This is a genomic window from Virgisporangium aurantiacum (assembly GCF_016863635.1).
Taxonomy (GTDB): Bacteria; Actinomycetota; Actinomycetes; order Mycobacteriales; family Micromonosporaceae; genus Virgisporangium; species Virgisporangium aurantiacum.
Genome location: NZ_BOPG01000027.1, coordinates 168,840 through 275,012 on the forward strand (window position 1 = coordinate 168,840; position 106,173 = coordinate 275,012).

The 106,173-nt window shown below is 70.8% G+C and carries 108 protein-coding genes and 1 pseudogene (1 of these 109 cut by a window edge); 45 read left to right on the forward strand and 64 right to left on the reverse strand.

Going from position 1 to position 106,173, the window contains the following annotated elements; translation table 11 throughout:
* The 6 genes from Vau01_RS22055 to Vau01_RS22080 all read left to right on the forward strand — a co-directional run.
* Window positions 1-776: the 3' portion of a hypothetical protein gene (locus tag Vau01_RS22055; protein ID WP_203995887.1), read on the forward strand. The gene continues 532 nt to the left of window position 1, outside the view; the window shows 776 of its 1,308 coding nt (coding positions 533-1,308); the start codon falls outside the window, past its left edge; the stop codon is at window positions 774-776.
* 39 nt (window positions 777-815) lie between these two features.
* Window positions 816-1,436, forward strand: coding sequence for a YdeI/OmpD-associated family protein (locus tag Vau01_RS22060; protein ID WP_203995889.1), 621 nt, complete (start codon window positions 816-818; stop codon window positions 1,434-1,436).
* Window positions 1,437-1,636: 200 nt separating this feature from the next.
* Window positions 1,637-3,214 (forward strand): methyl-accepting chemotaxis protein, encoded by a 1,578-nt coding sequence (locus Vau01_RS22065; protein WP_203995891.1) that lies wholly within the window; start codon window positions 1,637-1,639, stop codon window positions 3,212-3,214.
* 90 nt (window positions 3,215-3,304) lie between these two features.
* Window positions 3,305-4,483, forward strand: a complete 1,179-nt coding sequence (locus Vau01_RS22070) for an acyl-CoA dehydrogenase family protein (protein WP_203995893.1) — start codon at window positions 3,305-3,307, stop codon at window positions 4,481-4,483.
* Window positions 4,474-5,418, forward strand: a complete 945-nt coding sequence (locus Vau01_RS22075; RefSeq protein WP_203995894.1) for a phosphotransferase family protein — start codon at window positions 4,474-4,476, stop codon at window positions 5,416-5,418. Before Vau01_RS22070 ends, Vau01_RS22075 begins: the two co-directional genes overlap by 10 nt.
* Complete coding sequence (locus tag Vau01_RS22080; RefSeq protein WP_203995896.1) at window positions 5,415-5,777, forward strand: DUF6285 domain-containing protein; 363 nt, start codon at window positions 5,415-5,417, stop codon at window positions 5,775-5,777. The genes Vau01_RS22075 and Vau01_RS22080 overlap by 4 nt, the downstream gene beginning before the upstream one ends.
* A gap of 28 nt (window positions 5,778-5,805) precedes the next feature.
* Here Vau01_RS22080 and Vau01_RS22085 read toward each other — a convergent pair whose 3' ends face one another.
* Genes Vau01_RS22085 through Vau01_RS22100 form a run of 4 tightly spaced genes read right to left on the reverse strand, consistent with a single transcriptional unit; the run spans window position 5,806 to window position 11,691 of the window.
* Window positions 5,806-7,545, reverse strand: coding sequence for an Hsp70 family protein (locus Vau01_RS22085; protein ID WP_203995897.1), 1,740 nt, complete (start codon window positions 7,543-7,545; stop codon window positions 5,806-5,808).
* Window positions 7,546-7,592: 47 nt separating this feature from the next.
* Window positions 7,593-9,431, reverse strand: coding sequence for an Hsp70 family protein (locus tag Vau01_RS22090; protein ID WP_203995899.1), 1,839 nt, complete (start codon window positions 9,429-9,431; stop codon window positions 7,593-7,595).
* Entirely contained in the window at window positions 9,424-10,977 is a 1,554-nt protein-coding gene (locus tag Vau01_RS22095) for an FAD-binding oxidoreductase (RefSeq protein ID WP_239151766.1), read from the reverse strand. Before Vau01_RS22095 ends, Vau01_RS22090 begins: the two co-directional genes overlap by 8 nt.
* 36 nt (window positions 10,978-11,013) lie before the next feature.
* The gene (locus tag Vau01_RS22100) at window positions 11,014-11,691 is read right to left on the reverse strand and encodes a siderophore-interacting protein (RefSeq protein WP_203995901.1); all 678 of its coding nucleotides are present in this window, start codon (window positions 11,689-11,691) and stop codon (window positions 11,014-11,016) included.
* A 28-nt stretch (window positions 11,692-11,719) separates the two neighbouring features.
* Here Vau01_RS22100 and Vau01_RS22105 point away from each other — a divergent pair, with 28 nt between their 5' ends.
* Window positions 11,720-11,926: a MerR family transcriptional regulator gene (locus tag Vau01_RS22105; RefSeq protein ID WP_203995902.1), complete on the forward strand. Its 207-nt coding sequence runs from the start codon at window positions 11,720-11,722 to the stop codon at window positions 11,924-11,926.
* A gap of 9 nt (window positions 11,927-11,935) precedes the next feature.
* Here Vau01_RS22105 and Vau01_RS22110 read toward each other — a convergent pair whose 3' ends face one another.
* The 3 genes from Vau01_RS22110 to Vau01_RS22120 all read right to left on the reverse strand — a co-directional run bounded on the left by Vau01_RS22110 (window position 11,936) and on the right by Vau01_RS22120 (window position 15,541).
* Window positions 11,936-12,946, reverse strand: coding sequence for an acetamidase/formamidase family protein (locus tag Vau01_RS22110; RefSeq protein ID WP_203995903.1), 1,011 nt, complete (start codon window positions 12,944-12,946; stop codon window positions 11,936-11,938).
* On the reverse strand, window positions 12,943-14,334 hold the full coding sequence (locus Vau01_RS22115) for an APC family permease (protein WP_203995904.1): 1,392 nt from the start codon (window positions 14,332-14,334) through the stop codon (window positions 12,943-12,945). Before Vau01_RS22115 ends, Vau01_RS22110 begins: the two co-directional genes overlap by 4 nt.
* Window positions 14,335-14,431: 97 nt before the next feature.
* Window positions 14,432-15,541: a substrate-binding domain-containing protein gene (locus Vau01_RS22120; protein WP_203995906.1), complete on the reverse strand. Its 1,110-nt coding sequence runs from the start codon at window positions 15,539-15,541 to the stop codon at window positions 14,432-14,434.
* Window positions 15,542-15,618: 77 nt separating this feature from the next.
* Between Vau01_RS22120 and Vau01_RS22125 the strand changes: the two genes are divergently transcribed.
* Both Vau01_RS22125 and Vau01_RS22130 read left to right on the forward strand, forming a co-directional pair.
* Window positions 15,619-16,056, forward strand: coding sequence for a MarR family winged helix-turn-helix transcriptional regulator (locus Vau01_RS22125; RefSeq protein ID WP_203995910.1), 438 nt, complete (start codon window positions 15,619-15,621; stop codon window positions 16,054-16,056).
* A 14-nt stretch (window positions 16,057-16,070) separates the two neighbouring features.
* Window positions 16,071-16,511: an SRPBCC family protein gene (locus tag Vau01_RS22130; RefSeq protein ID WP_203995911.1), complete on the forward strand. Its 441-nt coding sequence runs from the start codon at window positions 16,071-16,073 to the stop codon at window positions 16,509-16,511.
* A gap of 34 nt (window positions 16,512-16,545) precedes the next feature.
* Here the strand turns inward: Vau01_RS22130 and Vau01_RS22135 are convergent, their stop codons facing one another.
* Genes Vau01_RS22135 through Vau01_RS22165 form a run of 7 tightly spaced genes read right to left on the reverse strand, consistent with a single transcriptional unit; the run spans window position 16,546 to window position 25,113 of the window.
* Entirely contained in the window at window positions 16,546-17,946 is a 1,401-nt protein-coding gene (locus tag Vau01_RS22135; protein WP_203995913.1) for an APC family permease, read from the reverse strand.
* Window positions 17,943-19,406: an aldehyde dehydrogenase family protein gene (locus Vau01_RS22140; RefSeq protein WP_203995915.1), complete on the reverse strand. Its 1,464-nt coding sequence runs from the start codon at window positions 19,404-19,406 to the stop codon at window positions 17,943-17,945. Before Vau01_RS22140 ends, Vau01_RS22135 begins: the two co-directional genes overlap by 4 nt.
* A complete protein-coding gene (locus tag Vau01_RS22145; RefSeq protein WP_203995917.1) occupies window positions 19,406-20,743 on the reverse strand; it encodes an aminotransferase family protein in 1,338 nt (445 codons plus the stop codon). Before Vau01_RS22145 ends, Vau01_RS22140 begins: the two co-directional genes overlap by 1 nt.
* On the reverse strand, window positions 20,740-22,185 hold the full coding sequence (locus tag Vau01_RS22150; RefSeq protein ID WP_203995919.1) for a pyridoxal phosphate-dependent decarboxylase family protein: 1,446 nt from the start codon (window positions 22,183-22,185) through the stop codon (window positions 20,740-20,742). Before Vau01_RS22150 ends, Vau01_RS22145 begins: the two co-directional genes overlap by 4 nt.
* Complete coding sequence (locus tag Vau01_RS22155) at window positions 22,182-23,003, reverse strand: fumarylacetoacetate hydrolase family protein (protein ID WP_203995921.1); 822 nt, start codon at window positions 23,001-23,003, stop codon at window positions 22,182-22,184. The genes Vau01_RS22150 and Vau01_RS22155 overlap by 4 nt, the downstream gene beginning before the upstream one ends.
* Window positions 23,000-24,598, reverse strand: coding sequence for a bifunctional 3-(3-hydroxy-phenyl)propionate/3-hydroxycinnamic acid hydroxylase (locus Vau01_RS22160; protein ID WP_203995922.1), 1,599 nt, complete (start codon window positions 24,596-24,598; stop codon window positions 23,000-23,002). Before Vau01_RS22160 ends, Vau01_RS22155 begins: the two co-directional genes overlap by 4 nt.
* Complete coding sequence (locus Vau01_RS22165; protein ID WP_203995925.1) at window positions 24,595-25,113, reverse strand: VOC family protein; 519 nt, start codon at window positions 25,111-25,113, stop codon at window positions 24,595-24,597. The genes Vau01_RS22160 and Vau01_RS22165 overlap by 4 nt, the downstream gene beginning before the upstream one ends.
* Window positions 25,114-25,228: 115 nt before the next feature.
* Here Vau01_RS22165 and Vau01_RS22170 point away from each other — a divergent pair, with 115 nt between their 5' ends.
* Window positions 25,229-26,017 carry an IclR family transcriptional regulator gene (locus Vau01_RS22170; RefSeq protein ID WP_203995928.1) on the forward strand — a complete coding sequence of 263 codons (789 nt, stop codon included), beginning with the start codon at window positions 25,229-25,231 and terminating at the stop codon, window positions 26,015-26,017.
* Between the two features lie 7 nt (window positions 26,018-26,024).
* Here the strand turns inward: Vau01_RS22170 and Vau01_RS22175 are convergent, their stop codons facing one another.
* From Vau01_RS22175 to Vau01_RS22185, 3 genes are all read right to left on the reverse strand, one after another.
* Window positions 26,025-27,392 carry a hypothetical protein gene (locus Vau01_RS22175; RefSeq protein WP_203995930.1) on the reverse strand — a complete coding sequence of 456 codons (1,368 nt, stop codon included), beginning with the start codon at window positions 27,390-27,392 and terminating at the stop codon, window positions 26,025-26,027.
* Entirely contained in the window at window positions 27,389-30,259 is a 2,871-nt protein-coding gene (locus Vau01_RS22180; RefSeq protein ID WP_239151768.1) for a peroxidase family protein, read from the reverse strand. Before Vau01_RS22180 ends, Vau01_RS22175 begins: the two co-directional genes overlap by 4 nt.
* A gap of 89 nt (window positions 30,260-30,348) precedes the next feature.
* A complete protein-coding gene (locus Vau01_RS22185; protein WP_203995931.1) occupies window positions 30,349-31,140 on the reverse strand; it encodes a hypothetical protein in 792 nt (263 codons plus the stop codon).
* A gap of 208 nt (window positions 31,141-31,348) precedes the next feature.
* On the opposite strand from Vau01_RS22185, the gene Vau01_RS22190 reads away from it, so the two are divergent.
* A complete protein-coding gene (locus Vau01_RS22190) occupies window positions 31,349-31,909 on the forward strand; it encodes an RNA polymerase sigma factor (RefSeq protein ID WP_203995932.1) in 561 nt (186 codons plus the stop codon).
* Window positions 31,910-32,067: 158 nt separating this feature from the next.
* Here the strand turns inward: Vau01_RS22190 and Vau01_RS22195 are convergent, their stop codons facing one another.
* From Vau01_RS22195 to Vau01_RS22215, 5 genes are all read right to left on the reverse strand, one after another.
* Window positions 32,068-32,301 (reverse strand): hypothetical protein, encoded by a 234-nt coding sequence (locus Vau01_RS22195; RefSeq protein ID WP_203995933.1) that lies wholly within the window; start codon window positions 32,299-32,301, stop codon window positions 32,068-32,070.
* A 21-nt stretch (window positions 32,302-32,322) separates the two neighbouring features.
* A complete protein-coding gene (locus Vau01_RS22200; protein ID WP_239151769.1) occupies window positions 32,323-33,501 on the reverse strand; it encodes a hypothetical protein in 1,179 nt (392 codons plus the stop codon).
* 50 nt (window positions 33,502-33,551) lie between these two features.
* Window positions 33,552-34,901 carry a S8 family peptidase gene (locus tag Vau01_RS22205; protein WP_203995934.1) on the reverse strand — a complete coding sequence of 450 codons (1,350 nt, stop codon included), beginning with the start codon at window positions 34,899-34,901 and terminating at the stop codon, window positions 33,552-33,554.
* 72 nt (window positions 34,902-34,973) lie between these two features.
* Entirely contained in the window at window positions 34,974-35,459 is a 486-nt protein-coding gene (locus tag Vau01_RS22210; protein ID WP_203995935.1) for a hypothetical protein, read from the reverse strand.
* Window positions 35,434-36,060: an RNA polymerase sigma factor gene (locus Vau01_RS22215; protein ID WP_203995936.1), complete on the reverse strand. Its 627-nt coding sequence runs from the start codon at window positions 36,058-36,060 to the stop codon at window positions 35,434-35,436. The genes Vau01_RS22210 and Vau01_RS22215 overlap by 26 nt, the downstream gene beginning before the upstream one ends.
* 271 nt (window positions 36,061-36,331) lie before the next feature.
* On the opposite strand from Vau01_RS22215, the gene kdpF reads away from it, so the two are divergent.
* The 7 genes from kdpF to Vau01_RS22250 are packed head-to-tail and all read left to right on the forward strand — an operon-like array spanning window position 36,332 to window position 43,465.
* Entirely contained in the window at window positions 36,332-36,421 is a 90-nt protein-coding gene (gene kdpF, locus Vau01_RS22220) for a K(+)-transporting ATPase subunit F (RefSeq protein ID WP_203995937.1), read from the forward strand.
* Window positions 36,421-38,079, forward strand: a complete 1,659-nt coding sequence (kdpA, locus tag Vau01_RS22225) for a potassium-transporting ATPase subunit KdpA (RefSeq protein ID WP_203995939.1) — start codon at window positions 36,421-36,423, stop codon at window positions 38,077-38,079. Before kdpF ends, kdpA begins: the two co-directional genes overlap by 1 nt.
* 13 nt (window positions 38,080-38,092) lie before the next feature.
* A complete protein-coding gene (gene kdpB / locus Vau01_RS22230; RefSeq protein ID WP_203995940.1) occupies window positions 38,093-40,186 on the forward strand; it encodes a potassium-transporting ATPase subunit KdpB in 2,094 nt (697 codons plus the stop codon).
* Window positions 40,186-41,073, forward strand: a complete 888-nt coding sequence (locus Vau01_RS22235) for a potassium-transporting ATPase subunit C (protein WP_203995941.1) — start codon at window positions 40,186-40,188, stop codon at window positions 41,071-41,073. Before kdpB ends, Vau01_RS22235 begins: the two co-directional genes overlap by 1 nt.
* Before the next feature lie 50 nt (window positions 41,074-41,123).
* On the forward strand, window positions 41,124-41,894 hold the full coding sequence (locus Vau01_RS22240; RefSeq protein ID WP_239151770.1) for an ABC transporter ATP-binding protein: 771 nt from the start codon (window positions 41,124-41,126) through the stop codon (window positions 41,892-41,894).
* A gap of 9 nt (window positions 41,895-41,903) precedes the next feature.
* On the forward strand, window positions 41,904-42,665 hold the full coding sequence (locus Vau01_RS22245; RefSeq protein WP_203995944.1) for an ABC transporter permease: 762 nt from the start codon (window positions 41,904-41,906) through the stop codon (window positions 42,663-42,665).
* Window positions 42,666-42,682: 17 nt separating this feature from the next.
* A complete protein-coding gene (locus tag Vau01_RS22250; RefSeq protein ID WP_203995945.1) occupies window positions 42,683-43,465 on the forward strand; it encodes a helix-turn-helix domain-containing protein in 783 nt (260 codons plus the stop codon).
* Here the strand turns inward: Vau01_RS22250 and Vau01_RS22255 are convergent.
* The 6 genes from Vau01_RS22255 to Vau01_RS22280 form a co-directional block, all read right to left on the reverse strand.
* Window positions 43,462-44,166: an ABC transporter ATP-binding protein gene (locus Vau01_RS22255; protein WP_203995946.1), complete on the reverse strand. Its 705-nt coding sequence runs from the start codon at window positions 44,164-44,166 to the stop codon at window positions 43,462-43,464. The genes Vau01_RS22250 and Vau01_RS22255 overlap by 4 nt on opposite strands.
* Entirely contained in the window at window positions 44,147-44,920 is a 774-nt protein-coding gene (locus tag Vau01_RS22260; protein WP_203995947.1) for an ABC transporter ATP-binding protein, read from the reverse strand. The genes Vau01_RS22255 and Vau01_RS22260 overlap by 20 nt, the downstream gene beginning before the upstream one ends.
* Before the next feature lie 23 nt (window positions 44,921-44,943).
* The gene (locus Vau01_RS22265; protein ID WP_203995948.1) at window positions 44,944-45,933 is read right to left on the reverse strand and encodes a branched-chain amino acid ABC transporter permease; all 990 of its coding nucleotides are present in this window, start codon (window positions 45,931-45,933) and stop codon (window positions 44,944-44,946) included.
* The gene (locus Vau01_RS22270) at window positions 45,930-46,820 is read right to left on the reverse strand and encodes a branched-chain amino acid ABC transporter permease (RefSeq protein ID WP_203995950.1); all 891 of its coding nucleotides are present in this window, start codon (window positions 46,818-46,820) and stop codon (window positions 45,930-45,932) included. Before Vau01_RS22270 ends, Vau01_RS22265 begins: the two co-directional genes overlap by 4 nt.
* Before the next feature lie 5 nt (window positions 46,821-46,825).
* A complete protein-coding gene (locus Vau01_RS22275; protein ID WP_203995952.1) occupies window positions 46,826-48,037 on the reverse strand; it encodes an ABC transporter substrate-binding protein in 1,212 nt (403 codons plus the stop codon).
* Window positions 48,038-48,200: 163 nt separating this feature from the next.
* On the reverse strand, window positions 48,201-50,015 hold the full coding sequence (locus tag Vau01_RS22280; protein ID WP_203995954.1) for a S9 family peptidase: 1,815 nt from the start codon (window positions 50,013-50,015) through the stop codon (window positions 48,201-48,203).
* 228 nt (window positions 50,016-50,243) lie between these two features.
* Here Vau01_RS22280 and Vau01_RS22285 point away from each other — a divergent pair, with 228 nt between their 5' ends.
* Window positions 50,244-50,981, forward strand: a complete 738-nt coding sequence (locus Vau01_RS22285) for a hypothetical protein (RefSeq protein ID WP_203995956.1) — start codon at window positions 50,244-50,246, stop codon at window positions 50,979-50,981.
* Between the two features lie 129 nt (window positions 50,982-51,110).
* The gene (locus Vau01_RS22290) at window positions 51,111-53,189 is read left to right on the forward strand and encodes a M14 family zinc carboxypeptidase (RefSeq protein ID WP_203995958.1); all 2,079 of its coding nucleotides are present in this window, start codon (window positions 51,111-51,113) and stop codon (window positions 53,187-53,189) included.
* 26 nt (window positions 53,190-53,215) lie between these two features.
* Here Vau01_RS22290 and Vau01_RS22295 read toward each other — a convergent pair whose 3' ends face one another.
* The gene (locus tag Vau01_RS22295; protein WP_203995960.1) at window positions 53,216-53,755 is read right to left on the reverse strand and encodes an alpha/beta hydrolase family protein; all 540 of its coding nucleotides are present in this window, start codon (window positions 53,753-53,755) and stop codon (window positions 53,216-53,218) included.
* A 43-nt stretch (window positions 53,756-53,798) separates the two neighbouring features.
* Entirely contained in the window at window positions 53,799-53,972 is a 174-nt protein-coding gene (locus Vau01_RS22300; protein WP_203995962.1) for a hypothetical protein, read from the reverse strand.
* A 46-nt stretch (window positions 53,973-54,018) separates the two neighbouring features.
* Here Vau01_RS22300 and Vau01_RS22305 point away from each other — a divergent pair, with 46 nt between their 5' ends.
* Window positions 54,019-54,867: an alpha/beta fold hydrolase gene (locus Vau01_RS22305; protein ID WP_203995963.1), complete on the forward strand. Its 849-nt coding sequence runs from the start codon at window positions 54,019-54,021 to the stop codon at window positions 54,865-54,867.
* An 11-nt stretch (window positions 54,868-54,878) separates the two neighbouring features.
* On the opposite strand, the gene Vau01_RS22310 is transcribed toward Vau01_RS22305, so the two are convergent.
* The 7 genes from Vau01_RS22310 to Vau01_RS22340 all read right to left on the reverse strand — a co-directional run bounded on the left by Vau01_RS22310 (window position 54,879) and on the right by Vau01_RS22340 (window position 62,725).
* Window positions 54,879-55,901, reverse strand: coding sequence for a hypothetical protein (locus Vau01_RS22310; RefSeq protein ID WP_203995964.1), 1,023 nt, complete (start codon window positions 55,899-55,901; stop codon window positions 54,879-54,881).
* Window positions 55,902-55,916: 15 nt separating this feature from the next.
* Complete coding sequence (locus tag Vau01_RS22315; protein ID WP_203995965.1) at window positions 55,917-57,374, reverse strand: phenylacetate--CoA ligase family protein; 1,458 nt, start codon at window positions 57,372-57,374, stop codon at window positions 55,917-55,919.
* A 209-nt stretch (window positions 57,375-57,583) separates the two neighbouring features.
* Window positions 57,584-57,967, reverse strand: a complete 384-nt coding sequence (locus Vau01_RS22320; RefSeq protein WP_203995967.1) for a cupredoxin domain-containing protein — start codon at window positions 57,965-57,967, stop codon at window positions 57,584-57,586.
* Window positions 57,968-58,158: 191 nt separating this feature from the next.
* On the reverse strand, window positions 58,159-59,583 hold the full coding sequence (locus tag Vau01_RS22325; protein WP_239151771.1) for a multicopper oxidase family protein: 1,425 nt from the start codon (window positions 59,581-59,583) through the stop codon (window positions 58,159-58,161).
* A 256-nt stretch (window positions 59,584-59,839) separates the two neighbouring features.
* Window positions 59,840-60,646 carry an ATP-binding cassette domain-containing protein gene (locus Vau01_RS22330; protein WP_203995968.1) on the reverse strand — a complete coding sequence of 269 codons (807 nt, stop codon included), beginning with the start codon at window positions 60,644-60,646 and terminating at the stop codon, window positions 59,840-59,842.
* A complete protein-coding gene (locus tag Vau01_RS22335; protein WP_203995969.1) occupies window positions 60,643-61,650 on the reverse strand; it encodes an ABC transporter permease in 1,008 nt (335 codons plus the stop codon). Before Vau01_RS22335 ends, Vau01_RS22330 begins: the two co-directional genes overlap by 4 nt.
* Window position 61,651: 1 nt before the next feature.
* Window positions 61,652-62,725: a substrate-binding domain-containing protein gene (locus Vau01_RS22340; protein WP_203995970.1), complete on the reverse strand. Its 1,074-nt coding sequence runs from the start codon at window positions 62,723-62,725 to the stop codon at window positions 61,652-61,654.
* A 266-nt stretch (window positions 62,726-62,991) separates the two neighbouring features.
* Here Vau01_RS22340 and Vau01_RS22345 point away from each other — a divergent pair, with 266 nt between their 5' ends.
* The gene (locus Vau01_RS22345) at window positions 62,992-64,065 is read left to right on the forward strand and encodes a LacI family DNA-binding transcriptional regulator (RefSeq protein WP_203995971.1); all 1,074 of its coding nucleotides are present in this window, start codon (window positions 62,992-62,994) and stop codon (window positions 64,063-64,065) included.
* Window positions 64,066-64,078: 13 nt separating this feature from the next.
* On the opposite strand, the gene Vau01_RS22350 is transcribed toward Vau01_RS22345, so the two are convergent.
* The gene (locus tag Vau01_RS22350; RefSeq protein ID WP_203995972.1) at window positions 64,079-65,662 is read right to left on the reverse strand and encodes a discoidin/SUN/FTP domain-containing protein; all 1,584 of its coding nucleotides are present in this window, start codon (window positions 65,660-65,662) and stop codon (window positions 64,079-64,081) included.
* 38 nt (window positions 65,663-65,700) lie between these two features.
* On the reverse strand, window positions 65,701-68,301 hold the full coding sequence (locus tag Vau01_RS22355) for an ATP-binding protein (RefSeq protein ID WP_203995973.1): 2,601 nt from the start codon (window positions 68,299-68,301) through the stop codon (window positions 65,701-65,703).
* A 115-nt stretch (window positions 68,302-68,416) separates the two neighbouring features.
* On the opposite strand from Vau01_RS22355, the gene Vau01_RS22360 reads away from it, so the two are divergent.
* The 4 genes from Vau01_RS22360 to Vau01_RS22375 all read left to right on the forward strand — a co-directional run bounded on the left by Vau01_RS22360 (window position 68,417) and on the right by Vau01_RS22375 (window position 72,027).
* A complete protein-coding gene (locus Vau01_RS22360; protein ID WP_203995975.1) occupies window positions 68,417-68,938 on the forward strand; it encodes an RICIN domain-containing protein in 522 nt (173 codons plus the stop codon).
* 180 nt (window positions 68,939-69,118) lie between these two features.
* Window positions 69,119-70,261 (forward strand): glycoside hydrolase family 26 protein, encoded by a 1,143-nt coding sequence (locus Vau01_RS22365; RefSeq protein WP_239151772.1) that lies wholly within the window; start codon window positions 69,119-69,121, stop codon window positions 70,259-70,261.
* A gap of 143 nt (window positions 70,262-70,404) precedes the next feature.
* On the forward strand, window positions 70,405-71,232 hold the full coding sequence (locus tag Vau01_RS22370; RefSeq protein ID WP_239151773.1) for an SCO6745 family protein: 828 nt from the start codon (window positions 70,405-70,407) through the stop codon (window positions 71,230-71,232).
* A gap of 39 nt (window positions 71,233-71,271) precedes the next feature.
* A complete protein-coding gene (locus Vau01_RS22375) occupies window positions 71,272-72,027 on the forward strand; it encodes a class I SAM-dependent DNA methyltransferase (protein ID WP_203995976.1) in 756 nt (251 codons plus the stop codon).
* A gap of 6 nt (window positions 72,028-72,033) precedes the next feature.
* On the opposite strand, the gene Vau01_RS22380 is transcribed toward Vau01_RS22375, so the two are convergent.
* The 7 genes from Vau01_RS22380 to Vau01_RS22410 form a co-directional block, all read right to left on the reverse strand.
* Complete coding sequence (locus Vau01_RS22380; protein WP_203995979.1) at window positions 72,034-73,329, reverse strand: SGNH/GDSL hydrolase family protein; 1,296 nt, start codon at window positions 73,327-73,329, stop codon at window positions 72,034-72,036.
* 77 nt (window positions 73,330-73,406) lie between these two features.
* Window positions 73,407-74,192 (reverse strand): sugar isomerase domain-containing protein, encoded by a 786-nt coding sequence (locus tag Vau01_RS22385; protein ID WP_203995981.1) that lies wholly within the window; start codon window positions 74,190-74,192, stop codon window positions 73,407-73,409.
* Window positions 74,193-74,232: 40 nt separating this feature from the next.
* Entirely contained in the window at window positions 74,233-74,970 is a 738-nt protein-coding gene (locus Vau01_RS22390) for a GntR family transcriptional regulator (protein ID WP_203995983.1), read from the reverse strand.
* Window positions 74,967-75,836: an ROK family protein gene (locus Vau01_RS22395; protein ID WP_203995985.1), complete on the reverse strand. Its 870-nt coding sequence runs from the start codon at window positions 75,834-75,836 to the stop codon at window positions 74,967-74,969. The genes Vau01_RS22390 and Vau01_RS22395 overlap by 4 nt, the downstream gene beginning before the upstream one ends.
* 5 nt (window positions 75,837-75,841) lie before the next feature.
* On the reverse strand, window positions 75,842-76,654 hold the full coding sequence (locus tag Vau01_RS22400) for a carbohydrate ABC transporter permease (protein WP_203995987.1): 813 nt from the start codon (window positions 76,652-76,654) through the stop codon (window positions 75,842-75,844).
* Window positions 76,651-77,547: a carbohydrate ABC transporter permease gene (locus Vau01_RS22405; protein ID WP_203995988.1), complete on the reverse strand. Its 897-nt coding sequence runs from the start codon at window positions 77,545-77,547 to the stop codon at window positions 76,651-76,653. Before Vau01_RS22405 ends, Vau01_RS22400 begins: the two co-directional genes overlap by 4 nt.
* A complete protein-coding gene (locus Vau01_RS22410; protein ID WP_203995989.1) occupies window positions 77,544-78,851 on the reverse strand; it encodes an extracellular solute-binding protein in 1,308 nt (435 codons plus the stop codon). The genes Vau01_RS22405 and Vau01_RS22410 overlap by 4 nt, the downstream gene beginning before the upstream one ends.
* 149 nt (window positions 78,852-79,000) lie before the next feature.
* Here Vau01_RS22410 and Vau01_RS22415 point away from each other — a divergent pair, with 149 nt between their 5' ends.
* The gene (locus tag Vau01_RS22415) at window positions 79,001-79,348 is read left to right on the forward strand and encodes a PASTA domain-containing protein (protein WP_203995990.1); all 348 of its coding nucleotides are present in this window, start codon (window positions 79,001-79,003) and stop codon (window positions 79,346-79,348) included.
* Between the two features lie 143 nt (window positions 79,349-79,491).
* A complete protein-coding gene (locus Vau01_RS22420; protein ID WP_203995991.1) occupies window positions 79,492-80,448 on the forward strand; it encodes a LysR family transcriptional regulator in 957 nt (318 codons plus the stop codon).
* On the opposite strand, the gene Vau01_RS22425 is transcribed toward Vau01_RS22420, so the two are convergent.
* Genes Vau01_RS22425 through Vau01_RS22435 form a run of 3 tightly spaced genes read right to left on the reverse strand, consistent with a single transcriptional unit; the run spans window position 80,414 to window position 84,142 of the window.
* Window positions 80,414-82,786: an aerobic carbon-monoxide dehydrogenase large subunit gene (locus Vau01_RS22425; RefSeq protein ID WP_239151774.1), complete on the reverse strand. Its 2,373-nt coding sequence runs from the start codon at window positions 82,784-82,786 to the stop codon at window positions 80,414-80,416. The two genes, Vau01_RS22420 and Vau01_RS22425, sit on opposite strands and share 35 nt — an antisense overlap.
* A complete protein-coding gene (locus tag Vau01_RS22430) occupies window positions 82,773-83,252 on the reverse strand; it encodes a (2Fe-2S)-binding protein (protein ID WP_203995992.1) in 480 nt (159 codons plus the stop codon). Before Vau01_RS22430 ends, Vau01_RS22425 begins: the two co-directional genes overlap by 14 nt.
* A 2-nt stretch (window positions 83,253-83,254) precedes the next feature.
* Entirely contained in the window at window positions 83,255-84,142 is an 888-nt protein-coding gene (locus Vau01_RS22435; protein ID WP_203995993.1) for an FAD binding domain-containing protein, read from the reverse strand.
* A 166-nt stretch (window positions 84,143-84,308) separates the two neighbouring features.
* On the opposite strand from Vau01_RS22435, the gene Vau01_RS22440 reads away from it, so the two are divergent.
* The 14 genes from Vau01_RS22440 (at window position 84,309) to Vau01_RS22505 (ending at window position 94,144) form a co-directional block, all read left to right on the forward strand.
* Entirely contained in the window at window positions 84,309-84,551 is a 243-nt protein-coding gene (locus Vau01_RS22440) for a hypothetical protein (protein WP_203995995.1), read from the forward strand.
* A gap of 8 nt (window positions 84,552-84,559) precedes the next feature.
* The gene (locus tag Vau01_RS22445; RefSeq protein ID WP_203995997.1) at window positions 84,560-85,435 is read left to right on the forward strand and encodes an FAD binding domain-containing protein; all 876 of its coding nucleotides are present in this window, start codon (window positions 84,560-84,562) and stop codon (window positions 85,433-85,435) included.
* On the forward strand, window positions 85,432-85,956 hold the full coding sequence (locus Vau01_RS22450) for a (2Fe-2S)-binding protein (protein ID WP_203995999.1): 525 nt from the start codon (window positions 85,432-85,434) through the stop codon (window positions 85,954-85,956). The genes Vau01_RS22445 and Vau01_RS22450 overlap by 4 nt, the downstream gene beginning before the upstream one ends.
* Window positions 85,953-88,346, forward strand: coding sequence for an aerobic carbon-monoxide dehydrogenase large subunit (locus Vau01_RS22455; RefSeq protein ID WP_203996001.1), 2,394 nt, complete (start codon window positions 85,953-85,955; stop codon window positions 88,344-88,346). The genes Vau01_RS22450 and Vau01_RS22455 overlap by 4 nt, the downstream gene beginning before the upstream one ends.
* On the forward strand, window positions 88,339-89,256 hold the full coding sequence (locus Vau01_RS22460) for an XdhC family protein (protein WP_203996004.1): 918 nt from the start codon (window positions 88,339-88,341) through the stop codon (window positions 89,254-89,256). The genes Vau01_RS22455 and Vau01_RS22460 overlap by 8 nt, the downstream gene beginning before the upstream one ends.
* A gap of 6 nt (window positions 89,257-89,262) precedes the next feature.
* A complete protein-coding gene (locus Vau01_RS22465) occupies window positions 89,263-89,850 on the forward strand; it encodes an SRPBCC family protein (protein WP_203996006.1) in 588 nt (195 codons plus the stop codon).
* Window positions 89,851-89,941: 91 nt separating this feature from the next.
* The gene (locus tag Vau01_RS22470) at window positions 89,942-90,208 is read left to right on the forward strand and encodes a hypothetical protein (RefSeq protein ID WP_203996008.1); all 267 of its coding nucleotides are present in this window, start codon (window positions 89,942-89,944) and stop codon (window positions 90,206-90,208) included.
* 5 nt (window positions 90,209-90,213) lie between these two features.
* Window positions 90,214-90,441: a hypothetical protein gene (locus Vau01_RS22475; RefSeq protein WP_203996010.1), complete on the forward strand. Its 228-nt coding sequence runs from the start codon at window positions 90,214-90,216 to the stop codon at window positions 90,439-90,441.
* An 18-nt stretch (window positions 90,442-90,459) separates the two neighbouring features.
* Entirely contained in the window at window positions 90,460-90,702 is a 243-nt protein-coding gene (locus Vau01_RS22480) for a hypothetical protein (RefSeq protein WP_203996012.1), read from the forward strand.
* Between the two features lie 2 nt (window positions 90,703-90,704).
* Window positions 90,705-90,974, forward strand: a complete 270-nt coding sequence (locus Vau01_RS22485; RefSeq protein ID WP_203996013.1) for a hypothetical protein — start codon at window positions 90,705-90,707, stop codon at window positions 90,972-90,974.
* 4 nt (window positions 90,975-90,978) lie between these two features.
* Window positions 90,979-91,326 carry a hypothetical protein gene (locus Vau01_RS22490; protein ID WP_203996014.1) on the forward strand — a complete coding sequence of 116 codons (348 nt, stop codon included), beginning with the start codon at window positions 90,979-90,981 and terminating at the stop codon, window positions 91,324-91,326.
* 558 nt (window positions 91,327-91,884) lie between these two features.
* Complete coding sequence (locus Vau01_RS63470; RefSeq protein WP_506019025.1) at window positions 91,885-92,961, forward strand: NsdA family TPR-like regulatory protein; 1,077 nt, start codon at window positions 91,885-91,887, stop codon at window positions 92,959-92,961.
* Complete coding sequence (locus tag Vau01_RS22500; RefSeq protein WP_203996015.1) at window positions 92,958-93,485, forward strand: hypothetical protein; 528 nt, start codon at window positions 92,958-92,960, stop codon at window positions 93,483-93,485. The genes Vau01_RS63470 and Vau01_RS22500 overlap by 4 nt, the downstream gene beginning before the upstream one ends.
* 65 nt (window positions 93,486-93,550) lie before the next feature.
* Window positions 93,551-94,144, forward strand: a complete 594-nt coding sequence (locus tag Vau01_RS22505) for a hypothetical protein (RefSeq protein ID WP_308440477.1) — start codon at window positions 93,551-93,553, stop codon at window positions 94,142-94,144.
* A gap of 500 nt (window positions 94,145-94,644) precedes the next feature.
* Here Vau01_RS22505 and Vau01_RS22510 read toward each other — a convergent pair whose 3' ends face one another.
* Both Vau01_RS22510 and Vau01_RS22515 read right to left on the reverse strand, forming a co-directional pair.
* Window positions 94,645-94,848 (reverse strand): DUF6355 family natural product biosynthesis protein, encoded by a 204-nt coding sequence (locus Vau01_RS22510; protein WP_203996017.1) that lies wholly within the window; start codon window positions 94,846-94,848, stop codon window positions 94,645-94,647.
* Window positions 94,849-95,121: 273 nt separating this feature from the next.
* On the reverse strand, window positions 95,122-95,382 hold the full coding sequence (locus Vau01_RS22515) for a GNAT family N-acetyltransferase (RefSeq protein WP_203996018.1): 261 nt from the start codon (window positions 95,380-95,382) through the stop codon (window positions 95,122-95,124).
* Window positions 95,383-95,402: 20 nt separating this feature from the next.
* Here Vau01_RS22515 and Vau01_RS22520 point away from each other — a divergent pair, with 20 nt between their 5' ends.
* Both Vau01_RS22520 and Vau01_RS65690 read left to right on the forward strand, forming a co-directional pair.
* Window positions 95,403-95,723, forward strand: coding sequence for a sugar nucleotide-binding protein (locus Vau01_RS22520; RefSeq protein ID WP_203996021.1), 321 nt, complete (start codon window positions 95,403-95,405; stop codon window positions 95,721-95,723).
* A 79-nt stretch (window positions 95,724-95,802) separates the two neighbouring features.
* Window positions 95,803-96,027: pseudogene (locus Vau01_RS65690) on the forward strand (ISAs1 family transposase); the annotation flags it as partial.
* Here the strand turns inward: Vau01_RS65690 and Vau01_RS22530 are convergent.
* The 9 genes from Vau01_RS22530 to Vau01_RS22570 all read right to left on the reverse strand — a co-directional run bounded on the left by Vau01_RS22530 (window position 96,020) and on the right by Vau01_RS22570 (window position 102,280).
* Entirely contained in the window at window positions 96,020-96,262 is a 243-nt protein-coding gene (locus tag Vau01_RS22530; protein WP_203996022.1) for a hypothetical protein, read from the reverse strand. The pseudogene Vau01_RS65690 and the gene Vau01_RS22530 sit on opposite strands and share 8 nt — an antisense overlap.
* A 204-nt stretch (window positions 96,263-96,466) precedes the next feature.
* A complete protein-coding gene (locus Vau01_RS22535; RefSeq protein ID WP_203996023.1) occupies window positions 96,467-96,907 on the reverse strand; it encodes a hypothetical protein in 441 nt (146 codons plus the stop codon).
* On the reverse strand, window positions 96,904-97,179 hold the full coding sequence (locus Vau01_RS22540; protein ID WP_203996025.1) for a hypothetical protein: 276 nt from the start codon (window positions 97,177-97,179) through the stop codon (window positions 96,904-96,906). The genes Vau01_RS22535 and Vau01_RS22540 overlap by 4 nt, the downstream gene beginning before the upstream one ends.
* Window positions 97,176-98,309, reverse strand: coding sequence for a vWA domain-containing protein (locus tag Vau01_RS22545; protein ID WP_203996032.1), 1,134 nt, complete (start codon window positions 98,307-98,309; stop codon window positions 97,176-97,178). The genes Vau01_RS22540 and Vau01_RS22545 overlap by 4 nt, the downstream gene beginning before the upstream one ends.
* A complete protein-coding gene (locus Vau01_RS22550) occupies window positions 98,302-99,165 on the reverse strand; it encodes an AAA family ATPase (protein WP_203996033.1) in 864 nt (287 codons plus the stop codon). Before Vau01_RS22550 ends, Vau01_RS22545 begins: the two co-directional genes overlap by 8 nt.
* A gap of 4 nt (window positions 99,166-99,169) precedes the next feature.
* Window positions 99,170-99,421 (reverse strand): hypothetical protein, encoded by a 252-nt coding sequence (locus tag Vau01_RS22555; protein WP_203996035.1) that lies wholly within the window; start codon window positions 99,419-99,421, stop codon window positions 99,170-99,172.
* A 78-nt stretch (window positions 99,422-99,499) separates the two neighbouring features.
* Window positions 99,500-100,378: an XdhC family protein gene (locus Vau01_RS22560; protein WP_203996036.1), complete on the reverse strand. Its 879-nt coding sequence runs from the start codon at window positions 100,376-100,378 to the stop codon at window positions 99,500-99,502.
* 13 nt (window positions 100,379-100,391) lie between these two features.
* Entirely contained in the window at window positions 100,392-101,027 is a 636-nt protein-coding gene (locus tag Vau01_RS22565) for a response regulator transcription factor (protein WP_203996037.1), read from the reverse strand.
* The gene (locus Vau01_RS22570; RefSeq protein WP_203996076.1) at window positions 100,979-102,280 is read right to left on the reverse strand and encodes a sensor histidine kinase; all 1,302 of its coding nucleotides are present in this window, start codon (window positions 102,278-102,280) and stop codon (window positions 100,979-100,981) included. The genes Vau01_RS22565 and Vau01_RS22570 overlap by 49 nt, the downstream gene beginning before the upstream one ends.
* A 114-nt stretch (window positions 102,281-102,394) precedes the next feature.
* On the opposite strand from Vau01_RS22570, the gene Vau01_RS22575 reads away from it, so the two are divergent.
* Window positions 102,395-103,423: a fatty acid desaturase family protein gene (locus Vau01_RS22575; protein ID WP_203996038.1), complete on the forward strand. Its 1,029-nt coding sequence runs from the start codon at window positions 102,395-102,397 to the stop codon at window positions 103,421-103,423.
* Between the two features lie 5 nt (window positions 103,424-103,428).
* Here Vau01_RS22575 and Vau01_RS22580 read toward each other — a convergent pair whose 3' ends face one another.
* The 4 genes from Vau01_RS22580 to Vau01_RS22595 form a co-directional block, all read right to left on the reverse strand.
* Window positions 103,429-104,412, reverse strand: coding sequence for a YihY/virulence factor BrkB family protein (locus Vau01_RS22580; protein ID WP_203996039.1), 984 nt, complete (start codon window positions 104,410-104,412; stop codon window positions 103,429-103,431).
* 10 nt (window positions 104,413-104,422) lie between these two features.
* Window positions 104,423-104,923 (reverse strand): hemerythrin domain-containing protein, encoded by a 501-nt coding sequence (locus Vau01_RS22585; protein ID WP_203996040.1) that lies wholly within the window; start codon window positions 104,921-104,923, stop codon window positions 104,423-104,425.
* Window positions 104,924-105,000: 77 nt separating this feature from the next.
* Window positions 105,001-105,615 carry a DUF3618 domain-containing protein gene (locus Vau01_RS22590; RefSeq protein ID WP_203996041.1) on the reverse strand — a complete coding sequence of 205 codons (615 nt, stop codon included), beginning with the start codon at window positions 105,613-105,615 and terminating at the stop codon, window positions 105,001-105,003.
* Window positions 105,591-106,007, reverse strand: coding sequence for a phage holin family protein (locus Vau01_RS22595; protein WP_203996043.1), 417 nt, complete (start codon window positions 106,005-106,007; stop codon window positions 105,591-105,593). Before Vau01_RS22595 ends, Vau01_RS22590 begins: the two co-directional genes overlap by 25 nt.
* Window positions 106,008-106,173 lie beyond the last annotated feature (166 nt).

Genomic DNA, 106,173 nt, shown 5'->3' on the forward strand with positions numbered 1-106,173 from the left:
GCGTGCGGACCCCCGACGGCGACCTGACCTACGTCAACGGGCTCGGGCTGACGGCGCTGCGGCGGGCGGGCGGCACGGCCGGCACCATGCTTCCCACCGACGCAACCGCCGCCGGGACCACCTGGAAGGACTCCGAAGCCGAGGTGACCGGCGTCCGCCGGGGCCCGGACCCGCGCACCGCACTGATCGACGTGCTCGTGCCGGGCGGAGGCGGACCCGACTGTGCCCGCGACCCCCGGGTCGGCTGGTACAGCGAGGCCAACGACATCGTCTACGCCAACACGATCGTCAGTTCGGCCGCCTCCGACATCCCCGGCGCCTGCCCCACCCGGACTCCGGCCGTGGTGACGCTGACCGCGCCCGCGCCCCTGGGCACCCGGAACCTGGTCCTCAATCAGCAGGAATGGACGCCGGCCGGCGACGTGTACCGCCGGTGCCACGCCGCCAACCCGTGCGGCCCGCCGGTTCCACCCTGCGACGGGACCCTGATCAACGACACCCGCAACAGCCTCGACGTACCACGCAACAGCGCCTACACGGTCGAGCACTGCACCGATCGGTGGCTGGTGCTCGTCGTCGATGTCAACAGCACCGCCTGCGGCGCGGGTGCACGGCCGGACTGCAGCGCACAGCCGCTACGCGACCGGTACTTCCTTCGCTTCGACACCGCGTGGCGGGTCATCGCACAGACCCGCACCGGAGGATGCGCCGCCGTCCTCGCCGCCGACTCCGCATTCCCCCGCAATCTGTGCGACACCCTCCCCGCCCTGCAGTGAGCACGCGGATGCCGGCGGTGAACCGGCTAGCCTGCCGTCATGTCGAAGGCCGAACTGGATGAGTTGACCGTGACGGACGCCGAGGCGTTGCGGGCGTGGTTGTCGAGCAACCACGCCACGTCGACGGGCGTCTGGCTCGCCCTGGCCAGGAAGGGCGGCACGGTCACCACGCTGACCTGGCAGCAGGCCGTCGACGAGGCGCTGTGCTTCGGCTGGATCGACGGGCAGGCGCGCCGGGGCGATCAGGAGTTCTCGTGGATCCGGTTCACGCCACGGACGTCCCGCAGTTCGTGGTCGCAGCGCAACGTCGCCAACGTGGCCCGGCTGGAAGCGGAGGGTCGGATGCTTCCCGCTGGCCGCGCCGCGGTGGAGGCCGCGAAGGCGGACGGGCGCTGGGCGGCCGCCTACGCGCCACCGTCGGAAGCCCAGGTGCCGGCCGACCTCGTCGCCGCGATCGCCGCCGAACCCGCCGCCCAGGCCATGTTCGACGTGCTCACCAGCGCCAACCGCTTCGCCCTCATCCACCGCGTCAACTCCGTCAAGCGGGCCGAGACGCGCCAGCGGAAGATCGTCGAGTTCGTGGCGATGCTGGCCCGGCACGAGACGATCTACCCGCAGAAGGCCATGCCCACGAGCCCGCCACGATCGCCGGCCACATAGTCTCAACATCCCCGAGACGCGTGAGGCTGGTGCGGCGCGCGTCCCCGGCCGGCCGCGTCGGCGCCGGCCCGCACGGCGGTCTGATCGGAAAAACGTTCGTTCTGCCAAGGACGGCGCGGAAAACAGGTGTAATGCACAGAACGGTACGCCCGGCTGCAGTTCGACAACGCCAAGGCGGCCTCTGGAGTGGGGGAAGCACCATGGGGCTGTTGCGTCGGGTGAGTGGCCGGTTGGTGGCCGCGTTCGCGGTTCCGCTCGTCGTGTTGTGCGTCGTGGGCGCGTTGGCCTACCGCAACACCGGCACGCTGGAGGAGACCACCGGATCGGTCAGCCATACCTATCAGGTCCTGAGCGCACTCGACGTGATCACCAGCACGCTCAAGGACGCCGAGACCGGCCAGCGCGGGTACCTCATCACCGGCGAGGACAGGTACCTGGAGCCGTACACCGCGGCGCTCGCGGCGATCGAGGGCCGGATCCAGGCGGTCGCGGACCTGACCGCCGACAACCCGGCACAGCAGGAGCGCATCGCCACGCTGCGCCCGCTGGTCACGGCGAAGTTCACGGAGTTGAAGCAGACCATCGATCTGCGCCGAACCCAGGGATTCCAGGCGGCCCAGGCGGTGGTCCTGACCGACCAGGGCAAGGCCGTCATGGACCAGATCCGGGCGGTGCTGACCGAACTGGCGGACGCCGAGTCGGGCCTGCTCGCGGTGCGGGCCAAGACCACCGATGACACCGCGGACTCGTCACGAGCGGCGATCCTGTTCGGCGTGGGGCTGGCGCTGCTGTTGGTGATCGTCCTGGCCTCAGCTCTCGCCCGGAGCATTCTGCGGCCGCTGTCGGCCCTGACGACGAGGCTGCGTGAGATCGCCGACGGCGAGGGGGACCTAACCGGCCGGGTCGACGAAAGCCGGCGTGACGAGTTCGGGGCTCTCGGCGTCGCGTTCAACCGCTTCGTGGCCAAGGTGGCCGCGACGGTCCGGCAGATCGGCGACCAGGCCACCACTCTGGCGAGCGCGTCGGAGGAACTCTCCGCCGCCACCAAGCAGGTGTCCGGCTCGGCGTCGCAGACATCGGAGCAGGCCAGCCGGGTCGCCAGCGCGACGGAGACGATGAGCACCGCGCTGAGCACCGTCGCCGCCGGCGCCGAGGAGATGGGCGCGTCGATTCGGGAGATCGCCTCCAACGCCTCCGAGGCGAGCCGGGTCGTCGCCGAGGCGGTCCAGGTGGCCGACTCCGCCTCCTCGGCCGTCAACGAGCTCGGTGAGTCGTCGACGGAGATCAGCAACGTCATCAAGCTCATCACCGCCATCGCCGAACAGACCAATCTCCTTGCCCTCAACGCCACCATCGAGGCGGCGCGGGCCGGCGAGTCGGGCAAGGGCTTCGCCGTGGTCGCCAGCGAGGTGAAGGATCTGGCTCAGGAGACCGCACGCGCCACCGAGGACATCAGCCGGCGGGTGCAGAGCATCCAGAGCAACGCCAACTCCACCACCCGGGCGATCAGCCGCATGAGCGAGATCGTGATGCAGGTCAACGACTATCAGACGACGATCGCTTCCGCCGTCGAGGAGCAGACCGCGACCACCTCGGAGATGGCCCGCAACGTCACCGATGCCTCCACCAGTACCAGGGACATCTCGAGCAGTCTGACCGGCGTCGCCTCCTCCGCCGCGGACACCACCAGCGCGATCGCCCACAGCGAGCAGTCCGTCAACGAACTGGCCGGGATGAGCGCGGCCCTGCACGGCCTCGTCAACCAGTTCAAGTACTGATCCTGGTCGTTGACCGGTGGGATCCGGCCTCCGTACGGTAGTCAGGGGGCTCGGCCGTACCGGAGGTAGCGACCCATGACCGTATCCGCGATGAGTTCCGAGCTGGTGGACCTGCGTGGGCGGATGCGCCGGTTCATCGACGACGAGGTTGTCGCGGCCGAGCCGGTGTTCTTCGAGCAGCAGGAGCGCACGGGCTTCGCCGGCGCCGCGGTGCTCGAGCCCCTGCGGGCGGCCGCGAAGGCGAAGGGCCTGTGGGCGCTCGGTCACCCGAAGGAGATCGGCGGCGGCGGACTGTCCTTCATGGACTTCGTGTATCTCAACGAGATCATCGGGCGCTCCGAGCTCGGGCAGCTCGCGGTGGGGTCCGTGTCGATGCAGGACTCGATCATGTTGCACCGGTACGGCTCGGAGGAGCACCGGCAGCGCTGGCTGCGGCCGTTGGTGGCCGGGGAGATCTTTCCCTCGGTCGGGCTGACCGAACCCGAGGTGGCCGGTTCGGATCCCACCCTGATGCGGGCGACCGCGCACTTTGACGGCGACGACATCGTCGTCAACGCGCACAAGTGGTTCACCACCGGTGCGAACAGCGCCGCGTTCACGACCGTGTTCGCCGAGACCGACCCGGACGCGACGGCGCACCGCCGGTTCTCGGCGATCATCGTGCCGACCGACAGCCCCGGCTACGAGATCGTCCGGGTGATCCCGACCATGGGTCACACCGGCGGCGGCCACTGCGAGATCCGGCTCACCGACGTGCGGGTCCCCTCGACCAACCTGCTCGGTGGCCGCGGAGAAGGCTTCGTCATCGCCCAGCACCGGCTCGGACCCGGCCGGATCTTCCACTGCATGCGCTGGCTCGGGCAGGCGCAGCGCGCGTTCGAGCTCATGTGCGCACGGGCCACCACGCGCTACGCCCACGGCTCGCTGCTGTCGGAGAAGGGCGAGATCCAACGGTACGTGGCCGAGTCCGCCGCGGAGATCCAGAGCCACCGCCTCATGACCCTGGATGCCGCCCGGCGCATGGACACCGGAGACGACGCCCGGATCGAGATCGCGCTGATCAAGTTCCACGGCGCGACGATGCTGCACAACGTCATCGACCGGGCCATCCAGGTCCACGGCGCGCTCGGGGTTTCCGGCGACACACCGCTGGAGCGGATGTACCGCGAGGCCCGGTACGCGCGGCTCTACGACGGTCCGGACGAGGTTCACCGGGCGTCGGTCGCCCGCCGGCTCCTCAAGGATCCGGGCTCCGCCCCGTGGGCGTGACGGCGGTCGACGAACTGCTACCCGTTCTCGCGGACGCGTTGGGCGTCGACCGTGTCGAACCGTTGGCCGTACGACCGTTGTCGGCCGGGGCGTCCCGGCTCACCTCGGTGCTGGACGTCGACGCCGACGGCACCGTGCACCGGCTGGTGCTCCAGCGCGAGCGGACCACCGACCGCGCCCGGATCGACGTCGCGACCGAGGTCCGGCTGCTGCGGGCCGCGCATGCGGCCGGGGTGCCCGTACCGATGGTGGTCGCCGCCGGCCCGTCCTACCTCGTCACGTCCCATGTGGACGGTGAGACGATCCCGCGCCGCATCCTGCGCGACCCCGCGCTCGCGACGGCCCGGTCCCGGTTCGCGGCCGACTGCGGCCGGATCCTCGCCGGCATCGCGTCGATGGCGGTCGAGACGGTCGCCCCGATCCCGACCACGGATCCGGTGGACGCGCTGGAACAGATGCTCGACCGGGTGGGCACGCCGCGTCCCGGCCTGGAGTTCGCCCTGCACTGGCTACGGATGAACAGACCTCCGCACGGGCGCACGGGCGTCGTGCACGGCGACTTCCGCAACGGCAACCTCATCGTGGGTCCGGACGGCGTGCGGGCGGTCCTGGACTGGGAACTCGCCCACCTCGGCGACCCGCGCGAGGACCTGGGCTGGCTGTGCGCCCGGGTCTGGCGCTTCGGCGCGCCCGCGGCCGTCGGCGGCATGGGCACGCTGGCGGACCTGCTCGACGCCTACGCCCAGCACGGCGGCGACCGCGTGGACCCGGCCGGCCTGTTCTGGTGGCAGGTGCTGGCCACCCTCCGCTGGGGCGCGATCTGCCTCGAACAGGCGCGCGTGCATCTGTCCGCGGAGTTCCGGTCGGTCGAGCTCGCGGTGATCGGTCGCCGCGCGGCGGAGATGGAGTACGAGCTGATGCGGATGCTGGCGTGACCGAGCTGCACTCCCACCCGAACGCGACCGAACTGCTCGACGCGACGATCGAGTTCCTCACCGACGCCGTCACACCGGTGGTTCCCGCCGAGCACGCCTTCCATTTCCGGGTCGCGCTGAACGCGCTGGCGATGGTCCGCCGCGAGCTGGAGTCCACTGTGGACGATGACGCGGCGCACCGCGGCCGATTGGCCGCGATCGGCTACGCCGACGACGCCGCGCTCGCCGCGGCGCTGCGCGCGGGCGAGGTGCCCGCCGACCGGCTGCCCCGGGTACGCGCGAGCCTGCTCGCCGACGCCGAGGCGCGGCTGCGGGTCGTCAACCCACGCTTCGTGACCGACTACGAATCGACCGCATGACGAGCACACCCGCCGAGGTCGCCGCCTGTCAGGGGATCGGGGAGCACGGGACGCGGCTTTCGTCCGCCGGTCGGGCCGCGGGGAGGGTGATCGAGATCCGCACCCGGTTGTTGTTCTCGTCGGTCTCGGTGATGTTCGCGACCGGGTCGAGGGTGATCTCGACGAACAGGGTCTGCCCGAGCCAGGCCGGCTGGACGTCGAGCGTCGGCTGGATCAGCGCGCTCGGGCCCGCCATCCGCAACGGGAACCGGTCGGCGAACTCGCGCGCGGGAACGGAGCCCACCACCGGTACCGACTCGATCGTGAACGTGTCCGGCACCGGTGCGCCGGCGGCCGAGCGCCAGTCGATCGTGACCGCGATGCGGACCAGCCATCGTTCGTCGAGCCGATGTTGGACGGTGCATCCACGTTCGTTGAACCGCACCGCCAGGTCGCCACCCCCCGACGGGCGTGTCGCCACCGGATCGACGGAGGCGAGATCCCCCGTGGGGTTCCCGCGGGAGGTGACGTACCACAGGCCCAGCACCAGGACGACAACGACGGCGGTCAGGACGAGGAGCCGCTGCCGCGTGATCACCGGTGGGCGCGAAACCGGCCGGACAACGTCCGGCCGCGGCAAGGTACCCGACGGCGGCGGTTCCGGCCAGTCCGGCTCCGGTTCCGGCCGGTGCGCCGGCGACGGCCGGACGTTGTCGGCGAGGCTGCCGTGGGCGACGGCCAGTTCGGGCTGGTCGACCACGACGGGAGCCCGGCCCAGCGCGGCATGCAGCAGCGACGCGACCAGCGGCAGCCGGCTCGACCCGCCCGCGAGCACCACCGCGGCCAGGTCGGCGGGGGCGAGCCCGGCATCCGCTACGACGGCCACGGCGAGGCGCACCGCGGGCATCAACACGGGACGGGCGAGCGCGTCGAACTGCTCGCGGCCCAGGGGTACCTCGACGTCGAGCAGCGGCACGTAGACGAACGTCGACGCGGTGCGGGAGAGGTGTTCCTTGGCGCCGCGGACGGCGTCCCAGAGTTCGCGGTGGGCGCGCAGATCGGTCGCGGTCCGGGGGCTGCGCAGGCGTCCCCACGCGGGGTCGTCGGGCCGGAGGGTCGCCGCGAGCGACGCCACCACGGCCGCGTCGACGTCGAGACCGCCGACGCCGTCCATTCCCCGCGTCGCGACCACGTCGATACCGTCGGCGGTGCGCCGCACGACGGTGGCGTCACCGGTGCCGGCGCCGAGATCGACGATGAGGACCGGCCGCCCGACCGGAAGCGGGGACCGGTGCGCCCGGGCGTAGTGCGCGGCCGCCGCGACCGGTTCGGCGACGAAGATGGGAGCGCCACCGGCGCCGTCGAGGCGCAGGCCGGCGGTCCCGGCGGCGGCGGCCAGCACCGCCCGTCGCGGCGCCCCCCACGCCGCCGGGCACGTCATCACCACCCGGTCGGGCGGACCTCCGGCGACGAACGTCGCCTCGTCGCGCACGCGCCGCAGCACCACGGCGATCAGTTCGGCCACCGGGATCTCGTCGGCGTCACCGAGCAGCACCGCGCCCTCGTCGACGCGCCGTTTCGGGTTGGGTTCCAGCCCGGCGGGCCGAGCCAGGGCCCGGTGGAGCGCGTCGCGGCCGGCCAGCCGCATCCCGTCGGCGACGAACACCGCCGACGGCAACTGCGGCACGCCGTCGAACATCAGCACGTGTGCCGCCCCGTGCCGGTCGCGCAGCACGGCGGCGGTGTTCGACGTGCCGAAGTCGATGCCCAGGACAACCCCGTGGTCCACGGCCGAGATGCTAGCGGCGTCGGTCCACCGGCGCCGTCCGTGCGGTGTCAGGCGGTGGCGCAGGGAACGGCCGTGGCGACGCCGCGCGGCGCATCGGCCGGCAGTTGCGCCGACAGCCGCAGCACGTTGTTGCTCTCGTCGGTCTCGGCCACCCGCCCGTCGACGTCGACGGTGACGACGATCGGAAGCGGCTTGCCGAGCCGGTCGGTCTCGGCGAGGACCCGGAAGTATCCTTCGTCGGACCGGTGGTTCCGTTGGTCCACCCAGATCTGCGTCGGCGGGGTGACGCGCATCGACACGTCGAAACGGTAGCCGTTCGCGTACGCGCGGCGCGGGTCGGCAATGCCGTCGTACGCGGCGACCATCCCGAACGGGATCGGCACCGCCGTGCCGGTCGGCGACCGCCATTCCACCCGCACCGGCACGTCCACCAACATCGGCGGGAACGGGTTCGGGCTGTCGGGGTCGTCGTTGTAGCGGAACAGTTCACACCCGTGCCCCGGTCGCACGTCGAGGGTCGCCACCAGATCACCGGCGCCCGGGCCGGCGGCCGACGTCGTGGTCGGCCGCAGGTACCCCCGGCCGTCGCCGGTCCCGGCGTACACGAGGGGAACCGCGAGCAGCGCGCACAGGACGAGCAGGATCGCGGCCACCCCGATCCGCGTCGTCCGCCGGCGCCACACCGGCGGCGGGACGGACGCGGCGGGCGCCGACTCCGGCCGGGGAACGGACGCGGCGGGCGCCGACCGGTCGGGCCCGACGGCCGCCGGCGCGGCATCGGGCCGGGACTCCGGTGGCCCCGGGTGGATCGTGTCGGACACGCTGCCGTAGGCCACCGCCAACTCCGGCTGTTCCACCGGAACCGGCGTCACGCCCAGCACGCGGTGCAGCGTCGAGGCCACGAGCGGAATCCGGCTCGAGCCACCGACCAGCGCCACCATCCCCAACTCCGCCGGCGTCACCCGGGCGCCGTGGAGGACCTCCCACACGAGTCGCACGGTGCGGTCGACCACCGGGGCGGCGAGCGCGTCGAACTGCTCGCGCCCGAGCGGTACCTCTTCCTCGATCAGCGGCACGTACACCACCGTCGACCCGGTGCGCGACAACTGCTCCTTGCCGCTGCGGACGGCGTTCCACAGGGCGAGTCGCGCCCGCACGTCGGCCGTCGTCCGCGGGCGGAGCAGACGATCCCAGGCCGGATCGCCGGGCCGCAGCGCGGTGGCGAGCGACGCGACGATCGCCGCGTCGACGTCGAGCCCGCCGGCATCGTCGAGGCCGCGGCTCGCCACCACCCCGATGCCGTCGGCGGTGCGCCGCACGAGGGACACGTCACAGGTGCCGGCGCCGAAATCGAAGATCAGTACGGGACGACCGATCGGCAGCCCGTCACCGCGGATGCTTCCCGCGTACGCCGCCGCCGCGACCGGTTCGTCCACAATGGACGGAGCCGGCAACCCGGCGAGCCGGGCGGCGGCCTCCACTGTGGACCGTCGGCGCCGGGCCCACGTGACCGGGCAGGTGACGACCACCGTGTCGATCGGGCCGCCGGCGACCCGCACCGCCTCGTCGCGCACCCGCCGCAGCACCACGGCGATCAGGTCGACGACGGCCACCTCGTCGTGACCGCCGCCGTCGGAGGAGCCGAACAGCACGGTGCCGTCGTCGATGCGGCGTTTCGGGTTGGGCTCGAGCCCGGCCGGCTGCGACGAGCCCCGGTGCACGGCGTCGCGCCCGGCCAGCCGGGTCTCGCCCGAGACGAACACCGCCGACGGCAGCTGCGGTGCCCCGTCGAACATGAGCACGCGCGCGGCCCCGGCAGGGTCGCGCAGCACCGCAACGGTGTTCGACGTTCCGAAGTCGATACCGAGCACGAACCCGCTATTCATCGCGGCCGATAGTACGACGATCGTCGATCAGGACGCCGGGGTTGAGGACTCCGGCCGGGTCCAGGGCCGCCTTCGCCGCGCACAGCGCGGCGTGGAACGGTGCGGGGCGTTCGGTGTCGTACCAGCGGCGGTGGTCGCGGCCGACGGCGTGGTGATGGGTGACGGTGCCGCCGTGGGCCGCGATGGCGTCGTTGACCGCCGTCTTGACCTCGTCCCAGCGGCTCACCTCGGCGCCGCGGGGAGCCGGCGCGAGGATGGTGAAGTACGGCGCGGGACCGTCGGGGTACACGTGCGTCAGGCGGTAGCTGACCGACGTGGAGTCGCGCGGACCGGCGGCGTCGACCACCGCCTGGTGCAGGTCGTCGAACCGGTCCCAGGTGCACGCCGTCTCGACGGTCTCCACCATGACGCCGAGCCGCACCAGCGCGTCGCGGACGTAGGGCGCGCGCAGGAAGGAATCCCGCCAGGTGCCGCCGGTGTCACCGGTCGTCGCTTCCGGGGTGCCGCGGTGCGCGCGGCTGATGTCGACCGCGTGGCCGAGGAGCGGGTCGACCGGAATGTCGGCGCTTTCGAACCCGAGCAGCAGGCGCGCGCCGCCGTCGGTCACGCCGGCCTGTATCGCCGCCTCGAGCGGGTCGAGCAGCCGGCAGTTGGCCGGTTGCAGCCCGGACTGGACGATCGCGCGGGCGGCGGCGCGGCCGTCGGCGTCGTTTTCGAAGCGGATCGCGGCCGCGGCGGTGAAGCGCGGGCGACGCCGGACCCGCAGCCAGGCCGCGGTGATCACGCCGAGGATGCCTTCGGATCCGAGGAACAGCCGGTCCGGCGCGGGCCCGGCACCGCTCGCCGGCACGCGTGGCGTCTCGTTGATCCCGATCGGGGTGACGACCCGTAGCGCCTGGACCAGGTCGTCGATGTGGGTCGGGCCGGTGGCGAAGTGGCCGCCGGCGCGGGTGGCGACCCAGCCACCGACGGTGGAGAACTCGAAGCTCTGCGGGAAGTGGCGCAGGGTCAGGCCGTGCGGTCTGAGGTCCGCTTCCACCGCGGGGCCGAAGGTTCCGGCACCGATCCGTGCCGTGTGGTTGACCGTGTCGACGTCGCTGACGCCGGCGAGGCGGCTCAGGTCCAGGGACAGCCACGGGCCGGCACCGCGGTACTCGACGCCGCCGACGACGGACGAGCCGCCGCCGTACGGTACGACGGCGACTCCGGTGTCGCCGGCCCAGTCGAGCAGCGCGGCGACGGCGGCGTCGGTGTCGGGCCGGGCGACCAGGTCGGGTGGGTGGTCGACGCGGCCGGCCAACGCCCGGACGACGTCGCGGTACGCCTTGCCGTAGGCATGCGCCGCCCGGTCGTGGTCGGTGTCGGTGACGAGGGAGGACAGCGCCGCCGGGGGACGGATCCGGGCCGGCGGCAGCGGCGGAACGTCGGGCACCGGTGTCACGGCACCGTCGAGCGGCAGGAGCAGGCCCACCCGCTCGCCCAGGGCCCGGATCTCCTCGTCGCCGAGCGCCCGGTCGACCCGGCCCCAGCCCCACCACGACCGCACCGGCACACCATAGCGGCGTCTCCGCCGGCCCGCTGATCAGTCGAGGCCGCGTTTGCCCGGTGCCCAGAACGGTTTGACGATCACCGCGGTGCGGGGCCAGCCGCGTTCGGCGGTCAGGTGACGGCGGACCGCCTGGCAGTCGCGTGCCTCACCCGCGACGTAGGCGACACCGGGTTCGGCGGGCAGGCACAGGTCGCGGAGTGCGGCGACGATGTGGTCGGGCCCGCTCCGGCGGATCCATCGCACCGCGCCGGGGCGGGGGAGCGGCGGACGGTCGTGCGGGTCGTCGGTGTCGATGATCCCGTGGGCGCGGGTGTCCGGGGGCAGGGCCCGCAGCATCGCGTCGAACGCCGCGCAGGCCGTCTCGTCGCCCACGAACAGGTGGTACGGGGCGGGCTCGCGGAGCACGAGACGACCCTGCGGACGGGTGAACGTCACGGTGTTCCCGGCGCGGACCCGCCGCGACCAGCGGACGCCCGGACCGTTTCCGGGATGGTCGAGCACGCACAGGTCCAGGTGCTCGCCGTCGACGTAGTCCCGCACCGAATACGTGCGCAGGGAAAGTGCGTCGACCCGCACCCGGATGTGCTGACCCGGCAGCCAGTCGAGACCGCGCAGCGACTCCCCGGCGATCCGGATGCGACGCATCCGCGGCGTGACGGTCTCGACGTCGGTGACCGTCGCGCGGAGCAGGAACCGGTCCAGCAGATTCATGCCGCCCACTGTGTGGGTTAATGTGCACATGAAGTCAAGCGGGACGGTGACCATCGGGGAGCTGGCACACCGGTTCGGGCTCGCCACCCACGTGCTGCGGCACTGGGAAACCATGGGCCTGCTGACGCCCGACCGCGACGGTGCCGGCCAACGCCGCTACGGCCGGGCCGACCTGACCCGCGTCGCGCTGATCCTGATCGCCGCCCGCATCCCACCCCCGCCACCCCGGCCGTAGGCACCCGGTCTATCGGCGACGGTATGCCGTGGCCGCGGCGCGCAACCGGTCGTGCACTCCCTCGTATGCCGTCGCCCCGCCCAGGTACCGCTTGTCGACCCGGGCAACCATCGTGTAGTTCGGGTCGCAGACGTTTCCGACCGGGGCCTCGCCGGCCTGGCTCACCAACTGGTACGCGTCGAGCGTGTCGAGGCCGACCAGGTCGGCGGTCCAGGTGACGAGGTCGTGCTGACTGATGCGGTACGCGTCCTCGAGGGGACGCGCGGATCCGGTGGACATCAGCGCGGTGTCGGACTCGATCCGCGGCCACGGGGTCGCCGCGCCCTTGACGACGTCGACGATGACCGTGGTGTTCATCGCCGCCTCGACACCGGTGCCGCAGACCTCGCCGTGGCCCTGCCGGCAGTGCCCGTCGCCCAGGGCGAACAGGGCGCCCGGCACGTTGACCCCGAAGTACGCGGTGACGCCGGCCCGCAATTCCGGGGTGTCCATGTTGCCGCCGTGCGCGTCGGGTGTGATGGTCATCCGGGCCTCGAACGCCGCCGGTGCCACGCCGGCCGTGCCGTGCATGGGATCCAGGGGAAGGTCCACCGTGTAGTCCCCGCGCCGGGCCCGGTACCGCACCACACCGGCCGCACTGTCCACGTCGTACAGCCACACCACCTCCTCGAGCGCCGGCTGCAGGGTCGCCGTGGTGTGGGTGCCGGTCAGCGCGCCGAAGTGCGGGAACGTCGTCGACACGGCCCAGTCGCGGGCCGGCTCGATCGACACGAAGTGCACGGCGAGCGTGTCGCCGGGTTCGGCACCGTCCACATGGAACGGTCCGGTGACCGGGTTGAGGTACGGAAACTCGCACACGACCGAGGCCAGGTCGTCGACGCCGCGGACGCGGCCGCCGAAGCAGTCCTCTGTGTACAGTTCGAGCACCGTGCCCGGCTTCACCCGGCGTACCGGCTCCCGCCCGCCGAACGTGTACGCCAGCTCGTCGGGTTCCGGGTGGTAGCGCAGGATCTCGGTCACCGGGTCTCCTCCACCGATTCGGTCAGCGCGGCCAGGTGCGGCCGGCGTCCGGTGGCGTACAGGACGGCCAGGATGACCACCCCGACGCCGAGCCACACGAAGCCGAGGCGCTGGGCGGCGACATCCGCGTTGATCACCACGAAGGCCAGGATCGCGAAGCCGATCGCGGGGTACGCGACGTGGCGCAGCCAGTCGCGGCTGCCGCCCCGGACCACGTAGTGCACGACGACCGAGACGTGCAGGGCCAGGAACGCGGTCATCGCGCCGAAGTTGACCAGCGAGGAGAGCAGCGTGATGCCGTCGTCGCGGGCGGCCATCCACAGGCCGAGGCCGAGCGACACGACCGCGACCAGGAAAGTGGCGTTCGCGGGCACCTTGTGCCGCGGGTCGATCCGGGCCAGGAAGCTCGGCAGTTGCCGGTCCCGCGCCATGGCGTACAGCAGCCGCGAGGTGGCGGCCTGGGCGACCAGCGAGTTGGCGAAGCCCCACGCGATCGCGGTGGCCAGGGCGGTCAGCTTGGACAGCCAGGCCCCACCGGCGACGTCGGCGGCGTCGTAGAACGCCGTGCCCTCCGGGTCGCCGTTGTCGATCAGCCCCTGCGGATCGGGCACCAGCAGGGCGGCCACCCACGTCTGCACGATGAACAGCACGCCGGCCAGCAGCAGCGCGACGACCATCGCCCGGCCGATGCGGCGGGCGTCGACCCGGCTCTCCTCGGCCAGCATCGAGATGCCGTCGAAGCCGAGGAACGACAGCACGGCGATCGACACCGCACCGAAGATCAGCGACCACGAGAACGTGTCGCTGTTGTACAGCGCGTCCAGCCCTCCGCCGGTCCCCTTGCCCTGTGCCAGCGCGACCAGCCCGATCACCAGGAAGATCGCCAGCACGATCAGTTCGGCGACGATCATCACCTGGGTGACCCGGACCGTCATCTTGATCCCGAAGTAGTTGACCACCGTGTTCAGCACGACGAACAGGGTCAGGTACAGCCAGACCGGCAGCGCCGACCACAGCGAGTGCATCGCGACGGCCGCGACGAGGTACAGCAGCCCGGGGACGAGCACGTAGTCGAGCAAAATCACCCAGCCGGCGAGGAAGCCCACCGGCGGCGCGATGCCCCGCCCGGCGTAGCTGTACACCGAGCCGGCCATCGGAAAGGCGCGCACCATCTGCGCGTACGACAGGGCGGTGAACATCATCGCCACCATGCCGATGGCGTACGCGAGGGCGACCATCCCGCCGGAGCCCTGGAAGACGCTGCCGAAGATGCCGAAGGGTGCGATCGGCACCATGAAGATCAGGCCGTAGATCAGCAGGTCACTGAAGCTGAGCGACCGGCTGAGCTCCTGCCGGTACCCGAACTGATCCAACTGTGGGTCGTCCATGGCGCGACTCCTCCCGGGAGATCACCGTTGACCGCACCATAACCAATAAGCTTGAAAAGGAAAAGATTTCGTTTGCAAGTATTAGAAGGCGGTGACGCTAAAAGGCGGCAAGGACGTCGAAGTCGAGGCCGTCGGCCCGGGCCAGGTACACCGGCTGGACCGCGTGCCGGTCGCACAGCGTGAACTCGCCCCGGCCACCGGTCAGCGTGGTGCCGTCACCGACCCCGTCCACCGCCGGTACCGCGAGCGATCCCGCCCGCTCGGCCAGCGCCGCGAGCAGCCGCACGCCGTCATAGCAGCCCTCGCCGTGCCCGTTGAGCGGCGGCGCGTGCAGCCCGAACCGGGTCGTGTACCGGGCCGCGAAGTCGAGGCTGGGCTCGGTCGCCACCGCCGCGAAGTAGCCCATCGCCGCATACAGTTCGCCGGTGTCGTCGCCACCGGCCCCCAGCAACCCGTTCTCCTCCAGCGCGCCGCACAGCCGGAGCACCTGCCCGCTCCACCGGCTCGCCGCGAACATCCGGTTGAACGCGACCAGGTCGCTGCCGACGAGGCTGAGCAGCACCGCGTCGACCCGGGCCGCCCCGACCGCCTCGACGAGCGGCCCGGCGTCGACCGTGCCGCGCGGCACGTGCCGGTCGGCGACCACCTCGGCGCCGGCCCGGCGGAGGTACCGGCGGGCGGCGGCGTGCACCCGGCGCGGCCACACATAGTCGTTGCCGAGCAGGAACCAGCGTCGGGCCCGGCGGTGGGTGACCAGCCAGTCGAGCACCGGTCGCAGCTGACGGTCCGGGGTCTCGCCGAGGAGGAACACCCCCGGCGTGCGCTCGCCTCCCTCGTACGGCGGGGTGTAGACGTAGGGCACCACGCCGCCGACGGCGCGCGCCGCCGCCACCCGGACGTCGCTGGCGTGCGTCCCCACCAGGGCCGCGACCGCGGCGTCGCGCACGAGGCCGGCGACGCTGGCCGCCACCGCGGACGGTGGCCCGCCGCCGTCGATCACCACGAGTTCCACCGGACGGCCCAGGATCCCACCGGCGCGGTTGACCTCGGCCGCCGCGAGCGTCGCGCAGGTGAGCGCGGCGGGAGCGATCATGCCCAGGGTGCCGGACGTGGGCACGATCAGGCCGACCCGGACCACCCGGTGCGCCTCCGGCGCCAGCAGCCGGGCCTCCATCGGGTCGGTGATCACCGTGACGTCATCGGCCACGGGGCGAGTATCTTCGCTTTGAGGCGCGCCGCATAGATCCCGGCGGGCCGCGGGAATCCGTGCGGCCGGAGGTGGCGATGGGACTTGCGGAGACCGGCCTCCGGGCGCATCTCGCCTACCTGCTCACCGAGGCCGAGCGCGAGGTCAACCGCGGACTGGGCGAAGCGCTCGCCGGTGAAGGGGTCACCGTCGAACAGTGGCGGATCCTGCGCGCCCTGTCCGACGGCCGCGGCCACTCGATGAGTGACCTCGCCGAGGCGGTGCTGATGCCCCACCCGACCCTCACCAAGGCGGTCGACCGGCTGGTCGACGGCGCCCTCGTCTACCGCCGGCAGGACGTGGTCGACCGGCGCCGGGTCGCGGTGTACCTGTCCGACCTCGGCCGCGATCTGATCGCCCGGCTCGACCGCCGGACCGCCGAGCACCACACCGCGGTCGAGCGGGCGTACGGCCCGCAACGCACCGAACGCCTCATGCGCGAACTCGACGCGCTCGTCCGCTGCCTCTCCGCCTGAGGAGCGTGCCGACCATGCGGTTCGACATCGAGACGAAAGCCACCCCCGAGCAGGTGCGTCGCGCGCTGACGGATTTCACCCAGGATCGGGTCCGAATCTGGAACCGCACGCTCGATCCGAAGACGTACGAGTTGCGCGAGCAGGGACCCACGTGGGCCGTCGCACGCGAGAGCACCCCCCGGTCGCCCTTCTGGGCGGTCGCCCGTTACGACTGGTCCGACCCCGCCGTCATTCGCTGGACCGTCGTCGAGAGCAGCTACGGCGGGGGCGGCGAGGGCGTCGTCCGGGTGACGCCACGAGGTGACGGGGGCAGTCTGGTGCACGCCGAGTGGGGCAACACCGCGCCCCGCCGGCAGAAGGCCCTGCTGTTCCTGCTGCACCTCGTCCCGAACCGGATGATCGCCCGGATGTGGGCCTCCGCACTGGACCGGTACGCCCTGAGCCAGGGCGGCTGACCGAACCGGGCGGGCGCTCGCCGCTACCGACCCGCTACAGGCGGGTCCGGCGGGTCCGGCTCCAGGCGGCGAGACCGACCAGTGCGGCAACCGGGATCAGCCACGGCAGCAGCAGCACCGGGCCGGAGGTCACCCCGGTCAGCACCGTGAAGTTGCGCGTCACCAGGTACACCGCGCCGGTCAACCCGACGAGGGCGAGCGTCGGCGCGATCAGGGTCTGCCACGGGCGGGCGTCCCCGCGCGTCCGCCGGAAGTAGACGACGACCGCGACCGACGTGGCGGCCTGCAGCACGAGCACGCCGAGCGTGCCGAGGCCCACCAGCCACGCGAAGAGGTTGAGGAACGGATCCGCGCCGGCCACGGCGAACCCGGTGACGATCACGGCGGTGATTCCGGTCTGTACGGCGCTGGCGACGTGCGGGGCCTGGTCGGCACGCCGGGTCCGGCCGAGCGGGGACGGCAGGACCCGGGCCCGACCGAGCGAGTAGAGGTAGCGGGACAGCGTGTTGTGGAATGCGAGCACCACGGCCAGCAGGCTGGTGAGAACGAGGAGCTCCATGACGGTGGTCGAGGCGGACCCGACGTAGCGGGTGTTGAGGCTCAACACGAACCCGACCGGGTCGGCCCGCGCCTCGTCGGCGACGTCGCCGGCTCCGTAGCCGGTGCCGATCGCGAACATGGTGACGGTGTAGAAGACGCCGATGGCGAGGATCGCCACGTACGTGGCCCGCGGGACGCTGCGTCGCGGGTCGCGGGCCTCCTCGCCGTAGATCGTGGTCGCCTCGAAGCCGACGAAGCACGAGAACGCGAACATGACGGCGATACCGGCCGCGCCGTCGAACACGGTGGTGGGGTCGAACGCCTCGAACGCGAGCCCCGACGCGCCGCCGCGGACGATGACGACGACGTCCATGACGAGCAGGACGACCACTTCGGCGACGAGCAGCACGCCGAGCACCCGGGCGCTCAGGCCCACGTCCCGGTAGCCGAGCACGGCCACGATCGCGACACCGACGAACGCCCACACCTGCCACGGCAGGTCGAGCCCCCACTTGTCGTCCACTGTGGACTGTGCGAACGCGCCGAGCTGGCCGACGATGCCGGCGAGCATGCAGTTGTACGCGAGGAGGGCGACGAACGCGGCGGCGTGGCCGGCTGCACCGCCGAGTCCGTGGGAGATGTACGTGGCGAAGCCGCCCGCACCGGTCACGTGCCGGCTCATCGTGGCGTAGCCGACGGCGAAGAGCAGCAGGACGACCGTCGCCGCGACGTACGCGCCGGGCGCGCCGATGCCGTTGGCGCCGAAGACCAGCGGGGCCGCGCCGAGCGTCGCGGCCAGCGGCGCGGCGGCAGCGACGACGAAGAAGACGATGCCGGCGGTGCCGATGGCACCGGGACGGAGGGAGTCGGCGGCTGCTCGGGTGTCGTGGGTCATCGGTCTGTCCTCCCGCTTGTCGCCGGATCGTTGAACGTCAGCCACTGCCACTGGGTGAACGTCTCCCAGTTCGCTTCGCCACCGAACCGGCCGCCGTTCCCGGACGCGCCGCGCCCGCCGAAGGGGGCGTGCGGTGTGTCGTTGACGGTCTGGTCGTTGATGTGGACCATTCCGGCCGGGATCCGCGCGGCGATGCGCATCGCGCGGTGCTCGGTGCGGGAGTGCACCGCCGCCGCCAGGCCGTGGTCGGTCATTGCGGCGAGGCGCAGCGCCTCCTCGTCGTCGGCGAAGACGGTGACCGGCGCGACCGGTCCGAAGATCTCCTCGGTGAACGCCGCCATGCCCGGCGTGACACCGCACAGCACCGTCGCCGGGTAGAACCGGCCGTCGGGATCGCCGCCGGCCCGAACGGTGGCGCCCGCCTCGACGGTCGCGGAGACGATGCCGGCCACCCGGAACAGTTGCCGGTCGTCGATGAGCGGACCGAGGTCCACGGTCGGGTCGGCGGCCGGGTCGCCTATGCGCAGCTTCCGCGCCCGCTCGCAGAGGAGCGCGACGTACTCCTCGGCTACCCGTTCGTGAACGAGGTGGCGGGAGGCGGCCATGCAGATCTGGCCCTGGTGGTGGAACGAGGAGAAGGCGCCGGCGGTGGCGGCCCGGTCGAGGTCGGCGTCGTCGAGGACGATGAACGGGCTGTTGCCGCCGAGTTCGAGGGTGACCTTCGTGAGGTGGCGTCCGGCGAGCTCGCCGATGCGCCGCCCGGTGGCGGTCGATCCGGTGAACGACACCAGGCCGACGCGCGGGTCGGTGACGAGCGCCTCGCCCGTTCCGGCCGCTCCGAGGACGAGCGTGAACACGCCGTCGGGGAAACCGGCCCGGCGGAACACCTCGGCGAGGACGACGCCGCCGGAGACCGGTGTGTGCGGGTCGGGCTTGAGCACGACCGTGTTGCCGAGCGCGAGCGCGGGCGCGACGGTGCGCGCCGCCAGGAGCAGCGGCACGTTCCAGGGCGTGATGGTGCCGACGACGCCGACCGGTACGCGTTGGGCCAGGCTGATCTGTCCCGGCCGGTCGGCGGGCAGCAGCCGCCCTTGCGGCTGCATCGCGAGGGCCGCCGCCGCGCGGAGTTCGGCCAGCGTTCCGTCGATCTCGCCGGTCGCCTTCGCGACCGTCGACCCGGACTCCCGGACGAGGGTGCTCGTCACCTCGTCCCGGTGGTCGGTGAGGACCCGCGCGGCGGCGTCGAGGAGACCGGCCCGGGTGGCCGGCCCGGCTTCCGCCCAGGCGGGTTGCGCGCGGTCCGCTGTCGCCGCGGCCGTCGCGACCGCGTCGGCCGACGCCGACGCGAAGGAGCCCGACACCGCGCCGGTGGCGGGTTCCGTCACGTCGATCGTGGCGCCGCCGCCGGCGTACCAGCCCTCGGCGTAGGCGCCGAGCCGCCACCGGTCGTCGGTGAGCATCACGACACGGTCCCGTCGGGGTCGAGCCGGTCGAGCGCGTCGCGTACGGCGTCGACGATCCGGTCGGCCTGTTCGTCGGTGACGACCAGCGGGGGAGAGATCGACAGCACGTTGTCGTGGTTGCGGATGATCACGCCGTGCTTCGCCCGGATGTACCGGGAGACGTTGGCGCCGATGTCCGGGCCCGCCGGGGTGTCGCGGACCAGTTCGAGTCCCAGCATCAGCCCGGCGCCCCGTACCTCGCCGACGGCGGACCGGTCCGCCAACGCGGAAAGGTCGTCGAGCAGCCGCGCGCCGAGCGACGCCGACCGCTCGACCAGACCGTCGCGCTCGATGACGTCGAGGTTCGCCATCGCCACCGCGCATGCGGTCGGATGCCCGGAGTACGTGTAGCCGATGGGGAAACCGTCGGGACCGCGGTCGAGTCGGGCGGCGACCTCGGTGGAGACGAGCACCGCACCGAGCGGCACGTATCCGCTCGTGAGTCCCTTGGCCGTCACCGTGATGTCGGGCGTGACGCCGTAGCGTTCGGTGGCGAACCAGTGGCCCGTCCGCCCGTAGGCGCAGATGACCTCGTCGGCGACGAACAGGATGCCGTTGGCCCGCAACACGTCCACGATCCGCGGCCAGTAGTCGGCCGGCGGCGTCACCATGCCGGCCACGCCCATCACCGGCTCACCGACGAACGCGGCGATCCGCCCCGGCCCCACCTCGGCGATGACCCGTTCCAGTTCACGCACGCAGAAATCGGTCGGGTCGGCACCGTCGAAGAGCTCCCGCCGGTACGACCACGGTGGCGTCAGGTGCCGCACGTCCGGCAGCATCGGCGCGAAACCCACGTGGTAGTCGGCGAAGCCGGTCAGCGACCCCGACCCGTACCCGACGCCGTGGTAGGCGCTGGTGCGGGCGAGCACCACGGTGCGCCCGGGTTCGCCGCCCTCGTGGTGGTAGAACCGGGCCATCCGCAGTGCCGCCTCGATGCCTTCGGAACCGCCGCTGGTGAAGAAGACCTTTCCGGGACCGGTGGGCGCGAGCGCCGCCAGCCGGGCGGCCAGCTCGATCGCGCGCGGGTTCCCGTACTCCCAGAACGACGGGTAGTACTCCAGCCGGCCGAGCTGCTCGGTCGCGGCCGCCACCAGCGCCGGGTGGGCGTGACCCACGTGGGTGACGGCCAGCCCGGCGGTCGCGTCGAGGTACTCCCGGCCCTCGACGTCCCAGATCAGGCATCCCGCACCGCGGTCGATGATGACGGTCCCGGGATGCGTCACCGGGCGATGCGGGTGGATGACGTGCGCCTCGTCGAGTGCCCTGAGCCTCGCGATGTCGGTCCGGGTCATGGGTGTGCACCTCCTGATGTGATGCGCGCGCCGGTTTCGCGCACGATGTCGACGAGGAGGTCGACGTCGGCCTCCGTGGTTCGCCAGTTGACGATCGCCGGCCGCAGTGCGGTGACGCCGTCGTAGACGGTGGAACCCAGATAGACCCGGCCGTCGGCGACGACCTCGGTGGCGAGCCGGGCGTTCAGATCGTCGAGCCGGTCCGCCGGCAGGCCCGGCGGTCGGTACCGGAAACACACGACGCACAGCTGCGCCGGCGCGAGGAGTTCGAGATCGGGCGCGCCGTCGACCCGGTCGGCGAGGTGACGCGCCAGCCGCAGGTGCCGTTCCACCATCTCCCGATGACCGTCGCGCCCGTACGCCCGCAGCGTCGCCCAGATCGGCAACGCGCGGGCCCGGCGCGACGACTCCGGTCCCCGGGTGTTGTAGTCGATGTGGTCGTCGTCGCCCGACCTCAGGTACGCCGCACCCCACGAACCGAAGGCGCGGGTCAGCAGGTCGGGGTCGCGGACGAACACGAACCCGCAGTCGTACGGGACGTTGAGCCACTTGTGCCCGTCGGCGGCGACCGAGTGGGCGCGCTCGATGCCCCGGGTCAGATGCGCGGAGACCGGTGACAGCGCGGCGAACAGCCCGAAGGCGCCGTCGACGTGCAGCCACGCGCCGTGCCGGTCGGCCAGGTCGGCGAGGTCGTCGATCGGGTCGAACGCGCCGGTGTTGACGTCGCCCGCGCTGGCCAGCAGGACCGCCGGCCCGTCGACGGCGGCGAGCGTCTCCGCCAGCGCATCGAGGTCGAGGCGTCCGGTGCCGTCGGCCGCGTGCACCCGCACGGTGTCCCGGCCGCAGCCGAGGATCTGCAACGCCTTGCGGACGCTGGGGTGCACCAGGCCGCTGGAGAGCACCGGCATCGGCGGGAGGCCGGCGAAGCCGGTCGCGGTGATGTCGACGCCGTGCCGGTCGGCCCACCACCACCGTGCCGCCGCGAGACCGGTGAGGTTGGCGAGGGTGGCGCTCGGCGTGAGCACCCCGCCGTGCCCGGACGGCAGGCCGAACAGGTCCTTGAGCCAGCGCAGCACGACGGTCTCGGCGGTGCTCGCCAGCGGCGACGCCGTCCACAGGCCGCCGGCCTGGTCGAGCAGCGACGTCACCCAGTCGCCGGCCATGGCGGCCGGGGTCGAGCCGCCGACCACGAAGTGGAAGAAGCGGGGCCCGGTGGAGTGGGTGGCCGTGGCGAGACCGATCCGCAGCAGTTCCGCCACGGCGTCGAGGGCGCCGGTACCCGCCTCGGGGAGGTCGCCGCCGAGGTCGTCGAGGGTGGGCTTGCCGTCGACGTCGCGGACCGGCCGGTCGGGCAGCGCGTCGAGGTACGGCCGGGCCCGTTCGTGCACGAGGTCGAGCGCGTCGGCGGCGAGGTGTTGTGTCCACAGTGGATCGCTGGTCATCGGGTACACCTGTTTCGTTGGGTGCCGACGCCCTCGATCGTCGTGACGACCTCCTGGCCGGCGGTCAGGAACACGCGGGGATCGCGGCCGGCGCCGACCCCGCCCGGCGTACCGGTCGCGATGAGGTCGCCGGGCAGCAGCGTGATGATCTGGCTGATGTAGGCGATGGTTTCCGCGACGCCGAAGAGCAGGTCGCCGGTGCGGGCCGACTGCATGACGACGCCGTCCACGGCGCAGCTGATGGCGAGGTCAGGTTCGCCGTCCGGGAACTCGTCCCTGGTGACCAGGTACGGGCCGACGGGTGTGGTCGCCTCGAACGTCTTGCCGGACAGGAACTCCCGGGTCCGGTGCTGCCAGTCGCGTGCCGTCACGTCGTTGACGACCGTGTAGCCGGCCACGTGGTCGAGCGCGTGCCGCGCGTCGACGCGGCGCGCGGGGCGTCCGATCACCACGCCGAGCTCGGCCTCCCAGTCGACCTGGTCGCTCACCGAGGGCAGCGCGATCGGGTCGAACGCACCGATCAGCGCGCCGTCGAACTTCGCGAACAGCGTCGGGAAGGCGGGTGGCTCGCGGCCCATCTCGCTGATGTGGGAGCGGTAGTTCAGGCCCAGACACACGATCTTGTTCGGACGCGGTACGGCCGGCGCGAACCCGTCCTCCCGCGGCCGGAACCGCGGCCCGTCGTCCGCCGCGAGCGACTCCCAGTCCGGCATCCGGAGCAGTTCGTTCAGGTCGGCCGCCGGCAGCAGCACCGCGTCGTCGGCCGCCACACGCGCGGCCCGGGTTCCGGTGTCCGTGCGTACCGTCGCGAGTCTCATCGGGTCACCCTTTCTGCCGCCGGAGCGGACGCCGGCGCGCCGGGCGCCCGGCGGCGGCGCAGCTCGTCCAGGACCGCCGACGCGGCGTCGGGCCGGAAGACGGCCGCGACGACCCGGTCGGGTCGCACGAGCACGAAGTGGCCGCGCAGCGCGGCGAACTGTTGCTGGAGCGCGCCGTCGGTGTCGGCGACGGTGACGCGGTCCGCGTGTTCGGCCGGCCGCCGGTCGTCGAGGACCACCGCGACGCGGGCGTGATCCTGTCCGTCCACTGTGGACCATGCTTTGTCGTCGACATCGATGCCGAGCAGTGCGCCGCCGTCGCCGAGCACGCGGTCGAGCCGGGTCGGCCGGTGGCTGCCGGGCAGCAGCACGAGCGGCTGCGGCAACGGGGCGCCCACGAACCCGCGGCCGGGCCCGGTCGGTGCGGCGACCAGGTATCCGTCCCGGAAGCGCCCGACCGGCCAGTACCGCATCTGTTCGAGGAACCGGCGCGCCGGCGGCACCCGCATCGCCAGGCGGACGGCCAGGTCCCGCACGGCCGCGCGGCGCCGGCTGGTCGTCATGACCACCTCGCCCAGCCGCACCGACAGCGCCACCATCGCTTCGGCGTGCGGCCGGCGCTCGGTCTCGTAGCTGTCCAGCAGGGTCGCTCCGGCCCGCCGGCCGAGCACGTCGGCGAGCTTCCAGCACAGGTTCGCCGCGTCGCGGACCCCGGAGTTCAGTCCCTGCCCGGCGAACGGCGGCATCATGTGTGCCGCGTCGCCGAGCAGCAGGCACCGCCCGTCGCGCCAGCGGGCCGCGACGAGCGCGTGGAACCGGTAGGTGACCGCCCGTTCGAGCTGACCGGGTCGCAGCTCCCGGTACGGCCGGACCAGCCGCCGCACCAACGCGAGGTCCGGTGCCTCGCCGACCCGCCCCTCGCCGGGGGACAGCAGGAACTCGTACCGGCAGCGGCCGTCGCGTCCCGGCACGATCACGTGCGGCCGGCGCGGGTCGCCGTGATGCATGGCGTAGCGCTGGTCGTGCGGGTCGTCGAGGGTGTCGGCCACGAGCCAGACCTGGTCGAAGGAACGGCCCAGCATCGGGACGCCCAGCAGTTGGCGCACCGCGCTCTGGCCGCCGTCGCAGCCCAGCACGTACCGGGCCCGCACCCGGTCGCCGCCGGCCAGCGACACGTCCACCCCGTCGGCGTCCTGGGTGATCCCGGTGACCTCGGCGCCGAACCGCACGCTCACGTGCGGGAAGCGGGCGAGACCGGCCACCAGCGTGCGTTCGAGGTCCGGCTGGGCGAAGGCACTCTTGACCGGATGCCCGAGCCGGTACGGCCGGCCGCCGCGCGCGTGCAGCAACGGCCGGCCGCCGGCACCGAAGTACCGGGTTCCGGTGCCGGGCAGCACGATCGCGTAGACCGCCTCGTCCCAGCCGGCCATCTGCAGCGTCCGCATCGACTCGTCGTCGAGGCTGATCGCCTTGGCGTCGGTGCTCGTCGACGGGTTGCGCTCCACGACCAGCGTCCGGATCCCGTACCGGCCGAGCAGGTTGGCCGCGGTCAGCCCGGTCGGTCCGGCACCGACGACGAGGACGTCGACGGTCACCGCTGCTGGTCCGGCGGTGAACTCAGGATCGGTTGGTACGCCGGCCCCGGGTCGGTCAGCAGGCGCTCCGCCTCCGCGTAGATCTGCTCGACCGGTTGGTCGAGGTCGAGCGACCGGCGGAACGGTTGCCGCACGTCGCGGTCGACGCGGAGGTACACCTCGTTGCGGTTGCCCTCGGGGTCGAAGAAGTAGATGCCGAACGCGTTGCCGTGGGTCACCTCCTGCTGGACGGGCACGCCGGCCGCGCGGAAGCGCCGGTGGAACTCGAGGAGACCGTCGAGCGAGTCCACCCGCCACGACACCTGGTGGGTCAGCTTCGCACCGTCCGGTGCCGTCCGGCCCCGCTGCAGCACCAGTTCGTGGTGCTCGGTGTCCGGTCGCGAGCTGAGGAACACGATGCCCAGGTCCGGGTCCTCGTCGGTCACGGTCAGCCCGAGGACCCGCGTGTAGAAGTCCGTCATCCGGGCCAGGTCGGTGACCCAGAAGCCGGTGTGCCCGAGCTCGATGATGCCCACGAGATCACCCTCGATCCTGGTTTTCAGGAACGCGATCCTGATTTTTAAGGAGGGTAGGCGCGGGGGAGGGCGGGCGTCAACGGCCGATTTCTTGCATGCGGGTACGCTGTCCTGCATGGCAGGAACCAAGATCAGCGCCTACCGTCCGCGCAACTCGACCGCCGACCGGACGCTGGACATCCTGCTGCTGTTCGACGACGCCCGCCCGACGGTCTCCGCCCTGGAGGTCACCGAGCACATCGGCGTCACCCGGTCCTCGGCGTACCGGTACCTGCAGAGCCTCGTGTCGACCGGCTTCATCGAGGAGGCCGACGCCGGCGCGTACCGGCTCGGCCCCCGGGTGCTCGAACTGGCCAGGCTCGCCCGCCGGAGCTACGGCCTGTCGACCCTCGCCCGGCCGGTGATGCTCCGGTTGGCCGCCGAGGTCGGCGAGACCGTCCTGCTGACCCGGCGGTCCGGCGCCGCCGTCGTCTGCCTCGAACGCGAGGAGGCGGGCGCCGGACCGGTGCGCCTGTCCTACGAGCGCGGGCACATCCTGCCCGTCAACGCCGGCGCCGCCGCCTACACGCTGCTGGCCTGGGAGCCCGACGACGAGATCGACGCCGTTCTGGCGGCCGGCGACCTCACCCGGTCCACCGAACGCACCCTCACCACGACGCACGAACTGAAGGCCAGGTTCGCCGAGATCCGCGCCGCCGGATACGCCGTCTCCCGCGGCGAACTCGACCCCGACGTGCTCGGCGTGGCCGCACCCGTCCGCAACGACCACGACACGGTGATCGCCTCGATCAGTGTCGCGGCGCTGTCCCGCCGGATCACCGACGAACGCCTGCCCGACGTCGTGGCGCGGGTGTGCCGGGCCGCGGCGGACCTCACCGAACATGTCCGGCTGGTCGACGGATGACGGCCGGTTAGGTGGCGTGCCAGAGCCGGTCGTGGGACAGGTGCGCCTCGGTCAGGCCGTCCTGGAAGTACCGCCGGTAGTACGGCTCGTCGACGTGGTGCGCCTGCAGCCACACCCCCGGCACGTGGATCGCCTCGCAGTGCGCGGGGAACCGCCCGTGTGTCTCGTAGATGTAGGTACAGATGTCGATCGTGCACTCGATGACGTCCGCCGCGTAGTCGCTGGCCTCCTTCAGATACGTGCCGCCGAAGCTTTCCCGGAAGATGCGCTCGAACACCGCGTTGTCGGTGTAGATGCCGTCGGTGCCGAACTTGTCGGCCACGACGGCCTCGACCGCGTGCCGCATGGTGGGGAAGTGCGGCGGGCACATCGCCCTGAGCAGATACCCGCCGTCGTGGCTGAGCCCGATCGCGTTGGCGCGTAGCGCCGCGTGGCGGGGCAGCGGCACGTGCCAGCGGAGCACGTCCGCGATCCGCCAACGGGGCACGGCCCACTCGAAGTTCAGCATCGGCCCGTACCGCTTGCGGAACTTCGGGTCACCGAGCAGCACCGGTGGCGAGATGGTGCCGTGGATCCACGCGCCGAGTCCCATCGCGTCGGCGCCCAGCATGAGGTTCTGCAGCAGGAGATCCGCCTCGATCTGCGTGCGCAGCGCGCCGACGGCGCCGAGCGGCAGCTTGATGTCCTTGTTCAGGAAGCCCTTGCGGATCCACCGTTTGACGCCGGCGGGGCGGTAGAAGTTCCGGTCGTCGACGATCGTCGGCCGGGCGCCGGCGGGCTGCGTCAGCAGGTACATCAACCCGTTGATGTACTGCCGGGACAGATCGACCACCGGGAACAGGATGGTGGTTCCCGGCAGGTTCGACAGGAACCGGTTGGAGTCCAGGTAGGCGGGGAAGTCCCGATCGTCGCCCGGGACGTCGATCCGACGGTCGGAGATGCGCACCTTCGCCTCGTGTGCGCGGGCGACCAGTTCGTCCGGGTCGCGCAGCGACGCGCCGTTCGGCGGTGGCGGCAGGTTGCGCAGGAAGTAGGTTCCGCTGTCGTTGATCAGGAAGAACGCCGTGCCCTGGGCGTTGTCGGGACTGCCCGCCGTGCGCCCGGCCATGGTGAGGTTCGGTTTGGCCATGATGGGCGCGCCCGTGCGCGGGTCGGCGAACGGCCGGTCGGGCATCGTCAGCCCGGTGCAGCCGGTCAGGGCGACCAGCACCGCTTCCTCGAGCTCCGTCAACGGCGCGCGCGGCTCCGCCGACCGGTAGCTCATCGAACCGGCCGACAGCGAGCTACCGCGGCTGACCCGGTGCGTCCGCCGCTGGAAGACGGTCTGCAGCAACGGCCGCGCGAGCAGCGCGTCGAACCCGGGGTGGCCGGTCATCGCGCGCGCCAGGGGCGGAAGGCGTTCCCGTCGCGGGGGAGCACCGCCGCGAGCTCCGGGCAGTGGCGCCGGATCACGCTCGCCATGGTGTTGGTGGCGATCCAGTCCATGCCCAGCGGGGAGTAGATCTCCGGACGGAAGTCGACGGTGAGGAACCGGTCGCTCTGCAGGCGTCGGGACGCCATCAGCAGGAAGATCCGGAACGCGGTGTCGGAGAAGCCGAACCCGTCCGGCGGCGTCTCCGCGAACAATCCGACCATGGTGTCGACCTCGTCGACACTGCCGTACGTCTCCCGCAGCACCTCGACCGACCGGGGATCGGCGCACATGTCCTCCCACCGCCGGATCCGCGGCATGTGCAGCCCGGCGCGGAAGTCGTTGTACCGGGGGATTCCGCGGTGCCGGCTGCGGACGAGGTCGACGACCGCGAGGTCGACGATCTCGCCGTCGCGCTCGAACCGCCGCATCGACCGCGGATAGTTGTGCAGCGAGATCGCACCCGGGTAGGAGATCCCGAACGAGTACAGCATGCTGTCGAGCCCGGCGGCCCGCAGCTGGTCGTCCGCGTTGGCGCCCTGAACGTCAGCGAACTCCAGCCGACGCAGCACCTCGCCCGTGCGGTGGTCACGCAGGACGTAGTCGTCGGGCAGCAGCGGATGCATGCGGTAGACCGTCACGAAGTCCTCGGTCAACGAGAACGGCGCCGCGTGATGGTCCGGAACCGTCGACGGTATGCCGACGGCCGCCTGGTTGTCGAGCAACCAGATCCCGAGCTTCGTCAGCCACTCGTGCGCGGGTGGGCCGCTCCAGTTGGTGTTCATCCCGAGGTCGAGCGTTTCGGTGGCGAGAATCGCCGGGGTCCACTCGATCGTGTGGATCTTCGCGATCAGTGCCGACACGATGAGCCGCGCGGTCTGGTAGACGCGCTCGTCGTCCCATCCGCGGTACTTCGCCCGGAGCTCGTCGCACAGTACGTTGTGTTCGCGGGCGAACATCGTGTGCAGGCCGCTCAGGCCGAGCCACCAACCCTGGTTGAACCCGGTGATGACCGACCCGTTGAGGTCCCGGGGCAGGAATCCTTCCTCGGTCATGGTGAGCCGGGCACCGGTGCGGAGCGAGCGCGCCGTCGCTTCGTCGGAGCCGTAGACCTCCGAGGCGTCCCACCAGTGCGAGGCCTCGTTGGCGAACCGGGGCGTCACCGCGGGGCCGAGCGGGGGCAGCGGCCTGTTACCGGCGATGCGCATGACGTCTTCCGGTGGCCCGTCCACCGAGTTGACCCACCGGTCCCGGCCGGCGGGCAGCGGCACCACGATGTCCTGACGCCCCAGCGGGTAGCGACCGTGATGCACCCAGTCGTGCACCTGGAACTGGATCCAGGCGGCGGCGATCAGGTTCAACGACGTGGCCGGCCGGAACACCTCGCGGTGGAGCAGCCGGTCGGCGACGGTGACCGGGTTCGGCTCGTCGAGGAGGTCCCGCCGAACGTCGGCGGCCATGTTGCGGCCGAACGTCGCGCCCACCGCACCCATCGCCGGAGCGGACAGGTCGTTGTAGCTGCCGTCGTAGGTGCGGAACACCCGCGCGGTCTCCGGCAGGGCCGGCGGAACCGGGCGCGGTTGCGGCGGTGCCTCGCGCTCCTCCGTGTCGATCAGGTTGGAACGTCGCAGGACCGCGCGGAACGCGTCGAGGTTGAGCAGGCCGAGCCGGACGCCGAGCCGGTGCCAGGGAACGAACCCGTTGACGACGCGGAACAGCGACCGGGCGGCCGCGGAGAGGACGACGTTGCGCAGCGGCACCTCCCGATGCCACCGGAGCTCGTGGCGGTGCGCCGCACTGGCGTCGTAGGCGGCCTTGCGCGCACGGTTGAGGTTGCCGAGCGGGCGGAAGTCCTCCGTCGTGTTCCAGGGATTGAAATCGACGGACCGCAGCGCGTCCGGCTCCGCCACGTCCGCGACGCCGGCGGCCGGCCGCCGCGGGATCGTCAGCTCCGCGATCGGCTCCGGCGCGCAGTCGGATTCCCGCCACTCGACCGAGGTGTCCTCGATCGGCGTCGACCTCTCGTCCTTGAACCGCTGAACGCACAGCTCGAACCGCACGTCGCCGGCGGCCAGGCGATCGGCCGCCTCGCGGGCGAGGAAGTCGGGAACGGGTCGCGCCGGCACCGGCGCGTCGACGGCGGCGGGTTCGGGTCGCAGCAGGTAGCGCACGGCCAGCGTGTCGCCCCAGCGGATCGCGCCGCGGCTCCAGTAGGTCTGGGTCGCGATGCTGCGGATGGTGCGGAGCCCTTTCCGGACCCGCCGCACCATGCGGATCGTTTCGAGCGGACCGCACACGACCGCGAGCTTGACCAGGCCGGCCGCCCGGGACAGACCGCCACCGGCGGTCGCGTTGGCGAACTTCACGAACTGCCGCGCGTCGCGGGCGTGTGAAACGGGGAAGTTGGTCGCGAGGAGGTCGTGCTGCTCCGCGTCGGACACCACCACCCGCAGCGCGACGCCGCGCAGGTCGCCCTCGCTGTCGGGCCGCGCGGTCCCGGACGCGTTCGAGAAGCGCACCTGGGTGCGGTAGCTCCGTCCGGGCTGGGCGAACCCCACCCGCAGGTCGGCCGGCAGGTCGTAGAACGTGAGCCGCGCGTCGTCGACCGCAAGCGTCGCCTTGGCGTGGACGGCCCGGTCGACCGGGTGCGGGACGCCCCGCGCGCCGGCCCGCCGGCGGTTCTTCAGCTGGACCTGCATGATCTCCCGCGCCAGCCGCTCGAACGCGGCCCGCTCGGCCTGCGGACCACCGTCGGCGTACACCTCCCGCCACCGCGGTGGATCCGGCTGCGGATCCGGCGTCATGGTCGTTTCTGTCAGCTGCTCCGTCATGACGGATTCCCTTTCGTCCCCGGGCGTCGATAGAGGAGAGGAAATCGCGCGGACGTTTGATACAGCAGGTCCCCCTGTGGAGCGTGCGGTCAGCGCGGTTGGGGAGTGCCTTCGATCAGACCGGGCAGCATCGCGAATATCGCTCCCGCTGCAACGGTTTCCCCCGATGACAGCGTAACCACACGCCCGAGCGTCCGGGCCCTGATCCGCGCGCCTTCCATCACCGAGTTGAACAGTTCCGCGACGTCGAGCCAGGTGTACTCCGGGCGAAGGGTGATGCCGTAGAGCTTCGCCAGGGAGTCGTAGATCTCGGCCCACTTCGAGATCCATTGTTCGTACCGCGCCGTCTCGCGCACCCGCGGATGGTTCGGCAGCGCGACCCGCAGGATCGTCTGGAGACTCCACAGTGGATCGTTGAGCGTCAAGTCGAGCACGGTCCCGGTGAGCTGCCGGATGAGATCCTCGAAGCTGGTGGTCGCGGACAGCCGGCCGGAGATGTCCTCCACCGCGATCATCTGACGGTCCAGCACCGCCGACCGGAACAGATACGCGATCAGATCCTCGGTGTACCGGCTCTTGTAGCGCCACCGGTCCCGGAACATTCCGACGGTGAGCATCCGGGGCCGCTCGGCACCGACGTCGTCGCGATCGGCCCGCTCGATCAGGCGGGCCTGTGACAGCCCCGCGAAGAGCCGGGTACCCGCGTCGTGGTCGGCCATGAGATCCGGCCCACGATGGTCCAGCAGATCGTCCTGGAGCAGCAACAGGCCGACATCGAGGAAGGCACGGGTCTCCGGACTGCTGGCAATCTTCTGCCGCGTCGTCGGCCGGGCATCGGCGGCCACATTGACCAGACACACCGACAGATCGTCGTCAACCATCTCGCCTCCCCCGAACGCTCGACCCTTAGGGCGCGACCACCAGCGTAGGACCTCCAGCCCTGGAGGTGGTAGCGGGTTGGTCGGATGTGCGCGGTCGCGGACAACAGCTCGCGTGCCTGCTCACGACGTATACAGGGCTTGGACCGGTTCGGTCATCGACGGCCACAGTAGTAGTCGGATCGTGGACACACACCGATTTGGAGACCGCATGAACGAGAACCACCCGGTGGGTAAGCGTCCCGTGGCCGCGGCGGACGGGATGGAGCACGCGTGGAAGGCCGTTGTCGACCGGTACGCTCCGGTCGTCTGCGCGGTCGTCCGCGCATACCGGCTCGAACCGGCGGACGCCAAAATCGTCAGCCAGATGGTGTGGCTGCGCCTGGCCGACGACTTCGACCTGTCGCACGACCCGGCCACGCTGCGGACCTGGCTGGTGACGACCACGCGGCAGGAGTGCGTTCGGATCATCCACCGGCGCGGACAGGCCGAGCCCCCGGCGATCGACGCGGAGCTCCGCCGCGTCGAACAGCTGCAGGCGCTGCGCGACGGCCTGGCCGAACTCGCCCCGGAGGACCGCAACCTCCTGATGATGGTGGCGCGGGACCCCGCGATCAGCGATGACCACCTCGGCCGGCTCCTGCACATCCCCGTGGACGACGTGGGCCCCATGCGGTCCCGCAGTCTGGCGCGGCTGCGGGCGACGCCGTCGATGCGGGACCTGGGACACCGACCGGCGCCGGACGACGTCACGCCGCGATCCACGCGGTGACGAACCGACGGCCCGCCACGATGCACTCGGTGGTGGTCCCGGTCGACCCGCGCGATCGCGCTCGAACTGATCACCCGCTGACGGCCCGCGCACGTCCATACATGATGCTCGATCAAGTGTGGCTCGTGGGACGAAACCTACACCGGATCGAGCACCCTCTATTGGGGGCCACGCTCCGGGCCACGAACCGGAGCGGTCCGATCCAGATCGGAGTCGTAGAGCAGCGCCGCGAGCTCCAGATCCGGATCGGCCGTCTGCCATCGGCGGACCGCGGCAGCGGCGTCGACGACCTGCCGCCGCAGCGGATCGGGCGGCTCGACCGGATCGGACCCGAGTGCCTCGGCCAGGTCACGGATCAGCTCGTCGTCGTCGTTCCAGTTCCGTGCTGCCATCCCGAAACCCTCCCGTCCGCATCAGGGTTGCGGTTGAGGTTTCTTCGTGTCGGCGCCGCGGACGGTGTCGAGCACGACGTGCGCCTGCCGGTCGACGAGACGGGTGAATGCCTGCTGTGCGTAGCCGAAGATGATCGCCCAGGCCACGATCTGCGCCGACGTGTCCAGGGCGGTGAGACCCGGCACGAACTGCCCGCGCATGAGGAGCAGCCCGAGGAAGGCGGTCACCGCACCGGTCGGCAGCTTGAACACGGCCAGCGCCACGGGGACCAGGTTGCGTTCGGACGAGCCCCTGATCTTGCCGATGGCGGCCGCCGCGGCGATGGCGGCGGCGGTCAGCCCGACCAGTTCGACGACCAGGAGATCGTGACGGTTCGCCGTCCGTCGGATCTGATCGTCGATGTCCTCCTGGCTGCCCTCCTCCGTCGTCACCGGGAACGGTGCCGATTGCGCCGTGGGACAGACGACGATCGCGGTTCCCCTTTCCTGCGGGGCGAAACACATGGGAATCGTCGTCGGCCGCCAGAAGCCGAGGATCGCCAGGGCGATCGCGAGTGCGAACATCACCACGATGGAGACGACGAGGACCGCACCGAAGCTGCGTATGCGTCGCTGTTCCCGAAGTGCCGCCGAACTCGCGCCGCGGGCGGCGGTCGCGATCCGGCCCCGCTCGTCCTCGATGATCTTCTTCCTGGCGGCCAGATCCAGGTCGGTGCCGAACTCCTGACCGTCGACGTCCCGGATGCCGAGCCGCCGCGCGATGCGCTCCATCTCCAGCCGTCGCGGATCCGTCGCGACGAGGTGACAGCGCACGCTGCGCAGCACGCACGGCACCTGACCGAGGACGTACTCGGGCTTCGCGATGTTGATGAGGAGCGACTCGGCCGCGTCGAGGTTGCTCATCGCACGTTCGTGCAGTGGCCCGTGCCGGAAGAAATGGAGCCGTCTCCTGGGCTCGGGGCTCGCGGCGGTGGCGGCATCCCGTGCCGCGTCGACGTGTGCCCAGATCGCGTCCGCCATGGCCTGCTGTTCGGCGGTGGGAGCACTGGGGAGAGCCCACGCGCACAGCGCCCGCAGTTCCATCGCGCGGGTCAGGGTCGCCTCGCGCCAGCCGCGGGTGACCGGACCGCCGACGGTGGCCGCCCCGACGGTCGGGGGAGCCGTGCTCGGCCGGTGAGATGTCGTGGTTACCGTTGCCATTGTGCTTTTCCTCTCGAAGCCCGCGGGTGGGCTCGATAGCGGTGCCGGGGTCACGGAACGGTCGACAACACCTTGACCGCGCGTCCGTAGCCGGCCACGTCGATACCGGTCGCACGGAGCAGCTGCCACGCCTGGACCGGCGTCGTACCGGCGAACTCCTGGCAGATACGGGCGACCGCGCCGACGATCTGAGGTACCGCGAACGACGTACCCGACCAGAGCGCCCAGGACGAACCCGGGTACACGTCCGGCGGGTTCTCGAGTTCCTCCCACTCCGTGCCCTTGACGAACGTGGAGCGCACGCCCTCGGCGATCGTGGAGGCCTTGACCCACGTGCCATGGGTCGACCAGCCCGCACCCGTCAGGTCGGCTTGAAGACCGGCCACCGACACCACGCGCGTCGACTGCTCGGCGAACGCGGCGGGGTACACCTTCACCTCGTCGCCGCCGTTCCCGGCCGCGGCGACGATCAGGACGTCGTTGGGGATGAGCGCCAGCGCCGCGGCCATCGCCATCGGCGGCGGGCCGCCGTCCAGGGTGCAGCCGAACGACAGGTTGAGGATCTTGCAGCCGGCGTCGACCGCCCGCAGTATCGCCAGGGCCGCCGCGAGATCCGACCCGCACCCGTCGGTGGCGAGCGCCTTGAACACGCGGATCGTGACGCCCGGCGCGACCTGTTGGACGATGCCGCTGACGTGCGTTCCGTGACCCGCGGCGGCGTCGAGCCGGTCGGTCGGCGGCAGCACGTCGAGCGGGTCGATCTCCGACGGCGGATCGGCCACTCCGGCGAGCCACCCGTCGGTACGGACCTCGCTGGTGATGCCGGTGTCGACGATCCCGACCGGGAAGCCTCCGGTGCGGGACGGAACCGGGTAGGCGGAGAAGTGACCGAGGCCCTGTACCGGTTCCGGTGTCTCGTCGCTCTTGCCCACCGCGGCCGTGGACACGACGTAGTTCAGGGCCGCCGGCACGTTCTGCGCGCGCAGCTGCCGCACCACCTGTTGCAGTTTCTCTGAAGCGAGTGCGCGGTTCCGGTAACACGCGACGAGGCCGCTCAGGCGGTCGTGTTCGACGGTGGACCGTTGAAGCGCGTTGTCGGCGATGGCCTGGGCGACCGCCGCGCTCGTCAGGGCGTCCCTGTTGATGAGGATCTCGCCGGTGACGTGCAGCAGTTTCGGGTTCGGGTCCGGTCCGAACTCGGTGATCGGATCAAGACCCGGATGGTTCGCACGGCTCGCGAGGATCTTTTTGACGATCTTGTTGCGGTCAGCCGGACTGGCCAGGCCACCGTTCAGCTTCTCGATCTGCGTCTTGACGGCCGCTCTGTACTTGTCCGTGTCCGGCGCATTCGGGTAGTCGTTCGTGAAGGGGTGTCCCTTTTCCGGATCGTTGAGGTTCATGTGTTCCTCCTCGGCTCGATACCAGAGAGAGAAACCCGCGGAACACCCGGAAATACACGCCGACCGGCCGGATCAGTCGGGTCCCGGATCAGGCCGGGACGGTGAGGTGGGAATCCAGGCGGTGACCAGCCGGTCACCTGCCGCCAGCCATTCGAGCCGCACGGGGCCGCGACGGCGGCCCGGGAACGTGAAGCACCCGACGGTGTCCGTCATCGCCTCCGTGACCGTGCCGTCGACCGTCACCAGCCGGACCATGCCCGGCTCCGGCGGTATGAGCTGGCCCTCGATGCCGGAGTCGCTCACCTCGATCTCCATCTGGTGGGATCCGTTCCCGAACACGAGCGCGCGTGGCGCGTCGGACGAGGCACGTACCGACAGCGCCCGATCGACGTCGGAGTCGTACAGCAACGCGGCCAGCTCGGTGCCGGGGTCGGCGGAACGCCACCGGAGGACGGCGTGCGCCGCCTCGATCACCCGATGTTCGGTCTCGTCGGGTCGAAGCGCCCGGCCCAGATCACGGATCAGGTCGTTGTCATCGCTCCAGTTCGGCTGCGACATGCCCCAGGTCCTCCGTCCGCGATTCACCGGTGCTCCGAAGGTAGGTCCGCACCGCGGTCGTCTCCCGTAGCTTCTCGAGGACACGTCGACGGGTCGGCCCGATGCTGCCGATCGGGATGTCGAGCATCCGGCTGATCTCCGCGTAGGTGTGCGGCGGGTCGCTGCTCAACAGTTCGATCAGCTCGCGGTGGTCGGGTGCCAACTCCTCGAGCCCGTCGAGGAGGACCCGGTGCCGCTCGGCCGCCAGGAGGGCCTCGTCGTGTTCGTGTTCGCCGGGCGTGGCGAGTGCGTTCAACGTCTGCGGGTCGACCACCACGCCACGGCCGTTGCGGCGCACGTAGCGCTGGCACTCGTGCCGGGTGGTGGTCACCAGCCAGCCCGGGAGGGCGGCCGGGTCACGGATGTGTTCGATGGACTCGATGAGACGTAACCATACGAGCTGGCTGACGTCCTGCTCGTCGGACGGGTGCAGCCGGAACCGCCGGATGGTGACGGCCACCAGGCGCGCATGGCGCCGTACCAGTTCGCTCCAGGCCTCGTCGTCCCCCTTGACACTGGCCTGCACGAGCGCTGTGAGGTCGTAGTCCCGCACCTTTCCCACGACATCCCCTTCCGCGGTTGACTGGATTAGAGCGCCCAGCCGAGATCGTGATACCGGGGCGTGAAAATTCCGTTAACAAGCCGGCCCGGGGCGTAGCAATCGCGTGAACGCACCTGCCGGCGGGGCAGATGCCGGACTTCAATTCGGGAGCGGCTCGGTGTGCGAGCGCAATGCCGTTGGAGGGGTCTGTCGTGCCTGACGTGGTGTTCGTGGTGTTGACGGTGGTGCTGTTCGCCGTCCTGGCGCTTGCGGTCCGGGCGGTGGAGAAGCGGTGAACGCCGAGAATGCGGTCGGTCTGGTCCTCGCGGTGGCGCTGACGGCGTTCCTCGTGGTGGCCCTGGTCTTTCCGGAGCGGTTCTGATGAGCCAGACAGCGGCGGCCGTTGTCTTCATCGTGTCCCTGGTGGTCGCGCTCGTGGCGGTGTATCGGCCGTTGGGCGACCACATGCACCGGGTGGTCACCACCACGCGCCATCTGCGGGTGGAGCGGTTGGTGTACCGCGCGGTCGGGGTCAACCCGGAGGGTGAGCAGTCGTGGGGTGTGTACGCCCGGAGCGTGCTGGCGTTCTCGGCGGTGTCGATCCTGTTCCTGTACGGGTTCCAGCGGGTGCAGGACAGGTTGTGGTTGTCGTTGGGCTTCGCACCGGTCAAGGCCGATCAGGCGTGGAACACGGCGGTCAGCTTCACCACCAACACCAACTGGCAGTCGTACTCGGGTGAGTCGACGATGGGTCACCTGGTGCAGATGTCCGGCCTGGCGGTGCAGAACTTCGTCTCCGCGGCGGTCGGCGTCGCGGTGGCGGTGGCCCTGGTGCGTGGCTTCGCCCGCACGGGGACCGACCGGCTGGGAAACTTCTGGGTGGACCTGGTGCGGATCTGCCTGCGGGTGCTGCTGCCGATCGCGGTGGTCTTCGCGGTGGTGTTCGTCGCCGCCGGGATGGTGCAGAACCTGTCCGCCGGCACCGATGCGACCACGCTGGCCGGCGCCACCCAGCACGTGACCGGCGGGCCGGTCGCCTCGCAGGAGGTCATCAAGGAACTGGGCACGAACGGTGGCGGGTTCTACAACGCCAACAGCGCCCACCCGTTCGAGAATCCGACGACGTGGACGAACTGGATCCAGATCTTGCTGATCCTGCTGATCCCGTTCAGCCTGCCGCGCACGTTCGGCCGGATGGTCGGTGACAACCGGCAGGGTTACGCGATCGCGTCGATCATGGCGATTCTCGCGGTCGGCAGCATCGTCGCGGTCACCGCGTTGCAGCTGCAGCACGCCGGCACGGTGCCGCAGGCGGTCGGCGCGGCCACCGAGGGCACGGAGACCCGGTTCGGGGTGGCGCAGTCGGCGGTCTTCGCCGGCGCCACCACGCTCACCAGCACCGGGGCGGTGAACTCGTTCCACGACTCGTACACGTCGCTGGGCGGCATGATCCCGATGCTGAACATGATGCTGGGCGAGGTCGCGCCGGGCGGCACCGGCTCGGGCCTGTACGGAATGCTCGTGCTGGCGGTGATCACCGTGTTCGTGGCCGGGCTGATGGTCGGCCGGACCCCGGAGTATCTGGGGAAGAAGATCGGCGCCCGCGAGATCACGTTCGCGTCGCTGTACTTCCTGACCACCCCGGTCCTCGTGCTGGTCGGCACCGCCGCCGCGATGGCGCAGTCCTCGGCGCGGGCGTCGATGCTCAACTCCGGGCCGCACGGGCTGTCGGAGGTGCTGTACGCGTACACGTCGGCGTCGAACAACAACGGTTCGGCGTTCGCCGGGATCAGCGTCAACACCGGGTGGTACAACACGACGCTCGGGCTGTGCATGCTGCTGGGCCGGTTCCTGCCGATCATCTTCGTCCTCGGCCTGGCCGGCTCCCTCGCCGCGCAGAAACCGGTGCCGGTGTCGGTCGGCACCCTGAAGACGCATCAGCCGTTGTTCATCGGCATGGTCGTCGGCGTCACGGTCGTCCTGATCGCGCTGACCTTCCTGCCCGCCCTCGCCCTCGGCCCGCTGGCCGAAGGTCTGTAGGAGGAACCCGCACATGTCCGCAACCACACTTCTGGACCCCGGGCAACTGCTCCGTTCGACGCCGGACGCGCTGCGCAAGCTCAACCCGACGACGCTGTGGCGCAACCCGGTGATGTTCATCGTGGAGATCGGCTCGGTGTTCACCACCGTCCTGGCGATCGTCCACCCGACCGTGTTCGCCTGGATCACCACGATCTGGCTGTGGCTGACCGTGGTCTTCGCCAACCTGGCCGAGGCGGTGGCCGAGGGCCGGGGCAAGGCACAGGCCGCGACGCTGCGCCGGGCCAAGCAGGACACCGTCGCCCGCCGCCTGACCGGCTGGACGCCCGGCGCGGACGGAACCGTGGAGGTACAGGTCCCGGCGGCGGAACTGCGCCTCGGCGACGTCGTGGTGGTCGAGGCCGGGCAGGTCATCCCCGGCGACGGCGACGTCGTCGAAGGCATCGCCAGCGTCGACGAGTCGGCGATCACCGGCGAGTCCGCACCGGTGATCCGCGAGTCCGGCGGCGACCGGTCCGCGGTCACCGGCGGCACCCGGGTGCTGTCCGACCGGATCGTCGTGCGGATCACCCAGAAGCCGGGGGAGAGTTTCATCGACCGGATGATCGCGCTGGTCGAGGGCGCCAACCGGCAGAAGACCCCGAACGAGATCGCGCTGAACATCCTGCTGGCCGCGTTGACGATCATCTTCGTGCTCGCCGTCGCGACCCTGCAGCCGCTGGCGATCTTCGCCAAGGCGCAGAACCCGGCCGCCCCGGACACGCAGGCCCTGACCGGCTACGGCGTCACCGGGATCGTGCTGGTGTCGCTGCTGGTCTGCCTGATCCCGACGACGATCGGCGCGTTGCTGTCGGCCATCGGCATCGCCGGCATGGACCGCCTCGTGCAGCGCAACGTCCTCGCGATGTCCGGGAGGGCGGTCGAGGCCGCCGGTGACGTCGACACGCTGCTGCTGGACAAGACCGGCACCATCACCCTGGGCAACCGGCAGGCGAGTGAGTTCATCGCGATCGACGGCGTGTCCACGGCCGACCTGGCCGACGCCGCACAACTGTCCAGCCTGGCCGACGAGACCCCGGAGGGCCGGTCGGTCGTCGTCTACGCCAAGACCGGGCACGGGCTCCGCGAACGCACCACCGGTGAACTCGGGCACGTCACCTGGATCGAGTTCAGCGCGCAGACCCGCATGTCCGGCGTCGACCTCGGCGACCGGAAGATCCGCAAGGGCGCCGCGACCGCGGTCATGACCTGGGTCCGCGACAACGGCGGGCATCCCACCGACGACGTCGGACCCATCGTCGACGGGATCAGCGCCTCCGGCGGCACCCCGCTGCTGGTCGCCGAGCACCGCGACGGAAAGCCGGCCCGCGCGCTCGGCGTCATCCACCTCAAGGACGTGGTGAAGGCCGGCATGCGGGAACGGTTCGACGAGATGCGCCGGATGGGGATCCGCACCGTGATGATCACCGGGGACAACCCGGCCACCGCGCGGGCCATCGCCGCCGAGGCCGGCGTCGACGACTTCCTCGCCGAGGCCACCCCCGAGGACAAGATGACCCTCATCAAACGCGAACAGCAGGGCGGGAACCTGGTCGCGATGACCGGCGACGGCACCAACGACGCCCCCGCCCTCGCCCAGGCCGACGTCGGCGTCGCCATGAACACCGGCACCTCGGCGGCGAAGGAGGCCGGCAACATGGTCGACCTCGACTCCGACCCGACCAAGCTCATCGAGATCGTGGAGATCGGCAAGCAGCTACTGATCACCCGGGGTGCGTTGACGACGTTCTCCATCGCCAACGACGTCGCCAAGTACTTCGCGATCATCCCGGCCATGTTCGCCGCCGTGTACCCGGGCCTGGACAGGCTGAACATCATGCGGCTGGACAGTCCGACCTCGGCGATCCTGTCGGCGGTCATCTTCAACGCGGTCGTCATCGTGGCGCTGATCCCGCTGGCCCTGCGCGGGGTGCGTTACACACCGAGCAGCGCGGCGACGTTGTTGCGCCGCAACCTGCTCGTCTACGGCGCCGGCGGCATGATCGCCCCGTTCGTCGGCATCAAGCTCATCGATCTTTTCATCCAGTTCGTCCCGGGGATCTCGTGATGCGACTACCGCAGTGGCTCTCCCAACACCTCGCCGCGTTGCGCGCGCTGCTCGTCCTGACCCTGCTCCTCGGCGTCGCCTACCCGCTGGCGATCCTGGGCGTGGCACAGCTTCCCGGCCTGTCGGCCAGGGCCGCCGGGTCACTGATCAGATCCGGCGACGCCACCGTGGGCAGCGCGCTCATCGGCCAGTCGTTCACCGACGCCACGGGCGATGCGCTGGTGCAGTACTTCCAGTCGCGGCCGTCGGCCGCCGGTGACGGCTACGACCCGACGTCCACCGGCGCCTCCAACCTCGGCCCGGAGAGCGTCGTCGACGTCCTGCCCGACCCCGCGGTCGCCGGCGACGAGGGCACGCCGAGCCTGCTCACCCAGGTCTGCGCGCGCAGCAGAGCGGTCGGCGACCGGGAGGGCGTGGACGGGCGCCGTCCGTACTGCACCCCCGCCGGGGTCGGCGCGGTCCTCGCCGTGTTCCACCGTGACGGCCTCACCGGGCCGGTCACCCGCGCGGTCAGCCTCAACGAGGCGTGCCCCGCGCCGCCGTTCGTGTCCCGCTACGCCGGGGTGAGCGTCGAGTGCGCGAGATCCGGAGCGGACTACTCCCGCGGCGTCGTGACCCCGGTCCGGGGTGACGCGCCGGCCTCCCCGGCGGTGCCGCCGGACGCGGTCACCGCCAGCGGCAGCGGCCTCGACCCCCACATCAGCCCCGCCTACGCGCGGATCCAGATCGCCCGGGTGGCCCGGGAACGCGGCGTCGACGCCGCGGCGGTGCGCGCCCTGGTGGACAAACACACCACCGGGCGGGCGCTGGGCTTCCTCGGTGAGCCGGCGGTGAACGTCGTCGAGCTCAATCTCGACCTGGACAGGCGCTACCCGTACGACAAATAACGACGTCGGGCTTGACCCTGACGCAGCGTCAACCCTCCATGCTGGCTGCCATGGCAACCGATCAGGTTCCGGGCCCCGCGATCCACGTGCGGGGCCTGGAGAAGTCGTACAAGGACCTGCGTGTGCTCCGCGGCGTCGACCTCGAGGTGGCGCGGGGCAGCGTCTTCGCCCTGCTCGGCTCGAACGGGGCGGGCAAGACGACCGTCATAAGGATCCTGTCGACGCTGCTGCGGGCCGACGCGGGGACCGCGCGGGTCAACGGCTTCGACGTCGCGACGCAGGGCGCCGACGTCCGCGGGTCCATCAGCCTGACCGGACAGTTCGCGGCCGTCGACGAGATCCTCAGCGGCCGGGAGAACCTCGTCCTGGTGGCCAGGCTGCGGCATCTCGAGGACCCGGGCACGATCGCGGACGACCTGCTGACGCGCTTCTCGCTGACCGAGGCGGCCACCCGGCGGGTGGCGACGTACTCCGGCGGGATGCGCCGCCGCCTCGACATCGCGATGAGTCTCATCGGGAGCCCGCCGGTCATCTTCCTCGACGAGCCGACGACCGGACTGGACCCGGAAGCGCGCATCGAGGTGTGGCAGGCCGTCCGGAAGCTGGCCGAGGGCGGGACGACCGTGCTGCTCACCACCCAGTACCTCAACGAGGCCGAACAGCTCGCCGACCGGATCGCGATCCTGCACCAGGGCCGGATCATCGTCGACGGCACCCTGGCCGAGCTCAAGCAACTGCTGCCGCCCGCGACGGTCGAGTACGTCGAGAAGCAGCCCTCCCTCGAAGACGTCTTCTTCGCCGTCATCGGCGACAAGCAGTAGGGAACCTCCATGGCGACGCACTTCCTGGCCGACACCGCCGTCCTCACCGGACGGACCCTGCGCCACATCACCCGCAGCATCGACACCATCATCACGACCGCGATCACGCCGATCGCCATGATGCTGATGTTCGTCTACGTCTTCGGCGGCGCGATCGACACCGGCCCGGTCTCCTACGTGAACTACATGCTGCCCGGCATCCTGCTCATCACCATCGCGTCGGGCGTCTCCTACACCGCGTTCCGGCTCTTCAACGACATCCGGGGCGGGATCTTCGAGCGGTTCCAGTCCATGCCGATCGCCCGGTCGGGCGCGCTGTGGGCGCACGTGCTGACCTCGCTGGTCGCCAACGTGATCTCGCTCGTGGTCGTCGTCGGGGTCGCCCTCGTCATGGGCTTCCGCTCCGGCGCCGGAGTGCTCGCCTGGCTGGCGGTCGCCGGCATCCTCGTCCTGTTCACGTTGGCGCTGACCTGGCTCGCCGTCATCCCGGGCCTGACCGCGAAGACGGTCGACGGCGCGAGCGCGTTCGCCTACCCGCTCATCTTCCTGCCGTTCATCAGCTCGGCCTTCGTGCCCACCGACACCATGCCCGGTCCGGTGCGCGCCTTCGCCGACCACCAGCCGGTGACGTCCATCGTCAACACGATCCGCGCCATGTTCACCCAGCAACCGGTGGGCACCGGCATCTGGACCGCGCTCGCATGGAGCGGCGGCATCCTCGTCGTCGCGTACGTCCTCGCCACCCTGGTCTACCGTCGGAAGATCTCCTGAGCCGGCAGGATCAGAGCATGTTGACGATCAGCCAACTGGCGGCGTACGCGGGCGTCACGGTGCGCGCGGTGCGGCACTACCACCAGATCGGACTCCTGCCCGAGCCGGAGCGGGACGCGTCCGGCTACCGCCGGTACGGCGCGAAGGCGGTTGTGTCCCTGATCAAGGTCCGTACCCTCGCCAACGCCGGCGTGCCGCTGTCCCAGATCGGTCGCATGCTCCACGCCGACCCGGCGGCGTTCGCCGAAGCGATCCAGGCGATCGACAGCCACCTGCGCGAGGAGATCGAACGCCTGGAGACCAGCCGCAAGCAGATCGCCCAACTCGACGCCGGCGACAGCCTGGCGCTCCCACCGGAGGTGACCCACTACCTCGACCGCCTCCGGGAGATCGGCATGTCCGAGCGGTTGGTGGAGGGCCAACGGGACGGCTGGATCCTGATCACGGCCCGCTGGCCCGACCGCGTCAGCGAATGGATCCCGGGAAAGCTCGCCGAGCTCGAAGACCCGCAGGCCGTCCGGCTCTACCGCCTGCTCTCCGACCTCGTCGACTCCGACCCGGACGAGCACGACCCGCGCCTGGAGGAGGTCGCCGACCTCATGGCCGCCATGGCCCAGCGGGCGTACGACGCCGGCGAGGCCGACTACGGCGACGCGGCACAGGACGACCTGCCGTTCGAGCTTCTCGACGCGCTCGCCGTCGAGATCGACCCGCGGGCGCAACGGATGATGGACCTGATGCGCGAACGTGGCTGGGGCCGCTGGACCCGGCTGGACCGGCTGCCGGACGCACCCGACTAGGTGGTGACGCCGAGGAGCCGGTGCGCGGTCTCCGGGTCGCGGCGGAAGGCCGGTGTGTCGGCCCGGTGTGCGACCGTTCCGCGGGCGATCACCGTGATGGCGTCGGCGACGCGGAAGACGAGGTGCAGGTCGTGTTCGACCAGGATCACCGCCACCCCGGACCGCGTGACGGCGTCGATGGTCTCGCCGATGCGGTCGACGACGGCCGGTGCCAGGCCCTCGGACGGCTCGTCGAGCAGCACGACGCGCGGCCCGGTGATGAGGGCCCGGGCGATGGCGAGCATCTGCTGCTCGCCGCCCGAGAGGTGACCGGCGAGCTGGTGCCGGCGTTCGGCGAGGACCGGGAACAGGTCGTTCAGCCGCTCGACCGTCCACAGTGGACTCGTCCGGCGGCGACCGGCGAGGACGAGGTGCTCCCGGACGGTGACGGTGGGCCAGATCCGGCGGCCCTGCGGGACGAGCGCGATCCCGGCCCGGGCGATCCGGTCGGGTCGCGCCCCGGCCAGGTCACGGTCGTCCAGCCGGACACTGCCCCGGGTCGGGCGCACCAGCCCCATCAGCGTGTTCAGCAACGTGGTCTTCCCGGCGCCGTTGCGCCCGAGGACGGCGAGCGTGCGGCCCGCCTCGACGTCGAGGTCGACGCCGTGCAGCACTTCGCCGTTGCGGTAGCCGGCGTGCAGGTCACGGACGCGTAGTGACATGGTCACCTCCGGGCGACGGCTCGGTGATGAACAGGTCGGCCCGCCGGGCGGTGCCGAGGTAGGCGCGTTGCACGTCGGCGCTCGCGCGGACCTCGGCCGGCGTGCCGGACATCAGCACCTTTCCCAGGTGCAGCACGGTGACCACGGTCGCCAGTTCGAAGACCAGGTCGAGGTCGTGCTCGACGAAGACCACGGTGATGTCGTCGGGGAGGGCGCGCAGCAGGTCGAGCAGGCGCGCGGTGCCGGCGGTCGACATGCCGGCGGCGGGCTCGTCGAGCAGCAGCAGACGGGGTTCGGCGGCGAGGGCGACCGCGACCTCCAACTGGCGGCACTCCGCGTAGGACAGCGCGTCGGCCGGGTCGCCGGCGCGATCGGCAAGCCCCACCCGGGCGAGGAGTTCGTCGACGCGCGCCGCCCAGGCGGGTCGTCGGTGGGGGACGGGCAGCCACGGCCGGCCCCGGCGTCGCTGGACCGCGAGCGCGACGTTGTCGGCCACGGTCTGGCTGCCGAACAGGCTGGACTGCTGGAACGTCTGACCGATCCCCAGCCAGGCCCGCCGGGCCTCGGGAGCGCGGGTGACGTCGACGTCGCCGAGGTGGATGCGCCCGCCGCTGACCGGAAGGCCACCGGCGACGAGCCGCAGCAGGGTGCTCTTGCCCGCGCCGTTGGGACCGATGAGCGCGTGCCGGGCGCCGCGGGCCACGCTCAGCGTGACGCCGTCGACGGCGCGCAGGGCGCCGAACTCGCGGCTCACGTCCTCACACCGCAGAACGTCGCTCACCGCTTCGCCCGCCATCGACGCGCCACCGGTAGCCCACGGATACCCGCCACCCCGCGGGGCATGGCGAACACCACGGCGATGAAGACGAGTCCCAGCACGAGCGGCCCGTGGCCGTCGAGGCTGGAACCGAGCGAGTCGCGGACCAGGATCACCAGGGCCGCGCCGACGCACGGACCCCAGAGCGTTCCACTGCCGCCGATGACGACGGCGAGCAACGCCAACGCCGACGTGGTGAACCCGAGATCCGCCGGGGTGACCAGCCGCTGCTGCGCGGCGAGCAGACCACCGGCGAGACCGGCGACCGCGCCGGCCGCCACGAACGCGGCGTACTTGTACCGGGCGGGGTCGTAGCCGATGGACCGCATGCGCGGTTCGTTGTCGCGGATGCCGCGCAGCGTCGCCCCGAACGGGGACGCCACGAGCGACCACAGCACGGCCACGCCGAGCAGGCAGCACGCCAGGACGTACCAGTGCAGGTACCCGACGTTGGTCAGGGCCTGCGAGCCGATCCGGACGGCCGGAATGCCGTACAGACCGTTGGATCCGCCGGTCACCGGTTCCCAGCTCTCGGCGACCTGCTGGATGACCTCGGCCAGCGCCAGGGTGAGCATCAGGAAGTACACCCCGCTGGTCCGGACGGCGACCGACCCCGCCGCGGCCGCCGCCAGCGCACCCGCCACGACCGCGGCCAGCAGCGGCACCGGTGCGGCCGGCGTCAGGTGGATGGCGACCCATCCGGCGGCGTACGCGCCGACGCCGAAGTAGGCGGCATGCCCGAGCGACGGCAGCCCGGTGAAGCCGACGAGCAGGTCGAGGCTCGCCGCCAGCAGCGCGAAGACCAGCATCCGCGTCAGCGTGGTGGTCGCGTACGGGGCGAGAAAGAACGGCGCGGCGGCCAACGCGGTCACCGCCGCGATCGCCACGCCACCGGACCGCCATCCCAACCGGGCGTGCGTCGGCCGGTACGCGGGCGCGGTGATTGTCATGACCGGTGTCCGCTCGGGGCGGCGGCCAGGCCGCGCGGACGGACCACCAGCACCAGCGCGAGGACGCCGAACAACAGGAACGACGCCAGGTCGGACAGCACGATCCGACCCGTCGACTCGATCTGGCCGATCAGCAGCGCGGCCACCAGCGCCCCGCGCACCGATCCGAGCCCACCGACCACCACGACCAGCAGCGCGAGGATGAGCATCGTGCTGTCCAACCCCGGGCGGGCGTTGTAGATCGGGCTGCCGAGCACGCCGGCGGTCACGGCCAGGACCGACCCGGCGACGAACACCCCGGCGCGCACCCGGCGGACATCGATGCCGACCGCGGCCACCATGTCGCGGTCGGCGACGCTCGCCCGCACCAACGCGCCCACCGGGGTCCGTTCGATCACCAGGTGGAGCGCGAGCGCCAGACCCGCGCCGACGCCGATGAGCGCCAGGCGGTAGGTGGGGTAGGCGTTGCCGACGACGGACACCGTGCCGTCCAGCCCGGGCGGCGGGTTCACCCCGCGGACGTCGTCACCGAACGCGGCCGACAGCAGCTCGGCCCCGACCAGCGCCACGCCGAGCGTGAGCAGCGCCTGCTCGAGGTGGGTGCGGCCGGCCAGCGGCGCGGTCAGCAGCGACAGGCCACCACCGGCCAGCGCGCCGACCGCGGCCGCCACGGCGAGGGCGGCGAGCCAGCCGATCCAGGTGGGGCGGTCGCCGACGATCGACCAGGCCAGGTACGCCCCGGCGAGGAACAGCGCGCCGTGGGCGAGGTTCAGCACGTCCATCATGCCGAAGACCAGCGACAGCCCGATCGCCACGATGAACAGCAGCAGGCCGATCGCCACGCCGTTGAGCACCGCGATCAGCCCGACGTCGACCCAGTTCCCCACGCTCCTCAGCCGGCCTGGCTCGACTCACCGAGGTCTTTCACGACGGCGTTGACCAGAGCGGAGCCCTGCTTCTCCACCTTGCGGAGGTAGAACTTCTGGGTGGGTGACTGACCGGTGAACCGCCACGGACCCCGCGGGCTGTCGTCGACCGTGCCGACCGCGCCCATCGCCGACGCCAGCGCGTCGCCGCCAAGCCCGCTGGTGACGCGCAGGGCCCGGTTGAGCACGTTTGCCGCGTCCCACGTCTGCACCGCGTAGACGGTGGGCGTGGCGTTGTACTTGCTCTGGTACGCGCCCCGGAACTCCTTGTTCGCGGCGTTGTCGAGCTCGGTGGTGTAGTGCAGTGACGTCTGCACCCCGACGGCGGCGTCGGCCTGTGCGGCCAGCACGCCGCCCTCGGTGAGGAAACCCGAGCCGTACAAGGGAATCTTGGCCGCGAGCCCGAACTGGGCGTACTGCTTGACGAACGTGACCGCCTCGGCCCCGGCGAAGAAGCAGTACGTCATCTGGGCGCCGGACGCCTGGATCTTGCTCAGCACCGGTTGGTAGTCCTGGGTCTTGCCGAACGCCGGCTTGTCCTCGCCGACCACGGTGCCACCCGCGGCCTTGAACGCGTTGATGAAGCCCGCGCTGGCCTCGGCGCCGGCCGCGTAGTCCGGTGCCACCGCGTACGCGGTGCGGCCCGGCCCGCCGAGGTGCGTTCCGAGCGGGGCGGACACCTGGGAGTTGGTGAACGAGGTACGCCAGATGTAGGGACTGCGGGAGGCGCCCGTGATGGCGTTGGCGCCGGCGTTCGACACCACCAGCAGCTTCTTCGCCTCGGCCACCATGTCCTTGACCCCGAGCGCCGTCGCCGAGTTCACGATGCCCACCAGGATGTCGACCTGGTCGCTCTGCAGCAGCTTCTGCACCGCCGGCACGCCGGTCTGCGGCGTCTCGCCCTCGTCAGCGGTCACCGTCGTGACGGTGTAGTTGCCGAACTTGCCGCCGTGGCGTTCGAGCCACAGGTCCCAGGCGCGTTTCATGTCGCCGCCGAGCGGCGTGTACACCCCGGCCTGCGGAATCACCAGACCGACCTTGACCGGCCCGCCGTGTGACGTCGACTCCTCGGCGTCGTCGCCGCCCACGCTGCTGCCGCAGGCACTCATGGCGGCCGTGAACCCGGCCGCGCCGAGGACACCGAGGAGATGCCGCCGGCTCACCGATGACTCGGCCATCTCTATCCTCCACGTTCCAGTTGTGGGGCGATCGCGGAGATTCATCGACACGGGGTCAGCCTTGGTCGGGCCTCATTGTCTACATGCGCGTGTCAGCCCGTCAAGCATTCATAGCATATTGATCGACGGATGGAGACGTCTGAATTCGGGGACACGACAACGGTTACGACACCGGTCGGGTCAGGTGCGCGATGAGGAACTCCGCGGCGTCGGAGCGGGCCCTGGTCTGGTTGGTGCGTTTGCCGAAGACATGGCCTTCGTCGGGGTAGATGTCGTAGCGGACCTCGACTCCACGGTCGCGGAGGCGTTGCACGATCTGGTCGCTCTCCTCGCGTGGCACTCGCATGTCGTTGGCGCCCTGGATGATGAACAGCGGTGCGGTGATCCGATCGGCGTGGGTGGTGGGGGATCGCGCGAGGAGGAATTCGGCGTCGGTGTCGGGGTCGCCGACGAGGATGGCGACCTGGGTGCGCCAGCTGGGTGGTTGGGCGCGGCTGAAGGTGAGCAGGTTGGCGGGGCCGCACCACGCGACGGCGGCGGCCCACCGGTGCTCGGGTAGTCGCGAGACGGCCGACAGCACGACGAAGCCACCGTAGGAGCGCCCGACGAGCCCGATCCGGTCGGGGTCGACCCAGGGTTGCTGTTTGAGGTGATCGACGACGGCGTCGAGGTCGTCGAGGTCGACTCCGCCCCAGTCGCGGTGGACGGCGGTCTGCCAGGCGAGGCCGTAGCCGAGTGAGCCGCGGATGTTCGGTGCGAGGACGGCCACGCCGTGGCTCACCAGGAATTGGAAGAGGCCGTCGTTGGAGTAGTCCGGCCGCTCCTGGACCGGTGGGCCGCCGTGGACGGCCACCACGACACCCACCGGTTCGGTGGTGCGCGGGCGGTACAGGAACGCGGGAACGGTGTGGCCATCCGGCGCCGGTATGTAGATCGCTTCCGGTTCCACGAACGTGGCCGGGTCTGCGGCCGGCCGGGCGTCGGTGAGCCAGCGGGTGGTGCCGGTGTGGCGATCGACGACGAGGACGTTGGTCGGACGGGTCGGCGTGGCCATCAGCATGATGATGGTGCTGCCGTCCGTGGACAGGGTCAGTTTCTGCGCGGCGCCGTCCGGCAGGGTGGGCGTCGGAAGATCGGATCCGGTGGTCAGGTCGCGGAGGCGCAGGTGTGATGCGCCGTCGGCGTTGACCAGCCACGCCAGGATGTGGCCGTCGCCGGAGAGGGCGACGTCTTCCACGTCCCAGGGTGGTGTGTCGAGCCAGGTCAGCGCGCCGGTGGTGGCGTCGAGAACCGCGAGTCCGGTCGCGTCGCTGCCGGCGCTGGTCAGCACGAGGACCCCGGACCCGTCCGGCAGCCACGGACCGGGCAGGTAGGCCGCGGTGTCCCCGGCCGGCGTGAGGCGCGTGAGGTGGCCGTCGTTCAGCGACAGCACCGAGATGACCTGGTCGGTCGTCGCGCCGCGCAGGTCGATGACGGTCAGGCGGGTTCCGTCGGGTGACCAGTGACCGGCGTAGACCCGGCCGCCGCCGGCGTAGACCCGGCGGACCTCGCCGGTTGGCAGGTCGCGGACGAGGACGTCCTGATCGGTGGGTGTGCGGTCGGCGCCGGCGTAGGCGAGGAGCCTTCCGTCGGGGGAGAACGGAGCTCCGAAGGCGGGCCGGAAGGTGACGTCGGGCGAATGGGTCAGTGCCGTGGTATCCCCGGTGTCGGCGTCGACGAGGTAGAGCTGGTGGTGTTCGTTGCCGTCGGTGTCGGCGTTGTAGAACAGCGAACGCCCGTCCGGATGCCATGCCACGTGCCACGCCGATTCGCCGAGGTCGCGGGTGAGGTGACGCGGCGGGCCGCCGTCGAGCGACTGGACGGCGACATGGAACTGCCCCTGCGCGTCGTCGATGTACGCCAACCGGGTGCCGTCCGGCGACAGCGCGAGCGCCGGCCGGAACCGGACGGTGGGCTCGAAGTCACGGTACTCAGCCATGCTGCGCATGCGAAGTCCAATTCGGGCAGGCTCGTCAGCGATTAACGCCAGTGAATGTCGACCGATCGTGATCCTAGACTGAACCGACGACCTGTGAAGGTTCCGTGGATGGTCTGGACGGCTCGGTTCCGGTGATCGAGACTCGGGCCGGTGGACGGGCCATTGCGTGAGCCGGCGGGATGGCGTGCGTCGGCAGGTATCGGTCTGGGGCTCGGGTCACCGGTTGCCGTGACGGTGCTGCTGTTCGCGGGCGCGGTCGCCGAGGACACGTTCGCCGCGGTGATCGTGTGGATGCTTCTCGTGCCTCCGCTGGCCGCCAGCATGGCGGGGGCGACCGTGTTGACGATCGATCGCCTGGGCTGGCCGCTCTGTCGTTGGTGGTGGGCGGTGGCCCTCGCGCCTGGGCTGGCGGCGGTGATGTTCGTCGGGACGCTTGTCGGCGGGCCGTACGGATCGACGCCGGAGCGGGCCGCCGGTTGGGCGACGGTTGCCGTTGCGATTTCGTGCGGTGTCGCCGTCGCTGCCGGTCGTCGGGTCTCGGTCTGGGTCCGGTTGGTGGCGGCGGTTGTGGCGGTGGGGGCGGCGCCGTCGATGGTGGGCTTCGACCACGCCTCGCAGCTTCGGTGGCGGGCGGCGGAGATGGCTGGGTTGCCGGCCGTCATGCCGGTGATCTCCGGCTATCGACCGGTGGCGGTGCGGTCAGACGTGAGTGCGTTGCAGGTTGACATGGCGGGCCCGGTCCGGCTTGTCGTGTGGATCGACCATTGCGTTGGCGGTTGCGTGGCTCGTGACGTGACCGCGGTCGGAACCCGGATCTTCGTGGCCGGCGGCTACGAACTGACGGTCTTCCAGGCCAACGGTGCCATCGACGTGCTGACCACGCTGCCCGGTATCGACGTGCGCGCCACGTCGCACCGTGAACTGGCTCGCCTGCCGCAGGCACCAAGCTACCGCTCGTACGACTGAGCAATGTGCCATGACGTGGACGAGGTAGATCACGGCGGGTCTGGTTGGGCGTCATCCGCAAATCCCTTGACTTCCCAGTGCCGATCGATTGCTGTGGATAGTGATCAATGTCGATCATTGGGAGGCGTCATGGCACTTCGACGATGGCGGCCGTCATGGGCCGGTCTGCTCGCTGTCATCCTTGTCGTCCCACCGGCGGCGATGGCCGGCGCGGTCCCGGCCGGCGCCGCACCGGCAACCGTCGCGGCCGACGAGGTGGCGCTCGTCCGCGTGCAACTGCCCACCGAGGCCATGTTCCACGAACTGGTGGCCGCCGGGGCGGACATCGCCGGCCGACCGCGCTCCACCAACGGCGAGGTGCGCGCCGACATCGTCCTCACCGGTGCCGAACTGTCGGCCCTCACCGCGCGTGGGGCGCGGACGGTGCAGGTCGTGCAGCGGGCCGGCGACGGCACCGCCCGCTACCGGGCCAGCGTTCGCGGCGCGCGCTCGGCCGCGGCCGCCGACACGCTGCACTTCCTCCAGGCCTACTGGTGGACGAGCAACGGCCGCACCTTCCTGCAGACCCAGGTCGCGACGACCGCCACCGACGACCCGGACGTCGAGATCACGGTCACCTGGCGCACGGCCGCCGGCGTCACCGGCTCGTTCGAGCTGTTCCGGTTCGAGGACGCCGACGAGTACCAGTACCACGTGGCCCTTCCGCAGGAGTTGCCGGCGCAGCCCGTCCAGGTCACCGCGGTGTCCAGCCTCGGCGGCACGACGCGGCCGACGCGTCCCGCCGCGTGGCCCGGCTCGGCCCCGCCACCGCAGCCGAGCGGATACCAGCGGGACTTCATCGACGCCTACGCCACGCCGCTGGACGTCCAGGCCCGGATCAGGCGGCTCGGCCGGCAGTACCGCGACCTGGTCGACGTCATCGACCTGCCGAACCGCACGCAGGGCTACCGGCGTACCGCCGCCGTGCACGTCGGCGACCCGGCCGTCGCCGCGATCGTGGTCGAGTCGGTGCGGTTCGGAGATCAGAACGTCAACGGCATCCAGGTGCGTACGGTCGACCCGGGCGCGGCCGACCGTCCACTGAGCGCGCGCTTCCGCGACCGGGTGCTGACGGTGTCCCTGGCCACCGACGCCGCCGGCACGACGATCAGCACCACCGACCAGGTGGCGGCACTCATCAATGCCCGGTTCCCGGACCGGTTCCGCGCGTTCGTCGAAGACGGCTCGACCGGGCTGCCGATGCCGCTCACCGGTCCGGTGACGCTCGACGACGGGTTGGCCGGCGACGCTCCACGGCGACCGTGGACGGTGCAGGCGCTGCGCATCGGCGTCCACCGCGACGGATCACGCACCGGTGTGCTCGTCTACTCGCAGGAGCACGCCCGCGAGTGGGCCACGCCGCTGGTGACGCTGGAGTTCGCCGAGCGGATGCTGGCCAACGCCCGCACCGACCCGGCCACCCGGCAACTGCTGGAGCGGGTGGACCTCTTCGTCATCCCGACGGTCAACCCGGACGGCGCCAACTACTCCTTCGCCGACTTCAACTTCCAGCGCAAGAACCTCGTCAACCACTGCACCGGAACCCAACGCGATCCGCGCCTGCGCAACTCCTGGGGCGTCGACGTCAACCGCAACTACGCCGTCGGTTCCCTGTTCGACGGCTACACCGGCGCCAGCGCCAACTGTCTGTCCGGCACGTTCGCGGGACCCGCCGAGCAGTCCGAAGCGGAGAGCCGCAACGTTGTCGCGCTCGCCGAGGCACACCGCAACATCAAGTTCTCGATGAACGTGCACAGCTACGGCGGCTACTTCATGTGGTCGCCGGGTGCGTACAAGGTGCCGGGACGGATCACGCTGCCCCGGCCGTCGATCGAGGAGGCCGCCTACTTCCTGAGCAGCGCCAAGCGGATCGTCGGCGCGATCGCGTCCGAGCGGGGGACGGTCACCTGGCCGTCGCAGACCGGGCCGGTGGCCGATGTGCTGTACTCGGCGGCCGGCAACTCGGCCGACCACCTGTACTACGAACTCGGCATCACCGCGTGGAACTTCGAGATCGGCAACGACCTCTGGAATCCGGAGACGGCCGAGTGGGAGGGCGTCGGCTTCCAACCGCCGTTCCCGGAGGCGCACGCCGAGGCGATGGAGTACGCCGGCGGACTCGTCGAGCTGATGCGGATAGCCGGCGAGTTCCCGGCCGACCGGGTCTGAGGCATTGCGTGGATAGCCCCGCGTTCTCACGTCGCTGCGATCCGATCCAGGAGGAACCGGACCGTGGCGTCGATGACGTCGTCGAAGTGCCGGCCGTTGCCGGGGTAGTGGAACGCATGCTCGGCATGGTCGTACTCGAGCAGTGTGCACTCGTTGCCGGCCAGCACCATCGCGTCCCGGAACCGCCGTACGTGGTCGATCGGCTCGACCTCGTCGGCGGTTCCGTGCTGGATCAGCATCGGCGGACTGCCCGGCCGCACGAACTCGATCAGCGAGTAGTCGATTGCCCGTCCCGCCGCGATGCCGGCCCGCTGTTCGATGGAGCGCCGGACCTCCGGCGGGAAGGCGAGCAGGTCCAGGCCCGCCGGGTTGAGGGCCACGACGGCCGCGACGCCGGGGTCGGTCATCGCGGCGAGGAGCGCGAGATGCGCGCCGGCCGAACTGCCACCCGAGGCCAGACACTGTTTCTCGAGACCGCGGAGCGCGGCCAGTCTCCTGACATGCACGACCGCCCGCCGGACGTCGCTGACGCAGTCGTCGATGCCCGCGGCACCCTGACCGAGCAACCGATACCCGGCAGACGCGGCGAAGATCCCGCGTGCCGCCAGCTCACGGCAGTGCGGGGGCCAGCCCGTCGGCTGAACCCGTGCGCAGCGCGCCGCCGTGGAACAGGACGATGCCGGCCGCGAGCCGCGCACCGTCGGCCGGCTCGAAGACCAGCAGGGGCAGTTCACCGCCGTCGCCGGTCTCGTAGACCGTCGACGACTCGCGACAGGCCGTCATGAACGGCACATCCTCCCATGGTCCGCGCGTCGGCGACACTGTGCTGATGACTGATGCCGTGTACGCCGACGACGGTTGCAAGCTGTGGGCGCAGCGCCTCGGAGCCGGCCCACCCCTGGTGCTGTGCCACGGTGGTCCGGGCCTGTGGGACACCTTCACCGACCTCGGTGACCGGCTGGCCGGCGTCGCCCGGGTGGTTCGCTGGGACCAGCGTGGCTGCGGCCGATCGGACCGGCGCGGCCCCTACACCGTCGCCCGGACGATGGCCGACCTCGACGCCGTCCGCGAACAGCTCGCGGGACCGCGCATGGTGCTGCTCGGCCACTCCTTCGGTGCCACCCTCGCGCTGCGGTACGCGCTGGCCCACCCGGACCGCGTCAGCGCACTGATCTACGTCTCCGGCACGGGCATCGACGCCGAACGGGCCTGGAACCCCGTCTACCAACGGAATCTGCGGACCGGGCTCGGCACCCGCCTGGCGCGGTGGGAGGAGCTCGACAGCCGCGACCGGACCCCGGACGAGGATCGGGAATGGGCGATCCTGCAATGGTCCGCCGACTTCGCCGACCGCGACCGGGCACCGCGGCTGGCCGAGCGGATGGCCACACCGTGGCTGGGCATCAACTACGACTGCCACGCCGGCCTGAGCGCCGATGACAAGCGGTATCTGCGGACCACCGACGTGGCCGCGCAGTGCCGAACCCTGACGGTTCCGACCCTGATCCTGCACGGTGACCGCGACATCCGCCCGACGTCGGCGGTCGACTCGCTGCACCGGGCCCTGCCGAACAGCACGCTCGTCACCCTGGCCGGCGTCGGCCACGTGCCATGGCTGGAAGCCGCCGACCAGTTCTCCGCGGCCGTCACGGATTTCATGGTCCGCAGCGGTCAGTGACCCGACCCGGGCTATTCGGCCCGGGCCGCCGTGGCGTCGGGTGCCGGGACGTCAGCCGCTGCCGGCGACTCGGCAGGGGCGGGCGCCGCGGGGGACACGGGGGACACGGGGGACACGGACCGCGCGTCCGCGGTCGCCCGCGTCAACGGCGGTACCGAGCCGGACGGGTCGGCGCGGTACTCGGCGAAGGTCCGTTCCCGCCCGTAGCGCCGCTTCAGCAACAGGTAGGTGGTGATGGCCGCCGGGCCGAAGAAGATCTGCGCCGGCGTCACGATGTTGGTGCTGCCGCGGGTGAACTCGCTGATGATCAGCGGCGCGACGGTCGGCGCGATCGACCCGAAGACCGCGATCACCCCGATGGCCGTGCGGGCCGCCTTCGGCCCGTACGCCTTGAACGCGGCCATCGTGAACAACGCGTAGACGAGCAGGTCGCCGAGGCCGATGTTGGCTTCGAAGATCCCGGTGCGCATGCCCATCGACGGGTTGAGCGGCTTGCCGATGAACGCGTCGGCCAGCCGCACGGTGAAGCTGACGAACATCAGGTCGTAGAAGCCGAGCGTCACCGCGAACCAGGCGACGTGCTGGAGCCGCATGCCGCCCTGGACGTAGAGGTTGGCCACCGCGACCGCGGTCAGCAGCACCAGGGTGCTGTTCATGACCATGAACAGCTGCCAGCCCTCGACGGTGCCGAGCATGTTCTGGGCGACCCAGATCTCCGCGCCGATGAGCAGACCGATCGCCGGCCAGAGCAGCTGCCGGGGAACGACCGTGCGGTATCCGATGGACAGGGCCGCGGCGAACGTCACGATCAGGAAGCCGGTCAGGGCCCACCGCGGCAGGACGACGTAGAGCAGCGGCAGCCCGATGATGAAGATGTACAGCACGGCGATGTCGCGGCCGTTGAACACGCCGACCGGTGGCCGTTCCATCCGGATCCGTCGCAGCACCACGAGCGCCATGACGCAGACGGCCATGACGGCGATGAGCGTGACGGGCGTCGCGAACAGCGTCTGCGGCACCATGAGATCGAGCATCGTTCCGGCCTCCGATCAGTACGCGCGGGTGGTGAAGGTGGACTCGATGAGATCGGCGCGGACCGCGCGCAGGGCCGTCGCCTCGTCGTCGGCGACGATGCGCAGCTCCACGTCGAGCCCGCGATCGGCCAGGTGGGTGGTCACCGCGTCGGCACCGAAACCGTCCACTGTGGAGTGTGGCAGGGTGAGCCCGAGGCGTCCGTCGTCCAGGACCTCGGCGCGGAACCGCGCCGGCCACGGTCTGGTCGGCAGCGCCTCCAGCGCCTCCACCAGGTCCCGGGTCGTCGCGCCGGCGGCGCGGCTACCGGCGCCGGCTGCGCGGCCACCGGTGGCCGCCCCGCGGGGCAGGCCCTCGAACTTGCCGAGGATCAGCGAGGTGGCCGGCGTGCCGGCCAGGTCGCAGCCGAGCGGACCGTCGGGCAGCACGCGGACCAGGTCGCGGGTGTCGTAGCGGAAGACCGGCATGCATTCGCGGTACGGGTAGTAGGGCGTGATGACCACCGTGCCGAGTTCGCCCGCGGTGGCGGGTTCGCCGGTCGCCACCGACAGCACCTCGACGTGACCGGTGTTGAGATCGTGGTGCAGGTGCCCGAGGTTGCAGCTGCGACCGGTGACGGGCAGCACCTCGGTCATCGCGAACGTGTCGTTGATGTTCGGCGTGCCGAACGTCTCGCGCGCGGCGGCGGCCAGCGCGGTGGAGAGCACCTCGCCGCCGGTGTCGACGCGGCGCAGCCGGAATTCGGCCGGACCCACGCCGCGGCGGGCGGCCGCCTTGATGAGCAGCGCCAGGTACGACGGGTACGTGGCCAGGATCGTCGGCTTCCCGTGCAGCATCGCGTCGAGCGCCTCGTCGGGCGGTACCAGTCCGACCACGTCGGCCCGGGCGCCGGCCAGCCGGCAGACGCCGACATCCTGCTGCACCGCGGCGGTGGCGCGCGAACTGAGGCAGACCTGCATCGCGTCGGTCGGGCCGATCTCGCCACGCAGGATCCCGGACAGGGCCGCGAACGCGGGCCACATGCTCGCCTCGTACCGCGACAACCAGATCTCGACCGGCGCGCCGGTCGAGCCGGTGGTGCGGGTGGAGATCACCGGCGTCGAGCCCGCGCACAGGAAGGCGCGCGGCTCGGCCACCAGATCGGCCTTGACCGTCAGCGGTAGCTCGCCGAGGTTGTCGACGGTGAGCCGCCGCGGGTCGACGCCCGCGGCGGCGAACCGCTGCGCGTAGAACGGTGAGACGTTGACCAGGCGGCGCGCGGTGCGACGCAGGGCGCGTTCGGTGAGGTCGCGGCGGACTGTCGGGTCCGCGAACGGACCGTCGACCAACTGTCCGACGTCGTCGCCCGGTTCGCCGAACTCCCGCAGGGTCGCAAGAGCGTCATCGACGAGGCCGGTCAGAACGCCGACGTTCAACGGCCGGCCCCAGACCATTGCCAGTGCCAGCCGCAACTGCCGTACACCTGTTTCGAACACCGTGCCCTCCCTGGGCTCCGTTCCGTTCGTGTGCGCAATTGGATCGGGTCAGGAACCGCCGCCACACGCTGCGAAAAGCACCGCCGACATTGAACCCATCACGTACCGGACATGCTTGGCACTTACGATGAGAGCCGTCATTTTGCACCCCCTCTCCTTGTGCGTCGGGCCGGCGACGGTGTACCGAGGCCGGAATTCGGGGGCAGCCGCTATTCGGTCACGATGATGGTGAGATTCATCGGTTGATGCAGCTGGCAGGTGATGTGGTACGTCCCCGGCGTGTTCCACGGCCCGGACACGAACGTGTCACCGGTCTCGGAGCTGAACAGGCCACGCTCACCCAGGTTCGGCGCGCCCGGTTCGGGCGCTATCCGACCCTGGTCACCCGGGCCGATGACGTGCAGCCAGGTGGAGTCGTTGTAGAAGACGATCGACCCACCACGCGGGATCGTGATGGTCTGCGGACCGGTGAACTTCTCGTGCTCCATCCCGACGGTGCCGGCCGGGGCCCGTTCCGGAGCACTGACCGCCGACGGGAGGAAAAGACCCGCGGCCACCAGCGCGGCGCCGATCAGAATTCTCGGGAACCTCATTCGTTGCCCTCGCTTCACGAGCGATGCATTTCGATGTGTGGTAACGAATGTACCGAGGGGTGTCCACCTACTGAAATCAGCTTATTGACGATTACGAAACCCGGTTGGCGGTTGCCATTGCAGTCGCGGGGGAGTAGGGATCGCCGGAAGTCGATCTCCATTCATCGGGGTATTTCAATGGCTTGATCGGGTCAATCTGGATGATTGTCGCCAGGGCCACCAATCCGGTATGGCGCGGAAACACCGATGTAAGAAAGATGGGCAATTAGTCCAGTCGATGAATGGGTCAGGTTATGGCAGTGATCCATCCAGATGCCTGGATTGTCCGCGACGAACGCGATGACGTATGTGGAGCCTTTCTGCACGTCCAGCGAGTCCGTCCACCATGGACTGCCCGTGGCCCGCACCCCGTTGCGTTCGAGCACGACGGCGTGATGTCCGTGCAGGTGCATCGGATGCAGCGAGCCGAAATTGTTGCGAATCGTCATCACCACGACGTCGCCTTCGGCCACCATGAACATCGGCACGTCCGGGTAGAGCCGCCCGTTCACCGTCCACCAACTGGCGAGCCGGCCGTCGACGAAGCCCAGCCGGCGGTCGACAACATACCGGAACCGCCGGTCCGGTCGGGTCGGGTCGAACCCGATCGGGGCCGGCCGACCGTAGGACAGGAAGTCGACGTTGCCTTCCAGCGCCCGCACCGGTGACACGTCCGCCGTCGGTGGGCCGATCGCCAGGGCGGCACCGACACCGAAGTCGACCCGCACCGCCGGGCCGTCCGCGGGCAGGGTCAGCGCGAGGTCGACCCGGCCGCCGCCGGCCAGGACCACGGTCTTGTCGCGGACCTCCGGCGGCTCGACGACGTCCCGCCCGTCCAGCGCCAGGACCCGGTAGGCGGCGCCGGCCACCGACACGATGATCGACGCGAACTCCGTGTTGACCACCCGCACCCGCACCGACGTCCCGGCGGCCGCGGGCGCCCGCTGCATCCCGGTGCGCCCGGAAACGGTGCCCAGCCCGCGGTACGAGTGGACGACGGCCACCACGTCGTCGATCGCGGCGACATCCGCCACCGGCCGTGGGGCGACCACGAGCGCGCCGAACAGCCCGCCCGGCACCTGCACGCTGGAGTGCTGGTGTGAGTGGTACCAGTAGGTGCCGGCGTCCTCGACCCGGAACCGGTACACGTGCCGCTTCCCGGGTCGCACCGCGTCCTGGGTCACCCCGGCGACCCCGTCCTCGGCGTTGGGCACGTCGACTCCGTGCCAGTGCAGGCTGGTGCCGGCGCGGATCGATTCGTTGACCAGCGTCACCTCGACGAGGTCGCCCTGCACCGCCCGGATCGTCGGGCCGGGGGACTGGTGGTCCAGCGTGTACCCGTCGATCCGTTCGCCGGTGGCCAGCGTGAACCGCTCCTGCCGGGCGGTCAGGGTGACGGTCACGTCCGGCGCGGCGGTCCGGTCACCGGAGAGATCGGCGACGCTGACCGTGCCGTGGTGGTTCGCGTGGTCCCGGGGTCCCGGCCCGCCACCGAGGTCGACGTGACCCATGTCCATGACCGAGTACGAGCCGGGTAGCAGGCTGTCGAACCACAACCAGCCGGGAACCGCCAGCACCGCGACGGTGACCGCCGCGACGATCGCCGTGCGCCGCCGGAACCGGCGACGGCCTGCGGGAGGCTCCGGCTCGCCGGCGCCACGTGCCTGCGACTGCGCGGCGGCCGCGCGCGCCTGCGGTTGGCCGCCGGCGCCACGCGCCGCGCTGCGGATGAGGCGGCCGATCGATCTCAGGCCGTCGAGGTACGGGGCGACTGTCGACCTCCATGGATCGGCTGCGACGCCATGCTACGGGCCGGCCCGTCCACCCCCGCTGTCAACCAGTCGACAATCCTTGCGCGTCGGAGAGCGTGGTGGCGCCGGTCATGATGGCCACGGCCTCCGACATCGTGTGGGAGGACGGTGTGACGATTCCCGCGCACCGGCCGAGCCGTTGGATGTGGATGCGGTCGGCGACCTCGAACACGTGCGGCATGTTGTGGCTGATCAGGATGACCGGTAGCCCGCGCGAGCGGACCTCCTGGATGAGCTTGAGGACCTGGGTGGACTCCTTCACGCCGAGCGCGGCGGTCGGTTCGTCGAGGACGATGATCCGGCTGCCGAACGCCGCGGCGCGCGCGACCGCGACCGCCTGGCGCTGCCCGCCCGACAGCGTCTCCACGGGTTGCGCCATGTTCTGCAGCGTGCCGATCCCGAGTTCGGCCATGGCCGCGGCGGCGTCGCGACGCATCCCCTTCTTGTCGAGCATCCGCAGCACGGTGCCGAGGAAACCGGGCCGGCGGCGCTCGCGGCCGAGGTAGAGATTGCTCGCCACGTCGAGGGCGGGCGCGACCGCGAGGGTCTGGTACACCGTCTCGATGCCGGCGTCCCGGGCGTCCTGGGGCCGCTTGAAGTGGACCGGTCGGCCGTCGACGAACAGCTCCCCGGCGTCGGGAACGAGCGCACCGGTGAGGCACTTGATGAGCGTCGACTTGCCGGCACCGTTGTCCCCGATGACGGCGAGCACCTCGCCCGGGTACAGGTCGACGTCGACGCCGTCGAGGCCGACCACCCGGCCGAACGTCTTCACCAGCCCGCGCGCGGACAGCACGGGCTCGCGGTCGGCGTTGTCGGTGGAACTCATGCCTTCACCTTCCTGATCCACTGGTCGACCGAGACGGCCAGGATCACCAGCACGCCGACCGCCAGCACCCGGTACTGGTCGTCGACGCCGGCGAGCGACAGACCACTGCGGAAGGAGCCGACGATCAACGCGCCGAACAGCGTCCCGAGCAGGGCGCCCCGGCCGCCGAACAGGCTCGTGCCGCCGATGACGACGGCGGTGATGCTCTCCAGGTTGGCGTCGGTGATGGCGTTCGGGCTGGCCGCGCCCGCCCGGCCGATGAGGATCCAGGCGGCCAGGCCGTAGATGATCCCGGCCACCACGTACACGCTCACCAGCACCCGGTCCACCCGGATCCCGGCCAGTCGGGCCGCTTCCTTGTCGTCACCGACGGCGTAGAGGTGCCGGCCCCAGGCGCTGTTGGCCAGAACGAAGCCCACCACCAGGTACAGCGCGCCGACGAGGACGACGCCGGTGGTGATCCGGAACTCGCCGATCGGGAACGTCTCCCCGGTCCAGCTCAGCAGCGCCGGGAGTTTGGTGTCCGGCACGCTCTGCCCACGGGAGTAGAGCAGCCCGATCGCGGTGAAGACGCTGAGGGTGCCGAGGGTGACGATGAACGGCGGCAGCTTGAGCCGGGTGACGAGACCCCCGTTCAGCAACCCGGCGGCGGCGCCCAGGGCGAGCCCGACACCGACGGCGACGATGCCCGGAATGCCGCCGTCCTCGGCGAGCTTCGCCGCCACCATCATGGACAGGATCGTGATCGCCCCGACCGACAGGTCGATGCCGGCGGTCAGGATGATCAGCGTCTGCCCGACCGCGAGCGCACCGATCACCGCGACCTGTTGCAGCACAAGGGACAGCGAGTTGGGCGAGGCGAACTTCGGGTTGATCGCGGAGAACACGACGAACGAGCCGATCAGGACCAGCAACGGGCTGATCGCCGGGTAGGAATGGAGCACGTGCTGGACGTGTTCGAGCGGCGAGCGTCGACGCCGCGCGAACTGCTCGGTGGCTGTCATGTCAGGCAGTGCCCCAGCAGAGCTTGGCGCCCTCGGTGCTGTCGATGCTGGTGACGCCGGTGGCCGCCTTGTCGGTGACCAGGGCGACGCCGGTGTCGTAGAAGTCCAGTCCGGACGTGACCTGCGGCTTGTCGCCACCGGTGGCGATCTGCTTGATCGCCTTGACGCCCAGCTCCGCCATCTTGATCGGGTACTGCTGCGACGTCGCGGCGATCACGCCGTTCTTGACCTGCTGGACGCCGTTGCAGCCGCCGTCGATGGAGACGACGAGGACGTCCTTGGCGTTGGCCGCCTTGAGCGCCTTCTGCGCGCCGACCGCGGCGGGCTCGTTGATGGTGTAGACGACGGTGACGGCCGGGTTCTTGGCCAGGCAGCGCTCCATCGCGGTACGGCCGCCGTCCTCGGCGCCCTCGGTCGGCTCGTTGCAGACGATCTGGTACGTCCCGCCGGAGTACCGGCCGGTCGGTGCCTCGTCGCCGTTCTTCTTTTTGTCCTTGGTCTCGATGCCCATGCCGGCCAGGAATCCCTGGTCGCGGTTGTAGTCGACCGACACGATCTTGTCGTTGAACAGGTCGAGCATGGCGATGACCGCCGGCTTGCCACCCAGGTTCGCCGCGGTCCACTTGCCGATCAGCTCGCCGGCCTTGTAGTTGTCCGTGGCGAACGTGATGTCCACGGTGCTCGCCGGATCCGGCGGGGTGTCCAGGGCGATGACGTACAGGCCCGCGTCCCGGGCCTTCTTGATCGCGGAGTTCACGCCGGGCCCGTTCGGGGTGATCAGGATGCCGTCGTCGTCGCGGGCGATGGCGTCCTCGATCGCCTTGACCTGGCCGGCCTCGTCACCGTCCTCCTTGCCGGCGGACACGGTCAGCTTGACGCCCTCGGCCGCGGCGGCCTTCTTGGCGCCGTCCTGCATGGTGACGAAGAACGGGTTGGTGGAGTTCTTGGTGATCAGCGAGACGGCCACGTCCTTGTCGTCGCCCGCGTCGTCGCCGCTGCACCCGGCGACCAGCAGGGCCAGGGCGGCTACGGACGCGAGCAGAGACGTGGCCCGCCGGCCGGTCCGGTACATCATGGGTGCTCCTTCGATCGGGGGGTGACACCGACCCGAGCCCGACGACCGGCTCGACAACGATGTCAGAGCAGTTTCATCCTGTGCCGGAAGCGTGTCAATATCTCTTCCAGCAGTGTTGTTCGCGGAGGTAGTCGATCGGCACCGATCTTGACATCGTTGTCAACGGCGACGAAGATTCGGCGGACGGACCGCGGTGCCGGGCGGGCACGGACGCGCGACCTAGACTCGCGGGGCGGCCGGCGCACTCGGATCAATGGGGGAATGCGATGACACCAGGGCCTCCGGGACGCCGCGCCGGTGAACCGACCGACGGGCCCGGGCCCCGGGGCAGAGCCACCCTGCGCGACGTCGCCCTGCTCGCGGGCGTGAGCCCGAAGACGGTGTCGCGGGTGGTGAACGGCGAGGCCGGCGTCTCACCGGACAAGGTCACCGCCGTCCAGAAGGCCGTTGCCATGCTGGGCTACCGCCCGAACTTCACCGCGAGCAGCCTCCGGCGCACCAACGGACGGACCGCCGCCATCGCCGCGGTGCTGGAGAACGTCGCCAATCCGTTCTCCTCCGCCCTGCACCGCGCCCTGGAGGACGTGGCCCGCGACCGCAATGTCGTGATCTTCACGGGCAGCGTCGACGAGGACCCGGAACGGGAACGGGCCCTGATCAACGCGTTCACCACCCGGCAGGCGGACGCGTTGGTGATCATGCCGGCCAGCGACAACCAGCGGTACCTGGCGAAGGACATCGACGCCGCCACGCCGGTCGTGTTCGTCGACCGCCCGCCCGTCGGCATCGACGCCGACGCCGTGCTGGTCGACAACGCCTCCGGCGCGGCCACAGCCGTGCACCACCTGGTCGCGCGCGGGCACCGCGACATCGCGTACCTGGGCGACCTGTGCTCGATCGCCACCGCCCGGCAACGGTTCCAGGGCTTCAAGGAGGCGCTGAGCGACCACGGGATCCGGCCGACCCCGGACCACCTCGTGCACGACCTGCACACCGAGGACGACGCCGAGCAGGCCGTCCGGCGCCTGCTCACCGGCGACGCCCCACCCACCGCGCTGTTCACGTCGCAGAACCTGGTCACCATCGGCGCCGTCCGGGCCCTGCGCGGACTGGGCCACGAGCACCGGGTCGCCCTCGTCGGCTTCGACGACTTTCCCCTGGCCGACCTGCTGCAACCACCGGTGACCGTGGTGGCACAGGACCCGTCCGCGATGGGCACGCTGGCCGCGTCCCTGATCTTCCGCCGCCTCGACGGCGAGGACTGGCAACCGACGACGCACTTCGTACCGACCAGGCTGATACAGCGCGGGTCCGGGGAGATCCCCGGACCCCACGCGTAGACCACCACGGCTCTCAGCCGTACAGCTCCAACTCGTTGATCCGCACGTAGCCCGGCTGGTGGTCCGGTCCACGGTTGCACTCCACGATCACCACGCGCGTGCTGATCGGGGTGGTGAGGTTGAAGATCACCGACGGGGCGGTATTGGTCGTCGTCTCCGCCGCCACCCGCCAGAAGCCGAGGTTCGCGTCCCACCAGAGGACCCGGAAGCTCTTCATCGGGTAGCTGGCCGTGGTGTACAAGGCGATCTGGTTGATGGTCCGCATCACCCCGAGGTCGTAGGTCACCTTCTGGGCCAGCGGCGCGTTCCGGGCGTTGGCCCAGCTGTGCGCCCCGCCCAGGTCGGTGCTCGTCGAGCCGTCGATCGTCTTCGCCGTCGAGTACCCCCCGTACGTCGAGTCGGCGGTCACGATGCTGCTCCGGGCCCAGTTGGTGAAGCCGGTGCCGCCGTCGCCGCCGACGCCGCACACGTACGAGGTGACCTCACCGGTGGTGTACTCGGTGTTGAACAGGTCGGTGAACTGCACGATGTTGGAGCCCATGTCCTTGTCTTTTTCGGTCATGTTCCACGTGACGGTCCCGCCGCCGTTCGGAATCGTGTAGCTGTAGGACGTCGAGCCGCCCCGGTCGTCGATCTCGAACCAGATGTAGGCCCAGAACTGGCCGTATACCGCGGTGTCCCACGTGGTCAGCAATTTGTGGATGCCGTTCCAGTTGGAGTTCGTCCGGCCGATCCCGAAGTTGTAGACGGGTCCCTTGGCGCCGTTGGCGCCGAGCACCGTCAGCCGCATGTCGAGCTTGCCCTGGAACGGGCCCTCGAAGTCGCGCGGGTTCTCGATCAGCACCCACTCCAGGTACTCCCAGCCGCGGTTGTTGCGCTGCAGGCTCGGGTTGCACGGGGTGTCCATGGTCTCCATCGACCGTGCCGTCGACCGTGCCGTCGCCATGGGGCCCGGCGTCCGGGCCGGGGCCGAGGCGGCGAGCGCCTTCGACGCCTCGATCTCGGTGGCGGTCATGCCGACGCGCTCGTTGAGCGAGACGATCCAGAACTCCTGCGCCTCCATCTGCGCCTCGTCGATCATGATCCATTCGCTGAGGCCGCCGCCGGTGATCCACTGGAAGCCGGGGACCTCCAGGACCGACTCGTCCATCGGCGCCACGCCCATCGAGACGGTGGCCGACCGCGCCACCGACCCGAAGTTCGGCAGGTAGATCTGCGGCTTGTAGGTGCCGTCGGTGAGCGTCGCGAACTGGCCGACCGCGGTGCGCAGCACCTGCCACTGCGGCTCGGCCGGGTCGGTGAGACCCCGGGCCTCGGCCCGCGCGAGGAACGACTCGTAGAGCACGTTGGTGTCGCCGTCGAACTGCTCGGCGACCATCTCGTACACGAGGTTGCGCACGGCGTCGTCGCGGCTCAGCCGGATCGTGGGCTCCATCAGGTCGAAGAGCATGCTCTCGACCGAGGCGTTGGCGGTGGTCGGCGCGGCCGCGGCCGGCAGGCCGGGCCCGAGCGCGGCAAGAGCCATGAGGACGAGGGACGCGGCGCCTGCCACCAACCGGTACAGGATGAAGGGGCGGCGCTGGGGCAGAACGGTCATGGATGGCCCTCCGATCGACGGACGTCGACCGGGATGATTCATCCACCGCCCGCGTTCCGCCCCGGATCCCGAACATCGGCGAACAACACCGAACGCAGGTCGTCGGTCTCCGGCGCGGTGGAGCCGAGGTGGGCGTAGCCCTCGAGCGCCTCGGCGGCGTGCGTCCGCATCGCAGCGGCGTCGCCGAGCGCCCGGTACGCGCGGGCGAGGCCGGCGTGCGCCCGGGCCCGGTTGAACACCATGTCGACGCCGTCGGCCAGTTCCAGCGCGGCCCGGTACGACGCGAGGGCCCCGGCCGGCGGGGCGGTGTCGCCGAGTCCGATGAGCGCCGACGCCTGGCCCTCCCGGTCGCCGGTCTCGCGGAAGATGGCCAGCCCGGCGGTGAACAGCTCGACGGCGGCCGCCTGCTCGCCGCGCCGCAGCCGCAGCCGGCCCAGGTCGGCCAGCGCCCACGCCTCGCCCTGGCGGTTGCCGAAGCCCCGGAACGCGGCGAGGGCGGCGGTCAGGTGCTCGTCGGCCGCGTCGAAGCGGTCCAGGTCGACCTCGGCCAGCCCGAGGTTGACCAGCACCGCCGCCTCGCCGAACCGGTGTCCGGCCGCGCGCACCAGGTCGAGGGCGGCGGTGAGGTGGTCGACGGCCAGCCCGGCCCGCCCGCGTTGCGCCTCCACCGCGGCCAGGTCGACGAGCACGCGGGCCTGCGCGGCCGCGTCCCCCGACTCGCGTCCGACGGCGAGCGCCCGGTGCAGGTGCTCGACCGCCCGTTCGCTGTTGCCCATCCGGCGCTCGATCTTCGCGAGCGTGTTCAGCGCGTGCCCGTGGCCGGGGCGGTCGCCGGCGGCCTCGAACCGGCCGAGCGCGTCCCGCAGCGCCGCGCCCGCGTCGGCGAGCCGGCACAGGTGCAGGTGCGTCGCCCCGATGTTGAGCAGCGCGCGGGCCTGGCCGGTGAGGTCGCCGGTCGCCGTCGCGGCGCGCAGCGCGTGGCCGTGCACGGCGAGCGCGTCGTCGAAGTGACCGCCGTCGAGGTAGCGGGTCAGGATGACGCCCAGCGCGACCGCCTTCGCCGGCCAGCCGTGCGCGGCGGCGTGCGCGACGGCGGCGACCAGGTTCGACCGTTCGGCGTCCAGCCAGGCCCGCGCCTCGTCCGCACCGGCGAGGTCGGGCGCGGGCGTGGCGACCGCCGGAACCCGGGGCCGCTGGCCGGCGTCCGCCGGGTGCATGCGGTCCATGGCGGCGCCGGCGACCGCGAGATACAGGTCCAGCAGGCGGGCGACGGCCACCCGGCGGTCGTTCCCGCCGTCCTCCTCGGCGGCCAGCCGGGCGGCGTACGCGCGGAGCAGGTCGTGGGTGCCGAACCGGCCGGCCCCCGACGACGATGGCGTCGGGTGCACGAGGTGGGCGCGGGCCAGCGCGTCCAGCCCGCGCCGGGCCTCGGCCAGGTCGGTGCCGGCGAGCGCGGCCACCGCGTACGCGTCGACGTCGGTGCCGGGGTGCAGGCCGAGGAGCCGGAACATGCGGGCCACGGCCGGCGGCAGGTGCTGGACCGACCAGTGGAAGACGGCGGTCACCGCCGCGCGCGGATCGCCGCCGGCGTCGAGCCGCACCAGCCGTTCCTGCCGGTCGGCCAGCTCCGCGGCGAGCTCCGCCACCGGGGTCGCCGGTCGGGCCACCGCCAGTTCGGCGGCGAGCCGCAGCGCCAACGGCAGCCGCGAGCACCGTTCGGCCAGCGCCGCGGTGGCGTCCGGCGCGTCGGTCGCGCGCGCTCCGATCAACGCGCCGAGCAGCGCGGTCGCGTCGGCCCGGGGGAGCGGATCGAGGACGACGCGGCGCGCGCCGTCGCGCGCGACGAACCCGGCGAGACTGTCGCGGCTGGTGACCACCACCATGCCCGGCCCGGACCCGGGCAGCAGCGGGCGGACCTGCTCCGCGGTGGCGGCGTTGTCGAGCACCACGAGCACCCGCCGCCCGACGAGCCGCGACCGGTAGAGGGCCGCCCGGTCGTCGACGTCGGCGGGGACGTCGGCGGGGGCGGTGCCGAGGGCGCCGAGCAGCCGGGCCAGGGCGTCGGCCGGCGCGACCGGACGATCCGGGTCGTAGCCGCGCAGGTTCACGTAGAGCTGCCCGTCGGGGAATTGGTCGGCGACGCGGTGCGCCCAGTGCACGACCAGCGCCGTCTTGCCCACCCCGGCGGTGCCGGACACGACCACGATCGCGACCGCGTCGCCCGAGGGCAGCAGCCCGTCGAGGGTGTCGAGGTGCCGGTCGCGGCCCGTGAACGCGGCGACGTCGCCGGGCAGCTGCCGGGGAAGGCTTGCCCGCGGACCGGTGTCCCGGTGGGCCGGCCGGCGGTGCCGTTCGGCGACGCGGTCCCGCGCGGTGGCCAGCGCGCCCTGCTCGGTCGGGGTGGCGCCGAGCAGGCCCAGCAGCACGTCGAACCGGTCGGTGGGCGGCAGCGTGTGGCCGGTCAGATACTCGGCGACCGCGGTGGTCGACCACCCGGACCGGGCGGCCAGCTCGCGGTAGGTGAGTTCGCCGCCGCCCCGCTGCCGGGCGTGCCTGCGCCGCAGTTCCCGGAGCAGCCCGGCGAGGTCGGCCACGCTCTCCGCCGCGGCCGGGTCGAGCCGCCGCCGGTCCGCCGTCATACCGCACGACTTTATATTCACGGCGGTCGAACCGAGGCGAATATACGTTTCATGTACGAGCCGGTCGTAGCCTCCCCTCGCACGTCCAACCAGAGAACTCGAAGGGGGACTGAAAATGCTGCGACGACTGCTCGCCGCGATCGTGGCCGGGCTGGCCGTGACCGTGCCGGTGATCCAGGAGAAGGCCGCGGCCGCCGCCGTCACCGGCCCGTTCGAGATCGTGTTCGCCCACTCCGGCAAGTGCCTCGACGTGGCGGGCGCGACACCGCTGAACGTCCAGTTGACCCAGTACACGTGCACCGGCGCGCACAACACGCACTGGTACCTGGACTGGGCCGCCGACAGCAGCTATTTCCTGATCCGCAACCGTGCGACGTCGCAGTGCGTCAACATCTCCGGCAACGTGTACCTCAACGGCAGGCCGATCATCCAGTGGCCGTGCAACGCGGCGTACAACAACGAGCGCTTCCGCCGGACGTCCGCGCCCAACGGCTACTCGTACATCGAGTCGTGGCTGGCCCCGGGAAAGGTGGTCCACCAACAGGGCAACCAGACGCACACGAACAACGCGCCGGTGACGCTGTGGGAGAAGAGCGCGAGCGCCAGGAACACCCAGGTCACGTTCATCCAGCAATGACTGGCACGCCCGGCTCGACGGCGTTCGCCAGCGGTGGCAACCGTTCGGAAACCCGTGCGAACGGCCGGTCCGAACGTGGACACCGCAACGGCAACTGACGGCGACCCGAGGCATCAACGCGGGCTCCGCATTCTTCTCGTTGTCCAGCCCCGGACAGCATGTTGACGAGGAGAGCCCTAAGTGACTCACACCCGCCAGAACCCCATTTCCCGCGTTGCCCGCCGTGCCATCTCCCTGGCCGTCGTCACCGTCGCCGCTTCGGCGGGTATCGCCCTCGCCGCCCCCGCGGCGATGGCCGGCTCGGGCGCCGAGCCCACCAGCGGATCGACCAGCAAGACCGCTCCGATCCCGGCCGTCGCGCCGGCGAAGCCGGGTACGAACTGCACGGTGGACGCGAAGTTGGTGCCCTCGTGCAACGTGTTGTGGGGTGCTGCGGCCGGTGGGTTCAGTGAGACCCCCCGTGACCAGGCGTTGCGCGAGTGGGAGGCGAAGTCCGGGCGGACGGCGTCCATCTACCACACCTACCACCGTGGTGACGAGATGTTCCCGACGAAGGCCGAGATCGCCATGGCCAACGAGACGGGGAAGCCGCGGATCCTGTTCACGAACTGGAAGGTCGGTTACAACACCAAGTGGGGCAAGGTCGCCGCTGGTGAGCAGAATGCCCGGATCGACAAGCTGTCGGCCCACATCAAGGCCAACTACGGCAAGGACAAGTTCTTCATGGCCGTGCACCACGAGCCGGAGAACGACGTGTCGACCGACCCCAAGTCGCAGATGACCGCCAAGGACTACGCGAACATGGTCCGGTACACCATCAAGCGGATGAAGGCCAACGGCGTCACCAATGTCGTGTTCGTGATGGCGTACATGAACGTGGAGAAGTGGAACGACTCGCCGTGGTGGGCCGACCTGTACCCGGGCAACGACGTCATCGACTGGGTGGCCGTTGACTCCTACGTGAACGCGCAGCCGAAGGGCTTCCACGCCGGCGACTTCACCTACCTGATGAACCGCACCACCGGTAAGTCGAAGTTCAACGGCTGGTACAACTGGGCCCTGACGACGAACAAGCCGATCATGGTGGCCGAGTGGGCCGTGTACGAGTGCAAGAAGGCGTGCAGCCCGGCCGAGAAGGCGAAGATCCACGCCAAGATCGTCGAGCAGATGAAGGCCATGCCCGCCATCAAGGCGATGGTGGCGTTCGACACGGCGTCGGACCAGCAGGGCCTCGACATGCGCATCGACTCGACCTCGCAGTCGCTGGCGTCGTTCAAGAAGATCGCCGCCGACCCGATCTTCAACGTCAACATCGGCCGGTAGATCCACAGTAGACAATGGCGCGGTCCCCACCGGGGGGCCGCGCCACTGTCGTTCGGCAAGAAGATGTGGCGAGGGTGTCGGATCGGGGCGGCCGCGTTCGTTGCAGGGGTGAACAGTCATCCGCCAGAGCTGGGAGCCGCGTCATGACCACCACCGCCCGTCGCATGTTCGAGCTGCTGGAGCCGATCTGCCTGGTCTCCTTCCTCGCGGACGAATGCAACGAGGAGCTGGCCGCGCTCGGCCACCGCACCTACTGGGACGGCTACTTCGCCAGCCGTGCCGCGCCGCTGGGGCGGGTGCCGGCGGAGGTCGTGCACGCCGCGTTCTACAACTTCGCCGACGGGGAGGCCGCGCGGCACATCCCGAGCGCCTGGGAGACGATCGCGCCCGAGGCGTCCGTCGCCGCGCGGGAGCGGGGCAGCGCGGCCTCGCTACGGCGGATCCTCGGCGACGAGCTGGCCGACTCCCCGGGCCTGGTCCGCGCCGCCGACCTGACCACGAAGGCCGCCACGAGCGCGCCGACAGCGGGTCGGGTGATGTACGCCGGGATGCGCACCCTGCCGGTGCCGGGCGAGCCGGTCGCCCGGTTGTGGCACTCGGCGACCATGCTGCGCGAGCACCGCGGCGACGGGCACATCGCGGCTCTCGTCGGCGCGCGGATCGGCGGCACGGAGGCGCACGTGCTGTCGGCGCTGGAGATGGGCGTTCACCCGCCGGAGTCGTTCGGGCGCATCCACCACCTGCCCAAGGAGCGGCTGGCCGCCGTCATGGACGGCCTGCGCGAGCGCGGGATCGTCGACGCCGACGGCCGGTTCACCGACGCCGGCCGCGAGACCAAGCAACGCATCGAAGCCCTGACCGATGAGCTCGCCGCCCCGCCGTACGACGCCCTGTCGCCCGCCGAGCTCGACGAGCTGGTCGCCGAGCTCGAACCCCTCACCGCGATCCTGGTGGCCGCGGGATCGCAGTGACGGGGAGCGGTATCGTGTTCGTCGAATAGGGGAGCGTCGATGACCGAGTACGACCAGTTCGCCGACGAGTACGACCAGACTTTCCAGCTCGCGCCGTGGCGGACCCACATCGAGGCGTACTCGCTGCTGAAACGCGTCGGCGACGTGCGTGACCGGGCCTGGCTGGACGTGGCCTGCGGCACCGGGCCCTACGCCCGGGCGCTCCGGCAGCGCGGCGCCCGGCAGGTCGTCGGCGTGGACCTCTCCGCTGAGATGCTCAGGGTCGCCCGCCTCGCCGAGGAGCGGACCCCGCTCGGCATCGAGTACCACCAGCATGACGTCGCGACGATGCCGAGGCTCGGCGAGTTCGACGGCGCGATCGGCTCCCATCTGCTGCACTACGCTCCCGATGCCGCACGCCTTCGCGGCATGTGCGACAGCGTCGCCGACAACCTGGTGCCCGGCGGGCGCTTCGTCACCTTCCAGCTCAACCCGGACCTGGCCCGCCGGCCCGACTACTACCTGCCGTACGGCGCCGAGATCAGCCTGGATTCGAGTCGGACGCTGACCGATGGCGACGCGCTGACGTTCCGCATCAACGTCCCGGGCTTCCGTAGCCCGGAGGTGACCGTCTACCACTGGACCCGGGCCCGGTTGGACGAGACCCTCGGCGCGGCCGGTTTCGAGCGGATCCGCTGGAGCGCGCCGGAACTGTCGCCCGAGGCGGCGCAAGGCCCGGATCCCCAGCAGTGGCGGGACTTCCTCGACCGTCCACTGTGTATGGTCATCGAGTGTGTCCGGTCCACGGCCACATAGGTAGCCTCAACGCCCGATCTGCTTGCCCAGCGCGGCGAACGCCGCATCGGCCATCGCCTGGTATCCGCCGTCGTTCGGGTGCAGGTGGTCGCCGCTGTCGTACTTCGGATCCAGCAGCTCCGGGTGTCCGGGGTAGGCGAGGACGGACGCGAAATCGATCACGCCGTCGAAGGCGCGCGAGCCGAGAATCCACGCGTTGACCTGGCGTCGCTTCTGTTCCGCGGCGGCGTTCCAGTACTCGAAGCCCTGCGCGGGCGTCAACGTGCCGCCGTAGATCCGCACCCCGTGGGCGTGCGCCCGGTCGATGATCCGCCGGTACGCGGCGATCAGGGCGGCGACGCTGACCTCGGTGTTCGGCGCCGTGCAGCCGCTGTTCGGCTCCTGGCTGAAGCCGAGGTCGTTGAGGCCCTCCAGCAGCACCACGGTCCGCACGTTCGGCTGGCTGAACACGTCGCGGTCGAGACGGGACAGCAGGTTCGTCCCGAAACAGACCGAGTCGTTGAGCACGCGGTTTCCGCTGATGCCCTCGTTGACCACGCCGGGCGCCGCGGTGCCGTGCGCGGCGGCCAGCCGCCGGAACAGGAAGTCCGGCCAGCGGGTGTTGGCGTTCCACTGGCCCTGCGCGCCGTCGGTGATCGAGTCGCCGACCGCGACGAGGGTGCCCCGGGCCGGGCCGCGCACCTGTACCGCGTCCACGAGGAACGAGGTGGCCAGCGTCGTCGAGTACGCGTCCGCGGCGACGTCGGCGGCGTGGTCACCGGCCGACAGGTAGCTGGTCTGCTGCGGGTCCTGGTGGTAGGTGGCGGGGCCGGTGGGCCGGGGCAGGTACAGGCTCACCGCCAGGTTGGCCTGTGCGGGCACCGGCATCCGCACCGGGTCGCTCAGCACCGAGCCGCCGGTCGGGATCGTCACCGACGGCGAGCCGTGGAACGTGACCGCGCGCAGCGTGTCGGCGTCCAGTTGCGCGCCGAGGAGCTCGCGGGCCACGGTCGCCGCGCCGACGTCGACGGCCTGGTTGCCGAACGCGTTGCTCAGCCTGATGCGCAGTTCCCGGCCGCCGACGCTGGTGTGGACGATGTTGCGGACCGTCTGGTTGTTCAGCGTCTGGACGCCGGAGACCAGGGCCGAGGGCGCCATGGCGCTGGCACCCCAGGTGCCCACCCAGCCGTCGCCCGACCCGGCTGCCGGTAGGTCCGGCGCCCCGGCGTGCGCGCCCGCGGTGGTCAGCACGCCGGACAGCAGCGACAGCACGGCAAGCGCGGCCAACCTGCGCGGACGGAGATCCCGGATACCAGCAGGCACGACAACCACCGCCACCTCAATAGGTTGATGATGGTCGATACGTTACAAGCCGCACGCCTCCTGGGCCAGGCGGGCGTTCAGTCGTGGACGGATGTGGCGATGGCCCGGGCCTCGGCCGCGTGCAGCCGCTCGCGGTGCGCCGCGAAGACCTCGTCGTTGCTGGCCAGCGTGGCACCCGGCACGGTCGGCGACACGAACGTCGGCAGGACGACGCCGCGCGTGGCGAGCACCGCCGCCGTCCGGGTGACCAGCTCGTGGCTCACGACGCAGGCGACCACGGTCGAGGATCCACCGACCGGCCGGTCCCAGCCGTCGACGGTGACCACGGCGTCCTCCACGGGTACGCCCGTGTCGATCATGACGTCACAGACGTCCGCCAGCCGCTTGCCGGTGGAGTGCTCGGCCGGGCGGGACAGCGACGCCGACGACGTCACGGCGACCGTGAACAGGCCCCGATCGCCGGCGTACATGGCTGCTTCGATGCCCGCCGAGTTGCGGCCGCCGTGGCTGTAGACGACCAGCACGTCGCCGGCGTTCAACGGCTGGTTGGCCAGGAACTTGTCGATGTAGTTCTCGGTGCGCTCCAGCCACAGCAGCTCCCGTACCCCGCCCGGGCCGAGCACGTTGTGCCACATCAGCCGCGGATCGGTCAGCGGAAGGATGCCGGCGAAGCTGCCGTAGCGGGGGAACGCGTCCAGCGTCGGGATCACGGAGTGGCCGCTGCCGAACAGGTGCACCAGGCCACCGGACTCCAGCGCGTCGGCGCAGCGCCGGGCCACCTGGTCGAGCGCGTCGTTCTGCGTGTCGGCGAGCCCGCGGAGCAGGTCGATGAGGCGGTTGGTGTAGACGGGCTGCGTGGTCACTGCGAAACCTCCATAGTGGACGGACAAAGCGTGGAAGCGGTCATGGACGGCGCAACGCGAGCCGGATCCGGTAGCGGTCGCCGCGCATCACGCTCGTCGCCCGCTCGAACGCGCCGGTCTGGTCGTAGGTGACCCGCTCCACGAAGAAGCCGCACGTCCGCGGCGCCACTTCGAGCAGCGCGGCGTCGCGGGTCTTGACCATTCCGACCGTGAACGTCTCGACCGCCTCCGTGGGCACCGTGCCGAAATCGCTGCGCAGCACGGCGTACAGGCCGCGCTCGCCGACGTCGGTGAGTTCCAGGCCGGCGAATCGGGCGGCCGGCAGGAACGACGTCTGCAGCCCGATCGGCTTGCCGTCGCCGGTGCGCAGGCGGCGGATGCGGACGACCGGCGTGCCCGTGTCGAGACCGAGCGCCAGGGCGGTCGCCTCGTCGGCGTCGACGACGGCCGACTCCAGGACCTTGCCGCCGGCGACGAGGCCGAGCTGGGCCAGTTCCGCGGTGAACGACGTGACGTGCCGCGCGCCGGCGGTCAGCGCGGCATCACGGATGAACGTGCCGCGTCCCCGCTCGCGCACCAGCAGTCCACTGTGGACCAGCCGGCCCACCGCCTGCCGCACGGTGATCCGGCTGACCTGGTAGGTCGCGCAGAGCTGCTCCTCGGCGGGGATGCGTTCGCCCGGCCGCCACTCGCCCGCCTGGATCCGGCGGTGCAGGTCCTCTTCGACCTGCATGTGCAGCGGCACTCCGGTCGACGGATCGAGCGCGCGATGCCTCATGTCCACACCTCCCGCGGGTCGGTTGCGCACAGCGCGCCGATGGCTCCGGCCCGGCCGCCCAGCCGGGCCGGAACGACGGCGACGTTCCGGGTGGCCGGGCTGGCGCCCGCGCGTACCGCGGCCCGGAGCGGCTCCGCGTACGCGTCGAATGCTTCGCACAGGCCACCGGCCAGCACGACGATTTCCGGGTCCAGGACGCTGGCCACCGCGGCGATGCCCCGGCCGAGCGCGGCGGCCCAGTCGTCGAGGGCCCGCCGCGCGGCACGGGCGTCGGTGCCGTCGTCGGCGCGGGCGTCGGCGACCAGGTCGGAGCCGGCCCGGCCGGGCCCGGCGAGCCGGTCCAGCGCCCGGCCGGAGGCGGCGAGTTCCAGCGCCCCGTGGTCGGTGGTCGCGGTCACACCGGCCGAGGGTAGCCACCCGAACGCGCCGGCGGTGCCCGTGGCCCCGCCGACGATGCGGCCGCCGAGCATGATGGCACCGCCGACGCCCGTTCCCACCGAGACGAGCACGGCATCGGTCCGGCCGAGGGCGGCCCCCTCCCTGGCCTCACCCAGCAGCGCCACCTGCGCGTCGTTGCGCAGCACCACGTCCGGCGTGCCGGCCAGTCGCGCCGCCAGGTCGGCGGCGAGCGGTCGACCGTCCAACCAGGACAGTGCCGGAATCCAGCGCGGCACGGTGGTCCCGGTGGCTCCGGGGAGCCCGACCACGACGGACCGCACCGGGCCGGGCGGAGCCAGACCGGCGAGCACGTCGAGCAGTTCCGGGTAGCTGCGCGGCACCGGCCGGGACACCACGGGCGTCCGGGAACCGTCGGCCAACCGGGCTACCGCCCGCACCGACGTGCCGCCGACGTCGACGCCCAGCACCGCGGTCACCGTTCGCCGGCCCGGGCGATGGTCTGGATGAACACCCGCTGGGCGAGCAGGAACACGACGACGGTCGGCAGGCTGGCCACCAGCGCTCCGGCCAGCACGACCGACTGGTACCGCACGCTCGACGCGTACGACAGCAGCTGCGACAGCGACAGCACCACCGGGAACTTCGTGTCGCTCTGGAGCACCGACAGCGGCCACAGGAAGCTGTTCCAGTAGAAGACGAACGCGAACACCGTGAGCGTCACGACGGCCGGTCGCAGCAACGGCAGCACGATCCGGACCAGGATGCGTGCCTCGCCGGCGCCGTCGACGCGCGCCGCGTCGATCAGCTCGTCGGGCACGTCGGCGCAGAACTGTCGCATGAGGAAGATCCCGAACGGGTTGGCCAGCCAGGGCAGCAGCACGCCGAGGTACGAGTCGGAGAGCCCGAGCGAGGAGATCATCCAGTACAGCGGCACGAGCGTGACGACGGCCGGCAGGAACATCGTCGCGACCAGCGCCCAGAAGAGGGTGTCGCGGCCGGGGAACCGGTACTTCGCGAACGCGTAGCCGGCGGCGACGCTCGTCACCAGAACGGACAGCGTGCCCAGCCCGGCGATCAGCAGGCTGTTGCCGAACGCGCGCCCGAAGGGGACCACGTCGAACACCGTGCTGTACGCGTCGAACGTGAGCGTCTCCGGCCACCACGACGGGGGGATCCGGCTCAGCTCCTCGGGCGACTTGAGGCTGGAGATCACCATCCAGTAGAGGGGGAACAACGGGAAGAGGGCGGCCACCAGGAGCGCGGCGCCGGTCGCGATCCGTTTCACCGCAAGGCCCTCCGGATTCCGAAGACCGTGCCCATCACCACGATGAGAACCAACAAAAGGCACATCGCCATCGCGCTCGCCTGCCCGGCGAGGCCGTACTGGAACGCCGTGCGTTGGATGTCGTAGGTCAGGACGTTGGTGGAGTCGGACGGTCCGCCCTGGGTCAACAGGTAGACCGGGTCGAAGACCTGGATCGCGTTGATGACGGCGATCATCCCGACGAAGACGAACGTGCGCCGCAGCAACGGAATGGTGATGCTCGTCGTCTGGCGGAACGCCCCCGCGCCGTCGACCCGGGCCGCCTCGTACACCTCGCCGGGGATCTGGGTGAGCCCGGCGACGAGCAGAACGGTGTAGTAGCCCAGCATCTGCCACGCGTTGAACAGCGCGAGCGAGAACAGCGCCACGTCGGGATCGCTGGTCCAGCCGAACGAATCCAGGCCGACGACCCCGAGCAACTGGTCGAACGGGCCGTACTCCGGCGCGTACAGCGCGCCCCAGACCAGCGCGACCGCGACCGTCGGCACCACGTACGTGGTGAACAGGATCGTGCGGACCAGGCGGCGGCCCCGGACGGTGGGAAAGTAGAGCAGCATGGCCAGCAGGAACGCCAGCGGCAACGTGAGGCCCACGACCATGGCGGCGTACAGCAGCGTGTTCCACAGCGTCGTGCGGAACGCTCCGTCGGTCCACAGGCCCTGGTAGTTGTCGAGCCCGGCCCATTGCATGTCGCCGATCGGCGTGTACATCGACCACTCGTGCAGGCTGATCCAGGCGGTCAGCACGATCGGCACGAACACGAAACCGCCGACGAGGAGAACGGCCGGTGACAGGAACAGGGTCGCGGCGCCGCGATGCCGTACACCGCGGCGCCGCGCGACAGCGGCTGTCACCCGTTGGCCTTCTGCAGTGCCGCCGCCGCTTCGTCCTGGGCCGACCGCATCGCGTTGCCGGGTTCGGCCTTGCCGAACACCACGTTCTCGACGTGCTTCTGGATGATCTGGGACATCTGCTCACCGCCGAGCACGGTCGGGAACGGCGTCGCGTTGCCCAACTGTTCGACGTAGACCTTCAGGAACGGCTCGGACAGCGCGGTGTTGTGCGCCGCGATGTCGCTGGTGCGGCTGGGCAGGATGCCCATCGACATGAGAACGTCGGCCATCGCCGAGGAGCCGTTCTTGCCGGACTCCGGTCCGTTGAGCCAGGCCAGGAAGTCCCATGCCGCGTCCTGCCGGGCCTGCGACGCCTTGGCGTTTACCGTCGTGAGCCACGAGTAGGACACCGCCGAGGACTTGGACCCGGACGGACCGACCGGGATCGGTGCGACCCCGACGTCGGCGTACCGGTCACCCATCGCCTGCTTCAGCGAGCCCTGCCACCAGTTGGCCATGATGATCATGCCGGTCTTGCCGTTGACGAAGCTGTCCAGGTACGGCCCGGTGGTGTTGGCGTTGGCCTGGCTCATCGCCGGGTCGGTGGACTTCGCGGCGATCAGCCGCTTGTAGAGGTCCGCGACCGCCGTCACCTTGGGGTCGGTCAGGTTGGGCGTGGTGCCGGACAGCAGCTGCCCGCCGTTGGAGTTGACGAGTGAGACGAACGGGTGCACCACACCGGCCGGCCAGCTGGTGATGACGCCGAAGCCCTGCTGGCCAGGCTTGGTCAGTTTGGCCGCCGCGCTTTCCAGCTCCGCCCACGTCTTGGGTGGCTCGGTGATGCCCGCGGCGGCGAAGAGCTTCTTGTTGTAGTTGAGCGCGTAGAGGTCCACCTCGTTGGGGAAGCCGTACCGCTTGCCGTTCTTGGTCACCCCCTCCACGAGGTTGGCCGGCCAGTTCGTCTGCAGGTCCGCGGCGTACCGGTCCGGGACCGGCGCGGCGATCCCGTCGCGGACCAGTTCCGGCAGCCACAGGTCGTAGATGCTCGCGATGGTCGGCCCGTTCGGGGAGGCGCCCTGTGTCCGCAGTGTGCTCAGCAGGTTGGCGAACGGCACGGCGCGGATCCGCACGTCGACGTTCTGGTGGGTTCGGGCGTACGCGGCCGCGGCGTCCTCGAGCATCTTGACCTGCTCCGGCGCCCAGTGGGTCAGGAACGTGACCGTCTGCTTGTCGCCACCGCCGTTCCCGCCGCCGCACGCGGTGGTGCCCGCGACGACGACGGCTACCAGGAACGCCCACAGTGCCCGGGGACGGGTCACTCTCATGTCGCCTCCCACTTCGAGGGCCAGCTGTTAGGTGGTCGGAACGTTATAACAACTTCTGATCTAACGGAACCCCCGCCGGCTGCAACGGGGATGCAACGGCCGCTCGTAGCGTCGCCGTGCGGATCAGTCCATAACCTCAGGAGGACGTCATGCGAATCCTTGCGCGTAACCGTGTTTTCGCTTTCGGTGCGGCAGTCGCGGCGATGCTCGCGCTGTCACTGGCCGCCCCGGCGACCGCCAATGCCGCATCACCGGCCCGAACGGTGCAGCCCCTGGCGAACGTGGTGGTGCCGGACGAAGTCGGGCAGAACGTTGGCATCGCGATCGACGACCTGCTGGCCCGCGGCTTCCGCCTCGGCTTCCGGCAGACCGTCGACCGGGTGTGCGCGCACGACGAGTTCGAGGTCATCCGGCAGAGCCCGACGGCCGGTTCCGTCGTGCCCGCCGGCACGGTGGTGACCCTCACCTTCGTCGTGTATCCGCCGAACTGTCCCTGATCCCGCACCCGACCGCAGCGCCCGTCCGGCGGACCACCGCCGGGCGGGCGGCTTTGTGCAAGACGCGCCGGGGATGCGCGTCACCTGCGGATCTAGTATTGCGGGGACATGCGTTCCCGGTGCGACGAAGGAGAGCGAGAAGGTTGACGCCGACTCAGCTGCGTGCCTTCGCCGCGGTCGTGCGGCTCGGTTCGGTGAAGCAGGCGGCGGCCGACCTGGAGGTGTCCGAGGCCGCCGTGTCGCTGCACGTCGGCCAGTTGCGGAAGGAACTGGGCGACAAGCTGTTCATCCGGACCTCGTCCGGGCTCGCGTTCACCCCGGGTGGGCTGCGGCTGGCCAGCCGCGCCGCCGAGATGCTGAGCCTGCAGGACCGCACCATCATCGAGGTCCGGCAGGCCGGCGGCGGGCGCCGGATGCTGCGGGTGGCGGCGTCGTCGTTGTTCGCCGAGCACGCGGCTCCGGGTCTGATCGAACTGTTCGCCGACCGGGCGAACGACCTCGACGTCGAGCTCAGCAGCCACGATCCGGGCAGGTTCGAGTCGCTGCTGCTCACCCGCTCGGTCGACGCCGCGATCGGGCCGGTGCCGGCCACCGTCGGTCCTTCGATCGCGAGCACCCACTTCCTCAACTACCAGGTGGTCGCGGTGGTCGCTCCGGACCACCCGATGGCCGTGCGGCCGCCCTCGCTCGGCACGTTGCGGGACCAGACCTGGCTGCTCGGGCCGTCGGCGGCGCTGCACACCGGCGTCACGCCGAACCTGCTGCGTTCGATCGGCGTGCCCGAGCACCACCAGCGCATCTTCCAGAGCCACGCGGCCGCGGTGGAGGAGGCCAAGCGGGGCAAGGGACTGGCGCTGGACGTGTCGTTCGCGGTGTCGCAGGATCTCACGAACGGCGACCTGGTCCGGATCCAGTCGCCGGCGCTTCAGGTCAACGGTGCGTGGAGCATCCTCACGCTGACCGGACCGCACGCGTCGCCCGAGGGGGCCGAGCTGACCCGGTTCATCACCACGCCACGGGCGATCCAGGCGATGCTGCGCGGCTCCGGCGTCACCCCGGGCCGGTTCAAGCCGTCGATTCACGTAACCCTGTGGAGCTGATCGCCTCCCACACGCGCGACGGGGTCAGCGGCATGTCGATGTGACGCAACCCGTACGGCCGGAGCGCGTCGAGGACGGCGTTGACCACGGCCGGCGGCGAGCCGACGGTCGCCGACTCGCCGACCCCCTTGGCGCCGATCGGATGGTGCGGTGACGGGGTGACGGTGAACCCCGTCTCCCAGTCGGGCACCTCCAGCGCGCTGGGGAGCAGGTAGTCCATCAGGGACGCGCCGAGGCAGTTGCCGTCGTCGTCGAACGCGATCATCTCCATCAGGGCCATCCCGACGCCGTCGGTGAGACCGCGGTGCACCTGGCCCTCGATGATCATGGGGTTGATGCGTGTACCGCAGTCGTCGACGGCGATGAACCGGCGGACCGTCACGACCGCCGTCCCCGGGTCGACGTCGACGACGCAGATGTACGCGCCGTTCGGGTACGTCAAGCTCGACGGGTCGTAATGGACCTGCGCCGCGAGTCCGCCGTCGACCCCCTCGGGAAGCTCACCGCTGCCGTACGCCCACCGCGCGACGTCCTGGATGGTGACCGACGAGTTCGGGTCGCCCACGACGTGGATGCGCCCGGCGTCCCAGACGAGGTCGGTCACCGAGATCTCCAGCATCGCCGAGGCGATGAGCATCGCCTTGTCGCGGACCTTGCGGGCCGCGACGACCGCCGCCGCGCCCGAGACCGACGTCGAGCGGCTGCCGTACGTACCGAGGCCGAACGGCGTGTGCTCGGTGTCGCCGTGGACGACCTTGATGTCCGCCGGTGCGATCCCGATCTGCTCGGCGACGATCTGCGCGAACGTCGTCTCGTGACCCTGACCCTGGCTCTGGCACGACACCCGCAGCACGGCCGTGCCGGTGGGGTGCACCTGCAGCTCGGCGCCGTCGGACATCGCCAGGCCCGCGATGTCCATGTCCTTGCGGGGACCGGCGCCGACCGCCTCGGTGAAACACGAGACGCCGATGCCCATCAGCTCGCCCCGGGCGCGCTTCTCGGCCTGTTCGCGCCGCAACCCGGCGTAGTCCGCGATCCGCAACGCCTCCCGGAGGGTGGCCTCGTAGTCGCCGGAGTCGTAGGTCCATCCGGTGGTGGTCGTGTACGGGAACTGGTCGGGCCGCAGCAGGTTCTTCAGCCGCAGTTCGACCGGGTCCATGTCCAGCTCGTGGGCGAGGCAGTCGACCAGGCGCTCGATGAGGTACACCGCCTCGGTGATCCGGAACGAGCACGCGTAGGCGATGCCGCCGGGCGCCTTGTTGGTGTAGACGGCCGTCATCGAGGCGTACGCCGCCTCGATGTCGTAGCTTCCGGTGAACACACCGAAGAAGCCGGCCGGGTACCGGGAGGGCGCGGCGACGCCGTTGAAGGCGCCGTGGTCGGCGAGCACGTCGGTGCGGATCGCGCGGATCCGGCCGTCCCGCGTCGCCGCGATCTCGCCGCGCATGCGGTAGTCGCGGGCGAAACAGGTGCTGGTGAGGTTCTCCGAGCGGTCCTCGGCCCATTTGACCGGCCGGCCGGTGAGCATCGAGGCCACGATCGCGCAGACGTAGCCGGGGTAGATCGGAACCTTGTTGCCGAAGCCGCCGCCGATGTCGGGGGAGATCACCCGGATCTGGTGCTCGGGCAGGCCCGCGATGAGCGCGTACAAGGTGCGGTGTGCGTGCGGCGCCTGCGTCGTGCACCACAGCGTGAGGGCGCCGTCGACGGCGTCGTGGTCGGCCACCGCCGCGCAGGTCTCCAGCGGCGCGGGGTGCACCCGCGGGTACACCATGTCCTGGCGCACTACCACGTCGGCGGCCGCGAACACCGCGTCGGTGGCCGCCCGGTTCCCGGTCTCCCAGTCGAAGATGCGGTTGTCGGTGCGTCCCGCGAGGTCGTCGCGGATCACCGGCGCGCCGTCGTCGAGCGCGGCGCGGGCGTCGACCACCACGGGCAACGGCTCGTAGACGACGTCGATGAGCTCGAGGGCGTCCCGGGCCGCGTACCGGTCCTCGGCGACGACGAAGGCCACCTCCTGGCCCTGGAAGCGGACCTTGTCGGTGACGAGCACCGCCTGCACGTCGTGCGACAGCGTCGGCATCCAGGCAAGTTTGCGCTGTGCCAGCATCGCGCCGGTGACGACCAGTTTCACCTTCGGGTGTGCCTCGGCGACCGTGACGTCGATGCTCACCAACCGTCCGTGTGCGACCGGCGCGCGCAGGATCGCCAGGTGCAGCATCCCGGGCAGCTGGACGTCGTCGACGAACAGGCCCTTGCCCCGGACGAACCGCGGGTCCTCCTTGCGCAGCATCCGCCCGTGGCCCATCGGCCGTTGGTCGTTGTCAATGAACTTCACGGGTACCGGCCTCCTCGGCGGCCGCCCACTGGATCGACCGGACGATCGAGGCGTAGCCGGTACAGCGGCAGAGCTGACCGGAGATGGCCTCCCGGATCTCCGGCTCCGACGGGTCCGGGTTGCGGTCGAGCAGCGCCCGGGCGGTCATCAGCATCCCCGCGGTGCAGAAGCCGCACTGCAGACCGTGGCACTCCATGAAGCCGCGCTGCACGGCGTCGTATTCGCCGAACCGGTCGAGACCCTCGACGGTGCGCACCTCGTGCCCGCCGGCCATGGCGGCCAGCACGGTGCACGACTTCACCGGTTCGGCGTCGAGCCACACGACGCAGGCGCCGCAGTTGCTGGTGTCGCAGCCCCAGTGCGTTCCGGTCAGGGCGAGAACGTCGCGGAGGAAGTGCACGAGCAGCAGGCGTCCCTCGACGTCGCGGGTCACCGGTTCGCCGTTGACGATGATCGTGACCAGCATCGTCAGGTCCCCGCCGCGGTGACCCGGCCGACCGCCCGGCGCAGTGCCCGCCGGGTCAGTTCGGCCGCCAGGTGCTTCTTGTAGGCGGCACTGCCCCGTTGATCGGAGACCGGCGCGCAGTTGTCGGCCGCGATGGCGGCCTCCGCGTACAGGTCCTCCGACGGGGCGCGGCCCCGCACCGCCCGGGAGACCGCCGGGATGCCGGTGGTGTCCGGACCGACCGCGGCCAGCCCGACCCGGGCGCCGGTGATCACGCCGCCGTCGAGCCAGACCGCCACGCCGCACGACACGATCGCCCAGTCGCCGGCGCGCCGCCCGACCTTCTCGAACGCGCTGGAGCCGTTGGGACGCAACGGGATGCGGATCTCGGTGAGCACCTCGGCCGGCCCGACGGCGGTCTCGTAGGGGCCGCGGTAGAACTCGGTCATGGTGACGGTGCGCTCGCCGCCGGGGCCGCGGATCACACACGTGGCTTCGAGCGAGGTGCACACCGCCGACAGGTCCTCGGACGGGTCGGCCTGACACAACGATCCGCCGATCGTTCCCCGGTTCCGCACCGGCGGATCGGCGATGACCCGTTCGGCGTCGTGGAAGATCGGCAACAGCCGGCGCAGGTCGGCGTTCTCGTACAGCTCCCGGTGCCGGGTCATGGCGCCGATGCGGACCACGCTGGTCTTGGTGTTCCGGTCGACCCGGACGTACCCGAGCTCCCCGTGCAGGTCGTTGATGTCGATCAGGTAGTCGACGTCGACCAGCCGAAGCTTCATCATCGGTAGCAGGCTCTGGCCGCCGGCGACGATGCGGGCCGACGGGCCCAACCTGTCGAGCAGGCGCACCGCGTGATCGACGCTCGTCGCCCGTTCGTACTCGAACGGCCCGGGTACCTGCATGGTCGAAATTAACCTCCGCCTGCCACCTTGAACGGGCCGTTTCCCCTTGTCAACCTAACCTAAGCGGCCTGTTGATTCGGATGATTCCGGGCGCGGCCACAGGTAACATAAGCATTTCCTTAATGAACGATTGCGAGTTCGTTTCACCGGGCGCACGATGGCCGCCATGTCGGACGAGCCGAGCGGACCACGGGGCAACCCGCGGCTGTATGAACTCATCGAGAACGCTCCGAAGACCGGAACGAGCCCGACGGTCTGGGCCTTTCCCCAGCTGGTCGAGTACCTGAAGGTGGCCGCCCAGCCGGTGCAGGGACCATGGCCGCCGCACCAGGAGCCGCGGCCCGACCCCGAGGCGGAGTCGATGCCGGTGGCGATCCCGGACCCGGCCGCCAACTCCGACGAAGGCTGAGGGAGCCCGTGTACCCCTCCCGGTTCCGCTACGAGGCACCCCGGTCGATCGACGAGGCGATCTCGCTGTTGCGCGACGGCGACGGTGAGGCGAAGGTGCTCGCCGGCGGCCAGAGCCTGGTCCCGTTGCTCAAGCTCCGCTTCGCGGCACCGGAGCTGCTGGTCGACATCAACAACCTGCCCGGCCTCGACTACCACCGGGTCGACCCCGACGGGACGATCCGGGTCGGTGCCCTGTGCCGGCACGCCGACCTGGAGCGTTCGGGCGTTCTCGCGGCCAAACAGCCGACGATGGCCGCGGCGGCGCCGCTCGTCGCCGATCCCATCGTGCGTACCCGGGGCACGCTCGTCGGCTCGCTGTGCCACGCCGACCCGCAGGGCGACTGGGCCTCGGTCGTCACCGCGCTCGGCGGCCACGTCGTGGCGCAGGGCCCGGCCGGCCGGCGCACGATCGCGCTGGCGGACTTCGTCACCGGCCCGTTCCAGAACACGCTCGGCTACGACGAGATCGCCGTCGAGGCGGTCATCCCGGCACCGAAGGGCACGCCGGCCGGCGGGTACCTGAAGCTGGAGCGGCGCGTCGGTGACTTCGCGACGGCGGGCGTCGCCGTCGCGGTCGAGCTGTCGGGCGCCCTCGTCACCCGCGCGGGCATCGCGTTGACGGGCGTGGGCGGGTCCACCATCGACGCCGCCGACGCGGCGCAGGCCCTCGTGGGGCAGGAACTGACCGCCGACCGCATCGGTACCGCCGCCGACCTCGCCGCGCAGGCCGCCCGGCCGAAGACCGACCACCGGGGGAGCGCGGAGTACAAGCGCCACGTCGTCCGCACGTTCGTCGAACGCATCCTGACCAACGTCAGCGACTCCTTGGAGAAGACAGCATGACCGGTTTGTTCGAAGAGATCCGGGACGAGCCGGCCGCCGACGTACCGGTGCGTCGGGTCGCCATCAGCGTCAACGGCGAGCGGCGGGTCGCCAACGTCGAACCGCGGCTGCTGCTGGCCCACCTGCTGCGCCAGGGGTTGCGGCTCACCGGCACGCACACCGGCTGCGACACCACCAACTGCGGCGCGTGCACCGTGCTGTTCGACGGACGTCCGATCAAGAGCTGCACGATGCTCGCGGTCCAGGCCGACGGCCACGAGGTGACCACGGTGGAGGGTCTGGCCGGGACCAGCGAGCTGCACCCGATCCAGGAGGGGTTCAAGGACGAGCACGGCCTGCAGTGCGGGTTCTGCACCCCCGGCATGATGCTCGCCGCCAAGGCGCTGCTCGACGAGAACCCCGACCCCACCGAGGACGAGGTGCGGTGGGCGTTGTCGGGCAACCTGTGCCGCTGCACCGGCTACCAGAACATCGTCAAGTCGGTGCTGTGGGCGGCGAAGAAGATGCGGGGCGAGTCGTGACCCAGGCGAAGGACGAGATCAAGATCGGTGGGCTCGGCGCGAGTCGCAAGCGGGTCGAGGACAACCGGTTCATCCGCGGCAAGGGCCGCTACGTCGACGACATCGTGCTGCCCGGCATGCTGCACATGGAGATCCTGCGCAGCCCGGTGGCGCACGCCCGGATCACCTCGATCGACACCAGTAAGGCCTGGACGATCCCCGGGGTTCGGCTGGTGCTCACCGGCGAGATGATGGCCGCCCGCAACCTGGCCTGGATGCCGACGCTGTCCTACGACACGCAGGCGGTGCTCGCCACCGACAAGGTGCGCTTCCAGGGCCAGGAGGTCGCCTGCGTCATCGCCGACGACCCGTACATCGCCAAGGACGCGTGCGAGGCGATCGTCGTCGAGTACGAGCCGCTGCCGGTGATCGTCAACCCGACCCAGGCGCTCGCCGACGGCGCGCCGGTGATCCGTGACGACAAGGAGAACCAGCCCGACAACGTCGCCTTCACCTGGGAGGTGGGCGACCGGCAGGGCACCGACGACGCGTTCGCCAAGGCCGACCTGGTGTCGAAGCTCGACCTGCACTACCCGCGCTCGCACCCGTCGCCACTGGAGTGCTGCGGCTCGATCGCCGACTTCGACCGGTCCACGTCGAAACTGACCGTCTACATGACCACGCAGGCGCCGCACATCATCCGCGCCGCGGTGGCACTGGTCGCCGAACTGCCGGAGCACATGATCCGCATCATCTCGCCGGACCTCGGCGGCGGCTTCGGCAACAAGGTGCCGGTGTACCCGGGCTACGTCATGTCGATCCTCGCCTCGATCCTGCTCGAGCGCCCGGTGAAGTGGATCGAGGACAAGTCCGGGAACCTGATCTCGACCGGCTTCGGACGCGACGTCTACCTGCACGGCGAGCTGGCGCTGCGCAAGGACGGCAAGATCCTCGCGGTGCGGATGCACACCGACTCCGACCACGGGGCGTTCTTCGCCGACGCGCAGCCGAGCAAGTTCAAGATCGGGCTGATGCACTCGACGTTCGCCTGCTACGACGTCCCCACCGCGCACCTCACCGCCCGCGGCGTCTACACCAACAAGGCGCCTGGGGGAGTCGCGTACCGGTGCTCGTTCCGCGTCACCGAGGCGATGTACTTCCAGGAACGCATGGTGCAGGCCGCCGCCGACGACCTCGGGATGGACCAGGCCGAGTTCCGCCGCCGCAACTTCGTGCGCGACGACGACTTCCCGCACCGCACCCCGTTCGGGTTCCTGACCGATTCGGGCCAGTACAACAAGTGCCTCGACGTCGGCCTGGAAGCCATCGGGTACGCGGACTTCCTCACGGAGAAGGCGGAGGCGAAGAAGCGCGGACGCCTGCTCGGCATCGGCATCTCCACGATGACCGAGCCGCTCGGCGCCGGTAACAGCCGCGAGTACGACATCCTCGGCATCAAGATGTTCGACTCCGCCGAACTGCGCGTGCACATGACGGGCAAGGCGATCCTGCGCACCGGCGCCAAGAGCCAGGGTCAGGGCCACGAGACGACGTGGGCGCAGATCGTCGCCCACGAACTCGGCATACCCGCCGACGACATCACGGTCGAGGAGGGCGACACCGACACCGCGCCGTTCGGCATGGGCACCTACGCGTCCCGGAGCACGCCGGTCGCCGGCGCCGCGGTCGCGATGGTGTCGCGCAAGGTCCGCGCGAAGGCCCGCAAGCTCGCCGCGCACCTGCTCGAAGTGTCCGAAGAGGACATCGAGTGGGAACTCGGCCGCTTCTACGTGCGTAGCGCGCCGGCTCACGGCGTCACCATCCAGGAATGTGCGATGGCGGCCTACAGCAACATGCCCGACGGCATGGAGCCCGGCCTGGAGAACGTGTCCTACTACGACCCGCCCAACCTCACCTGGCCGTTCGGCTGCTACATCGCCACGGTCGAGGTCGATCCGCAGACCGGCGTGTGGGACGTGCTGCGGATGGTCGCCGTCGACGACTGCGGCGTGCGGATCAACCCGATGATCGTCGAGGGACAGATCATGGGCGGGCTCACCGAGGCGTACGCCATGGCCAGCAACCAGTTCATCACCTTCGACGCCCAGGGCAACTGCGTGGGCTCCAACTACATGGACTACATGCTGCCGACCGCCTGGGAGACGCCCGGATACGAACTGCACGAGGTCGTCACGCCGTCGCCGCACCACCCGATCGGCGCCAAGGGCGTCGGCGAGTGCGCGACCGTCGGCGGGCCGGCGGCGTTCGTCAACGCGGTGCTGGACGCGATCAGGGACACCGGCGTGCGCAACATCGACATGCCGCTGCTGCCCGATCGCGTCTACGAGGCGCTCACCAAGCGGCACGACGTGTCCGGCGCGCCGCCCGTAAGGACCGACGACGATGCCTGATTTCGAGATCCTGCATCTGGCCGAGCAGCTGTCGGCCCGCGGCGAGGAGTTCGCGCTCGCGACGGTGGTGTGGCGGCAGGGACCGTCGTCCGGGCAGTCCGGCTCGCGGGCGCTGATCACCGCGTCGGGCCAACTCCACGGCTGGATCGGCGGCGCCTGCGCCGAGCCGGTGGTGATCCGTGAGGCCAGGCGCGTGATCGCCGAGGGCACGGCGAAGCTGCTGCTGCTCGGCCGGGCCGACCAGCTCGACGACGTCGTACCGGACGGGATGGTGGCGGTCGCGATCTCCTGCCAGAGCGAGGGCGCCATGCACGTCTACGTCGAGCCCGTGGTCCCGTCGCCGCACCTGACCATCGTCGGGCGCTCACCGATGGTCCACACTCTGGCCGATCTGGCCCGTGCGCTCGGCTGGCGGGTCGACGTCCGCGACGGGCCGGACCTCTCCCCGGCCGACCTCGACACCCGCTCGATCGTGATCGTGGCCACCCAGGGCCACGGTGACGAGGAGGCGGTCGAGCAGGCCGTCCAGGCGTTCCCGGCCTTCGTGGGTCTGGTCGCCTCCCGGCGGCGCGGCGAGGCGGTGCTCGGGTACCTGGCCGATCGCGGCGTGCCGCGCAACCTGCTCGACCGGGTGCAGGTGCCGGTCGGGCTGGACCTCGGGCACACGACCCATCGCGAGATCGCCGTCGCGGTCCTCGCGCAGTTGGTGCAGTTGCGGGCGGCGGGCGCGCTCACGCCGCCACCTTCAGAAGAGACCACGAAGGCCGAGCCGGCCGACGCGATCGACCCGGTATGCGGAATGACCGTGCGCGCCGACGCCTCGAGCCATCCGCTGGAACATGACGGCGTCACCGACTACTTCTGCTGCGTCGGTTGTCGCGACGCCTTTTCCGCTCGTCTCGGAGGGTAGAGCCGGATGCTGATCAAGAGCAGCTTCGAGGTGGCCCAACCCGTCGACAAGGTGTGGGCGTTCCTCGGCGACATCCCGCAGGTGGCCAAGTGCCTGCCCGGTGCCGAACTGACCGAAGACCTCGGCGACGACAAGTACAACGGCCGGGTCGCCGTGCGGATGGGTCCGGTCAAGCTCAACTTCACCGGCACCGCGCAGATCAAGGAGCGCGACGACCAGGCCAAGCGCATCGTGGTCGACGCCGCCGGGCAGGAGGAGAAGGGCCGCGGTCGGGCCGCCATGCTGGCCACCGCGACGCTCGCTCCGGTGCGCGGCGGAACCCGGGTCGACGTCTCCCAGGACCTGGAGGTGTCCGGCGCCGCCGCGCAGTACGGCCGCGGCATGATCTCCGACGTCACCGCCGTGCTGATGCGCGACTTCGCCACCAGCATGCAGGCGCGCATCGACGCGGCCGAGCGCGGCCTGTCACCCGACCAGATCGGCGCGGCCCACAGCGCCAGCGGCTTCGCGATCGGCCTGCGCGCGGCGCGGATGGCGCTGATGCGCGTGTTCGCCCGGTTCTTCCTGCCCTACCGAAGGGAAGCCCGTTCATGACCGAACGAAGTGAGGTCATTTATCGGCTCAGCGGAGCCGAGCCGCTTGCGGATCGGCTCCGAGGCCGCAGCTCGCGGAGCGAGGTGCGGCCATGACCTGGTGGTGGATCGGCAACGCGGTGCTGTTGCTAGTGGTGGTACCCGTGCTCGTCGCATTGCTCAACCGGGTGCTCGCGGCCCTGGAGCGGATCCGGGCGGCGAGCGACGACATTCTCGCCGGCGGCGTCGCGCTGGCCGGCGAGCTCGACAACGTCCCGGCCCTGCTGGCGACGACGGACGCGACGATCCGCGACGTCGCCACCGGCGCGGTGCGCTACGCCGGCTCCGTCGCGAAGCTTCTCCCTTCAGGAAAGGAGTAACCGCCATGCCAGCAGCGGCCGTGGTCACACTGATCATCACCGCACTGATCATCTTTGCCGCGGCTCTCGGGCTGCTGCGGGTCATCTTCCACCTGCGGGCGGTCCGGCAGACGCTCGGCGCCGTGATCGGCGGGGTGGCGGTCGTCGCCGAGAAGACGAGCACGGTGCCGTCCGTGGTGCCGTCGGTCAACGCGAACCTGAAGCCCGTGCGCGACTTCTGCGAATCGATCTGAGGTTTTTGGAGCGATGAAATGACGACCGGTTGGGCCGTGGGGTACGTGATCGCGATCGCCGTCGTGCTGGTGGTGGTCGCGCTGGTGGTGCCGATCCTGTTGCTGGCAAAGTCGATCGGCGACCAGGCCGCGACGATCAACGAGTCGCTGACGGAGTCGGTCCGCAACACCGCCGCGCTCACCCAGTTGACCACGACGATCGAGCACGCCGAGGTGATCACCGCGGGATTGAACCGCGGCCGGACCCGGCTGGGAGGCTGAGGATGGATTCCCGTGACTTGTGGTGGGGCGCGATCATCGGCGGGTTCGTGGTCGTCCTCGCGGTCGCCGCGCTGCTGACCGTCCTGGTGCTCCTGGTCCGGCGGATCGAGCGGCGGGTGGTGGTCGTGCGCGACACCCTCAAGGCCGCCGCGGCCAACACTTCCGAAACGGCGCTGATCGGCGAGACCGCCACGCGGGTCGACGCCGTGCTCGCCGAAGGCCTGGAGCACCACCTGTTCCTGGGCCGGGTCCTCGACAAAGTGAGGTCGTGACGCGATGGTCGTCCTGTCGGTGCTCGTCATCGCCGCGTTGATCGCGGGCCTCGCGATCTACCTCTACATCGTCGGCAGCCAGTTGCAGCGGGTCGCCACCCACCTCGAGGAGTGCGCCTCGATCGTGCAGACCGTGGTCGGGCACGCCGAGGTGATCGAGCCGGACGTCGAGCACATCAACCGCACCGGCGGGGTCATCGCCGGCGCGCTGCCGCTCCTGTACGGCATGGCCGAGGGGATCGTCGCCGGCGTGACGCCACGCCCGTCGCAGCCGGCCGAGCGCCCGCCGGCGGTCCCGGCCTCCGGGCGTCGCCGCTCCCGCCTGCACGACGCGGTCGGCTACCGCCCCTGATCGGTTCCGGCCTCGTCTCGCCGAGCCGATCGGTGCGGATGAGGGTGCCGTCGAGAATCGCGTAGGTCAGCCGGGCGATGCCTGTCATCGCTTGCGCCAGGGTCGGAGCCCGCCGGGTCGGTCAGGTAGCGGGCCATCGGTAACGTCCCCCGGGCGTCCGGATGGCCGGGTGTGTCCTCGTGCGGGTTGGGCGGGGAGGTCATCGTCCGGCGGTGTCGCCGGGTCGATCGACTGGTCGCCTACTCGTGGGCGACGGCGCGGAGTGTGCGGATGCTGGCTTGTGGCCATTCTCCTCCACTGTGGACTGTTGCGGATCTCGCTGAAGTCGCGCGCATACGCGGCTCGCCTCCTCTCTGGGATCGACGGTTATCGGTTGGGTTAGCGAACCTGTTAGCGGGGTGTGCTGGCCCGTGCACGGGTGTAGCACTGGCCGCATGTGGCCCCACTGGCCGAAACAACGAGCCCGATACATTGGCACTCTCATGCGCGCCCTGTCGGGCGCGACGGCCGCCACGAGCGACGGGTGTTGCGGGTTAGCGGAGACGTGACGGTCAGCCCCTGGCCGACATCGCGATCCATACCGTGCGTGCGCTGTGCGCCGGCTTGGGTATCCCAAGCTCACTCGCGGGCTTGCTCGATGACCAGGAGGACGACACGAACCGCCGCCAGTTCCTCGCGGGCACGACCGGTGCCTCGGGGCTCGCGTTGATCGGCACGGTCGAGGGCGACGTCCCGACCGAGTCGCACGATCAGGAACGGCTGTTGACGATCCCGTCCGCCACCTATCGTCGGCTTGAACAGCGCTTACCCTCGCGCAGCCTCATCGCGCCGGTGTGCGCTCACCTCGCCCTCGTGCGCCAGGTCGCCACCCGCGACGAACACTCCCCAGCACACACCCGCCGCCTGTTCGCCGTTCTCAGCGAGACGGCGGGACTCGCCGCGTGGCTCTACGTCGACGTCGAGGACCGGGCCAACGCCCGTCGTCACTACCAGCTCGCCGTTCGGATGGCCGAGCGGTCGGGCCATCCGCTCCTGCCGGCGTACATGCAGGCAAGCCTGAGCCAGTTCGCCGCGAACTGCGGCGACGCGACCGAGAGCGTCCGTCTTGTCGTGGACGCGCGGCGCCGGCTACCGCGGTCCGCGCCGGCCATCGCGGGGATCTGGATCGACGCGATCGAGTCTCTCGCCCTGGCGCAGACCAGGGACCGCAACGCCCTGACGAAGCTGGATCATGCCGAGGCGCGGCTCGCCCGGGCATCGAACGACGAACCGGTGTGGCCGTGGATCTTCCGATTCGACGAGCGGAAGCTCGCCGGATTCCGTGCACAGGTCGCGGCCAAGCTCGGCCGGCCGAAGCTCGCGGAGAAGGCCCTCCAGATCGCGCACGATCCGCAGCAGGCGCCGAAACCACGGGCAGTCGTGGACGTCATGCGGGCCGGCGTCCTCGCCAGCGATGGAAATCTCGACGAAGCGTGCAAGGTCGCGGTTGAGGCATTCGACGTCGGCCGCTCCTACGACTCGGAACGCGTGACCCGCGCCGTCGCGGAATTCCGAAACACGCTGGGCACCCAACCGGGCCGCGCCGTGGCGGAACTCGATGAACGTCTCTACGGAACCTATCGGGAGGAACTTTGACGCGAGTAGCGGTATCCGGCCATCGTCAACTGACGGCCGAGGTCGCGGCCCTGGTGTCTGCTGGAGTCGACGCGGAACTCGACCGGCTCGCCGCCACGGGTCCCGATCTGGTGGGCCTGTCCTGCCTCGCCGACGGCGCGGACCAGATCTTCGCGCTCGCCGTCCTGAACCGTGGCGGGTCCATCGAAGCCATCGTGCCCGCCGAGCTGTACCGCGACGGCATCCCCGACGAAGACAAACCGGCGTACGACACGCTGCTCGGCCGCTCCAGCGAGGTCTATCGCTGCGACCACCGCGAATCAACTTCCGAGGCTCACATGGACGCGAGCCGCCTGATGATCGACAAGGCGGATCACCTGATCGCCGTCTGGGATGGGAAACCGGCGCGTGGCTACGGCGGGACCGCAGACGTCGTGGAGTACGCCCGGGCATCGAGGTGCATCTGGACGCATACGTTGCTGACGAGCCGCAGGACTGGCCGCTCTGGATGGTCAACCAATCGCGGTCTGCGACCTACGTCCTGATAGTCGCGTCCCCCGAGTATCGACGCCGGGCGGAGGACCGGGCCGCTCCGGACGAGGGGCGGGGTGTGCAATTCGAGGCAATGCTCATCCGCAATGAGATGTACGCGAACTTGAAATCTGGCCGGAAGAAATTTCTACCCGTTATCCTGCCTGATGGATCGACTAGCGATATCCCCACCTGGCTTGGTGGCGACGCCTCTACGAACTATCAGATCAAGCAGCTAACTGCTCGGGGCGTCGAGGGACTGTTGCGGTATATTACTGATCAGCCATTGTATGTCGCGCCCCCGATCGGCAACGTGCCGGTGTTGCCGCCGCGAAAGACGGTCGGAGCCGCCGAGCTATCAGATTCCGATGACTCGGCACCGCCATTGGCGACGAAACTGACGGCGTTCTCAACGGATGAAATGCTTTTGCAGTCGCAGGTGCGCCAATTCTTGACGCGGAGCGACATTGGACTTCGCGACGATGATCTCGGCCTTGATCTCCGTGATCAGGAGGGGCGCCGCCATCTTATCGATATAGCATGCGCAAACACTGTCATCCAGTACAAGTTGACGGATTCCGGCCGCGAACGCGGTTGGAGATCGAACGAAAACTGGCGACTTGGGTCAGTGATAGGGCCGAAACTACCGGACGGCCGTATTCGGCAGTATTGACCGACGGCGGGCCTAACTCTTGCTCTTGTGGGCTGGATCGGACGGGCACCCGTGCCGGCGGCACGCTGGTTATTTCGGCCCGAATGTGAACCCCCACGTTCCGTCAATGAAGGACTGCTTGCAGGGGCCGACGCGGTAATAACGAGCGAAGTTGGACCGGCTCGAGATACACGAGTCGTAGCTGGAGTAGCCGCCGCTGTAACAGCACGCCTGGCTCCCGACCGGAGGCGAACTCACCGTGGCGGTCGCGGCGGCGTCGACTGTCGCACTGGCATTTGCTGTCACCCCGATGGGAAGCAGGCCCACTAATGCGAGTCCGACGATGACTGGTACCCGCTGGAAAGCGCGGCGCATGTCGCTCCTGATTGGTAGGTGAGGGTCGAGCGATCAACAAAGGTCGGACATACCAAGATCTTCCAAACCGGCTACTCCTACGCCCCGAGAGCGCCGCCACCATGCAGGCGTCGGTGCTCACGGGCTCGGGAACGGTCACTGAGCAATCAGCACAACCCCACGTACCACGCGTTGTCAGCGAAGATGTAGTAGTCGACGAACACGTCCTGCCAGGGACCCACGCACGTGGTGTAGTTGGGCCCCTTCCGCTTGTCGACCTCGATCCGGATCTGGGTCGGACCGCAGTGCCAGTAGCGGAGGTGCGCGTAGTCCATCGGGCTGTCGCGGTAGGCGCCACACTGCTTTCCCACCGGAGCCTCGAGCACCCCGATGCCCCCACCGGTAGCTGATTCAACGGCAACACCGCGCCCGGCGGTAGCCGCCGATGCGTTGCCGGCCGGCGCCGCCGCCGCAAGGCCCGCCACTACGACCGCCACTGCCAGCCTGCTCATCATCTTCGGAGCGTTCACTCGTCCCCCTTCGCACACCAACGGGTCAGATCCGACGGTATGTGCCGACGCTGCCGTGCCACTCTCGCGGCGCTCTCGCGCGACGTCAGCCCCGGACCGGCGGCACGGCCGCTTCTACAGCTCCAGCTCGAAGCCCTCATGGGACGCGACGAAGCCCAGCCGTTCGTAGAAGCGGTGCGCGTCCTCCCGGGCCCGATCCGACGTCAACTGGACGAGCGCGCAGCCCCGGCTGCGCGCTTGGTCGACCGCCCACCGCATCATCGCGGCCCCGAGCCCGCGGTTCCGGTACCCCGCCGCGACCCGGACGGCCTCGATCTGGGCAAGCACACGGCGATTCCAGATCCGGCCCACTCCGGCACCGGCCGAGACAGCCACTGTGCTGGAGGTAGTCCTCGATGCGCGACCGCGGACCGACGATCCTGATCACCGGCGCAGCGGGAATGCTGGGATCGGCAGTCGTTCCGGCCGCCCGGGCGGCCGGCTACCGGGTGGTCGCGACCGACATCCAGCCCGGCGCGGTCCAGCTTGATGTACGCGACCCGCACGGCGGTGGAGGCGGCGGTCGCCAGCCTCTCCCCGCTGTGGTCGTCCACCTGCCCGCCTTGACCAGCCTCGAGGAGTGCGAACTCGACCCGGGTTCGTCGCCGCGTTCACCGCGGTCTCCGGCGGCGAACCGCGCCTGGCCGACCTGCACATCACGATCGCCGCGGCATTGACCGCACACGCCCTCAACGTCGGCTACACCCCGGTCATCAGCCACGTCGACCAGAACTACCTGCGCGCCGAGACCTACGCCGCGGACACTGGGGAATCGAAAACAAGACCCACTGGGTCCGCGACGTCACTTACGACGAAGACCGCTCCCAGATCCGCACCGGCACCGGTCCCCAAGTCATGGCCACCCTCCGCAACGCCGCCATCGGCGCCCTACGACTGGCCGGTGTCACCAACATCGCCGCCGCCACCCGCCACCACGCCCGCAACGCCAACCGACCCCTGGCCCTACTCGGCATCATCTAACGACTTTGCCGGGGCCCTGGACGGGCACCGAGCCGAGTGTGATCGCATCCTGTTCCGCCTTGAGGATCTTTAGTAGGAGTGAGGCGCGTTCGTTGGAGACGCCGTGCCCGTCCTCGCGCATGGCGTGGGCGAGGTTGTCTCGCGACAGCGACCGAGCGTTGGCGGCGAGCGTCGCGCGGGCCGCCCGCGCCGCCAGCACGAGGTGCGCCACGGCGCGGATGTCGACCGCCGCCACCCGGCCGCGGTTCCGCCCCAGGTGCCGGCGGCGCGGTCAGCCGGACCGGTCGGGGACAGTGTGGCGGCGGTCGTCCGCTCACCGGGGTCGGTCCCGGCCCCCGGCACTCGACGCCATCGGTGGGGTGGATGGCCTGCGCAGCCGGATCACCATCCTCGGTCTCGACGAGCGCAACTGGACGACTGACGTGCTCCGCTGACCCCGCTACCGGTTCTGAGGTTCGCCGGGTTCGCGGCTGGTCGTCAGCGGGCCGGTGGTCGGTGCGGTGTACCCGCCGATCCACTCGTCCTTCCAGGACCGGTCGTACTGCTGCTCGTTGCAGGTCGGGCGGTAGATGGCGGCCAGTTCCCCGGCGATCTGCTCGCGGTGTGACCGCAGGCCGCCGGGCACGTCGTAGGTGCAGATGTAGACACCCCAGCGGCCGCCGGCCCGCTTCACCCAGCATGGCGCGGCCGGATGGTTGAACGGGAAGCCTTCGGCCGACAGGTCGTCGGAGTGGCCGACGTAGATGACCGCGTAGGTTTCGCGGGCCGGGTCGGGCTTGTACATGACCGCGTACACCGCCGGGCGGGCCGGTGGCGTCCACCCGCCGAGCGTCCGGGGTCCCTCGAACGGGTACCCGGCCAGCGATCCCAGCCTGATCACGCGAGATCGTCGTCCTCGCTGATGGCCTCGGTGGTGGTGATCGGCCACGCCGGCAGCCCGGCCTCGCGCACCGCGCCGACGAACGTCTCGGTACCGAGACGCACGGCGGACGAACGGTCGTCGGCCTCGACGACCACCTGCGCGCCGTAGTGCATGCTGCCGATGCCGGAGGCGATCCCGCCGGAACCCGCGACGGCGTCGGCCAACGCGAGCACCTCCTCGTGGCTGACCTCCCGATCGCCCTCGGCGACGATCGACACGCTCCACTTCACGACAGCTCCGGTAGCAGTTGCGCGAACTCTTCCAGGCTCTGCAGGCTGTGCCCCGACATCAGCACGTCGATGTACGGCGCCGCGACCATCATGCCCAGGCTGTTCGGCCGGAAGTCGCGGTTCGTGCCCTTGTGCGGGTTCATCCACACCAGACGGTGGCACAGCCGGCTCAGCCGCTCCAGCGCGGTCTCCAGCACCTGCGGGTCGCCCCGGTCGAGCCCGTCGGAGCAGATCACCACGATTCCGCCGCGACACACCCCGCGCCGTCCCCAGTGGCGGACGAACGTGTCCAACGAGTCGCCGATCCGGGTGCCGCCCTCCCAGTCGAAGACCGCCCGCGCGGCCCGGTCCATCGCGTCGTCGACCCGGCGCCGCTCCAGCGCCCGGGTGACGCGGGTCAGCCGCGTGCCGAAGCAGAACGCCTCGACCCGCGCGCTGGCCCGGGTCGCCGAGTAGGCGAACTGCAGCAGGTTGCGGGAGTAGTCGGCCATCGAGCCGGAGACGTCGACGATGAGGATCAGCGGTCGCAGGCGGTTCTTCCGGCGCCGCCAGTGCAGCGTCGAGGGGTCGCCGTAGGCGCGCATCGCCGCGCGGGCGGTCCGGCGTGGATCGGGCGTCCGGCCGCGCCGGGCAGCCATGGTGCGCCGGGTCCGCCGGCGCGGCGGCGCCAGGCGGATCGTTGCGATGATCTTCTGGACGGACCTGAGCTCCTCCGGCGTGCAGGCCGCGAACGACTTGTTCCGCAGGACCTCGGCGTCGGAGCCGACGAGGCCGAGGCGGGCCGGTTGCTCGTCGCCGCTGTCGGTGCCGGGCTCGGTCGCGGGCACCTGCAGCACCGACGCGGTCTCGGCCGCCGACCGGACCGTCAGCCGCAGCGGCTCGGGGAGGTCGTCGGCGCCGTCGAGGAAGAACCGCCGGAACACCCGGTCGTACACGGGAATCTGGTCGCGGCGCGTGACCAGGGTGGCCCGGCCGGCCCAGTACAGGTCGAGGAGGTCGGTCGGGTCGAGCCGCGCCATTGCCGCGCAGTAGGTGACGACGTCGCCCGATCCGACCGCCAGGGCCGCGCCGCGCAGTTCTCCGGTGAAGGCGACCAGGATGCCGACGAGCGGGTTGTCGGGGTTATGCACCCGCGATCCGATCGAGGTTGGCGCGGACCAGTTCCAGGTCGTCGCGCTCCTTCACGACCGCGCCCAGCGTGTCGTCGAGCGTCTGGACGTCGAGTTCGGTGGCGCCGAGCACGCCGAGCGTCCGGACCCAGTCGATGGTCTCCGCCACGCCCGGCGGCTTGGCCAGGTCGAGACCGCGCAGCCGGTTGACCGCGGCGACCACCGTGCGGGTGAGCGTCTCCGCGGCGGCCGGCTCACGCACCAGCACGATCTCGACCTCCCGGTCGGGGTTCGGGTAACCCACCCAGTGGTAGAGGCAGCGTCGCTTCAGCGCGTCGTGCAGCTCGCGGGTGCGGTTGGACGTCAGAACCACCAGCGGCGGTGATTCGGCCGTGATGGTGCCGATCTCGGGGACCGTGATCTGGAAGTCGGCCAGCACCTCGAGCAGGAACGCCTCGAACTCGTCGTCGGCCCGGTCGATCTCGTCGATGAGCAGCACCGCCCGGTCGCCGGCGCGGATCGCCGCGAGCAGCGGCCGTTCGAGCAGGAACTTCGGGCCGAACAACGTGTCGACCGCGTCGTCGTTCGCGAGCTGGTGCTCCGACAGGGCCCGGATCTGCAGCATCTGGCGGGCGTAGTCCCATTCGTAGAGCGCCTGGTTGGCGTCGATGCCCTCGTAGCACTGGAGCCGGATCAGGCGACGGCCGAACACCGCCGCGAGCGCCTTCGCGACCTCGGTCTTGCCGACGCCGACCTCGCCCTCGATCAGGATCGGGCGGCCCAGCGACACCGCCACGAACAGGGCGGTCGACAACCCACGGTCGGCCAGGTAGCCGTGCGACCGCAGCTGCGCGGCCAGCGATGCGACGCTCTCCATCCCGTCAGCGCGGATCGGTGCGGCCCAGCACCAGGTCCCGGATGCTGCCGCCCGACGTGCTGAGCTTGCCTTCCCGCCGTAGCCGTTCCCGCCAGGCGGCGGACAGGTCGGTACCCGGCTCGGCCATGCCGTCGAAGCTGACGTCCTTCATGTTGCGGCAGGTCTTCTGCGGCGCGCACGCCTCGTCGAGGTCCGCGGACCGCTGCCCGCCGGCGGCCCATACCGTGCGTAGCGCCTCGACCGCCTCATCAGCCATGGCACACCGTCCTCTCCGCGCGTTTCCTCGACAGTAGGTTCTGGTGGCGACTGGCGCGACCGCAGATTAAGCCTTCACTTAACTCGTCGCCCGCGCGACCTTCATCGCCTCGGCCAGGATCGAGACGGCGATCTCCGGGGGAGTGGTGGCACCGATGTCGAGCCCCGCCGGCCCGTGCACACGGTCCAGGTCGGTGACGCCCCGGTGCGCGAGCCAGTCGGCCCGGGTCTGCTGGGTGCGGCGGGAGCCCAACGCACCGATGTAGCCCACCTCGCCGGCGAGCGCCGCTTCGAGTGCCGCCCCGGCGAGCTCCACGTCGTGGCTGACCACCACGACCTTGTCCAGGGCGGCCAGGGCCGCGATCGCGCCGGTCGCGGCGCGCGCGTCGGACGCGACGTCGATGCGCCAGCCGAGCAGGTCGGCCGCGGCCCGCAACGCCTCCGCGACCGGGCCGCCGCCGACGATCAGCAGCCGCGGAACCGGCCAGAACACACTCGTCACCGTGTCCGGTTCCACCAGCGAGCCGCTCACCCGCCGAGTCTTGTCCGCAGCCGCGTCGACCCTCTCCGTACCGACGATCCGGTCACCGTCGAGGCTGACCCGGATCCCCACCGGTTCCCGGCGACGCAGCCGGTCCCACAGGTCCCCCGCCAGCATGTCGGCCGGCACGAGCACGCACCGCGCGTCGCCCCCGCAGGCCAGTCCCGCCAACTGGGCGTCGACGTCACCGACCCGCAGATCGACGACCCGGCCGGTGATCCCCTGCGACGACAGGTCGGCGAGCTGGTCGTTGAGCGAACCGCCGAGCACCGAACCGACCCGGCCCCCGCCCGGCGTGATCGCGAGTGCCTCGCCCAGGTCGCGGGCACCCAACCCGGTCGCCTCCACCACCCACGCGACGTCGACGCGGGTACCCGCCCGCAGACACGCCGCCACGCTCAACGCGATCTCGTACACCCGTCCAGCCTAGTCAGGCGTTGAGGTAGGCCAGAACGGCGAGGACGCGGCGGTTGTCGTCGTCGGAGGGCGGCATGTGCAGCTTGGTGAGGATGTTGTTGATGTGCTTGCTCACCGCCTTCTCGGTGATGCCGAGCTTGGCCGCGACGGCGGCGTTGGACCGGCCCTGAGCGATCTCGCCGAGCACCTCACGTTCCCGGGCGGTGAGCACCGCCAGCGGTTCCCGGCGGGCGAAGAGCTGCGTGATCACCTCGGGGTCCATCGCGGTGCCGCCGGCGGCGACCCGGCGGACGGCGTCGACGAAGTCGTCGACGTTGGACACGCGGTCCTTGAGCAGGTAGCCCACCCCGCCGTTCGGGGTGGCGAGCAGTTCGCGGGCGTAGAGCGGCTCGACGTGCTGGGAGAGCATGAGGACCGGCAGGCCGGGAATCTCGGTCCGGGCCGCGATCGCGGCCTGCAGGCCCTCGTCGGTGAACGTCGGCGGGAGGCGGACGTCGATGATCGCCACCTCGGGCTTGTGGGTGATCAGGGCCGGCAGCAGCTCCGGGCCGTTGTCGACGGCGGCGACGACGTCGAACTCGAACGCGTCGAGCAGCCGGGTCAGTCCGTACCGGAGGAGGGCATGGTCCTCGGCAATGACAACGCGCACGGCACCTCCATGGTGATGACGGTGGGTCCCCCGGGAGGGCTCGACAGCGCGATCGTGCCGTCGAACGCGGCGAGGCGGCGCTCGATGCCGCCCAGGCCGGTGCCGGCGGCCGGGTCGGCGCCACCGCCGCCGTCGTCGGTGACGACCATCCTAAGGGCACCGTCCGCGTGCCGGATGGAGACCGATCCGGTGTGGGCGCGGCTGTGCCGGATCATGTTGGTCAGGGTCTCGGCGACGGCGAAGTACGCCGCGGACTCGACGGGCGTGTCGGGCCGGCCGGGAAGGTCGACGTCGATGGTGATCGGCACCGGCAGGCTCAGCGCCAGCGCGCGGACCGCGCCGCCGAGTCCGCGTTCGGCGAGCACCGGCGGGTGGATGCCGCGGATGAGGTGCCGCAACTCGACCAGCGCGGTGTGGCTGGACTCGCGGGCCTCGTCCAGAAGCTTGTGGGCCTGGGCCGGGTTGCGGTCGATGAGCTTGTCGGCCAGGCCGATCGTCATGCTCAGCGAGGCGAGGCGGGCCTGGACGCCGTCGTGCAGGTCGCGTTCGATGCGCCGCAGCTCGGCCGCCTGGGCGTCGACGGTGTCGGCGCGCGTGACCGTCAGGTGCGTGACCCGCAGCCGGAGTTCGGCGGCCCTGGTCGGCGCGAGGAAGAGCCGGGCGAAGTAGGCGTCGACGCGGCGCAGCCACGGAGCCAGCCACAGGCCGCCGGCGAGGACGGCGGCGCCCTCCGGCAGGCAGAGCAGGACGCCGGGCCAGGTGTCGATGGCGAAGGTGGCGCCGTAGCCGTACCAGCCGGTGGCGAGCCAGATCCACAACGGCGTGAGCGTCAGACCCACGACCCCGTAGAGGGGCACCAGCACCCCGACCGCTCCGAGTCCGAACCCGACCAGCGCGCCCGGCCCGAGCCACGCGAGGTCGCGCCAGGTGGCCGGGTCGGTCACCGTCCACCGGAAGTGGGGCCAGGCGCCGGCCACGGCCCGTTCCGGGGGCGGGTGGTACGGACGGGTCACCAGGACGCCGGTCCGGGAGGCACGCCGGCGCTCCAGGTCGGTGCGCTTGCGGACCAGCGTCATCGTCCACGGCACCAGCGCCAGGCCGAGGAACGGCACCGGTGCCAGGGCGAGGGCGACGATCGACACGACCAGCAGCGGCAGGTTGGTGAACGCCAACCCCATCGCGGCCAGGCCGCTCAGCGCGCCGCGCAGTCCGCGCCGCGCCCACCGGCCCAGCCGTACGCCGCTCCCCGCCATGTCCACAGGTCACATCCTGCCTCGCGGCGCGCGTTTCCATGGTGGTGCCAGCACCACCGGGTCGCAGGTCGTAGCGCTCCTGACGAGTCGCCCCGCAGGCGGTTCGATGGAGACATGACGATCACCGTGCCATCGCGGACCAAGACGGGCAGCGACTTCGCCGTGCTGTCGCGCCGGATCACCGGCGAGGGACTGATGCGGCGCCGGCCCGCCTACTACCTGGTGCGGCTGAGCGTCGTCACGCTGATGCTGGTCGGCGGGTGGACCGCGTTCTTCCTCATCGGCTCGTCCTGGTGGCAGCTGGTGACGGCCGTGTTCCTCGCCGTCACGTTCACCCAGGTCGGTCTCATCGGGCACGATCTCGCCCACCGTCAGGTTTTCCGTACCAAACGCCCCGGCGACGTCGCTGGCCTCATCGCGGGCAACCTCGGTGTCGGGATGAGCTACGGCTGGTGGATGGACAAGCACACCCGTCACCACAACAACCCCAACCACGACGACCTCGACCCCGACGTCGCACCCGAGGTGCTCATCTGGGCCACCGAGTCGGCCCTCGGCCGCCGGGGGCTCAAGGGTTTCATCACCCGCCACCAGGCCGCGCTGTTCTTCCCGCTGCTCACCCTGCTCGCCGTCGACCTGAAGGTGTCCAGCGTCAAGGCCCTGCGCAACGGCACGGTCAAGCGCCCCCGGCTGGAGAGCACGCTCCTGATCGCGCACGGCGTCGCCTACCTCTCCGCGCTGCTGGTCGTCCTCTCCCCGCTGCAGGCGGTCGCGTTCCTGCTGGTGCACCAGGCTTTGTTCGGTGTCTACCTGGGCATGACGTTCGCCCCCAACCACAAGGGCATGCCGCACCCGACCGGCGACGAGGACTTCCTGCGCAAGCAGGTGATCACCTCCCGCAACGTCCGCGGTGGCTGGCTCACCGACGCGGCGCTCGGCGGCCTGAACTACCAGATCGAGCACCACCTGTTCCCCGGCATGCCGACGCCCAACCTGCGCAAGGCACAGCCGATCGTCCGGGCGTACTGCGCCGAACTCGGCGTCGCCTACGAGGAGACCAGCCTCGTCACGTCCTACCGGCAGGCCCTGCAATACCTGCACGAGGTGGGCGCACCGGCCCGCGCCGAGCACGCGGCCCGCTGAGCCGGCTACCGGCGCCGGCGGGGTGGGCGGGCCCCGCGTCGCGGGGCGACCGGGCCGCGGCGGTGGATCACCCGCTGGTGGACGGCCGCCGGCGGCGCGGGGGTGGCCGCAGGCACGGCCAGATCGGTGACGGGCCCGCGGGTGCTGGTGGCGGCGAGCGCGGCGGCGAACAGGACAAGCTGGTTGAGCACGCTGAGGAACACCAGCACCGCGACCGCGCCGGTGACGAGATGGTAGGCCGGGTTGGCCTGGGTGCGGTGCACGTAGACGCGGCCGAGGGTCTTGAGCACCTCGAGTCCAGCGGCGACGAACAGCGCCGGTCCGAGGACCCGCCGAAGCCGCATCTTCAGCCGCGGCAGCGCGGTGAGGGCGGCGATGGCCAGCAGGACGTTGACCCCGACGCCGAGCACGTACCCGGCCGATCGGAGCAGCCACCGGCCCGGCGGTCCGGCCGCGTCGGCCGTGTCGAACAGCAACAGGTTCAGCAGGGTCCCGGTGCCCGTCGCCGCGGCGAGCGAGGCGGCCAGCAGCAACCCGAGCCCGGCCAGGACGGCGAGATCGATGAGTTGCCGGAGGAAGAAGTTGCCCGGGTACTGCGGCAGCCGCCAGATCGCCCGGATCGAGGAGCGCAGCGAGTCGACCCAGAACAGGCCGGCGACCGGCAGCACGACGAAGGCGACCAGCCCGGCGGTGCCGCGGGCCTCCCGTAGCGCCCGGGCGTCGAGACCGGGCAGGTTCTCCGACAGGTAGCCCTGCACCGCACGCAGCGCGGCGGGATCGTCCAGAACGAAGCCGAGCACCGCGAAGCCCAACAGGGCCAGCGAGAACGCGGCGAAGAACGAATAGTAGGTGACCGCGGCGGCCAACCGGCCGCCGTCGGCCCGGTCGTAGCGGACCACGGCCCGGGCCAGATGGTCGAGCCGGCCGAACCGGCGACGGGCCCGCCCGAAGGCCGCCACCACCCGCCGCGTCCACCCCGATCCGGTCATTCCGGTCCGGTCAGGCGACGACCGCGTCGACGGCCTTCTTCAGCGCCGACGGCTGCGTCGGCTTGCGCGGCGCCTTCCTGCGCATGTCGTTCATGCGCGCGCCGATCTCCTGCAGCTGCTTGCGCCCGAGGCCTTCCCGGACCTTGGGGAACCACTCCTGCTCCTCCTCCTCGATGTGGTGCGTCACGTTCTCGATGAGCACGGTCGTCTTGGCGGTGAACCGCTCGTCGCCAGCGTTCATGGTGTGGAGCTCGGCGCAGAGCACGTCGGCGACGTGGTGTTCCTCGTACGATTCGAGCACGTCGTCCTCGAGGTCGGGGAGGAGCTTGCGGACCTCCGGGTACATGCACTCGTTCTCGATGTACGTGTGCACCGTCAGGGCCTCGATGATCTGCTTGACGATCCTGCCCTTGCGGGCGGTGGCGCCGTCTCCGGCGTCGTTGAATTCCTTGAACAGCCGGCGGATCTCTTTGTGGTCGTTCTTGAGTAGGACGATGGCGTCGGTCGACACGATTGCTCCTTCAGTTGTCGAGGCACGGGCCCGGTGGACGTGTCGTCCACCGGGCCCACGCACCAAGCCGGTCGGGGTCAGCTGACCGACTGGCGGGTCTCCTGCACGGTGGTGCGGCCGGACTCCCTGGCCTGTTCGGCGGTGTTGCCGGCCGCCTGCTGGACGGTCTGCTTGACCTGTCCGGCGGCGTCCTTCGCCGTCTCCTGGAGGTCGCCGGCGATGTCACGCGCCGCGTCCTTCGCCTGGTCGACCAGACCCTCCGAGCGGTCGGCGACGGCGGCACCGGCGCGCTTCTCCGGCTCGGTCTCCGGCAGCAGCGCCGCCGTCAACAGTCCGATGCCGAAAGCGATGACGCCGACGGCGAGCGGGTTGCCGCGGGTCCGGCGGGCCACCATGTCGGGCGTGCCACGCACGGTTCCGGCCACCTGATGCGCCGTCTCCTGCGCCTTGTCGCCGGCCTGCGACGCGGTCTCCTGCATCGTGTCACCGGCGTGGGAGACGCTGTCGAGGGCCGAATCCTTCGCGCCCATCACCTTGTCGGCGAGGGACCGGGCCCGTCCCTTGGCGCCTTCCCACTTGCGCCCGACCACGCGGCTGGGCACGGTGTGGTCGGCGAGCCGGTCGACGTCGTAGGCGAGTTCCCCGCGCGTCTGCTCGATCTCGGTTCTCAACTCGTCTGGCCGCGAACCCATTGGGCTTCCTCTCTCAGTGTTTCGACCGTCTGCCGCGGCACCGGATCGACGTCTTTCATGCGTTTGCGACCGACGACGTAGAGCACTCCACCGACGACTCCCCACAGGACAGCCACGATGAGTGCCGCCCATCCCAGCGGGATGACCGCGCCGAGGGCGAAGACCAGCGCGAGGGTCAGCAGGACCGTCACCATGTAGCCGGCGAAGCCGGCACCGGCGAGCATTCCGCCGGCCTTGCCCGCCTTGGCGGCCTCTTCCTTCAGTTCCGCCTTGGCCAGTGCGACCTCCTGGCGGAACAGCTTGGAGAGGTCACCGGCGACCTGGCCGAGGAGATGCCCGACGGATCCGTCGTTGTCGACCGTGCGATGCTCCGGCTCGTATCCGGTGGTCATAGGATGGTGCCCCGGGGCTGCCCGGACAGGTCGGCATAGCCGTCCGACGCGTACGGCGACGCGGGCGGTGTCACCGGCTCGGAATACACCGGCTCGGAATACACCGGCTCGGAATACACCGGCTCGGAATACACCGGCTCGGAATACACCGGCTCGGAATACACCG

What these genes read in the sequence shown, in the direction of transcription:
- Vau01_RS22060 (WP_203995889.1), top strand. Translation starts at nt 816, where the DNA reads ATGTCGAAGGCCGAACTGGATGAGTTGACCGTGACGGACGCCGAGGCG.
- Vau01_RS22065 (WP_203995891.1), top strand. Translation starts at nt 1,637, where the DNA reads ATGGGGCTGTTGCGTCGGGTGAGTGGCCGGTTGGTGGCCGCGTTCGCG.
- Vau01_RS22070 (WP_203995893.1), top strand. Translation starts at nt 3,305, where the DNA reads ATGAGTTCCGAGCTGGTGGACCTGCGTGGGCGGATGCGCCGGTTCATC.
- Vau01_RS22090 (WP_203995899.1), bottom strand. Translation starts at nt 9,431, where the DNA reads ATGAATAGCGGGTTCGTGCTCGGTATCGACTTCGGAACGTCGAACACC.
- Vau01_RS22100 (WP_203995901.1), bottom strand. Translation starts at nt 11,691, where the DNA reads ATGAATCTGCTGGACCGGTTCCTGCTCCGCGCGACGGTCACCGACGTC.
- Vau01_RS22105 (WP_203995902.1), top strand. Translation starts at nt 11,720, where the DNA reads ATGAAGTCAAGCGGGACGGTGACCATCGGGGAGCTGGCACACCGGTTC.
- Vau01_RS22115 (WP_203995904.1), bottom strand. Translation starts at nt 14,334, where the DNA reads ATGGACGACCCACAGTTGGATCAGTTCGGGTACCGGCAGGAGCTCAGC.
- Vau01_RS22125 (WP_203995910.1), top strand. Translation starts at nt 15,619, where the DNA reads ATGGGACTTGCGGAGACCGGCCTCCGGGCGCATCTCGCCTACCTGCTC.
- Vau01_RS22130 (WP_203995911.1), top strand. Translation starts at nt 16,071, where the DNA reads ATGCGGTTCGACATCGAGACGAAAGCCACCCCCGAGCAGGTGCGTCGC.
- Vau01_RS22135 (WP_203995913.1), bottom strand. Translation starts at nt 17,946, where the DNA reads ATGACCCACGACACCCGAGCAGCCGCCGACTCCCTCCGTCCCGGTGCC.
- Vau01_RS22140 (WP_203995915.1), bottom strand. Translation starts at nt 19,406, where the DNA reads ATGCTCACCGACGACCGGTGGCGGCTCGGCGCCTACGCCGAGGGCTGG.
- Vau01_RS22145 (WP_203995917.1), bottom strand. Translation starts at nt 20,743, where the DNA reads ATGACCCGGACCGACATCGCGAGGCTCAGGGCACTCGACGAGGCGCAC.
- Vau01_RS22150 (WP_203995919.1), bottom strand. Translation starts at nt 22,185, where the DNA reads ATGACCAGCGATCCACTGTGGACACAACACCTCGCCGCCGACGCGCTC.
- Vau01_RS22155 (WP_203995921.1), bottom strand. Translation starts at nt 23,003, where the DNA reads ATGAGACTCGCGACGGTACGCACGGACACCGGAACCCGGGCCGCGCGT.
- Vau01_RS22170 (WP_203995928.1), top strand. Translation starts at nt 25,229, where the DNA reads ATGGCAGGAACCAAGATCAGCGCCTACCGTCCGCGCAACTCGACCGCC.
- Vau01_RS22175 (WP_203995930.1), bottom strand. Translation starts at nt 27,392, where the DNA reads ATGACCGGCCACCCCGGGTTCGACGCGCTGCTCGCGCGGCCGTTGCTG.
- Vau01_RS22180 (WP_239151768.1), bottom strand. Translation starts at nt 30,259, where the DNA reads ATGACGGAGCAGCTGACAGAAACGACCATGACGCCGGATCCGCAGCCG.
- Vau01_RS22185 (WP_203995931.1), bottom strand. Translation starts at nt 31,140, where the DNA reads ATGGTTGACGACGATCTGTCGGTGTGTCTGGTCAATGTGGCCGCCGAT.
- Vau01_RS22190 (WP_203995932.1), top strand. Translation starts at nt 31,349, where the DNA reads ATGAACGAGAACCACCCGGTGGGTAAGCGTCCCGTGGCCGCGGCGGAC.
- Vau01_RS22195 (WP_203995933.1), bottom strand. Translation starts at nt 32,301, where the DNA reads ATGGCAGCACGGAACTGGAACGACGACGACGAGCTGATCCGTGACCTG.
- Vau01_RS22200 (WP_239151769.1), bottom strand. Translation starts at nt 33,501, where the DNA reads ATGGCAACGGTAACCACGACATCTCACCGGCCGAGCACGGCTCCCCCG.
- Vau01_RS22205 (WP_203995934.1), bottom strand. Translation starts at nt 34,901, where the DNA reads ATGAACCTCAACGATCCGGAAAAGGGACACCCCTTCACGAACGACTAC.
- Vau01_RS22210 (WP_203995935.1), bottom strand. Translation starts at nt 35,459, where the DNA reads ATGTCGCAGCCGAACTGGAGCGATGACAACGACCTGATCCGTGATCTG.
- kdpA (WP_203995939.1), top strand. Translation starts at nt 36,421, where the DNA reads ATGAGCCAGACAGCGGCGGCCGTTGTCTTCATCGTGTCCCTGGTGGTC.
- kdpB (WP_203995940.1), top strand. Translation starts at nt 38,093, where the DNA reads ATGTCCGCAACCACACTTCTGGACCCCGGGCAACTGCTCCGTTCGACG.
- Vau01_RS22235 (WP_203995941.1), top strand. Translation starts at nt 40,186, where the DNA reads ATGCGACTACCGCAGTGGCTCTCCCAACACCTCGCCGCGTTGCGCGCG.
- Vau01_RS22240 (WP_239151770.1), top strand. Translation starts at nt 41,124, where the DNA reads ATGGCAACCGATCAGGTTCCGGGCCCCGCGATCCACGTGCGGGGCCTG.
- Vau01_RS22245 (WP_203995944.1), top strand. Translation starts at nt 41,904, where the DNA reads ATGGCGACGCACTTCCTGGCCGACACCGCCGTCCTCACCGGACGGACC.
- Vau01_RS22250 (WP_203995945.1), top strand. Translation starts at nt 42,683, where the DNA reads ATGTTGACGATCAGCCAACTGGCGGCGTACGCGGGCGTCACGGTGCGC.
- Vau01_RS22255 (WP_203995946.1), bottom strand. Translation starts at nt 44,166, where the DNA reads ATGTCACTACGCGTCCGTGACCTGCACGCCGGCTACCGCAACGGCGAA.
- Vau01_RS22265 (WP_203995948.1), bottom strand. Translation starts at nt 45,933, where the DNA reads ATGACAATCACCGCGCCCGCGTACCGGCCGACGCACGCCCGGTTGGGA.
- Vau01_RS22275 (WP_203995952.1), bottom strand. Translation starts at nt 48,037, where the DNA reads ATGGCCGAGTCATCGGTGAGCCGGCGGCATCTCCTCGGTGTCCTCGGC.
- Vau01_RS22280 (WP_203995954.1), bottom strand. Translation starts at nt 50,015, where the DNA reads ATGGCTGAGTACCGTGACTTCGAGCCCACCGTCCGGTTCCGGCCGGCG.
- Vau01_RS22290 (WP_203995958.1), top strand. Translation starts at nt 51,111, where the DNA reads ATGGCACTTCGACGATGGCGGCCGTCATGGGCCGGTCTGCTCGCTGTC.
- Vau01_RS22300 (WP_203995962.1), bottom strand. Translation starts at nt 53,972, where the DNA reads ATGACGGCCTGTCGCGAGTCGTCGACGGTCTACGAGACCGGCGACGGC.
- Vau01_RS22305 (WP_203995963.1), top strand. Translation starts at nt 54,019, where the DNA reads ATGACTGATGCCGTGTACGCCGACGACGGTTGCAAGCTGTGGGCGCAG.
- Vau01_RS22310 (WP_203995964.1), bottom strand. Translation starts at nt 55,901, where the DNA reads ATGCTCGATCTCATGGTGCCGCAGACGCTGTTCGCGACGCCCGTCACG.
- Vau01_RS22320 (WP_203995967.1), bottom strand. Translation starts at nt 57,967, where the DNA reads ATGAGGTTCCCGAGAATTCTGATCGGCGCCGCGCTGGTGGCCGCGGGT.
- Vau01_RS22330 (WP_203995968.1), bottom strand. Translation starts at nt 60,646, where the DNA reads ATGAGTTCCACCGACAACGCCGACCGCGAGCCCGTGCTGTCCGCGCGC.
- Vau01_RS22335 (WP_203995969.1), bottom strand. Translation starts at nt 61,650, where the DNA reads ATGACAGCCACCGAGCAGTTCGCGCGGCGTCGACGCTCGCCGCTCGAA.
- Vau01_RS22340 (WP_203995970.1), bottom strand. Translation starts at nt 62,725, where the DNA reads ATGATGTACCGGACCGGCCGGCGGGCCACGTCTCTGCTCGCGTCCGTA.
- Vau01_RS22345 (WP_203995971.1), top strand. Translation starts at nt 62,992, where the DNA reads ATGACACCAGGGCCTCCGGGACGCCGCGCCGGTGAACCGACCGACGGG.
- Vau01_RS22350 (WP_203995972.1), bottom strand. Translation starts at nt 65,662, where the DNA reads ATGACCGTTCTGCCCCAGCGCCGCCCCTTCATCCTGTACCGGTTGGTG.
- Vau01_RS22355 (WP_203995973.1), bottom strand. Translation starts at nt 68,301, where the DNA reads ATGACGGCGGACCGGCGGCGGCTCGACCCGGCCGCGGCGGAGAGCGTG.
- Vau01_RS22360 (WP_203995975.1), top strand. Translation starts at nt 68,417, where the DNA reads ATGCTGCGACGACTGCTCGCCGCGATCGTGGCCGGGCTGGCCGTGACC.
- Vau01_RS22370 (WP_239151773.1), top strand. Translation starts at nt 70,405, where the DNA reads ATGACCACCACCGCCCGTCGCATGTTCGAGCTGCTGGAGCCGATCTGC.
- Vau01_RS22375 (WP_203995976.1), top strand. Translation starts at nt 71,272, where the DNA reads ATGACCGAGTACGACCAGTTCGCCGACGAGTACGACCAGACTTTCCAG.
- Vau01_RS22390 (WP_203995983.1), bottom strand. Translation starts at nt 74,970, where the DNA reads ATGAGGCATCGCGCGCTCGATCCGTCGACCGGAGTGCCGCTGCACATG.
- Vau01_RS22410 (WP_203995989.1), bottom strand. Translation starts at nt 78,851, where the DNA reads ATGAGAGTGACCCGTCCCCGGGCACTGTGGGCGTTCCTGGTAGCCGTC.
- Vau01_RS22415 (WP_203995990.1), top strand. Translation starts at nt 79,001, where the DNA reads ATGCGAATCCTTGCGCGTAACCGTGTTTTCGCTTTCGGTGCGGCAGTC.
- Vau01_RS22430 (WP_203995992.1), bottom strand. Translation starts at nt 83,252, where the DNA reads ATGCTGGTCACGATCATCGTCAACGGCGAACCGGTGACCCGCGACGTC.
- Vau01_RS22435 (WP_203995993.1), bottom strand. Translation starts at nt 84,142, where the DNA reads ATGCAGGTACCCGGGCCGTTCGAGTACGAACGGGCGACGAGCGTCGAT.
- Vau01_RS22440 (WP_203995995.1), top strand. Translation starts at nt 84,309, where the DNA reads ATGTCGGACGAGCCGAGCGGACCACGGGGCAACCCGCGGCTGTATGAA.
- Vau01_RS22450 (WP_203995999.1), top strand. Translation starts at nt 85,432, where the DNA reads ATGACCGGTTTGTTCGAAGAGATCCGGGACGAGCCGGCCGCCGACGTA.
- Vau01_RS22460 (WP_203996004.1), top strand. Translation starts at nt 88,339, where the DNA reads ATGCCTGATTTCGAGATCCTGCATCTGGCCGAGCAGCTGTCGGCCCGC.
- Vau01_RS22465 (WP_203996006.1), top strand. Translation starts at nt 89,263, where the DNA reads ATGCTGATCAAGAGCAGCTTCGAGGTGGCCCAACCCGTCGACAAGGTG.
- Vau01_RS22470 (WP_203996008.1), top strand. Translation starts at nt 89,942, where the DNA reads ATGACCTGGTGGTGGATCGGCAACGCGGTGCTGTTGCTAGTGGTGGTA.
- Vau01_RS22475 (WP_203996010.1), top strand. Translation starts at nt 90,214, where the DNA reads ATGCCAGCAGCGGCCGTGGTCACACTGATCATCACCGCACTGATCATC.
- Vau01_RS22480 (WP_203996012.1), top strand. Translation starts at nt 90,460, where the DNA reads ATGACGACCGGTTGGGCCGTGGGGTACGTGATCGCGATCGCCGTCGTG.
- Vau01_RS22485 (WP_203996013.1), top strand. Translation starts at nt 90,705, where the DNA reads ATGGATTCCCGTGACTTGTGGTGGGGCGCGATCATCGGCGGGTTCGTG.
- Vau01_RS22490 (WP_203996014.1), top strand. Translation starts at nt 90,979, where the DNA reads ATGGTCGTCCTGTCGGTGCTCGTCATCGCCGCGTTGATCGCGGGCCTC.
- Vau01_RS22520 (WP_203996021.1), top strand. Translation starts at nt 95,403, where the DNA reads ATGCGCGACCGCGGACCGACGATCCTGATCACCGGCGCAGCGGGAATG.
- Vau01_RS22550 (WP_203996033.1), bottom strand. Translation starts at nt 99,165, where the DNA reads ATGGAGAGCGTCGCATCGCTGGCCGCGCAGCTGCGGTCGCACGGCTAC.
- Vau01_RS22555 (WP_203996035.1), bottom strand. Translation starts at nt 99,421, where the DNA reads ATGGCTGATGAGGCGGTCGAGGCGCTACGCACGGTATGGGCCGCCGGC.
- Vau01_RS22570 (WP_203996076.1), bottom strand. Translation starts at nt 102,280, where the DNA reads ATGGCGGGGAGCGGCGTACGGCTGGGCCGGTGGGCGCGGCGCGGACTG.
- Vau01_RS22575 (WP_203996038.1), top strand. Translation starts at nt 102,395, where the DNA reads ATGACGATCACCGTGCCATCGCGGACCAAGACGGGCAGCGACTTCGCC.
- Vau01_RS22580 (WP_203996039.1), bottom strand. Translation starts at nt 104,412, where the DNA reads ATGACCGGATCGGGGTGGACGCGGCGGGTGGTGGCGGCCTTCGGGCGG.
- Vau01_RS22590 (WP_203996041.1), bottom strand. Translation starts at nt 105,615, where the DNA reads ATGGGTTCGCGGCCAGACGAGTTGAGAACCGAGATCGAGCAGACGCGC.
- Vau01_RS22595 (WP_203996043.1), bottom strand. Translation starts at nt 106,007, where the DNA reads ATGACCACCGGATACGAGCCGGAGCATCGCACGGTCGACAACGACGGA.